At 32.3% G+C, this 115,343-nt stretch carries 90 protein-coding genes, 1 tRNA gene and 1 pseudogene; 40 read left to right on the top strand and 52 right to left on the bottom strand.

The features are described 5' to 3' along the window. Positions 1–162 precede the first annotated feature (162 nt). The 3 genes from ACZ451_RS18290 to ACZ451_RS18280 are packed head-to-tail and all read right to left on the bottom strand — an operon-like array spanning position 163 to position 2,872. Complete coding sequence (locus ACZ451_RS18290) at positions 163–1,299, bottom strand: peptidylprolyl isomerase (protein ID WP_464214854.1); 1,137 nt, start codon at positions 1,297–1,299, stop codon at positions 163–165. 23 nt (positions 1,300–1,322) lie between these two features. Further along, entirely contained in the window at positions 1,323–1,859 is a 537-nt protein-coding gene (gene gldI / locus ACZ451_RS18285) for a gliding motility-associated peptidyl-prolyl isomerase GldI (protein ID WP_464214853.1), read from the bottom strand. Then, positions 1,856–2,872 (bottom strand): DHH family phosphoesterase, encoded by a 1,017-nt coding sequence (locus tag ACZ451_RS18280; RefSeq protein WP_464214852.1) that lies wholly within the window; start codon positions 2,870–2,872, stop codon positions 1,856–1,858. The genes gldI and ACZ451_RS18280 overlap by 4 nt, the downstream gene beginning before the upstream one ends. Positions 2,873–3,151: 279 nt before the next feature. Here ACZ451_RS18280 and ACZ451_RS18275 point away from each other — a divergent pair, with 279 nt between their 5' ends. Continuing rightward, positions 3,152–3,571 carry a nucleoside-diphosphate kinase gene (locus ACZ451_RS18275; RefSeq protein WP_464214851.1) on the top strand — a complete coding sequence of 140 codons (420 nt, stop codon included), beginning with the start codon at positions 3,152–3,154 and terminating at the stop codon, positions 3,569–3,571. Positions 3,572–3,672: 101 nt separating this feature from the next. Here ACZ451_RS18275 and ACZ451_RS18270 read toward each other — a convergent pair whose 3' ends face one another. Genes ACZ451_RS18270 through recF form a run of 3 tightly spaced genes read right to left on the bottom strand, consistent with a single transcriptional unit; the run spans position 3,673 to position 5,484 of the window. After that, entirely contained in the window at positions 3,673–3,969 is a 297-nt protein-coding gene (locus ACZ451_RS18270) for a DciA family protein (protein WP_464214850.1), read from the bottom strand. Continuing rightward, on the bottom strand, positions 3,969–4,391 hold the full coding sequence (locus tag ACZ451_RS18265; protein ID WP_464214849.1) for a hypothetical protein: 423 nt from the start codon (positions 4,389–4,391) through the stop codon (positions 3,969–3,971). Before ACZ451_RS18265 ends, ACZ451_RS18270 begins: the two co-directional genes overlap by 1 nt. A 13-nt stretch (positions 4,392–4,404) precedes the next feature. Continuing rightward, complete coding sequence (gene recF, locus ACZ451_RS18260; RefSeq protein WP_464214848.1) at positions 4,405–5,484, bottom strand: DNA replication/repair protein RecF; 1,080 nt, start codon at positions 5,482–5,484, stop codon at positions 4,405–4,407. A 124-nt stretch (positions 5,485–5,608) separates the two neighbouring features. Here recF and ACZ451_RS18255 point away from each other — a divergent pair, with 124 nt between their 5' ends. The 7 genes from ACZ451_RS18255 (at position 5,609) to ACZ451_RS18225 (ending at position 11,817) form a co-directional block, all read left to right on the top strand. Next, complete coding sequence (locus ACZ451_RS18255; protein ID WP_464214847.1) at positions 5,609–6,373, top strand: tetratricopeptide repeat protein; 765 nt, start codon at positions 5,609–5,611, stop codon at positions 6,371–6,373. Beyond that, positions 6,373–6,864, top strand: a complete 492-nt coding sequence (ribH, locus tag ACZ451_RS18250; protein ID WP_464214846.1) for a 6,7-dimethyl-8-ribityllumazine synthase — start codon at positions 6,373–6,375, stop codon at positions 6,862–6,864. Before ACZ451_RS18255 ends, ribH begins: the two co-directional genes overlap by 1 nt. Before the next feature lie 113 nt (positions 6,865–6,977). Then, on the top strand, positions 6,978–7,292 hold the full coding sequence (locus ACZ451_RS18245; protein WP_464214845.1) for a hypothetical protein: 315 nt from the start codon (positions 6,978–6,980) through the stop codon (positions 7,290–7,292). Continuing rightward, positions 7,292–9,145, top strand: a complete 1,854-nt coding sequence (mutL, locus tag ACZ451_RS18240; RefSeq protein WP_464214844.1) for a DNA mismatch repair endonuclease MutL — start codon at positions 7,292–7,294, stop codon at positions 9,143–9,145. Before ACZ451_RS18245 ends, mutL begins: the two co-directional genes overlap by 1 nt. Next, positions 9,146–9,916, top strand: a complete 771-nt coding sequence (locus ACZ451_RS18235; protein ID WP_464214843.1) for a rhomboid family intramembrane serine protease — start codon at positions 9,146–9,148, stop codon at positions 9,914–9,916. Further along, positions 9,917–10,786: a rhomboid family intramembrane serine protease gene (locus ACZ451_RS18230; RefSeq protein WP_464214842.1), complete on the top strand. Its 870-nt coding sequence runs from the start codon at positions 9,917–9,919 to the stop codon at positions 10,784–10,786. It abuts the gene before it with no gap. Between the two features lie 227 nt (positions 10,787–11,013). After that, positions 11,014–11,817, top strand: a complete 804-nt coding sequence (locus ACZ451_RS18225; RefSeq protein ID WP_464214841.1) for an endonuclease/exonuclease/phosphatase family protein — start codon at positions 11,014–11,016, stop codon at positions 11,815–11,817. On the opposite strand, the gene ACZ451_RS18220 is transcribed toward ACZ451_RS18225, so the two are convergent. From ACZ451_RS18220 to ACZ451_RS18190, 7 genes are read right to left on the bottom strand one after another with little or no spacing between them, the layout of a single operon-like run. Then, positions 11,806–12,129 carry a DUF6122 family protein gene (locus tag ACZ451_RS18220; RefSeq protein ID WP_464214840.1) on the bottom strand — a complete coding sequence of 108 codons (324 nt, stop codon included), beginning with the start codon at positions 12,127–12,129 and terminating at the stop codon, positions 11,806–11,808. The two genes, ACZ451_RS18225 and ACZ451_RS18220, sit on opposite strands and share 12 nt — an antisense overlap. Then, entirely contained in the window at positions 12,122–12,757 is a 636-nt protein-coding gene (locus ACZ451_RS18215) for a WbqC family protein (RefSeq protein ID WP_464214839.1), read from the bottom strand. Before ACZ451_RS18215 ends, ACZ451_RS18220 begins: the two co-directional genes overlap by 8 nt. Positions 12,758–12,775: 18 nt before the next feature. Continuing rightward, a complete protein-coding gene (gene lepB, locus ACZ451_RS18210) occupies positions 12,776–14,506 on the bottom strand; it encodes a signal peptidase I (protein WP_464214838.1) in 1,731 nt (576 codons plus the stop codon). A gap of 23 nt (positions 14,507–14,529) precedes the next feature. Next, positions 14,530–15,234: a 4-hydroxy-tetrahydrodipicolinate reductase gene (dapB, locus tag ACZ451_RS18205; protein ID WP_464214837.1), complete on the bottom strand. Its 705-nt coding sequence runs from the start codon at positions 15,232–15,234 to the stop codon at positions 14,530–14,532. A 2-nt stretch (positions 15,235–15,236) separates the two neighbouring features. Next, a complete protein-coding gene (locus ACZ451_RS18200; RefSeq protein ID WP_464214836.1) occupies positions 15,237–15,866 on the bottom strand; it encodes a DUF5683 domain-containing protein in 630 nt (209 codons plus the stop codon). Further along, on the bottom strand, positions 15,859–16,758 hold the full coding sequence (locus tag ACZ451_RS18195; protein WP_464214835.1) for a ParB/RepB/Spo0J family partition protein: 900 nt from the start codon (positions 16,756–16,758) through the stop codon (positions 15,859–15,861). The genes ACZ451_RS18200 and ACZ451_RS18195 overlap by 8 nt, the downstream gene beginning before the upstream one ends. Next, positions 16,758–17,531: a ParA family protein gene (locus tag ACZ451_RS18190; protein ID WP_464214834.1), complete on the bottom strand. Its 774-nt coding sequence runs from the start codon at positions 17,529–17,531 to the stop codon at positions 16,758–16,760. The genes ACZ451_RS18195 and ACZ451_RS18190 overlap by 1 nt, the downstream gene beginning before the upstream one ends. A gap of 763 nt (positions 17,532–18,294) precedes the next feature. Between ACZ451_RS18190 and ACZ451_RS18185 the strand changes: the two genes are divergently transcribed. Beyond that, positions 18,295–19,179 carry a hypothetical protein gene (locus ACZ451_RS18185; RefSeq protein ID WP_464214833.1) on the top strand — a complete coding sequence of 295 codons (885 nt, stop codon included), beginning with the start codon at positions 18,295–18,297 and terminating at the stop codon, positions 19,177–19,179. A gap of 103 nt (positions 19,180–19,282) precedes the next feature. Here the strand turns inward: ACZ451_RS18185 and ACZ451_RS18180 are convergent, their stop codons facing one another. From ACZ451_RS18180 to ACZ451_RS18160, 5 genes and pseudogenes are all read right to left on the bottom strand, one after another. Then, entirely contained in the window at positions 19,283–21,664 is a 2,382-nt protein-coding gene (locus tag ACZ451_RS18180; RefSeq protein WP_464214832.1) for a TonB-dependent receptor domain-containing protein, read from the bottom strand. A 40-nt stretch (positions 21,665–21,704) separates the two neighbouring features. After that, the gene (locus ACZ451_RS18175; protein WP_464214831.1) at positions 21,705–23,177 is read right to left on the bottom strand and encodes a serine hydrolase domain-containing protein; all 1,473 of its coding nucleotides are present in this window, start codon (positions 23,175–23,177) and stop codon (positions 21,705–21,707) included. A gap of 147 nt (positions 23,178–23,324) precedes the next feature. Further along, positions 23,325–23,435 (bottom strand): annotated as a pseudogene (locus tag ACZ451_RS18170) (AraC family transcriptional regulator); the annotation flags it as partial. Positions 23,436–23,458: 23 nt separating this feature from the next. Then, positions 23,459–23,932, bottom strand: a complete 474-nt coding sequence (locus ACZ451_RS18165) for a hypothetical protein (RefSeq protein ID WP_464214830.1) — start codon at positions 23,930–23,932, stop codon at positions 23,459–23,461. Beyond that, on the bottom strand, positions 23,913–24,401 hold the full coding sequence (locus ACZ451_RS18160; RefSeq protein ID WP_464214829.1) for a hypothetical protein: 489 nt from the start codon (positions 24,399–24,401) through the stop codon (positions 23,913–23,915). The genes ACZ451_RS18165 and ACZ451_RS18160 overlap by 20 nt, the downstream gene beginning before the upstream one ends. 518 nt (positions 24,402–24,919) lie before the next feature. Between ACZ451_RS18160 and ACZ451_RS18155 the strand changes: the two genes are divergently transcribed. The 3 genes from ACZ451_RS18155 to ACZ451_RS18145 all read left to right on the top strand — a co-directional run bounded on the left by ACZ451_RS18155 (position 24,920) and on the right by ACZ451_RS18145 (position 28,247). Continuing rightward, the gene (locus ACZ451_RS18155; RefSeq protein ID WP_464214828.1) at positions 24,920–25,705 is read left to right on the top strand and encodes a DUF2306 domain-containing protein; all 786 of its coding nucleotides are present in this window, start codon (positions 24,920–24,922) and stop codon (positions 25,703–25,705) included. Positions 25,706–26,152: 447 nt separating this feature from the next. Then, the gene (locus tag ACZ451_RS18150) at positions 26,153–27,154 is read left to right on the top strand and encodes a prenyltransferase (protein ID WP_464214827.1); all 1,002 of its coding nucleotides are present in this window, start codon (positions 26,153–26,155) and stop codon (positions 27,152–27,154) included. 67 nt (positions 27,155–27,221) lie between these two features. After that, positions 27,222–28,247, top strand: a complete 1,026-nt coding sequence (locus ACZ451_RS18145) for a methyltransferase (RefSeq protein WP_464214826.1) — start codon at positions 27,222–27,224, stop codon at positions 28,245–28,247. A gap of 43 nt (positions 28,248–28,290) precedes the next feature. On the opposite strand, the gene ACZ451_RS18140 is transcribed toward ACZ451_RS18145, so the two are convergent. From ACZ451_RS18140 to acs, 6 genes are all read right to left on the bottom strand, one after another. After that, positions 28,291–29,430, bottom strand: a complete 1,140-nt coding sequence (locus tag ACZ451_RS18140) for a helix-turn-helix domain-containing protein (RefSeq protein ID WP_464214825.1) — start codon at positions 29,428–29,430, stop codon at positions 28,291–28,293. Further along, complete coding sequence (locus tag ACZ451_RS18135; RefSeq protein ID WP_464214824.1) at positions 29,430–30,446, bottom strand: helix-turn-helix domain-containing protein; 1,017 nt, start codon at positions 30,444–30,446, stop codon at positions 29,430–29,432. Before ACZ451_RS18135 ends, ACZ451_RS18140 begins: the two co-directional genes overlap by 1 nt. Before the next feature lie 139 nt (positions 30,447–30,585). Then, positions 30,586–30,918: an FtsB family cell division protein gene (locus ACZ451_RS18130; protein ID WP_464214823.1), complete on the bottom strand. Its 333-nt coding sequence runs from the start codon at positions 30,916–30,918 to the stop codon at positions 30,586–30,588. A gap of 5 nt (positions 30,919–30,923) precedes the next feature. Then, positions 30,924–31,532 (bottom strand): uridine kinase, encoded by a 609-nt coding sequence (gene udk, locus ACZ451_RS18125; protein WP_464214822.1) that lies wholly within the window; start codon positions 31,530–31,532, stop codon positions 30,924–30,926. Between the two features lie 128 nt (positions 31,533–31,660). Then, entirely contained in the window at positions 31,661–32,887 is a 1,227-nt protein-coding gene (locus ACZ451_RS18120) for an HYR domain-containing protein (RefSeq protein WP_464214821.1), read from the bottom strand. Positions 32,888–32,992: 105 nt separating this feature from the next. Next, positions 32,993–34,900, bottom strand: coding sequence for an acetate--CoA ligase (gene acs, locus ACZ451_RS18115; RefSeq protein ID WP_464214820.1), 1,908 nt, complete (start codon positions 34,898–34,900; stop codon positions 32,993–32,995). Between the two features lie 277 nt (positions 34,901–35,177). Between acs and ACZ451_RS18110 the strand changes: the two genes are divergently transcribed. Together ACZ451_RS18110 and ACZ451_RS18105 are read left to right on the top strand one after the other, a co-directional pair. Next, positions 35,178–37,094 (top strand): transglutaminase-like domain-containing protein, encoded by a 1,917-nt coding sequence (locus tag ACZ451_RS18110; protein ID WP_464214819.1) that lies wholly within the window; start codon positions 35,178–35,180, stop codon positions 37,092–37,094. A 6-nt stretch (positions 37,095–37,100) separates the two neighbouring features. Next, complete coding sequence (locus ACZ451_RS18105; RefSeq protein ID WP_464214818.1) at positions 37,101–39,266, top strand: hypothetical protein; 2,166 nt, start codon at positions 37,101–37,103, stop codon at positions 39,264–39,266. 63 nt (positions 39,267–39,329) lie between these two features. Here the strand turns inward: ACZ451_RS18105 and ACZ451_RS18100 are convergent, their stop codons facing one another. The 6 genes from ACZ451_RS18100 to nagB all read right to left on the bottom strand — a co-directional run bounded on the left by ACZ451_RS18100 (position 39,330) and on the right by nagB (position 47,441). Next, positions 39,330–41,024 (bottom strand): sodium:solute symporter family protein, encoded by a 1,695-nt coding sequence (locus ACZ451_RS18100; protein ID WP_464214817.1) that lies wholly within the window; start codon positions 41,022–41,024, stop codon positions 39,330–39,332. 181 nt (positions 41,025–41,205) lie between these two features. Then, positions 41,206–41,466: a DUF4212 domain-containing protein gene (locus tag ACZ451_RS18095; RefSeq protein ID WP_464214816.1), complete on the bottom strand. Its 261-nt coding sequence runs from the start codon at positions 41,464–41,466 to the stop codon at positions 41,206–41,208. A 58-nt stretch (positions 41,467–41,524) separates the two neighbouring features. Continuing rightward, positions 41,525–42,598 (bottom strand): anhydro-N-acetylmuramic acid kinase, encoded by a 1,074-nt coding sequence (locus ACZ451_RS18090; protein ID WP_464214815.1) that lies wholly within the window; start codon positions 42,596–42,598, stop codon positions 41,525–41,527. Further along, positions 42,595–44,169 (bottom strand): glycoside hydrolase family 3 protein, encoded by a 1,575-nt coding sequence (locus ACZ451_RS18085; protein ID WP_464214814.1) that lies wholly within the window; start codon positions 44,167–44,169, stop codon positions 42,595–42,597. The genes ACZ451_RS18090 and ACZ451_RS18085 overlap by 4 nt, the downstream gene beginning before the upstream one ends. Next, on the bottom strand, positions 44,159–45,436 hold the full coding sequence (locus tag ACZ451_RS18080; protein ID WP_464214813.1) for an MFS transporter: 1,278 nt from the start codon (positions 45,434–45,436) through the stop codon (positions 44,159–44,161). Before ACZ451_RS18080 ends, ACZ451_RS18085 begins: the two co-directional genes overlap by 11 nt. A gap of 61 nt (positions 45,437–45,497) precedes the next feature. Continuing rightward, entirely contained in the window at positions 45,498–47,441 is a 1,944-nt protein-coding gene (gene nagB / locus ACZ451_RS18075; RefSeq protein WP_464214812.1) for a glucosamine-6-phosphate deaminase, read from the bottom strand. A 180-nt stretch (positions 47,442–47,621) separates the two neighbouring features. Between nagB and ACZ451_RS18070 the strand changes: the two genes are divergently transcribed. Both ACZ451_RS18070 and murQ read left to right on the top strand, forming a co-directional pair. Continuing rightward, a complete protein-coding gene (locus ACZ451_RS18070) occupies positions 47,622–48,371 on the top strand; it encodes a DeoR/GlpR family DNA-binding transcription regulator (protein WP_464214811.1) in 750 nt (249 codons plus the stop codon). Next, a complete protein-coding gene (gene murQ / locus ACZ451_RS18065) occupies positions 48,371–49,183 on the top strand; it encodes an N-acetylmuramic acid 6-phosphate etherase (protein WP_464214810.1) in 813 nt (270 codons plus the stop codon). The genes ACZ451_RS18070 and murQ overlap by 1 nt, the downstream gene beginning before the upstream one ends. On the opposite strand, the gene ACZ451_RS18060 is transcribed toward murQ, so the two are convergent. The 3 genes from ACZ451_RS18060 to ACZ451_RS18050 all read right to left on the bottom strand — a co-directional run bounded on the left by ACZ451_RS18060 (position 49,184) and on the right by ACZ451_RS18050 (position 51,252). Further along, positions 49,184–49,585, bottom strand: a complete 402-nt coding sequence (locus ACZ451_RS18060) for a c-type cytochrome (RefSeq protein ID WP_464214809.1) — start codon at positions 49,583–49,585, stop codon at positions 49,184–49,186. Between the two features lie 30 nt (positions 49,586–49,615). Beyond that, complete coding sequence (locus ACZ451_RS18055) at positions 49,616–50,020, bottom strand: c-type cytochrome (protein WP_464214808.1); 405 nt, start codon at positions 50,018–50,020, stop codon at positions 49,616–49,618. A gap of 110 nt (positions 50,021–50,130) precedes the next feature. Beyond that, a complete protein-coding gene (locus tag ACZ451_RS18050; protein ID WP_464214807.1) occupies positions 50,131–51,252 on the bottom strand; it encodes a PQQ-dependent sugar dehydrogenase in 1,122 nt (373 codons plus the stop codon). A gap of 120 nt (positions 51,253–51,372) precedes the next feature. Between ACZ451_RS18050 and ACZ451_RS18045 the strand changes: the two genes are divergently transcribed. Then, entirely contained in the window at positions 51,373–60,075 is an 8,703-nt protein-coding gene (locus ACZ451_RS18045; RefSeq protein ID WP_464214806.1) for a T9SS type B sorting domain-containing protein, read from the top strand. 88 nt (positions 60,076–60,163) lie between these two features. After that, positions 60,164–60,238 (top strand) — tRNA-Pro (locus tag ACZ451_RS18040). A 60-nt stretch (positions 60,239–60,298) separates the two neighbouring features. Here ACZ451_RS18040 and ACZ451_RS18035 read toward each other — a convergent pair. Then, positions 60,299–60,883 (bottom strand): FMN-dependent NADH-azoreductase, encoded by a 585-nt coding sequence (locus ACZ451_RS18035; protein ID WP_464214805.1) that lies wholly within the window; start codon positions 60,881–60,883, stop codon positions 60,299–60,301. Positions 60,884–61,949: 1,066 nt separating this feature from the next. On the opposite strand from ACZ451_RS18035, the gene ACZ451_RS18030 reads away from it, so the two are divergent. The 8 genes from ACZ451_RS18030 to ACZ451_RS17995 all read left to right on the top strand — a co-directional run bounded on the left by ACZ451_RS18030 (position 61,950) and on the right by ACZ451_RS17995 (position 72,462). After that, entirely contained in the window at positions 61,950–65,126 is a 3,177-nt protein-coding gene (locus ACZ451_RS18030) for a SusC/RagA family TonB-linked outer membrane protein (protein WP_464214804.1), read from the top strand. Between the two features lie 9 nt (positions 65,127–65,135). After that, complete coding sequence (locus ACZ451_RS18025; protein WP_464214803.1) at positions 65,136–66,470, top strand: RagB/SusD family nutrient uptake outer membrane protein; 1,335 nt, start codon at positions 65,136–65,138, stop codon at positions 66,468–66,470. A 379-nt stretch (positions 66,471–66,849) separates the two neighbouring features. Beyond that, positions 66,850–67,614, top strand: a complete 765-nt coding sequence (locus tag ACZ451_RS18020) for an SDR family NAD(P)-dependent oxidoreductase (RefSeq protein ID WP_464214802.1) — start codon at positions 66,850–66,852, stop codon at positions 67,612–67,614. 8 nt (positions 67,615–67,622) lie between these two features. Next, a complete protein-coding gene (locus ACZ451_RS18015) occupies positions 67,623–68,381 on the top strand; it encodes an SDR family NAD(P)-dependent oxidoreductase (RefSeq protein ID WP_464214801.1) in 759 nt (252 codons plus the stop codon). Positions 68,382–68,650: 269 nt separating this feature from the next. Then, positions 68,651–69,385 carry a helix-turn-helix domain-containing protein gene (locus tag ACZ451_RS18010; RefSeq protein ID WP_464214800.1) on the top strand — a complete coding sequence of 245 codons (735 nt, stop codon included), beginning with the start codon at positions 68,651–68,653 and terminating at the stop codon, positions 69,383–69,385. 112 nt (positions 69,386–69,497) lie between these two features. Further along, complete coding sequence (locus ACZ451_RS18005; RefSeq protein ID WP_464214799.1) at positions 69,498–70,148, top strand: peroxiredoxin-like family protein; 651 nt, start codon at positions 69,498–69,500, stop codon at positions 70,146–70,148. A 279-nt stretch (positions 70,149–70,427) separates the two neighbouring features. Next, positions 70,428–71,015: a Crp/Fnr family transcriptional regulator gene (locus tag ACZ451_RS18000; RefSeq protein ID WP_464214798.1), complete on the top strand. Its 588-nt coding sequence runs from the start codon at positions 70,428–70,430 to the stop codon at positions 71,013–71,015. Positions 71,016–71,091: 76 nt separating this feature from the next. Next, positions 71,092–72,462, top strand: a complete 1,371-nt coding sequence (locus ACZ451_RS17995; protein ID WP_464214797.1) for a DUF2141 domain-containing protein — start codon at positions 71,092–71,094, stop codon at positions 72,460–72,462. Positions 72,463–72,680: 218 nt separating this feature from the next. Here the strand turns inward: ACZ451_RS17995 and ACZ451_RS17990 are convergent, their stop codons facing one another. Next, positions 72,681–74,792, bottom strand: a complete 2,112-nt coding sequence (locus ACZ451_RS17990; RefSeq protein ID WP_464214796.1) for a thioredoxin domain-containing protein — start codon at positions 74,790–74,792, stop codon at positions 72,681–72,683. 233 nt (positions 74,793–75,025) lie between these two features. On the opposite strand from ACZ451_RS17990, the gene ACZ451_RS17985 reads away from it, so the two are divergent. Next, positions 75,026–76,366, top strand: a complete 1,341-nt coding sequence (locus ACZ451_RS17985) for a family 43 glycosylhydrolase (protein ID WP_464214795.1) — start codon at positions 75,026–75,028, stop codon at positions 76,364–76,366. Between the two features lie 71 nt (positions 76,367–76,437). Here the strand turns inward: ACZ451_RS17985 and galB are convergent, their stop codons facing one another. Next, the gene (gene galB, locus ACZ451_RS17980) at positions 76,438–78,930 is read right to left on the bottom strand and encodes a beta-galactosidase GalB (RefSeq protein WP_464214794.1); all 2,493 of its coding nucleotides are present in this window, start codon (positions 78,928–78,930) and stop codon (positions 76,438–76,440) included. 219 nt (positions 78,931–79,149) lie between these two features. On the opposite strand from galB, the gene ACZ451_RS17975 reads away from it, so the two are divergent. Further along, on the top strand, positions 79,150–79,980 hold the full coding sequence (locus tag ACZ451_RS17975) for a family 16 glycosylhydrolase (protein WP_464214793.1): 831 nt from the start codon (positions 79,150–79,152) through the stop codon (positions 79,978–79,980). Positions 79,981–80,027: 47 nt separating this feature from the next. Next, positions 80,028–80,894: a 3-keto-disaccharide hydrolase gene (locus ACZ451_RS17970; RefSeq protein WP_464214792.1), complete on the top strand. Its 867-nt coding sequence runs from the start codon at positions 80,028–80,030 to the stop codon at positions 80,892–80,894. Between the two features lie 72 nt (positions 80,895–80,966). On the opposite strand, the gene ACZ451_RS17965 is transcribed toward ACZ451_RS17970, so the two are convergent. Beyond that, positions 80,967–81,842, bottom strand: a complete 876-nt coding sequence (locus ACZ451_RS17965; protein ID WP_464214791.1) for a helix-turn-helix domain-containing protein — start codon at positions 81,840–81,842, stop codon at positions 80,967–80,969. Between the two features lie 243 nt (positions 81,843–82,085). Here ACZ451_RS17965 and ACZ451_RS17960 point away from each other — a divergent pair, with 243 nt between their 5' ends. The 5 genes from ACZ451_RS17960 to ACZ451_RS17940 all read left to right on the top strand — a co-directional run bounded on the left by ACZ451_RS17960 (position 82,086) and on the right by ACZ451_RS17940 (position 90,213). After that, positions 82,086–85,295 carry a DUF1553 domain-containing protein gene (locus ACZ451_RS17960; RefSeq protein ID WP_464214790.1) on the top strand — a complete coding sequence of 1,070 codons (3,210 nt, stop codon included), beginning with the start codon at positions 82,086–82,088 and terminating at the stop codon, positions 85,293–85,295. 4 nt (positions 85,296–85,299) lie between these two features. Next, positions 85,300–86,829 carry a DUF1501 domain-containing protein gene (locus ACZ451_RS17955; RefSeq protein ID WP_464214789.1) on the top strand — a complete coding sequence of 510 codons (1,530 nt, stop codon included), beginning with the start codon at positions 85,300–85,302 and terminating at the stop codon, positions 86,827–86,829. 189 nt (positions 86,830–87,018) lie between these two features. Continuing rightward, positions 87,019–88,128 (top strand): twin-arginine translocation signal domain-containing protein, encoded by a 1,110-nt coding sequence (locus ACZ451_RS17950; protein ID WP_464214788.1) that lies wholly within the window; start codon positions 87,019–87,021, stop codon positions 88,126–88,128. 95 nt (positions 88,129–88,223) lie between these two features. Further along, on the top strand, positions 88,224–89,600 hold the full coding sequence (locus ACZ451_RS17945) for a DUF2231 domain-containing protein (protein ID WP_464214787.1): 1,377 nt from the start codon (positions 88,224–88,226) through the stop codon (positions 89,598–89,600). Between the two features lie 160 nt (positions 89,601–89,760). Next, complete coding sequence (locus tag ACZ451_RS17940; RefSeq protein WP_464214786.1) at positions 89,761–90,213, top strand: hypothetical protein; 453 nt, start codon at positions 89,761–89,763, stop codon at positions 90,211–90,213. 46 nt (positions 90,214–90,259) lie between these two features. Here the strand turns inward: ACZ451_RS17940 and ACZ451_RS17935 are convergent, their stop codons facing one another. Continuing rightward, positions 90,260–91,519, bottom strand: a complete 1,260-nt coding sequence (locus tag ACZ451_RS17935; protein ID WP_464214785.1) for a serine hydrolase domain-containing protein — start codon at positions 91,517–91,519, stop codon at positions 90,260–90,262. Positions 91,520–91,823: 304 nt separating this feature from the next. On the opposite strand from ACZ451_RS17935, the gene ACZ451_RS17930 reads away from it, so the two are divergent. After that, entirely contained in the window at positions 91,824–93,350 is a 1,527-nt protein-coding gene (locus ACZ451_RS17930) for a sulfatase family protein (protein WP_464214784.1), read from the top strand. A 193-nt stretch (positions 93,351–93,543) separates the two neighbouring features. Here the strand turns inward: ACZ451_RS17930 and ACZ451_RS17925 are convergent, their stop codons facing one another. The 3 genes from ACZ451_RS17925 to ACZ451_RS17915 form a co-directional block, all read right to left on the bottom strand. Beyond that, positions 93,544–93,837, bottom strand: coding sequence for a hypothetical protein (locus ACZ451_RS17925; RefSeq protein WP_464214783.1), 294 nt, complete (start codon positions 93,835–93,837; stop codon positions 93,544–93,546). Positions 93,838–93,842: 5 nt separating this feature from the next. Continuing rightward, positions 93,843–94,370: a hypothetical protein gene (locus ACZ451_RS17920; RefSeq protein WP_464214782.1), complete on the bottom strand. Its 528-nt coding sequence runs from the start codon at positions 94,368–94,370 to the stop codon at positions 93,843–93,845. Between the two features lie 211 nt (positions 94,371–94,581). Then, the gene (locus tag ACZ451_RS17915) at positions 94,582–95,175 is read right to left on the bottom strand and encodes a methyltransferase domain-containing protein (RefSeq protein WP_464216941.1); all 594 of its coding nucleotides are present in this window, start codon (positions 95,173–95,175) and stop codon (positions 94,582–94,584) included. Positions 95,176–95,340: 165 nt separating this feature from the next. On the opposite strand from ACZ451_RS17915, the gene ACZ451_RS17910 reads away from it, so the two are divergent. Both ACZ451_RS17910 and ACZ451_RS17905 read left to right on the top strand, forming a co-directional pair. Beyond that, complete coding sequence (locus ACZ451_RS17910; protein ID WP_464214781.1) at positions 95,341–98,571, top strand: S41 family peptidase; 3,231 nt, start codon at positions 95,341–95,343, stop codon at positions 98,569–98,571. A 51-nt stretch (positions 98,572–98,622) separates the two neighbouring features. Next, complete coding sequence (locus ACZ451_RS17905) at positions 98,623–99,090, top strand: DUF4265 domain-containing protein (RefSeq protein ID WP_464214780.1); 468 nt, start codon at positions 98,623–98,625, stop codon at positions 99,088–99,090. A 29-nt stretch (positions 99,091–99,119) separates the two neighbouring features. Here ACZ451_RS17905 and ACZ451_RS17900 read toward each other — a convergent pair whose 3' ends face one another. The 10 genes from ACZ451_RS17900 to ACZ451_RS17855 form a co-directional block, all read right to left on the bottom strand. Then, positions 99,120–100,367, bottom strand: a complete 1,248-nt coding sequence (locus ACZ451_RS17900; protein ID WP_464214779.1) for a metal-dependent hydrolase family protein — start codon at positions 100,365–100,367, stop codon at positions 99,120–99,122. A 3-nt stretch (positions 100,368–100,370) separates the two neighbouring features. Next, positions 100,371–101,756, bottom strand: a complete 1,386-nt coding sequence (locus tag ACZ451_RS17895) for an amidohydrolase family protein (protein WP_464214778.1) — start codon at positions 101,754–101,756, stop codon at positions 100,371–100,373. 11 nt (positions 101,757–101,767) lie between these two features. Then, entirely contained in the window at positions 101,768–103,171 is a 1,404-nt protein-coding gene (locus ACZ451_RS17890) for an amidohydrolase family protein (protein WP_464214777.1), read from the bottom strand. A gap of 159 nt (positions 103,172–103,330) precedes the next feature. Continuing rightward, positions 103,331–104,098 carry a CDP-alcohol phosphatidyltransferase family protein gene (locus tag ACZ451_RS17885; RefSeq protein ID WP_464214776.1) on the bottom strand — a complete coding sequence of 256 codons (768 nt, stop codon included), beginning with the start codon at positions 104,096–104,098 and terminating at the stop codon, positions 103,331–103,333. A gap of 201 nt (positions 104,099–104,299) precedes the next feature. Beyond that, on the bottom strand, positions 104,300–105,157 hold the full coding sequence (locus tag ACZ451_RS17880) for a cyanophycinase (protein WP_464214775.1): 858 nt from the start codon (positions 105,155–105,157) through the stop codon (positions 104,300–104,302). Positions 105,158–105,178: 21 nt separating this feature from the next. Further along, positions 105,179–106,006, bottom strand: coding sequence for a class I SAM-dependent methyltransferase (locus ACZ451_RS17875; protein ID WP_464214774.1), 828 nt, complete (start codon positions 106,004–106,006; stop codon positions 105,179–105,181). A 13-nt stretch (positions 106,007–106,019) separates the two neighbouring features. Beyond that, positions 106,020–106,943, bottom strand: a complete 924-nt coding sequence (locus ACZ451_RS17870; RefSeq protein ID WP_464214773.1) for a ThuA domain-containing protein — start codon at positions 106,941–106,943, stop codon at positions 106,020–106,022. Positions 106,944–106,957: 14 nt separating this feature from the next. Further along, complete coding sequence (locus tag ACZ451_RS17865; protein ID WP_464214772.1) at positions 106,958–107,740, bottom strand: hypothetical protein; 783 nt, start codon at positions 107,738–107,740, stop codon at positions 106,958–106,960. 11 nt (positions 107,741–107,751) lie between these two features. Beyond that, positions 107,752–108,330 carry a YdeI/OmpD-associated family protein gene (locus ACZ451_RS17860; RefSeq protein WP_464214771.1) on the bottom strand — a complete coding sequence of 193 codons (579 nt, stop codon included), beginning with the start codon at positions 108,328–108,330 and terminating at the stop codon, positions 107,752–107,754. A 5-nt stretch (positions 108,331–108,335) separates the two neighbouring features. Continuing rightward, positions 108,336–109,145 carry an arginase family protein gene (locus ACZ451_RS17855; protein ID WP_464214770.1) on the bottom strand — a complete coding sequence of 270 codons (810 nt, stop codon included), beginning with the start codon at positions 109,143–109,145 and terminating at the stop codon, positions 108,336–108,338. A 154-nt stretch (positions 109,146–109,299) separates the two neighbouring features. Between ACZ451_RS17855 and ACZ451_RS17850 the strand changes: the two genes are divergently transcribed. Continuing rightward, positions 109,300–112,323 (top strand): ThuA domain-containing protein, encoded by a 3,024-nt coding sequence (locus ACZ451_RS17850; protein WP_464214769.1) that lies wholly within the window; start codon positions 109,300–109,302, stop codon positions 112,321–112,323. A 29-nt stretch (positions 112,324–112,352) separates the two neighbouring features. Here ACZ451_RS17850 and xerD read toward each other — a convergent pair whose 3' ends face one another. After that, positions 112,353–113,252 carry a site-specific tyrosine recombinase XerD gene (gene xerD, locus ACZ451_RS17845; protein ID WP_464214768.1) on the bottom strand — a complete coding sequence of 300 codons (900 nt, stop codon included), beginning with the start codon at positions 113,250–113,252 and terminating at the stop codon, positions 112,353–112,355. 194 nt (positions 113,253–113,446) lie between these two features. Here xerD and ACZ451_RS17840 point away from each other — a divergent pair, with 194 nt between their 5' ends. Continuing rightward, positions 113,447–114,022, top strand: a complete 576-nt coding sequence (locus ACZ451_RS17840) for a hypothetical protein (protein ID WP_464214767.1) — start codon at positions 113,447–113,449, stop codon at positions 114,020–114,022. 495 nt (positions 114,023–114,517) lie between these two features. Further along, positions 114,518–115,093 carry a hypothetical protein gene (locus ACZ451_RS17835; RefSeq protein WP_464214767.1) on the top strand — a complete coding sequence of 192 codons (576 nt, stop codon included), beginning with the start codon at positions 114,518–114,520 and terminating at the stop codon, positions 115,091–115,093. Positions 115,094–115,343 lie beyond the last annotated feature (250 nt).

Raw genomic sequence — 115,343 nt, 5'->3', positions numbered from 1 at the left:
TTTTATATAAATGTACTTAATATTTCTCTTTTACACCTAATCAATATAACATTATGTTAATACATCATGTGATTGTTTACTAACTTTCTTATGATTAACTCCCATAAAAAAACAGCCGCTAAAATTACTTTAACGACTGTTTTTTAATTATAATTTTACAAGTTATTTCACAATATCTGTAATTTCTATATCAAATACCAAATCTGTATTTGGTTTAATAAACCCTCTCCCTGTTTCTCCATAAGCTAAATGCGAAGGGATAAATGCTCTTACTTTATCTCCTACACTCATCGTTAATAAGGTTTCTTTAAAACCAGCAATTAATGGGGCATCCATACTACATTTCATAGGGGTAGCTTCATATCCTTTTTGAGCTTTTCTACGTGCATTAAACATATTATGTAAGATAGAGAGCTCTTCATGATTGCTATCTAAGAGTTTTCCGTCCTCAAAATAGGCATCATAAAAAACATTTGCAGTTTGCCCTATTTTAGTTTTTTCACCAGTTCCTTTAGTGATAGAAAAAATCTTAAGACCAGATGGATAAGATTTAGCCGCTTTCTTCTGAGAAATGATATCTGATACAAATTGAGTTTTTGCTTTTGCTAAATCAATAACTCTTTTTTCTTCTATTTTTATTGCCTCAGCTTCTCTTATTTTTTCTTCCGCAAAATAGTCAGCCATTATTTTTGGCGCATCAAATTGTTTCGCTGCTTTCCCTTTTCTAATAATTTCTACTGTATTCATAACCACATCTACTAAAGGCTTATCTCTTTCTCCTTTTTCTACAACAGAAATAGAATCTACTACAGCTAAACCTTCTACTACTTCTCCAAAAACAGTATGTCTTTTATCTAAAAAAGTAGTGGCTTTATCAGTGATAAAAAATTGACTTCCATTTGTTTTAGGACCAGAATTTGCCATAGAAAGAATACCTGCTGATTTATGGGAAAGGGAATCGTTAAATTCATCTTTAAATCGATACCCAGGAGAACCAGTTCCAGTTCCAGTTGGGTCACCACCTTGTATCATAAAACTATCAATAACTCTGTGGAATATGAGGCCATCATAATATTTTTTTCCTTTGTAATCATCTTTTACAAAAGTATTTGTACCCTCAGCTAAAGAAACAAAATTAGCTACAGTAACTGGTGTTTTTTCATGTTCTAATTTTATAAGTATTTCTCCTTTGGTTGTATTTAATTTGGCATATACACCATCATCTAAATCTGTTTTTCCAGATTTACAGCTAGATAAAATTACTGCAACTATAAGAAACAGAATATTGATTTTTTTCATTTTTTTCATTTTTAAATTTAAGGTTATTTTTTATTAATTTCTAATATCTTTAACGATGCTTTTATAGGAGTATTAGGATTTATTTTATTACCATCACCTCGATACCCGTATGCTAAAGAGGAAGGAAAAATAAAAGTTGCTTTTTCGTTTTCTTTTAAAAGCGAAAACCCATCTCGTAATCCTTTGAATAAGTTGGGTTGATCTACTCTAAATGTTTTTATTCCAATATCTTTTTCTGAGTATATAGTGTCATTAGTTAATGTCATTACAGTATACGTTAATGTAATAAAGTCATTAGCTTTTGGGAAGTAATCTGAATTTTTATCCTCTATTTCATAATAATACCATGAGCCACTATTGGTTGGGATATAATGATGTATGGAATCTTTTTGAATAAGGCTTTCTATTATTTTTTCTTCTAGCAATAAAAGTTCTTTACTACGGGCTACACTAGATTTTTTAACCTGAGTTTTAGAAGCACTTATGGGTCTTCTTGGTGTAGGCTCTTCACAGCTTACTATAAAAGTTGATAATAGCATTATAAGCAGATACTTTTTCATTTATTTAATGCTTCTTTATATTGAGAAAGTAAAGATGTAAAATACGTAACCGTATCTTTTAGGGCTATTTCACTTCTGCCTCCCGCAGCATTATCATGCCCGCCACCATTAAAATGATTGCGTGCAAATTGGTTGACAGAAAAATCGCCTTCAGATCTAAAAGAAATTTTGATGATACCTTCTTCTTTATTTTCTATAAAGATCACAGCAAATCTAATCCCTTCTAATGTGAGTCCGTAGTTTACAAAGCCTTCTGTATCTCCTTTTTGAAAATTATGATCATCCAATTCTTGTTGACTTAGGGTAATATAAGCGGTTTTAAATTCTTCTAAAATAACCATATTTTTTAACGCACAGCCTAAAAGATGTAATCTACTAGGTGAATTTGTATCGTAAATAAGATTATGAATTTTAGTATTATCTGCTCCTTTTTCGATAAGGTCTGCTATAATTTGATGTGTTTTACTCGTTGTAGATCTGTATTTAAAAGAACCGGTGTCTGTCATAATACCCGTATATAACGAACTCGCTATTTCTGGTGTTATCAGATTTGTATCACCTAAAAAACGAATAAAATTATAAATCATTTCGCAAGTAGAACTCATACTCGTATCAGAATACATTATTTTGGCGTAATCTGATGGGGCTTGGTGATGATCTATCATTATAAAAGTAGCATCGGCCTCTTCTAAATACGATTGTACTTGGCCAATTCTCCCTAAATGATTAAAATCTAAAGTAAAAATAAGAGTAGCTTCTTCTATTTTTCTTTTGGCTTGTGTATTTTCTTTTTCAAAATTTAAGATAAATTCACTTCCAGGAATCCATTTTAAGAACTTGGGAAAATCATTAGGACTTACTATGCAAGCGTCTTGGTTTTTGTTTTTTAAATAATGGTATAACGCAACAGTTGAGCCAATAGCATCACCATCTGGGTTTTTGTGGGGAACAATAACAATTTTTTGAGGTTTTTCTAATAATGCTTTTACCTCACTAATTTCTGCTAAATTCATGCGGTTAAAGATACTATTTTATAATATATTGCTCATGCATAATATACTAATTTTGTTTAAAACCTATTCCCATTTAAATTTAATGAAAGTATTTTATTTATGTCATATTATGATGATGAGTAGTAGTTGTGCAGCATTCTTATGTTATATGTTTTCAAAAAACCTTTCCATTTAAGCTAATGGTGGTAATTTAGAACAAATTTTTTGTAAGTATGCTATACAACTATTAGCTATTGTTAGTTCTAAGAAAAGAACTATTTTTGCACAAAATTTATTGAAATGACAACAAATAGAACATTTACAATGCTTAAGCCAGATGCCATAGAGAACGGACATATTGGTGCTATTTTAGATAAAATTATTGCTGCTGGTTTTAGCATAAAAGCAATGAAATATACACAGTTAAGTAAAAGAGATGCAGAAGCTTTTTATGCTGTACATGCTGCACGTCCTTTTTATGGAGAATTAGTAGAATTTATGACTAGAGGACCCATTGTTGCTGCTATCTTAGAAAAAGATAATGCTGTTGAAGACTTTAGAGCCTTAATAGGTGCTACAAACCCTGCTGATGCTGCAGAAGGTACTATTCGTAATTTATATGCAACATCCATGGGAGAAAATGCTGTACATGGATCAGATAGTGATGAAAATGCCGCTATAGAAGGTGCTTTTCATTTTTCTGGAAGAGAAGTATACTAGTCTTAAAATATAAATTGCTTTTAGAGTAACGTACCTAGTAAAAAAGAAAACCCAAAAACAACATATGCTGTTTTTGGGTTTTCTTTTAATTTTTAATACTGTTAGCGTAAAACCAGTTTTTTAACGACCTCTTTTCCTAATTCTTCATTTAACATTTGTATTATTTTAGATTTGCCTAAGCTTAATTCTTCCCTAAGTACAGAAGAAGATAACGATACAAACAAAGTCTGGTGGCGTAATTCTATTGCTGTAGTATAGTTGTTTACACCATTCCCCATTAATTTAGCCCAAGCATCACGGGCATCGACTTTATCAATACCTTTCTGGAGCTTATTCTCGGATATAAAATTCTTTAAAGCTTCACTTAACGGAATATGATCGTTTTGTCTTTTTGCCATTATTTGGGAATGTTTATAGGAATATATCTTTTATAAGTATACGTAATATTTTCTGAATTAGAAACAGAAAAATGATCTTTAGAAATAGCTTTTAATTTTTCGGTTCTTCCTCCAAAATTATCTTCATATAAAATCTCATAGCCATCTTGAGTATTTTTGATGGTAAAATTATCGGCATCATCAGATGTGGTGTATGTTCCATTAAAATTTGGTTTCATTTTTTTTCGATATCCTTTTAAATACTCCATCTTAATAAAATCGATAACCTGATTAACTTTATATTCTTTTGTACTACCATCTGAAAAAATTACTTTTTCAATTTCCCAATAGCCATTTAATAATACGAGCTTTTCTTCCGAGATCGTCTCAGTACAGCTTAGCGCAAATAGACTTAGGAAAATAAAGAGTAGTTTTTTTTGCATAATATTTTAAGAGCTAGAGTTTAAATATTTTATAAGACTGATGAATAGATTTTACAACATTTTCAGTTCTATCTGCATGCGTATCACTTATAAAAAGCTGACCAAAATGTTCATCATTTACCAATTGGATGATATGGCTTACTCTATTTTCATCTAATTTATCAAAAACATCATCTAATAATAAGATAGGTGTAGTTTTAGACTGTTCTTTTATAAAATGAAACTGCGCTAGTTTTAGTGCAATTAAAAAAGATTTTTGCTGCCCTTGACTTCCAAATTTTTTAATAGGGTAGGTTTCAATATTAAAATTTAAATCGTCTTTATGAATTCCAACACTGGTATATTGTAAAGCTCTGTCTTTATTAATATTTTGCTCAAATAGTGTTAAAAGATTATTGCCTAATAGTTTACTATCATAGGCTAAGGAAACTTCTTCATTTTCTCCAGCTATAGCTTTATACTGTTCTTTAAAAATAGGAATAAATCGTTCTAAAAAAGTAACTCTTTTGTTAAAAATAGTGGTACCATACCCATTTAACTGTTCATTATATACACTCAATGTGGTAGCATCAAAAGTTTGGTTAACTGCAAAATATTTTAAAAGTGAGTTGCGTTGCCCTAGTACTTTGTTATATTTAATAAGTGTTTGCAGATATTCTTTATCAGATTGAGATATTACGCCATCAATAAATTTACGTCGGGTATCACTGCCTTCGGAAATTAAATTACGATCTGATGGAGAAATAATAACTAAAGGCAGAAAACCAATATGGTCCGATAATTTGTCATAAGCTTTAGCATTACGCTTTATAATTTTTTTTAGACCTTTTTTTAAGCTACATGTAATTTTTTCGTCACGATCATTTTTTTCAAAAGTGCCATCAACCACAAAAAAGTCTTCGCCATGTTTAATATTTTGAGTAGCAACTGGATTAAAATAACTTTTTCCAAATGATAAATGATAAATGGCATCTAGAATGTTTGTTTTTCCAATACCATTTTGCCCTACAAAACAATTAATTTTAGTATCAAATTCCAGGTCTTTTGAACCAAAATTTTTATAATTTATAAGGGATAATTTTTTAAGAAACATTCTCTAGCAATCAATTTTTGAGTTTCAATAGCAAACAAAGGTGCAAATTATTGAAAAATAACGAATAAGAAGCTTCCCATTTTCAATAAAAACTTTATTTTTGCCCGATTAATAAAATTAAATAATGGCAACATATAAGAAACGCGGCTACAAACCAAAAAACAAAGCTGAAGAGGTACAGTTAGATGAGCAAGAAAGCACAACAGCTGAAGTTTTTAATACTTTAGATGAAAGTGCCTCTAGATCAGAAGAGTGGGTGTCTAAAAACCAGAATTATATTTTAGGTGTAATTGGCGTAGTAGCAGTAGCAGTTTTAGGATATTTAGCCTACAATCAGTTTGTAGCGCAACCCAAAGAAGCAACAGCTAGTAATGAGATGTATTACCCATTACAATCTTTTGATCAGGCTTTAAAAAGCACTACAGAAAGAGATTCTTTGTTTAACACTGCATTAGAAGGTGCAAATGGTAAATATGGTTTTATTAGTATTATAGAAGAGTATAGTGGAACGGATGCTGCAAATTTAGCAACTTATGCTGCTGGTACATCTTACCTAAATTTACAAAAATATCAAGAAGCAATAGAATACTTAGGAAATTATACTGCAGAAGATGATATTACAAATACTATAGCAAAAGGAGGTATCGGTGATGCTTTTGCTCAATTAGATCAGCCTGTTGAAGCTTTAGAATATTATAACAAAGCGATAGCGGTAACTACAAATGCATATACTTCTTTATATTTATACAAAGCAGGTATTATCGCTTTAGATATGAAAAAAGGAGCTGAAGCTTTAGCGTATTTTGAGAGAATAAAAGAAGAATTTCCAAAATCTAATGAAGCTAATAATATTGATGCTTTAATTGGAATGGCTAAAAATGTAAAATAATGGCAACTGCCAATAACAACCTATCGGTTTACGATAAAACAACAATCCCAAATGCGAAAAATTTTCGATTTGGGATTGTTGTTTCTGAATGGAATACAGAAATAACTGAAGGGCTTTTTGAAGGAGCTAAAGCTGCATTATTAGATTGCGGTGCATTAGTAGAAAATATTACTCGTTGGGAGGTACCTGGTAGTTTCGAATTGGTTTTTGGTGCTAAGAAAATGGTTCAGCAAACAGGAAGTAAAAAAGTAGATGCTGTTATTGCCATTGGTAGTGTTATCCAAGGAGAAACTAAACATTTTGATTTTGTTTGTAGTGCCACCGCTCAAGGCATAAAAGATTTAAATGTAGCATATAACACGCCAATAATTTTCTGTGTACTTACAGATAATACCTTGCAGCAAGCTATAGACCGCAGTGGAGGTATTCATGGTAATAAGGGCGTAGAAGCGGCAATAGCTGCAATTAAAATGGCCGCATTAGGTAACTAAGCACATTTAAAATTTTATTACTTTTCTTAACAGTAAAATCTGTTAACAAATTTTAGCATTACAATTACGGCATATTTTTTGTTTTTAAGTAACTTTGAGAAAAGCGATGTAATATGAAATTACCTACATTAATCAGACTTAATAGAAATTATACCTATAATTATACTCCTCGTTACTATAATGAGCGTAAAGAACGTATTGATAATTTAATAAAAGCGAAAGAGGAAAGGCTTAAAAGAGAAGAAAAGCTAAAAGAAGCGGGAGTATTAAATTTCAAGAAGAAAAATTATAGAGATGATTGGAAAAAAGTTAAAAGTATAGAGAGTAATAGGAATAGAAAAATACGCTTATATGTTATTTTTTCAATTTTAATGATAATAGCATATTTTGCTATTAAATTATCTAAAGTTCTCGATCTTCTAAATTAATGCCAGATATTATCCAACTTTTACCAGACCATGTTGCTAATCAAATAGCAGCAGGTGAAGTAGTACAACGCCCTTCTTCTGTTGTTAAAGAACTTTTGGAGAATGCAATTGATGCAGGGGCAAATGCCATAAAATTGATTATTAAAGATGGTGGTAAAGCATTGATACAAGTTGTAGATGATGGTAAAGGGATGAGTGAAACCGATGCGCGTTTGTGTTTTGAAAGGCATGCAACTTCAAAAATAAAAAATGCTGAAGATTTATTTAGTTTAAATACAAAAGGTTTTAGAGGAGAAGCCTTAGCCTCTATAGCTGCTATTGCACATGTAGAGTTATTAACTAAAACAGCAGATGATGAAATTGGAGTACAACTTAAAATAGAAGGGAGCAAAATTATTTCTCAGGAAGTTACTGTTACTCCAAAAGGAACCTCACTAAGTGTAAAGAATCTTTTTTTTAATATTCCGGCTAGACGTAATTTCTTAAAATCTAATCAAGTTGAGTTTAGACATATTACAGATGAATTTCATAGGGTAGCACTGGCACACCCAAACATTAAGTTTCATTTTTATAATAATGGAAGCGAATTATTTCATCTTCCAAAATCTAATTATAGGCAACGTATTGTAAATATTTTTGGAGCAAAAGCCAATGAAAAATTAGTGCCTGTAGAAGAGGAAACGCAGGTAGTGAAAATTACAGGTTTTATTAGTAAACCAGAATTTGCTAAAAAGAGTAGGGGAGAACAATTCTTTTTTGTAAACCATAGGTTTATTAAAAGTCCCTATTTGCATCATGCCATAGTTGCCGCTTTTGAAGGACTTATTAAATCCGATACGCACCCGGGTTATTTTTTATATTTAGATGTAGACCCATCCACTATAGATATTAACATACATCCTACAAAAACAGAAATTAAGTTCGATGATGAACCTACGTTGTACGCATTATTAAGATCTGCTGTAAAACATAGTTTAGGGCAGTTTAATGTAGTCCCATCTTTAGATTTTGATCACGATAAAAATTTAGAAACGCCATATGCATATCAAAATAAAAATGTAGAAGTTCCTAAAATAACAGTAGATTCTGGATTCAACCCTTTTACTGAAGAACAAAGTAAACCTAAGCACAGAAGTGCTAATTATGAGAAACAGAGTGCTAAAGGTTGGGAAAATATGTTTGTAGGTTTAGAATCTAAAGCAAGTAAAGTAGATGGTTTTAGTAGTGTAAGTTATGAGTCTGATACTATTACGGGTTCTATTTTTGAGGGCAAGCAAGCGTCTTTTGAAAATACAAGTACTACTTTTCAATTAAAGCGAAAATACATCGTAACAACTATAAAATCTGGAATGGTTATTATAGATCAAAGCAGAGCGCATCAACGTGTATTATACGAGAATTTCTTAAAAAACATTACCATTAAAGAAGCAGTGAGTCAACAACTATTGTTTCCTTTAAGTTTGTCTTTTTCAAAAACAGATATTGCTATAATATCAGAAATTAAAGAAAGTCTCATTGCAATTGGTTTTGCTTTTCAAAGTATAAGCGATGACCTTGTAGAAATTATAGGAGTTCCATTATTAGTTCCAGAAAGTGAGGTAGGGATGGTATTAGATCAATTAATTTCTGATTACCAATTAGATGCTCAAGATATTAGTTTTTCGCAATCAGATATTTTATCAAAAACATTAAGTAAAACATTAGCAGTAAAAACAGGAGAACAGTTAGATCCTGATTCACAAACCGCATTAGTAAACGATTTATTTGCCTGTAAAGAACCCAAAATAAGTCCGTTTAACAAACCAATCTATATTACCATTACTGGTGATGATATCGATAAAAAATTCTTGTAGATGATGAATAGGATAACAGATACCGTTAAACATTTGATAATAATTAATGTAATTCTATGGATTGCTACAATAATTTTATTTAAGCAAAATATTTTAGATCTGGAAAATATTTTAGCGTTCCATTATCCAGGAAGTCCTTTTTTTAAACCATGGCAATTTATTACGCACATGTTTATGCATGCTTCTATTGATCAAAATGGAAGCGTAATCATATATCATTTACTTTTTAATATGATTGGTTTATGGATGTTTGGTTCTCCTTTAGAACAGATATGGGGAAGAAATAAGTTTTTATTCTTTTATATTTCTGCAGGATTAGGAGCTGTTTTATTGCAATTGGGGTATAATTATTTTCAATTTCAGCAAGGAATGGACACTTTTTTAGAAATGGGATATACCTCTGATCAAATAAGAGAATATCTATTAAAAGATGTGGCTAGAATACCAGGAATAAATCAAGAGCTTTATGATATAGCTAGGAACTTGCAAGGTAATTTTTTAGGAAGTATGTTAGGTGCATCAGGTGCAGTATATGGAATACTGGTAGCATTTGCTTTTACCTATCCTAATTCTGAATTATTAATTTATTTTCTCTTTCCTGTAAAAGCAAAATACTTTGTTCCAATATTAATAGTGAGTGATGTCTTTTTTGGCTTTAGCAACTATTCTACTGGAGTCGCACATTTTGCACATATAGGCGGAGCGTTAGTTGGCTTTATCATGATGTGGTATTGGAAAAAAAATCAGTTTAATAAGAATCGTTGGAACTAAATGGCGGCTAGTTTAAAATATTATTATTCAAGATTAAGTATTGCAGAGAAGCTTATAGCCATAAATGTATTGGTCTTTATTGTAGCTGGTCTCCTCAATGCATTATTATTCCAAAATATGGATGTGATTAGCTCTTGGTTTCACCTTCCAAAAAAAATAGTAGATTTTGCTTCGCAACCCTGGTCTATTGTTACCTATTCTTTTTTTCATGGGGGCTTTAGACATCTTTTATGGAACATGGTGGCTTTATACTTTTCTGGAAAAATTTTTCTAAATCTTTTTGGAGACCGAAAATTAATTAATGTATATTTTTTAGGTGTTTTATTAGGAGGGCTTCTGTTTTTAATAAGCTATAATGTATTTCCAAATTTAGTAGATACAAATGCAGTATTAATTGGAGCATCTGCTGGAGTTACAGCCGTACTTATTTTTATATGTACTTATATTCCAAATCAAGAGGTTAGACTCATTTTTTTTAATGTAAAACTCTGGTATATCGGTGCTTTTTTTGTTTTAATTGATTTAATCCAAATTGGTTATGATGAGAATATAGGAGGTAGAATTGCACATTTAGGCGGTGCATTTATTGGGTATTACTATGCAAATCAGTTGGCAAAAGGAAAAGATATTGGAGCTTGGTTTTCTGCTCTTCTAGATGCAGTAGCTAATATCTTTAAAAAAGAAAAAAAAGCCCCTCTAAAAACCGTATACAGGAAAACAAAGACAGCAAAAAGAACTAAAGTTGTAAATTATGAAAAGGAGAGTCATCAACGTAAAATAGATGCGATATTAGATAAAATTAGCAAGTCTGGTTATGAGAGCCTTTCTAAAGAAGAAAAAGACTTTTTGTTTAAAGCAGGTAAAAAATAGATGCTGTGAAATGGATTGTCAAGTTTTTTAAGAGGTTCATTTTTCTAATCAACATTTTATTTGCTATACTTTTATTTTTTGCTTGTTTTGCGCCCTATATTTCTGCAACAACATTCCCGCCTATTACTTTTTTAAGTTTATCTGTTCCCATTTTAGTTTTGATCAATAGCGTTTTTGTTGTTTTTTATATTTTACTGTGGAAAAAACAATTTTTAGTATCCTTTTCAATGTTATTGCTTGCATACTTAGTATTAGGCTCTTTTGTGATGTTTCGTTTATCTGAAACGCAAATTACTGATGAAAGTTTGCGGGTAATGAGTTATAATGTGCGCGGGTTTTATAATGTGAAAAAATACTCGGATAGAACATATGGGAATAAGTTTATTGATTTTACAAAAGAACAAAATCCAGGTATTCTATGTTTTCAGGAATATAATACTGCTATGGATCAAAAATTCTCTCACTACCCTTATCGTTTTATAAACCCCGTTAAAGGTTATGATTTTTTAACACAGGCCATTTATTCTAAATATAAAATTATTAATAGCGGCTCACTAAAGTTTCATAATAGGGGTCATGGAAATAATGCAATCTTTGCAGATATTCTATATTATAATGATACCATACGGGTATATAGTGTTCACCTACAATCCTTAAGTATTGCTCCCAATCGTGAAATTTTAAATGAAAAATCTGATCACCTGTATGGTCGATTGACACAATCTTTTAAAAAACAACAAGAGCATGCAGCGATAGTGGAAAAGCATATGAAAACCACAACCCATAAAATCATTGTTTGTGGCGACTTTAATAATAGTCAGTATTCTAATGTGTATTATACTGTAAAAGGAAATTTACAAGATACTTTTTCTGAGAAAGGAATAGGTTACGGTAAAACGTACAATTTTAAATACTACCCAGTACGAATAGATTTTATTTTAGTTGATCCAAAAATAAAAGTCATTGCGCATAAAAATTATGATATAGAATTGTCAGATCACTTTCCTGTTATGACTTCATTAGATTTCTGAATGAATAATAAAGAAACAATCTGCTGAATCAGCTACTATATGCAATAATAATGCTATGCCATAAATTCTTGTTTTTTTAAAGAATAGTAAGCTGGTATATAAAGCAATGGCCCAATAGGTATGTAAGGGGTGAAAATTAATACTGCATCGTTGCGGATCAAAAATTGGAGTTGCTAAAAGATGATCTAAATCAATAACAATAGCGGCTAGTAAAATTAAAATAACTCTGATTCTATTCTCTTTAAAGAAAATAAAACCTATTATAAATGGGATTAAAAAATGAATTCCGTAATGAATACACCATCTAAGCATTCAAAAAATCTAGTTTTAAACTTTTTAAATAAGTTAGTGCATTTGTTCCTTCATTAAAAACAAGATCTAGAATACTTAAGTTTTCAATAAAACCATTCCGATCATCAAAAACTTGTGCATACTTTTCTTGATGGTATGTTGTTTTTTGTCTCACATCAATTAAAAAGCGAGCATCAATAATAGTAGTCTCTGGTTGTTTATGATATATACTCGTTTGTTTTTTTGGAAATTCTATTTGTAGGCAATCATATATGACTTCAATTGCTTTAAGGTTAAAGTCTAACAAAGAATTAAATTCTTGCTCGTATAAGGGCGCTATTTCATCTTCATAAAATTCAAAAAATGGAGAAGTTCTATAGGCTGTTTGTAATGTTCTCCAATGCTGGCGTTGCCATTTATAATCGTTATCTATTTTGATATTAGCGTAAGTTTGCTTGTTTTTGCCACCTCCTAGGTGTTTAATAGGAATTGTTAAGATATGCTTTCCCCTGTCATTAGCGATATAGCATCGATTTCTATAACTCTGTTTTTGGTAATTCCCAGAAGTTTCCCAACAAACTGTATGTTGAGTTAAGGCAGCAAAACTTGCTATATTAAGAAAGTAACCAGGATGGATAAGTAACTCCATAAAAACATATTTTAGATTTTAAGAATCACTTTTTTTCTTCGCTTTTTGTTTCTTTCTAAAGAAATCAAAAACAAAATAACCCGCTAATAACATTAAGAAATACTTGAAATATGAGGTGGGTTCTCCTGTTCCATTAACGGTGGTAAAAACCCGATCCCAGCGGATACCCCAATTTCCTATGCCTTGGTCAAAATTGCCGATACTCATCCAAATAAAAATTGGCGTTCCTACAATATGGTCTTCAGGCACATAACCCCAGTATCTACTGTCTTCAGATCTGTGTCTGTTATCGCCCATCATCCAATAATAATCTTGTTTAAAGGTATATGAAGTAACAATTTCGTCATTTATCATTATTTGATTACCAGAGGTGCTCAGTGTATTTTTTTCGTACTCTGTTATAATCTTTTTATACAACGGAAGGTTCCCTATGTTTAAAGAGATCGTCTTACCAGCTTCAGGAATATAAATAGGACCAAAATTATCTATAGTTCCTGTATAAGCATTATTTTGAGGAAAAATAGAAGCGTTCTTTTCTTCACGAAGAATTTTTTTAACAGATACTATACCATGTTTGCCAACAAACCCTTCCGCTTCTTTATCTGTAAGGTTAAAAACTTTCATGTTCTTTACACTCCGAGCTTTAAGTTTAGTTGAAAGGTATGAAAGAATATCTGGGCGTAATCTTGGCTCTTTTGGATTTAAATAATAATTGAAAATGCTATCAGTTTTTATTTTAAGAAAATTAGTGCCATTTTCAATAATGTTTTTAGCATCTCTCTCTTGTAATATAGAAGTTTTAGGAATTCTAACTACATCACCAACAAGATCGTCAAACCCTACAGCTTTTATTTCAGTATTTTCTAATGTTTTTTTAGCGGTTAATGTATAAAAATATTGTGGTTTTGCACGATCGGGTAAAACTGTTTGTTTCCCATTAATGTGTATATAACCATTCATGATAGACAAGGTGTCCCCAGGAATACCAACACAACGTTTTACGTAATTTGATTTTTTATCAATAGGTTTTTTTACTCCTTTTTCCCGGATAAAAAACTGTCGTACCGTATCTGCCGGCCAGCTAAACACTACAATTTCATTTCGTTTTATATTTTTAAAACCTGGTAATCTATAATATGGTAATTGCGGTTTGTTTAAATACGATTTTACGCCTAAAAGCGGTAGCGTGTCATGCACCATAGGAGCGGCAATAGTGGTCATAGGAGTTCTTGCACCATAATGAAATTTACTTACAAAAAGAAAGTCACCTATTAATAATGTCTTTTCTAATGAAGCTGTTGGGATTACGTAGGGTTGAATAAAATAGGTGTGTACAATACTAGCTGCTACAATAGCAAAAACGATAGAGCTTACCCATTCTCCGGCACCAGATTTAGGTTCAATACTACGACCTTCTATATATTTTACATCTAAAGCATAATTTACATAATAGGTGTAAAAACCCAAAGTTAGAATTACCAACCAAGTATCTAGTAAACTGTTTTTTCCAAAACTACGTATGGTTTCTACCCATATTACAGGAAACATTAATAGATTTATAATAGGGATAAAAAGTAAAATTACCCACCATTTTGGTCTGTTTATGATTTGCATTAATACAATAGCATTATAAACAGGTATTGCCGCTTCCCATGCTTTTCTGCCTGCTTTAACGTATAATTTCCAAGTTCCTAAAAAGTGAATTACTTGTACAAGTAGTATAAATAAAATCCATTCCTTTCCTGACATATGTACTATATTTTAAGCGAATATTATTTTTTAATGTTTAAAACGTCTTTCATTGTAAAGACACCATTTTTCCCGATAATCCATTCGGCTGCGGCAATAGCTCCTAAAGCAAAACCTTCTCTATTATGTGCTGTATGTTTAATTTCAATAGCATCTACACTACTAGAATAATTTATTGTATGCGTGCCAGGTACTGCTTCTATACGTTTTGCTACAATTGGGATATTGTTTTCGGCTGCCTTATCTAATTCCCAGTTTGCATATTTTGTATTCTTAATAATACCTTCTGCTAAGGTGATGGCTGTACCACTTGGTGCGTCTAATTTTTGGGTATGATGAATTTCTTCCATAGCAACAGCATACTCATCAATATTTGCCATCATCTTAGACAAATAATCATTTAATTCAAAAAACAAATTTACACCTAAGCTAAAATTAGAAGCATAAATAAAGGCACCATTATGTTGTTTACACAATGTAATTGCGTCATCATATTTGTCTAACCAGCCAGTTGTTCCAGAAATAATAGGAGTATTATTTTCTAAACACATCTTTATATTATTAAAAGCTGCATCAGGTTGACTAAAATCTATCGCTACATCTATAACAGAAAAATCAATCTCAGTATGCTCAACATCAATTTTGACTACAATGGTATGGTTCCGATTTTCTGCTAATTGCGCAATCATCTTTCCCATTTTACCGTATCCAAATAAGGCAATATTCATTTTTAAAATTTTATGGTTAAGGCCATTCCATAATTAGGTCTGGCCGTAATTTCATTATAATCTAAGTAGGGCTTAAAATCTAAACTTAGATCTTCATCTACATTAAATTGTTTTAAATGCGCATCTACATTGGCATCTATAACATTTAAGGCATATAATGCTATAGTTACTAATAGTGCTAAATCTCGATCTCTTTGGGCGTTTTCTTGTGTTCTTTGCAGTATGTCAAAGTTTCTATCAGCAGTTAATGGATCTGGGTCTGGTAAGTCCGCTTGTCTTAGTTTAAAAGCCCTTCTAGCTCTTTTATAATTAGAATTGTTTGTGCTGTAAACAAAAATACCTGTTCCTATAGCTCCGTAAACTAAGGGTACTTTCCAATAACGCTTGTTGTATATTTGGCCTAAGCCCGGAAAAATTGCTGAATAAAATGCAGCCTTACTAGGGGCAAGAGGATTTATCTTTTTTCTTTTTTTTAGGATAGAAGAATCTTGTACAACAATACCTTCTTTTTTTAAATTGGTTTGAACAGAATCTAGTGCTACGTCCTTACCTGTTGTAGTTTCATTAGTTTCTTGTGCAAAACCTACAAAAAGAGTAAGGAAGAATAGTAGTAAAATAATATTTTTACGCACCTAAAATTAATTTTTTGATTCGGTCAAATTCTTCTTTTGAATGAAAAGGAATGACCAATTTTCCTTTTCCTTTTGAAGAAGCTTTTGCTTCTACTTTAACGGCTAAGTGTTTTGTGAAATCTGCAATGCTATCTTCTATAAAAGCGGGGTTTTGCGTTTTAGATTTTGCAGTAGTGGTGCTTTTAGGATTTTGATATTCTTTTACCGCTTGTTCTGTATCACGAACCGATAAATTTTCGCTAATAATTTTTTCGTATAAATTTATCTGATCGTCTTTTTCATCAATGTTTACTAAAGCTCTACCGTGTCCCATGCTTACAAAACCATCTCGGATACCTGTTTGTATAATAGGATCTAATCGTAATAAACGTAAATAATTAGTAATTGTAGAACGTTTCTTCCCAACACGCTCACTCATTTTTTCTTGAGTAAGCTGTATTTCATCAATTAAACGCTGGTAAGATAATGCAATTTCAATAGGATCTAAATCTTGGCGTTGTATGTTTTCTACAAGTGCCATTTCCAACGATTCTTGGTCGTTTGCTATACGGATATATGCAGGTATCGTTTCTAAGCCAATTAGTTTAGAGGCTCTAAACCTGCGCTCCCCAGACACCAGTTGGTATTTGTTAAATTCTAATTTACGAACTGTAATAGGTTGTATTACTCCTAGCTCTTTAATAGAAGAGGCTAATTCCTGTAAAGCTTCGTCATTAAAATTTGAACGTGGTTGAAATGGATTTACTTCCACCAAACTTAATTCTAACTCAATAATATTACCAACTACTTTATCTGCATTTTTATCTGATGCAGAAGTAATATCATTATCTGGGTCTTTTAATAAGGCCGATAAACCTCTCCCTAAAGCTTGTTTTTTTGTTGCTTTCGCCATTATACAGTTTCCTTGTTTTTCTTCAATACTTCATTAGCCAAGTTTAAATAGTTGGCAGCACCTTTACTGCTTGCATCATATTTTATAATGCTTTCACCATAACTTGGCGCTTCACTTAAACGAACATTTCTTTGAATTATAGTATCAAAAACCATATCATTAAAGTGTTTGTTCACTTCTTCTACTACCTGATTAGAAAGGCGTAATCTAGAGTCGTACATCGTAAGTAACATGCCTTCTATATCTAAATTTGCATTGTGGATCTTTTGTACACTTTTAATTGTGTTTAGTAGTTTTCCTAAACCTTCTAAAGCAAAATACTCACATTGTATGGGTATAATTACAGAATCTGCTGAGGTGAGTGCATTTAAAGTTAATAAACCTAATGATGGCGCACAATCTATAAGAATATAATCATATTTTTCCTTAAGATGCGTAATGCTTTTTTTCATCATATACTCGCGCTCTTCCTTATCTACCAATTCTATTTCTATAGCCACAAGGTCTATATGAGCTGGAATTAGATCTACATTTGGGGAAGTGGTAGTAATGATCGTTTCTTCAGCAGTTTTAGTATGCTCTAACAACTGATAGGTTCCTATTTCAATTCCATCTACATCTATACCTAGCCCAGATGTAGCATTCGCTTGGGGGTCTGCATCTATAAGGAGAACTTTTTTTTCTAGAACACCTAAAGACGCCGCTAAATTTACAGTGGTAGTTGTTTTACCTACTCCACCTTTTTGATTCGCAACAGCAATAATTTTGCCCATTATATAGTAAGTTAAGAGGTAAAAATACAATTATTTACGATGTTAAAAAATGAATTTTGTTAACACTAAGTGAATAAGCTAGTGTTTAGGTGTTAAAGAAGGTTAAAATTCGTTGAAATACTCATATTTTTAAGGATTTATAGCAAAAAAGAGACTCAAATTGGTCTCTTTTTTTATTGATTATTTAATTTGTTGATATAATTTTAGCTTATTTTAATTTTTACCATTACATAAATGAAAATAAATTGAAATAAAAGATATTTCCCTGTAGTATTTTTTCATTTTTGATGAAATTTTGAATATTTCAATTATATCCAATCCTGAATTTTAAAAAAAATGAATTTCTGTATAAATTTTAAAACGATTTGAATTCATCAAAATAGAATTGTTAAAAAATGAATTTAGTATTTGTTTACCATCGATAATTTTTTATCATATTAAATATCTTATTGTTAATAATATAGAATTTTTATTATAAAATTAGATAAAATATAATTATATTTATACATTATTATTTTAATAATTAAAAATTATAGAAAAAAAACAACGTTAATATTTTTTTAGATTAAATTTTCGAAGTATTTTTAATTTAAAAACACCTCTGTTGAAAGTTTCAAAATTTACCTCGCAAGTAAAATTAATTAAAACAAAAGCTAATGAAATAGAACTTAAAAATCAACAGAGGAAGTGTTTATTTAGAATAAGTCTCCTCAAAACGTAGAAAATTACAAATTGAATTATTTACAAATTAAAAGGACATAAAATGAAAAACAAATATAAATTTTTGACATTACTATTTTTTACATTTATAGTATTGAATAGTTGTGATAGAGAAGAAGTTATTACACAAGAAATTGAGCAAGCTGAGTTAGTATACGATTTTAGTGTTGAAGTTAAGAACAATATGCTTTCTTTCCCAACTCGAGAAGATTATGATAAATCGTTAGAATATTTAGGATCTAAAAATTCAAAACAATTTAAGGAGTGGGAAGATTCTCTAAATTTCACTTCAATGAGGCTAAGTTTAAGTGAAAATGAGAGAGAAAGTATAGGAGTTGTTGATGATCTATTAGCTACTTTGATAAATTCAAAAGGAGAAATTGAAATTGGAGGAAATATTTTTAAGTTAGATGTATTAAATGAAACAGTTGAAGTTACCCCTGCTATATCTAAAAACTCAAAGTTATTAAATAAGAGTATTAAAAAATATAGTATTTATGATAATATTTTAGATATTATAGATGGTACCGATGAACCACTCAGTTTAGCAGAAAGAAGGAGATATTGTTCAAAGCGAAAGGTCACAACTACTGGAAATTTACTAATTGATGCCAAAATCACGTATCAGAAAGCTGGATTCTTGAATTCTTTGCAGAGCAAAATTAAAAGAAGAAGAATTGCCGACTTCATAAATATAGGTCTTAAGACAGTTGGTAATAACTTTTGGCAAAATAAAAAACACAGAGGAGCAATAGGTTTTCGTCAAACAAGTTTAGTTAGTGGAAGTGAAAAATCATATAGGCCTTATTATTCTAGTAGAAGATTAAGATCTTTTTCTTTTTCTGTTGAATTTAGTCATCAAGACGAAAGGTATGAAGGAACTAATGATAGAATAACCTATACTAACTTGAGTCTAAATTGTAATTAATGATTATTTATTTAAGTTATTAGTATTATAACTTTAAATATACACAGAGGCTTCTGAATGCTTTTTCAGATAGCCTCTACTTGTTAATCTAATAAAATCATAATTAGTTTGCCCTTTTAATTTCATCTTCATTACCATATTTTCTACTTTTTACATTTACTTTTTTATTTCCAAAGTTATAGCTCAATGAAAAACGAACATATCTATTATTTCTACTTTGTCCATACACCTGTCTAATACCATTTACCGTAGATGCTAAATTATTTAGACTAGAAGTGTTGAAAATATCTTTTACTACTACAGAGAATTGTAGACTTTTTGCTAAAAACGATTTTCTAAAACCAAGGTCCAAGCTAAAAGTATCTCCTAATGTAAATAAATTTGATTGTGCAGCTGAGTTATAACTTGCATCTATTTGAAGTTTGGTGGTTTTATTTAAAGAAATACTATTGTTAGAAGAAATAATATATGAAAATCCATTTTGCGGAGTAGCATCAAAAGCTTTTGTAAAGGTGCTTTTTGTATAGAGTAATCCAAAGTTATTCTGACTCTGTAACCAACTGATTTTATCATAAACATAATTTTCATTAATTCCGATGGTATGTTGCTTAAAGAAATTCTCTCGGGTAACAATTTGCGTATTCGTTTCTACATCAGAAGTAAATATAACTCCAGAAGCATCAGATCTGATACTGTAAAAAAGGCTAGTGTTTAAATTATTCTTATAAGTATGTTTCAACTCAAAATTATCATTAAATGTAGGTTGAAGAAAAGGATTTCCTTCACTGAACGTATTACTGCTTACAAACACTCTAAATGGATTTAAGTGGTTAAATTGCGGTCTTTGAATACGCTTTCCGTAGTTAAAAGAAAAAGAATTGTTTTCATCTTTTTCATATGCTAAGTAGGCCGTTGGAAACAATTTTGAATAATTATTCTCATTTGTTTGATTTAGATTAAGCGAAAAACCTTCTGTTTGTGTAGCCTCAAACCGTAAACCCAATTGCAGCTGTACTTTATCATTTAATTTTGCATTTCCATTGATATAAGCAGCTTGTATGTTTTCTGTATATTCAAAAGAATTAGAGATATTTGTATCTAATACAGACATACCAGAGTTTCTATTAAAAAAAGCAATTTCACTTGCACTTTTTATGCTTGTTGCTTTAATACCATATGCCAGGTTAACTTTTTCTAACGGATGCTCCATATCTGCTTTAAAACTATAATTTTCTATAACCTGCTTAGCAGTAGTTAATGCGGTTAAATTAATATTCATAAATTCATTGTTTGCATTAAAAGTTTCGGTGATAAAATCTCTGCTACTGTCAGAATCATAAGTGAAGTAATCTACATCAAAAGATAATTTTTTACCTAAAGTAGTATCTAATTTGGTCACCATATGTGCGTTTAGGGTATGGCTTATAATTTCTTCTCGCTTTACACCATTATTAATCAAAAGCGAGTCTATTTGGTTACTTGCATTAAAGATGCTAGAAACTGTTCTGTCTGTAATGTCGGGGTTTCTTTTATTCCCAGCATATTGTATTCCAAGAGTTGTCTTATCTGTAATGTCATAGTCTAAAGCTAATCTGCCAGAAAAGGCATCTCTTTTATCTTTCCCATCTATATCAATTTTCCAAGTATTATTTGGATAAAATACAGTGAAATCTTCAATACCTTTTATATTTCCTTTAGTGGCATTAAGCGCAAAAGAAAGGCTCAGTTTATTTTTGTTGTACAATAAGTTATTTCTTAACGTAGTATAATTTAGCCCATCTATATTATGAACAGCAGTTGTTGTATTTTTCCATGAGTTTTTTGCTCCCTTTTTTAGGATAATATTTATTAAACCCCCGTTTCCTGTGGCATCATATTTAGCAGGAGGGTTAGTAATGACTTCTATTTTTTGAATGTCATCAGCTGCCAATCCATTTAAATAATTGCTAAGCTCTTCTCCAGTAATTGGCAATAATCTGTCATTAACCATTACTTGTGTAGCGCCTTTTCCAAAGATGCTAATAGTTCCATTTTGCACACTTAAGCCTGGGGCTAATTTTAAAGCATCTAATGCGTCACCACCACTAGCAGCAATACTGTTTGCTACATTAAAAACAATCCGATCTGTTTTTTGCTCAATTAGCTTTTTTCGATAAGAAACCACTACTTCATCTAAATTGTTGGCACTTTCTTCTAAAACAATAGTTCCTAAGGCTATATTTTCTTTTAAAGTGATTTCTTTTTGATAATCTGTATAACCTAAATGACTAATTGATAAAGAATACGAACCAGCATTAGCTGTCAATTTAAAATTACCGTCTTCATCAGAAGTACTACCAGTAACAATTTCACCTTCTAAAGAAGTTAGCACCACATTTGCCCAAGCTATAGCGCTAAGATCGTCTTTAATGGTTCCAGTTACTTCTATTTGTGATAATACTAGAGTTGGTAATACAAAAAGGATAAGTGTGATGATATGTTTCATAATATGTTATTTTATAGAGTGATAATAAATGCGTAGTTGATTAGTGTATTTTAAGACTATCGATTGCTACGGTGACAGCATGTTTTTTAGACTTTTCTCTAAAAAATGTGAAACCAGTGAGTTTATTATCGTCTAGATTAAATTGAATATAGTTAGGGAAGTCTATAATTTTAAAGGTGTTGTTTCCTAAGTACACCATCTCACTTTGCGCCTTTCCAAGAAAAAATTGAAATATTAAAGATTTTAGATATAATTTATTGTCTTGAGCTATAATAGTAGAGGTAATCCCTTGTTCACCGTATAAAAAATCGATATAATCACCTTCAATTGCTGTTATTAATGTTGATGGGATTGATTTAATTTTTGCAGGATTCATTTTATTTCCCCAATTCATGATTTGTATAATTTCCTTTCTTGCTAAAGCGAGTATTGGAAATCTGTTTGGTTTCTCTCCATTTGCTAAAAAAGCAAAGCCATTACCACCAGTCATAGTTCCATAAACATCTCCACCTACGCCAGTATTAGAACCATTGTGGCTAAACCAATCTATATTGCCAAAGCCAAATGCTCTTGTTAATCCCATACCAGCACCACCAGAAGTTTTTATAGAAACGATATCAGTAATTCTTTTTGCTACTTTATGAGATATTACTGTGTTGTTTTTATTTTGTAATGCATTTTGTATTTCTATCCATATGGTAGCCAAATCAGAAGGAGTAGACCACATCCCGGATGTGGTAACCTGTGGTGTTATCGGTAAGCCTGTTTTAATAATAGTACCATCTGTATCATGTACTTTGGCAACATTCGTTAAAAAACCTTTTTCATTTGGCTGTATCATTGAAGTATTTTTTAGCTGCAAGGGATCAAAAATGTATTTTTTAGCTAGTTGCGCAATAGACTTTTTAAAGTGATTTTCTAATGCTAATTGAATAATAACATACCCACCGCCACTATACTTCCAGTCTGTACCAGGTTCAAATAAAAATTCAATTTCTTTATCATATCTAGGAAGTTTCCCTTGTAAGCTTTCTATGATGGTTGGTATGGTGTCTCCTTCATAAAAATCTGCAAAACCATGTTGGCTTGTTCCTGCAGTATGTGATAGAAGGTGTTTCCATGTAACTGGAGTGTTTTTAGTAAAATGGCTTTTAGGAAGTTTCCAGCCTTTTAGGTAAGGAACAATTGGAGCATCTAAATCTAACAAACCTTTTTCTTCTAAAAGTGCGCATAATAATGCAGTAATAGGTTTTGAAATAGATGCCGTACTAAAAGCAGTATTAGGAGCAATTTTTTCAGGAGAACCTTTAGCTTTAATTCCTAAAACTTCTGTATGTATTATTTTATAGTTTTCAAAAATAACATAACTAAATCCGTTTAGGTTTCGTGCTGTCATTAGTTCTTTAAGATTGGTTTTTAAAGCATCAAATTGTGTTTTCTGATTTTTAGTATTGTTTTGTGCAAAACAAATAATGTTAAAGAATAATAGTGTAGATAATAAGATCGTTTTCATAAGATTGTATTTTAAATATTTATTTGAAGCAAATATCTTATGGGTACCGTTCTTGTGCGACCGAAAGAAAAAAGTCGAACCCTTTTCTTTTTAGAAATGAGTTCGACTTTATTTTAGCAAACGTTCGACTTTTTTATAAGTTGTTGATTATGAGTTGTTTTTTCGGTATAAAGTAGGGGTAGTTCCTGTATATTTTTTAAATGTAGTATTGAAGGAAGATTTAGAATTAAAACTAATTTTGTACTGTATTTTTAGAATAATATGTTTTAATTTGATTCTATTTAATTGATGACTATGGTATAACGCCATTTACTTGTTTTATTCTCTGGGAAGATTTCATGAGAAAATATGCCAAGTGTTACGATGCTAGTTCCTATAGTTATACCAGCTGTGGTGGTGGTTCCGGTAAATGCAGCCAATAAAGGTGTTAAAATTATTACAGTGGAACCTACTATTATTACACCGATGCTTGCAATAGCATAAATATAAGGGCGATTTCTGATTTTTTTTATAGTATTTAATGCAATTTTTTGATCTTTAATTTGTATTGTGTTTTCGTTAATGATATAAAATTTACCTATAAATTTTTTACCGTCGATAGTTTTTATTTTTAAACGTTTACCTTCATTAAAAATTTTGATTTTTTCTTTAGATTTATGTTCTAGACGTATATAACGCCCTTGCGAGAATGCAAATGATGTTGCTATTAAGCAAATTAGTAATGTAATAGTTATTTTAATTGGAGTAATATTCATTATTTTTTGTTATTCGATTTTTTATAGACCATTTTTTTGTACTGTATTTTGGCTGATTTCTAAAAATGCTACCTGTTGTATACAATATTCCTGAAACTACTAAAGGGGTAACTGCAAATTCTGGACTACTACTAAGGGCTATACTTAGAGTACTTAAAGCCGTTACTCCAGAAGCTCCCGTAAAAATCCAGCCTATAGTATTTCCTAAAACTGTTTTTCTTCTTAAAAAAACAATATCCTTTAGTGCTATAACCGTATTTTTTATTTGAATAGAAGATGCATCTAAAATGGTAAACTTTCCTTTAATTTTCAATCCAGAACTGGTTTCCAGAATTATTCTTTTATGTTCTTGGATGATTTTACTTTTTGAAGAAGTATTATCTGTTAATTCAATATAATTAATTTGAGCTATACCTGTATATCCTGTAAAAAGAATAAAACAAATAAAGAGAATAAATTTTATATACATATAAAATAATTTATAACTAATATAGTCAAAATAGTATAAAAATAATTTGCTTGAATAATTTTTCACTACTTTTTATGCTGATAAAGATTTTTAAAATAACAACTTAGATATTATTTTTTCGTTATAAAGTAAGGGTTGTTCCTGTATACTATTTAAAGTACCGCAAGCTTTTTTTGTAGCATCTTTTAAGATCTCTTTGGCTTTTTCTATTCTACGAAATCAAAAAAAATGTTGCCCTATGGCGTGGTTTATTAAAATAGATAATTCTTTTCTAACTAATTAGATAGACTTTGTATGCTTAAAGGGGTTTTTCTTACACATACTTCTTTTGGAGTACAAAATATTATCATCATGTTTTAAAAAGAAGCTATTAGAATATGTTAATTTGCGATTCAAAAGCTGTGTTAATTCTAGCTCACTAAATTTTAGTATTATTGGTATAAATACTTTATTATCAAGGTGTTTTAAACATAAAAAAGCATTGTATATTAGCTATGAATTAAATTTTAACTATAAAAATGAATACTTTTTTAAAATATTCTATCAATTTTTTGGTCGGTACCGTATGGTTAAGCAGTACAGTATTTGCATTTTTTATTATTGCCAATTACGCTTTTGCCTTGATTGATACTGACATGGAAAGATGGAATGTAATTCTTCCCAATTTATACACTCCTGATGATCATAAAATCGCGACTTTTGGGATAGGACTCCACTTTTTAACGGGAGCAATTTTACTTATTTTAGGTTGTATTCAATTTATAAATAAAATAAGATTACGGTATCCAAAATTTCATAGAATTACTGGAAGAATATATATAATAGCATCTTTCATCTCAGCAATAGGGGGCTTATTATTTATCTTATTAAAAGGAACAGAAGGTGGTTTGCTAATGGATATTGCATTTGGCTTATACGGTGTTTTAATGTTTATATGCGCCTTTTTTACTATAAAATTTGCTGTTACTAGAAGTATAGACAAGCATAATGCTTGGGCTATCCGTCTGTTTGCATTAGCCATTGGATCTTGGATCTATAGAATGAATTATGGCTTTTGGTTTGTTTTGACAGATGGAATAGGACATTCAGAAGATTTTAGTGGCGTATTTGACATTTTAATGGATTTTTTATTTTATATCCCTAATTTAATAATTGCCGAAATTATTATTAGAAAATCAAAAAACTTTAAAGTTCAAAAATGGGTTAAAATAGTAGCCATTGTATTTGTTAATTTAGCAACATTAATTATTGCAGTAGGCTCCTATTACATATACTATGCAAATAATAAAATTATTAATGGCTGATTCCCTTTTTAAAACAGGAATTTTTAATAAATTTTCCACTTTCTAGTATTCTGGTTTTATTACAGACTAACTACTATGAATAAAAATAAACACTTTAGCGGCATCCCATTATCAAGTAGTTATTAGCTCTTATTCTCAAGGGTGTTATTCCTCGAGCATTAATTAATTTTAATAGTGATTGTAATTATAAGACAAGTAAAACTCATGAATATAAGATTTCTATACTTTACAAGGTATTTAGAAGATCATCATAAACCAAATAATTAAATTCAACCCTTTTCTTTTAAATATTTTCCGGATTTACCCTTTCTACTTTATTACAACTAACCCTTAAATCTAGGGTTTTACCATTTTAGAATATAATTTTTAAAGATCTGGATTACAAAAAAAACCGTATATTATTACCTATCTGTTTTTTATAGATTTATGATTTAATTAATACAAAGAATGATTACATCTTCAAAGTGGAAGAGTTATGTGAAACTCGCTCGACCAAAATATTTGGTTTATAGTGGTTTAATATATCATTTTGGAATAACCTATGTAATTCTAAAATGCGATCAAGAAATTAATCTAAAACTGTATTTTTTAGGCCTTGTGGTTTCATGGTGTACGCATCTAATGGCACATTTTATAAACGAGTTCTATGATCTAAATGCCGATAGAAACAATGAATTATATACCAAATGGACAGGTGGTAGCCGAGTATTGGTAAACGGTGAACTGAAACCTAAAATAGCTATAAACTCAGGAATTAGTTGTTTACTAATAGGTCTAATTATAGTTATGCTAATGCCTAACTATATTAGTAAACTAATTATTTCTACGGGGCTTTTTATCGCTTGGTTTTATACAGCCCCCCCCATTAAATTAAATTATCGTTCATTTGGCGAGATTGGTGTAGCAATTGTACTAACTTTTATTGTGCCGTTTACCGTTCTCGCAATTCAAACTGGTAATATCCCAAAACAGCTATTCATTATGTTATTACCAGCTTTTTTAATTCAAATGGCACGCATGATGATTATGAATCTTTCAGATTATGAAGGAGATAAAAAGGTAAGCAAAGTAACAATACCTGTTAGAATAGGGAGAAAACGAACCATTTATTTATATCTAATTCTAAATATTTTTGCGTATTTCATTTTATTACCACTCTATTTTATTTTTAATATTTCGCCTATCCTATTTTTTTCAGTTCTTCTAACATTTCCAATTGCAATATGGCAGTATTTCCGGATTAAAAATATAGCTTCTCATGATCAAAATACATCAAATAATATTGTATTCTGGGCATCATCTCATAGTGCTTTAGTTATGATGGCGATATATATTGGTGTAATTCTAGAACACTGGGCATATAATGAATTTAATCTTCAGTTATTTTACCTAGCGATCCCACCTCTATTATTTACTTTTTCTCTTTTCCTTCAAATAAGGAATAATTAATTAGGATTTCAAAACATGTATGAACAAAAATTTGAACACACTCTTAATGACATCTAATAATTAAACTATGCTTCAAAAAATAAAACGTTTACTAAGTTTAAAAAGAATACAAAGAATAAGCTTGGGTCCGCAAGCTTTTCATATCATGAATACCGCTCACGAGCTAGGTGTTTTCAGTCATTTAATTGCTAATAAAAAGGGAATTAGCAACAAGTCTCTTTCAAAAATAATTGAATGTGATGAGAAACTTCTGGAAGTGATACTCAACGGTTGCTGTGCGTTAAAACTAATGAAAAAGAGAAAGTCCTTATACTTCAATACTATCAAATGTTCTCTTGAGGAACTTCGTACATTTTGTGAATTTTACAAAATTGTTATTTATCGTCAGATGTACTACTTAACCCAGACGGTTAAAACAGGTAAACCTATTGGTCTTTTTGAAACCTATGGAAGTGATAGTCCTAATATTTATGAGGCAAAAGCGAATTTTCCTGAATTAGACAATGCTTGGACTACAGCGATGAACTCCTTAACCAGAGAACATCAATCAATTTTCATTTCAAAAATGAACTACAGTTCATACAAAAAAATTCTAGACATTGGTGGTAATACTGGTCAATTAGCTCTGGCCATTTTTAAGAAGAATCCAGATGTAAAGATTACAGTTTTCGACTTAGCTCATTCGGCTAAGGTTGCAAATGAAAACTTTTTAAAAGCAAATGCAGGTGAAAACCTCAGGGCTATTGCGGGTGATTTTATGCAAAATGAATTCCCAATTGGACATGACCTAATTCAATTTTGTCATGTACATGGTATTTTTAAGGCTGAAGACAATCAAAAGCTCATAAATAAAGCGTACAAAGCACTGGATAAAGGAGGTACTATAGCATTGTATGATCTTTCTCTTAATAGCACAGGTACAAAACCTTATGAAACAGCTATTTTAAGTACCTATTTTATGAATTGCGTAAATGGAGAAGGCCGAATTTACTCCATAAAAGAAATTAAAGGGATGTTAAAAAAAGCGGGTTTTAAAAATATTAGAACCAAAAGGATTTCTTGGATGGAAAGTGCGATATTTGGTGAAAAATAAACAACATAATTGGAGTAATTATGAGGTTTATTCTAAATATCCATTAAGCAGCAGATTTTGAATTGTTTTTACGATATAATGTAGGTGTTGTACCTACATGTTTTTTAAACGCTGTATTAAAAGAAGATTTAGAATTAAAACCCACTTCATATAATATTTCAAGTATGGTAAGTTTCTTTTTTGAATTATTTTTTAAAATAACCTTAGCTTTTTCTATTCTGTAACTATTTATAAAATCAAAAAAATGCTGCCCTATGGTATGGTTTATTAAAATAGATAATTCTTTAGGGTGCATATCTAATTGATAGGATAAACTTTGTATGCTTAAAGAAGGGTTTAAAAAAGGTTCTTTTTCTTGCATATACTTTTTTAAGGCAATCACTTCTTTATTAGGTGTTACCGTATCACTTTTTTTATTGGCTAACATTTCTTTTGCAGCTAATTGATCGCTTTCTATTCCTCTAAACAATTTTGGAGAATTAAGGGCTTTTAGAACCAACCAACAGCTAAATAAGAATCCAAGTACGAGTAAAATTATTCTATAACTATCCGTTACTTCTTGCGGATAAGAAATCCGTATAGCTCCTTTTACTATGGTTATTGCTTGTAAAAACAGTAAAATAAACAATAATTGTTTCAGCCAGTTATAATTGTGAAAGTTAATTTTGTTGGTATAGTTTTCTAATAATATTTTTCGATATCTAAGGATGTAATACACTTTTGCTATAAAATAACTTGCAGTTAAAAAATATCCTAAAATTCTTAAAAAAGATCCTTCTGCAGTACTATCATAATTTTCTAAAAAGCTTATTTGAACTTTAGTAGCTACCAAAAAGAAATTTGGGCTAAGGACTACAATACTGATCAACCAAGGAATTAAATGAACAAAGTGTTTTGGTTTTAATTTAAAATCGGAATAGATAACAGATAAGACATATAAAAATAATAAAGGATCTTTAAAATCTGCTAATCGTACTCTAAGCATTTCAAGATTTAGTGGTAGCTCTATATACTTTGGATAAAAAAACGCACTAATATCTAAAGCAGTCACAATTAAAAATGATGCTAATAAAATATTGCTTAATTTTTTATCTGTTTTTACGGTCAGTAAAAATGCTGCAAATAAAAAAAACAGAATAAAAATTACAAAAGCTAATATGCTGATTACAGACCCATAACCCATTAAGCGGCAGATTTTGAATTGTTTTTACGATACAATGTAGGTGTAGTACCTGTATATTTTTTAAATGCGGTATTAAATGATGATTTAGAATTAAAACCAACTTCATAGAGTATTTCTAGAACCGTAAGTTTGTTTTGAGAAACGTCTTTTAAAATTTCCATTGCTTTTTCTATTCGGTACCCATTCACAAAATCAAAAAAATGCTGCCCCATATGGTGGTTGATTAATAAGGACAGATATTTTACACTTAAATTCATTTTAAATGCTAACTCTTGTATGGTTAAAGATGGGTTTAAAAAAAGCTTCTCATCTGTCATAAATTTTTTTAGCTTTTCAATATCTTCATTTTCAACATCTGTTTTTTCGGCTTTTAAACCTTCGTCTTCATTAATAATATCATTCACTAATCTTAGGTTTGCATCGACGCTCTTAAATAGTTTAGGATAATTTAATGCCATTAAAATATACCAACACACTACAAAAAGCCAGAATATTCTAATTATTAATCTTACCGCACTAAAAACTGCCTCATAATCTGAAAATTTAAGAATATTTTTTAAAAGAATGATGAAATGGGTAACTGCAAAAACTATAGCGAGTTGTGTGAGCCATTTATAGGTTAGAGAACTCGTATTGGTATAATTTTCATGATAGATTTTCTTAAATCGTTTTAATGTAGTAAAGATGCTGATAAAATAAATGATCACTAAAATATGAATAAAAATATGTGTAAACTGAATCTCAGGCTGTTCTAAATAATTTTGGATGAATACTACTTTTATAGCTTTTTCTTTGAGATAAAAATTTGGCAATAAAATAATATTCACTAGTAGGAATGGAACGATATGTATAAGGTGTTTCCATTGTAATTTAAAATTAGAATAGCATAACGAAAGAATATAGAGATAAAAAAGTGGGAGTTGCAAAAAGCCTATGGATCCTCTTCCTAAGTCTATCCCTAGGTAATCTTCGGTAAGTATACCTATGAACCAACCGCTGTAATCTATTGCAACCACAATTAAAAAAAAGGCAAAGAGTCTATTACTTAATTTATTTTGTGATTTAGCCGTAATGAGAAAAAATACAAGCAAGAAGCAGATACATACTGATATAAGTGAAATAATATTATTTAGGCTAAGGTTTTCCATGAAGTATTTAATCCTCTTCTTTTGTTTTTATGCTATCAGCATATTCAATTAAAAAAATATCTTCATTCTTCTTTTTAAGGTAGTATTTTTCTCGTGCAAATTTCTGAAGTTCTTCTGGGTCTGATAATTTTTCTATAATAATTTTATCTTTTTTAATTTCTTCTTCTAAGAAGGCTTTTTGTTTTTCTAATTTTTCAATTTCTTTATTTAATTCAGAATGCAACCGTATCGAATTTGTATCACCAAAAATCATCCAAATAATAAAAATAATAGAAACTAAGATATAGATATTAGTTATCCATTTAAACCATTTTTTATTTTTAAGATCTTTCCAAGTCATCTAATCTATGCTAATTTTTCATTAATAATACTCCGTACAATATCAACAGCAACAGTATTGTATTTATTGTTAGGAATTATAATATCTGCATATTCTTTTGTGGGTTCTATAAACTGATCATGCATTGGTTTTAAAATAGTTTGGTATTTCGTTATGGTTTCATCTAAATCCCAACCACGTTCATTAACATCTCTTTTTAATCGTCTTATTAAGCGTTCGTCAGAGTCTGCATGTACAAATATTTTAATATCAAACATGTTGCGAATCTCTGGGTTTGTTAAAATAAGAATCCCTTCAACAATCATTACTTTTCTGGGATGTGTTGGTACAGTTTGTTTCTGCCTATTGCATTCTAAAAAAGAATATACAGGTTGTTGTATAGCGTTACCAGCTTTCAATTCTTTTAAATGTTCAGCTAACAATTTAAAATCAATAGAATTAGGGTGATCAAAATGGGTTTCTCTACGTTTCTCAAGTGTTAAATGCGATAGATCGTTATAATAAGAATCTTGAGAGATTACCCCAACTTCTTCATTAGGCAATTCGTTAATAATCTGTTTTACTACTGTAGTTTTTCCGCAACCTGTACCTCCCGCAATTCCAATGATAAGCATTCGTGTTTGTTTTAAGCAAAAATAATAATAAGTACGAAGTACAATGTACGAAGTTAAAAAATAAAAAGTGTCAAACTCAATATGATGAACTTGACACTATAAATGCTATTTTTAAAAAGAAGGATTATCTATTCTAATTTCCATGTTCTTACCCAATCGTAAGAAGTTGTTCTTTCTGCTGCTGTACCTGTCATACCACCGTCTGTAGGAACAGGATTCCAATCATAAGTTTCTACAACCATTCTTAAATACATAGGAATATCAAAATTAGCTTTTGGGGTAACGGTGTATACTTTTTTGCCATCTAAATAAAATTCTACTTCGGTAGCACTTTTCCACCATGCTGCATAAACATGATATTCTTCCCATACTTTTCCGCCTACGGGGCTATTACCACCTGCAGATCCAGTTGGCGTTTCTGCGCATACTGCTTGTCTACTATGTGTATTAGAATGTATCGTTTGATCAAAATTTTGTGCCCAATCTGCAGTAGCAGTAACTTGTCCCACACACTCCGTAATGTCTAATTCTGTAACTCGTACATCACAACCTGTTTGTTCATTTCTGTGATTAATCAACCAAAAAGTGGAAGACATAAATGTTTTGTTTGCCTTCATTCTACATTCAAAATAATATCCAATTTGTGCAGGTTGTCTTGAACCAATATAAGATCCTGCATGAGTAAATGTATTTCCTCTAACAACTTGTGGTGCCTCTAACTCATCGGCAGTAAGCTTTAGATTTCCTTCGCTTACACTTACTGTATTTTCCTGAAAAAGACCTGGAGCTCTACCAATCCACCTTCTTGGATCGGTATTTAACCATTTACTTTCATCTAATAATTCTCCATCAAACTCATCAGATAAATTTTCAACTTTTGTCCAGACTTTTCCTGTTGGAGCGGGGTCAGTGTCTATAAAAAAGGGCTTTTCTGAAGAAGCTTCAGCTCTAGTAATAATCACATTAAAACTACAAGTAGCAGTGTTTCCAGCTGCATCAGTAACCACGTATGTATTGGCAGTCGTTCCAACAGGAAACATAGCTCCTGAGGCCAAACCTTCTGTTTGTGTTGTTTCAGCTCCTGGTTCATTATCTGTCCCTACAGGTGCATCAAACATCACTTCTAAACCATCATCTGTAGCTGCTACTGTTTCAGTAATATCAGCAATACATTCAATTATTGGAGCTATTGTGTCAGTAGCTTCTTCTTGAGTAGGTTCTTCTTCAACAGGCAGTTCTTCGGCAGTAGATGTTGCAATAATATCTTCATTATCGCTGGTACAACTAAATATTATAGTGCTAAAACATATGCTTATGGTATACATTCGCATAATAGCTATGTTCTTTTTTATCATGATTTGGTTTTTGGTAAACTTATGAAATATCTACATGACCTATAACATTAGATGATTTATAATAAGCAACGAATGTCTTTGACTTATATTTTAAGCATATTATAGCTACAAAGCATTATCAATAATCTCTTGTACTACTTCTGGGTTTAGGAGAGTACTAGTATCTCCTAAATTTGAGGTGTCATTACTTGCTATTTTACGTAAAATCCTTCGCATTATTTTACCACTACGTGTTTTGGGTAAACCAGAAACAAACTGAATTTTATCTAGTTTAGCAATAGGACCTATTTGTTCTGTAATCTGCTGGTTAATTTCTTTGCGCACATTATCCCTATCTCTACTTTCGCCTGTTTCTTTTAAAATCACATAGCCATACAAAGCATTCCCTTTTACATCATGTGGAAAGCCTACAATTGCAGATTCTGCCACTGCTTGATGCTCATTAATAGAATCTTCAATAGGTGCTGTTCCTAAGTTATGTCCCGATACAATAATCACATCATCAACGCGACCTGTAATTCTATAATAACCAACGGCATCTCTTAATGCCCCATCACCTGTAAAATAACTATTTTTATAAGCCGTAAAATACGTTTCTCTATAACGTTCATGATTATTCCATATGGTACGTGCCATAGAAGGCCATGGGAATTTTATGCACAATCTACCATCTACCTGATTTCCTTTGATCTCTTTTCCATTTTCGTCCATTAAGGCTGGTTGAATCCCTATAAATGGTAAAGTTGCATAGGTTGGAGTAGTAGGGGTAACATATGGAATTGGAGTTATCATAATACCACCAGTTTCTGTTTGCCACCAGGTATCTACAATTGGACTATGTTTTTTACCAACATTATTATTGTACCAATGCCAAGCTTCTTCATTAATGGGTTCTCCTACAGATCCTAAGACTTTAAGGCTAGACAAATCATATTTTTCTACATATTCTAAATTTTCTTTGGCAAGAGCTCTAATGGCAGTAGGAGCAGTATAAAACTGTGTTACTTTATGTTTCTGAACTACTTCCCAAAATCTCCCATAATCTGGATAGGAAGGAACCCCTTCGAACATTACTGTGGTAGCACCATTTGCTAGTGGACCATAAACAATATAAGAATGACCCGTAATCCAACCAATATCTGCAGTACACCAATACACATCATTTTCTCGGTACTGAAATACATTTTTAAAAGTATACGCTGTATACACCATATAGCCTGCGGTGGTATGTACCATGCCTTTTGGTTTTCCGGTTGAACCAGATGTATACAGGATGAAAAGCGGGTCTTCAGCATCCATAATTTCTGCTACTGACTCGCCACTAGCTGTATCTAAAAGGGGTTGTAGCCATTGGTCACGGCCTTCTTTCATGGCAATAGCGCTATCAATTCTTTTTACTACCAATACATTTTTTACACATGGGCACTCTTCTAATGCTTTATCTACAATTCCTTTTAAATCTATTGTTTTATTGCCTCTATACGAACCATCAGAAGTAATCACCATTTTACAATCAGAATCATTAATTCTAGTAGCTAAAGCATTTGCAGAAAAACCGGCAAAAACAACAGAATGTATGGCTCCAATACGGGCACAAGCTAATGTAGCAATCGCTAATTCAGGAATCATTGGGAGGTAAATACAAACTCTGTCTCCTTTTTGTACTCCATTTTCTTTTAGCACATTTGCCATTTTAGAAACACGTTCATACAATTGATTGTAAGTAATATGTTCTGCTGGTTCCTTTGGATTATTAGGTTCAAAAAGAATGGCTGTTTTTTCACCACGCGTTGGTAAATGCCTATCGATACAGTTTTCCGTAATATTTAGTTGTGCTCCTTCAAACCATTTCACTTCTGGTTTAGAAAAATCCCAGCTTAATACAGTATTCCATTTTTTACGCCAAACAAAATGTTCTTCTGCTATTTCTTCCCAAAAGTCTTCGGGGTTATTTACAGATTTACGATACACTTGGTAGTATTCTTCTAAATGTTTTATATGATAATTACTCATGTATACCCGATTAGATTGAGATCTATTTTAAAGAAACTAAATTACTTAAAATTAATGTTTAATTATAGAGTTCATCATAAAGAAAATACTACTCATTAAATTTTAATTTGAGTAATGGTACATATATTACTAAATTAGGATGCAATTACAAAAGAATCATTATAACACTATTAAAATTCCATATTTGTGAAACACAACAATTTAACAAATAAAACCGTTAGTAATATTTCGTCTTAAAATAAACTAAACCAAAGCCTAAAGTTTTAATAACCAACCAATGTCAAGATTTTTATTTTTTATTTTACTCACATACTCCATAAATACTTTTTCCCAAAAAAATGCAGACCCTTCCGAAGAAGACAAAAATCGAGCTGAATTATTGAAAGAAAAATTTTCTGACGATGAAATAGCTATAGAAAGCAGTCAAGATTATATCAGTTTTGATTTTGATAAAAAAGAAAAAAAAGTATTAGTAAATCAAGAATCGGATGAAACTATGATCAGTATTGAAGCTAGGGCTAATATTCAAAAATATTGTTTTTATGATAGTCAATCTGTAATAAATAAGTTTATCATTAAGAAAAAGAATAATAAGGTGACAAATACTTATATAAAAGACGAGGCTTACACAAGTAATGACTTATTTCATAATGATGCTCGGGTAAAATATACAAACTTAAATTTTCCACTTAAAGGATATAAATATAAAACGCATATATCAAAAAAGTACCAAGACATTAAATATTTTACAAGCCTTTATTTTAATGATGATTATCCTATAGTAGAAAAAGTTATAAAAGTCGAAATTCCTAATTGGTTAGATATTACACTTAAGGAAATTAACTTTGAAGAGTATGCTATAAAAAAAGAAGTTATTGATAATGTAAAGAGAAAATCAAAAACATATACATACACGCTAAAAAATGTTGCTGCAATATATAAAGAAAAAAAGGCACCAGGGCCAAGTTATGTTTACCCACATATTTTAGTTTTGGCAAAGTCATATACGTTTAATGGAGAAAAAGAAAATATATTTAATGATACCAAAGATTTATATGATTGGTATAAATCCTTAGTAAATGAATTAGAAAATGATAATACAACAATAAAAGATAAAGTTAGAGCACTAACTGAAAATGTTGAAAGTGACGAAGAAAAGATTAAAAATATTTATTATTGGGTACAAGATAATATTAGATACATTGCTTTTGAAGACGGGATTGCTGGCTTTAAACCAGATGAGGCAATAAATGTTTTTAATAAAAAATACGGCGATTGTAAAGGGATGGCTAACTTAACCAAACAAATGCTCATAGCTGCAGGGTTTGACGCTCGTTTGACATGGATAGGAACTAAAAGAATAGTATACGATTACTCTACCCCAAACTTATCAGTAGATAACCATATGATATGCACTCTTATTAAAGGAGAGGAGGTTATTTTTTTAGATGGTACAGAAAAATTTAATGCATATGGAGAATATGCAAATCGCATACAGGGAAAACAGGCTATGATTGAAGATGGAGATAATTTTATTCTCAAAAATGTGCCAGAAATAGCATCGGAATTTAACAAAGAAACGGTTCGTTATGAATTAAATTTAATGAATGATAAACTAGAAGGAAAAGCCAAAAAGTATTTTCAAGGCGAAAGTAGGGCCAGTCTACTTTATTATTTTGATACATTAAAAAATGATAAAAAAGAGGAGTTTTTAGAATATTATTTAAATCAAGGTGATCATAATATAAGGGTGTCAGATGTTGTAACTACCGATTTACTAAATAGAGAATTAAATTTAGAGATAGAATATAATATAAATGTTAAAAATGCAGTATCATCTTTTGATAACGAAATTTATATTACCATAGATTTTGATAAAGAATTAGAAAATTTTTCTTTTGATGACAGAAAAACAGATTATGTTTTTAACTACAAAAAGAATCTTGAAACCTTAACTACATTAAAAATACCTATTGATTATAAGATAGGGGAACTACCCAAAGAAATTACTATTTCTAATGAAAATTATAGCCTCAAAGTAAGTTTCGAACAAAAAGACAATATAATTTATTACAAAAAACGATTTCAAATTAACAATGGTAAAATTGTAACTTCAGATTTTGAAGAATGGAACATGTTTATTTCACAATTAAAAAAAATATATAACCAACAAATTGTTTTAACTAAAGCCTAAACCAAAATGAGAATTAAAACTTCACTTATTTTATCACTTTTATTTGCTTTTTATAGTTTTGGACAAACAAAAAAAGAACTTGAGGTAAAAGAATTTTTCTGGAATTCAGAAGATCCATATAAAAATGCAACAAGTATACCTGATAAATGGAAAAATGAGTCTGCAGTAGTGATCTACAAAAATGAGAATTATGATTTTCATAAATCTGGTAAAAGTGTTACGTATAAAGTTTCTGTACGAAAACGTATAAAACTTTTGGATAAGGCATCTTTGGAAGAGTTTTCTGAATTTTCTTTTAGAAAACGTTTTAGGTCAGATAAAGGACGCTATAGTTGGAAATCCAAAGGTGATAATATTATAGGTGTTAAAATTATTAAAGTAAGCGGTGAAGAAATTGAAATTGATGTTGATGCTGAGGCTGTTGAAGTAGACGGAGAATATAAAATTGCCATTTCAAATTTAGAAGTTGGAGATATTATAGATTTCTATTTTCACAAAGAAGAACCTTTTAAATCTACTTTTGCTTTTGGTTTTGATCCTGTTGAAACTACCTTAGGAGAAGAATATCCGATTATGGATTTTAAACTATTTTTTGAAACAGAAAATGATTTTTTTATCAATTTTAATTCTTATAATGGAGCTCCAGAGTTAAAAGAAATTGTAACTAAAAAAAAGAGTTTTAGGCGTTATAGTTTAGAAGCCTCCGATATAGAAAAAAACAATTTCCCAAGATGGTTTTACCCTTTAATAGAATTACCTTCTTATAAATTTCAAGTGTATTTTGCTCGTTCAGGGAAATTTGAAGATAGAGCTTTAGCTTTTTTACCAGAAAAAGAAAACATTATTAAAAACAATGTTACAGAAGAAGAAGTATTAGACTTGTATAACACAAGGTTTAAACCAAGTGGTGATATAGGCGATATAAAAGATTTCTTTAAAGGGAAAACCTTTAAAAATGATTCAGAAAAAGTTATAGCTGCCTATTATTACATAAGGCATTATTATTTTACACGTTTTGTAGAAGCTGTTACAATAAGTAATGCAAAAATCACTGACCCATATCATTACTACGGTTATCCTGTATTTATTGAAAATGATAAGCAGTTTGTTAGGCATTTTACGGAGTTTTTAAAACGTCACAAAATTACTTATGAAATTGTAGTTGCTAAAAAACGATTTGATGGTACAATTGAAGACTTACTCATTGAAAAAAATATTAATGTGCTTTTAAAAGTAAATACAGAAAAACCTATTTATGTTCAATATTTTAATCCATTTACTTCCATTAATCAATTTTCACCCTTAATAGAAAATACAGATGTTTATTTGCTTACTTCCTCTAAAAATAAAATTGATGAGATTAAAAAAGGGAAATTACCTAAAAGTTTAGCATCACAAAATGAAAGTAAAAGAGATATTACACTAGCACTTGATAATGATTTTTCTGGTTTAACTTTTAATATTGTGAATAGCCATAACGGTCATCAAAAGGCTAATGAACAATATAATCGTTTGCTTTTTTGTGATTATGTCTATGAAGATTATGCAAAATATGAAACGAAACCTTTTATAGAACTTGTGAAAAAGAAAAGATTAAAGGAAACATATCAGAAACAAATTGATGCGTACATTACTAAATTAAAAGATAAACGAGAAGAAACACTTAAAAAAAGTATAGTATCAGAATTTGATATAAAAGACGTTGAAGACTATTCTTTTGTGGTAAATGAAACTGGACGATATGGTTTAGATTCTTATTTTAAATATACAGAATCTTTTAAAGCTAAAAATGTATTGATAAAAAAAGCTGGAGATAATTATATTATTGAAATGGGTAAACTTCTTACAGGTCAAATAGATTTAACAGAAAAAGAACGAGCACGTACCGAAAATATACATATGTCATACCCAAGGACATATACCAACCTAATTAATTTTACAATCCCTGATGGTTACACAGTTGCAGGTCTTGATAAATTTAATAAAAATGTAGCTAATAAAACAGGTGCTTTTATAAGTGAAGCTCGGGTTGAAGGCAATACACTTTTAATTAGAACATCTAAACAGTATAAAAACTATTTTGAGCCAAATTCAAACTGGAGTTTAATGGTAGATTTTTTAGATGCTGCTAATCAATTTACAAATGAAAAGATTTTATTAAAGAAAAAATAATTATCATACAGTAAAAGCGTTGTTTTAATTTTTTCTATGTAGAGTTAAAATAGCGCTTTTCCTCTAATGATCTATAGCTTCTCCAGCACCAGACGGAATTCTAATATTTTCTACAATTTCTTGTACCTCTACAGGGGGTTTAGCAGTAAATTGCATCACTACAATAGATACGATAAAGTTAACTATCATAGCAATACTACCAAAGCCTTCTGGTGAAATTCCGAACCACCAATCTTTTTTTGTACCTCCGCCAAATAGATCAAACTTAAATTTTAACATATAAAAAAGCATCAGTAAAATACCCACAAGCATTCCAGAAATTGCCCCTTCTTTATTCATTTTCTTATAAAAAATTCCTAAAATAATTGAAGGAAAAAATGATGCTGCAGCTAGTCCAAAAGCTAAAGCGACTGTTGCTGCAACAAAACCTGGCGGATTAATACCAAAATAGCCCGCAATAATAACAGCTACAGTTGCGGCACCTCTTGCAGCCCAAAGTTCTCCTCTTTCAGAAATACTAGGTTTAAAAACTTTTTTAATCAAATCGTGAGAAACAGAGGAAGAAATGACCAAGAGTAAACCTGCAGCTGTAGATAATGCGGCAGCTAAACCACCAGCAGCAACCAAAGCAATTACCCATGCAGGTAGGTTTGCAATTTCAGGATTTGCTAGTACCATAATATCCCTATCTACAGTCAACTCGTTCATGGTTGCATCAGCAACATATTGTATTTTTCCATCCTTGTTCTTATCATCAAATTGAATGAGTCCTGTTTTTTCCCATTTAGAAAACCATTCTGGCATGCTAGAGTATTCTTGATTGTTCACAGTATTGATCATATTAGTTCTTGCAAAAACAGCTACAGCTGGTGCAGCTGTATATAAAATGGCAATTAATAATAAGGCCAATCCGGCCGATTTACGAGCATCTTTTACTCGTTTTACTGTAAAAAAACGAACGATTACATGTGGTAATCCTGCTGTACCCACCATTAAGGCTAAGGTAATTGCAAAAACATCTATGGTAGATTTTGTGCCAGAAGTATATGCTGAAAACCCTAAATCTGTAGATAAACCATTTAATTTATCTAAAAGGTAAGTTCCAGAACCATCGCTAAGCGTAGAACCCATTCCTAGTTGCGGTATTGGATTTCCCGTCATTTGAAATGAAATGAAAATGGCGGGCACCATAAAAGCAAAAATCAAAACACAATATTGTGCTACTTGCGTATAAGTGATCCCTTTCATTCCACCTAAAACGGCATAGAATAGTACGATTATCATTCCTATAATAACTCCTGTATTAATTTCTACCTCTAAAAAACGAGAGAACACCAATCCTACACCACGCATTTGCCCAGCTACATAGGTGAAAGAAACCAGTAAAGCACAGATAACAGCAACAATACGTGCCGTATTAGAATAGTACCGATCTCCTATAAAATCTGGTACGGTAAACTTTCCGAATTTTCTTAAATATGGCGCTAATAATAAAGCGAGTAAAACATAACCGCCTGTCCAACCCATAAGATATACAGAGCCATCATACCCAGAAAAAGAGATAATCCCCGCCATAGAAATAAAAGAGGCGGCTGACATCCAATCTGCAGCCGTAGCCATACCATTTGCCAATGGTGAAACGCCACCACCGGCAACATAAAACTCTTTAGTAGAACCTGCTCTAGACCATATAGCGATTCCGATATAAAGTGCAAATGTTACTCCTACTAATATATAAGTCCAAGTTTGAACATTCATAAATTTGTTATTAGTTTATAAAGTTTATACGTTGCAATGGTTTATAAGTTTATAAAAATTTAATTTTGACTACTGACTACTGACTACTGACTACTGACTACTGACTACTGACTACTGACTACTGACTACTGACTACTGACTACTGACTACTGACTACTGACTACTGACTACTGACTACTGACTACTCGTTATACCCATATTTTTTATCTAATCTATTCATCAGATACACATAAACAAATATGAGGATCACAAATACATATATAGACCCTTGTTGGGCAAACCAAAAACCAAGTTTAAACCCTCCTATTTTAATACTGTCTAAAGCTTCTTTAAAAAGAATACCGGCACCATATGAAACTCCAAACCATATGGTTAGTAAAATAAATAAGTAACGGACGTTTTCTTTCCAATAAGCAGTTGCTTTTTTTTGTTTTTCGGACATAAAAGTTTATTGAGTTAGTTGCTCTTTGTATCGAATATAAGAATTTCTGAATCAATTTTTAATTGGGTAAATAGATTGTACCACATTTAGAATTGTTTGTAGCACCAGTTACAGATTTTAAAACATTAATTTTTTCTTCTACCCGAAGTACTCCCATTAAGGCAAAAATGAGTGCTTCTTTAAATTCAATTAGAGTTTTAGAAGGAATATGAATGGTAGTCGTTTTTTCTAATTTAGATTGAAGCGTTTCGATTAAAAATGTATTGAAAGCGCCTCCACCAGTAATAAATAAAGAGTTTTCTGTAGTAGTGTTTAATTGTATTTGTTTTGCAATTTGTTCTGTTACATGATGAATACTAGTGTGTAATAAGTTTTCAATAGTATCTTCAGTTTTTTCTATAATAGGAACTACTTTTTCTACAAACCACTCATAACCAATAGATTTTGGATGAGGTAACTTATAAAATTCAAGGTTATTTAGTTGTTTTAGCATTTCATTATTGACAGTCCCTTTTCTTGCTAGTGCGCCATCTTTATCATAATCTAGATTGATTTTTCGGGTGATATAGTTTAGAATCATATTAGCTAAACCAATATCATAAGCAACTCTAAAATCATTTTTATCAAAAGAAATATTACTGATCCCACCTAAGTTTAGACAAAAGTCATAGTTATTAAAAAATAATTGATCTCCAATAGGCACTAAAGGAGCGCCTTGTCCGCCCAGAGCGACATCGTTTGTTCTAAAATCGGCAATAACTTTATATCCAGATGCATTTGCTACATGCTGTCCAGAGCCAACTTGGAAAGTAACTCCTTTTTGCGGTTGATGGTGTGTAGTATGCCCGTGGCTAGCAATATAATCTACTTCTAAATTTTCTTCTTCAATAAATAATTTGGTTTCTTTTCCCAACCAAGTTCCGTAGGTGTTATGGAGTTCTAATAATTCTAAGGCAGGTAGTAAAATAGCATCTTTTAGTTTTACAAGCATTTCAGGAGCATAGGAAATACTTTTTGTCGTCTTAATTTCAAACTCCCATTTATCCTGAGATTTCCAAATATGACAATAACAAAGGTCTAGACCATCTAAAGAGGTGCCAGACATCAAACCTATGATTTTATACTTTTTCATTGAAAATTTTGATTGATAGTTACCGGTAGTTGACCAACTGCTTTCATATTTCCTAAAAAATGTTCTGTTGCTACATCTTGAAACTCCTTAAAATTTTGATACGCAATAACAATTGCTTTAGCATTATCCATTTTTACATGGTTTAATACATATGGATTCCCGAAAAGGTACAAGACTACATTCTTAGTACTAATCAATTCGTTGATAAAAGAGATTTCTTCTGCTAATAATCCAAAAGAATCCGTAGGTTTTATTTGCGGAGGTGTTAACAATAGTAATATGTTTTCTTCGCCCTCTACTTCTTTTTTTGTGATTTCTAAGCTTTTTAAAATCGCCTTAGTATTAGTATGTGTAGTTCTTTTTATTGTTAAGGTACAATAATTAGTAGTTCTAAAAGCAGCAATAACATCCTCATTACCTTTTAGAAGTGTTAAACTCTTTTCTGCTATTTTTTTATTTAATAGCGTGGGATTTGATAATTTTTGAACTTGCTGATCACCATTATTTTGAATTTGAATTTTCTCCTTCAGCTTCCAAATACGCTTAAAACTTTCTTCTATTTGTTTTGGATTTGCATTTTTCAGAATCGTTTCAATACCTTCTTTAGTGTTTTCAGCAAAACATAAAACATCATTACCAGCATTAAAAGCCAACCATTCTAGGTCCCCTTTTTTTGGATAATTTTTAGAAACAGCATGCATGTTTAAAGCATCAGAAATAACAATACCTTTAAAGCCCATTTCTTTTCGTAAAACACCAGTTATCATATCTTTAGAAATACTAGATGAGATAGTACTGTTGTTTGCTAAAGCTGGTACTGCCAAATGCCCAACCATAACAGCATCTACTCCTTCATTAATTAATCTTTGAAAAGGATACAATTCATTTTGGAGCAATTCTTCTTTTGTTTTATTGATTAATGGTAAATCTAAGTGCGAATCTGTTGCAGTATCTCCATGCCCAGGAAAATGTTTAATACTGCAAAGAATACCTTCACTTTGCATTCCCTTTATATAGGCAGCTGCTTTTTCAGTAACCTTATATTTATCTTCACCAAAAGAGCGGTAGCCAATTACAGGGTTTAGTGGATTATTATTGATATCTACACATGGCGATAAATTCCAATGAATTCCTGCAACCTTACAATCCTTAGCTATCTGTTTCCCTACTTCAAATAATACATCATTGTTATTTTGAATAGCGCCTAAAGTAATAGCATAGGGATACTGTGGCGTATTTTCCACACGCATTGCCAAACCCCATTCGGCATCTATACTTATCAATAGTGGATATTTAGCTGCTTTTCGATAACGCTTTATAAGTTTTTGAAGTGTGATAAAACTATGCTCATTATGGACTACCTTTTTTTTGCCTTCAAAATTCGTGGCAGCACTTACTCTACTATGAAAAAAACAAAGCCCACCAATAGCATATTTTTCAATAAGGCTTTCTAATGCTTTAATTTCTTCTTCGGTATCGTTTATAAAAGCAGCAGGCATAAAAAACTGTCCTACTTTTTCTGTAGTGCTTAAAGTCTTTTTTGCTATTTTGTATGGTATATTATTTTGCATCTATAGTGGATTCTTTTTTACCAAAATCTGCTGGATAGCTTATATATTTTAATAAAAATAAAGCAGGTAAAGATGCAATAACTACCCAAAGAAAAAAACCATCATAACCCAACCATTTTTGCATATAACCACTTATCATCCCCGGAATCATCATACCTAAAGCCATAAAACCAGTAGCTATGGCATAATGAGAAGTTTTAGATTTTCCATCAGCAATATATATGAGGTACATTACAAATGCAGTGAATCCAAAACCATATCCAAATTTTTCAATCACTATTGTTGCTGTCACCGCTATAACATTAGTAGTTTTTGTATAGGCTAATACTGCGTAAAGAATATTTGGTAGGTTTAATGATAAAACCATGGGTAACATCCATTTTTTTAGGCCATCTCTAGAAATAAGAATTCCACCTAAAATACCTCCAATAACAAGCATTAGTACCCCAGCACCACCAAAAATAGCACCTATTTCTTCAGTTGCATATCCAAGTCCACCTTTAGAAGGTTGGTCTAACATAAAAGGAGCTGCCATTTTTAGTAATTGCGATTCTCCTAATCGGTAGGTTAAAATAAAGGCTAAAGCAATACCAATGTTTGGTTTGGTAAAAAAAGAGGAAAAAACAGCAACAAAGCTTTTAGGCTTGTCTTGTTTTATCGCAGCTGAAGTTTCATATTTAGGAGCTACAAAAAAGTTTGATATGGTGAGTATAAGCATCAAAACGGCTGCTGCTATCATAGTAACACTCCAAGCTTTAGAATTATCACCATAATGATGTTCTAGATATCCAGCTAAAATTACAATAAGCCCCTCTCCAGTAACCATTGCTAAGCGATAGAAGGTACTACGCATTCCTACAAAAAAAGATTGTTTTTTTTCTGTAAGACCAATCATATAATAGCCATCTGTAGCAATATCATTAGTAGCAGAACCAAAAGCTGCCATCCAAAAACAGGCAACACTGGTGATAAAAAACAGATTTGTAGGAATCACTAAACCTACTCCTAAAATAGCCAATGCGATAAGTAATTGCATCGCTAAAAACCACTTGCGTTTGGTACTTTTTAAATCTACAAACGGGCTCCATAAGGGTTTTAATACCCAAGGCAGATAAAACAAACTCGTATACAGGCCAATATCTTCATTTGAAACCTCTAGTTTCTTGTACATAATTCCAGATACTACTACTACCAAAACATAGGGTAAACCTTGAGTAAAATAGAGGAGTGGCACCCATGCCCAGGCATTTTTGTCTTTTTGAATCATTTAATTTGATTAGAATCTAAAAATAGGATAATCGATTTGAATTTCCATATCAATTACTCATTTAATCAAATTTATACCTTACAAAACCTTCCATTGCTTCATATTCTGCCATCCCAAGTGCATTGTATTTTTTTGCGGTTTCCTGATTTCGTTGCTCAGCACGCTGCCAAAACTCACGTGCATCATTACCAGGAAACATGGCTGCATCTTTTTGCGATTGATGTTTAAAAATGGCATTTTTCTTTCTACGCATATCTTTTGGCCCAATAGGAACAGTCATTTCCATATCTGCAATATCCCATTCTTGCCACGCCCCTCTATACAACCATACATAACAATCTTTTAACCACGCTGCTTTTTCTTTTACCAATAAATCTAAGGCTTCATAAATAACTTGTAAGCAAACACGATGTGTGCCATGTGGATCTGATAAATCACCTGCTGCAAAAATTTGATTTGGTTTTATTTTTTGTAGCAAATCATAGGTTAATTTAACATCTTCCTGAGCATGTGGTTTTTTCTTTACTTTCCCAGTTTCATAAAAAGGAAGATTTTGAAAATAGGCGTTTTCTTCTTTTACCTTACAATATCTACAGGCAGATAACGCTTCTCCTTTTCTAATAAGTCCTTTAATTTTTTGTATCTCCTTACTATCTACTTGCCCAGGTTTTTTCTTTTTTAAAAAGGCTCTGATGTCTTTATATTTTTTCTGTAGTGCTTTATTATCCTCTTCTATAGCTGTTGCGAAATCTAAAAACCGAATCACTTCTTCATCAAAAACAGCGATATTCCCTGAGGTTTGGTAGGCTACATGCACATCATGCCCCTGATCTACCAATCGTAATAAAGTGCCTCCCATAGAGATTACGTCATCATCTGGATGCGGACTAAATATGAGTGATGTTTTAGGGTGTGGGCTTTTACGTTCCGGTCTACTGCTATCATCTGCATTGGGTTTACCACCAGGCCAACCTGTTATAGTACGTTGTAATTGGTTAAAAACAATTAAGTTAATATCTTCGGCCGAGCCTATTTCTGCAAGTAAGTTTCCCATGCCATACTCATTATAATCTTCATTAGTCAATTTAAGAATCGCTTTGTTTACTTTTTCAGAAAGCCATATGGTTGCTCTTTTAATAAGCGTTTCATTCCAATTACATTCAGAAATTAACCAAGGTGTATATACTCTGGTTAGCGCTGATGCAGCTGCATGATCTAAAATAAAATCGCAATCAGGATGATTTTGTAGAAATGTAGCAGGAACAGATTCTTTAATTTTTCCTTCCACTGTTTGTTTTATAATATCTGCTTTACCCTCTCCCCATGCCATTAAAATAATTTGTTTGGCAGCCATAATGGTACCAACACCCATAGTGATAGCTTTTGAGGGTACATTTTCCAATCCAAAAAAATCACTTGCAGCATCTAGTAAGGTTACTTTATCGAGTCTAACCATTCTGGTTTTACTATTTAAAGCAGATCCAGGTTCGTTAAAACCAATATGACCCGTTCTACCAATCCCTAAAATTTGAATATCTATACCGCCAAGTTTTTCAATTTCTTTCTCATAAGCATCACAAAACGCTTTGATGTTTTCCTTAGAAATAGCGCCATTAGGAATATGAATATTTTCTTTTTTAATATCAATATGATCAAACAAATGTTCATTCATGAATCTTACATAACTATGTATAGAGTCTGGTTGCATGGGGAAGTATTCATCTAAATTAAAAGTAACTACATTAGAAAAACTTAAACCTTCTTCTTTATAAAATTGTACTAAGTAATCGTATACTTTAGTTGGTGTGGAACCAGTTGCTAAACCCAGAACAGCTTTTTTTTTCTGTTTTTGTCTTAGACGGATTAGCGCTGCAATTTTATGGGCAACATGTAATGATGCATCCTGAGAATTTTGATGAATACTCGTATTTATTTTTTCAAATTTTCTAAAACCTTCATCTTCAGGAAAATCTGAAATAGCTGTTTTAGTATCGATTAGTTTCATTTTAAACACTTTTTGATTAAAACATGGAATAACAAATATAAACTATTTTGCAATTTTATGCTGTTTTAATTGCAATTTTATGCTGTTTTTAAATTTAAAATTTACTTTAGATTAAAATAACGGTATAAAACAGCAAGTATATATAATTATTATATTTGCCTAAAGCTTAGCTTAATTTTAATGTTAAAAGAAGAAAGACAACAGGTTATTTTAAATGAAGTAGCCTTACATAATAGAGTTTTACTCACGGATCTTGCTGAAATTTTAGAAGTTTCTATAGATACGGCACGCAGAGATGTAAAAGAATTAGATGAGCAGCATAAGTTAAAGAAAGTGCATGGTGGCGCTATTTCTTTAGGCTTTACTACAAATAATGCAGTGAATACTAATGTATATGCGCAGCCAGAAAAGATAAAAATTGCAAAGAAAGCAATACAATTGGTAAAAGAGGGGAGTGTTATTTTTATTGATGGAGGTACTACCTGTTTAGAATTGGCAAGATTACTACCGGAAAAATTGGAATTAACCTGTTTTACATTGAGCCTTCCTGTAGCAATGGAATTGATAAAAAAACCTAATGTGACTGTTATTTTTATTGGAGGGCAGATAGAAAAACAAGCGCAAATTTCTGTTGGCGCAAATGCAATTCATAATTTATCTGGAATACTTGTAGATTATAGTTTTATAGGTACGGGTTATGTTGATGTTTTACATGGATTAACAGATTTTGATTGGGAAATTGTTCAAATGAAAAAAGCAGTAATAAAGGCAGCTAAAAAAACGGTACTTTTATCCATATCAGAAAAATTAAATTCTAAACATCGTTATAAAACTTGTGATATTACTGCAATACACACTATGATAACCGAGTTAAATGCTGAAGATAAACAGTTAGATGTATTTAGGAATCACAATATTGATTTAGTATAATGTCAGATTACAAAAAAATTACAGAGACTCCTTCAAATTATGATCATTTGGAGCTAATGGAAACTGCTACCATTTTAGAGAATATGAATGCTGAAGACCAAAAAGTTGCTGTTGCAGTTGCTGAGGTTATTCCACAAATAACTAAGTTAGTAGATGCATTAGTAGAGCGCTTTAATAAAGGGGGGCGTTTATTTTATATTGGAGCGGGTACCAGTGGTAGATTAGGAATTTTAGACGCATCAGAAATACCACCTACTTTTGGGATGCCGCATGAGCGCGTAGTAGGCCTTATTGCTGGTGGAGATGGCGCTATTAGAAAAGCAGTTGAAAATGCTGAAGACCAAACCCAACAGGCTTGGAAAGATTTAATGGTACATGATATAAATACTAATGATGTAGTTGTAGGTATTGCAGCATCTGGTACTACACCTTATGTTTTAGGAGGTATTAAGGATGCTAAAGAAAATGGAATATTAACCGCAGGAATAACGAATAACCCTGATTCTCCTTTATCCTTATTACCCGATATTCCTATTGCAATTAATGTAGGACCAGAATTTGTTACAGGGAGTACACGGATGAAAAGTGGTACATCTCAAAAATTAGTATTGAATATGATTTCTACTGCTTTAATGATTAAAATAGGCAGAGTAAAAGGAAATAAAATGGTAAATATGCAATTAAGTAATGACAAACTTGTGGATAGGGGAACCCGTTACATTGTAGAGGCATTAAACGTTCCTTATGATGAAGCTAAAATTTTATTAGAAAAATATGGCTCTGTTAAAAAAGCCATAGATGCTCAGAAATAATTATTCTGTAATCGCTTTTACTTCTTCTGCAGTAACCATTTTTTCAGAAGAATTTCCAAAAGAATTAAATACAAAATTCATAACATCAGCAATTTCAGCATCACTTAGTTTAACTGCTTTCATTTTGTTATTATAAAGAATGCCATTAACTGTGATTTCTCCTTGCAAACCATATTTTACGGCAGTAATACTTTTTTCTCTATACTTGCTTATAAAATCTGATTTGGCAATAGGAGGAAAGTTTTTACCCCTACCAGTACCATCTTTTTTATGACACGAAGCACATTTAGATTTATATATTTTACTGCCTTTTTCGATACTTTCTGAAAGTGAATTTTCTTGAAATGCAAAAATGGCTAGACTAGAAGTAATGATTAGATAAATAGATAAAAATAGTTTCATACTGGTGTAGTCGTTGTAAAAAAAATAACCTTATTTTCTCATCGTATTTTTTACTTCTTCTTCAGTAACTATTTTTTGATCGGTATTGCCCCAAGAGTTTAAAATAAAATTCATAACATCGGCAATTTCTTCATCCTCAAGACCCATTGGAGTCATAATACCATTATACGTTACTCCATTCACAATAAGTTCTCCCTTTTGACCGTATTTAATACCACGTATACTTTCTGTTCTGTTCTTTAATAAATAATCTGATTTTGCCAATGGCGGGAAAGTACCTGCTACACCTTCACCATTGGTTAAATGACATCTAACACAGAAATCTGCATATATTTCACTGCCTCGTTGCATACTTTCTTCATGTTGCTTGTCTTGAAATAGAAAAGTGACAAGACTAGTTATGCCTACAAGATAAATAAATAAAAATAGTTTCATTTTAAGTGTATATAAGTTTAAGAGATTTTTTCTTTACTGACCACTGACCACTGACCACTGACCACTGACCACTGACCACTGACCACTGACCACTGACCACTGACCACTGACTACTGCTTCGGTACTAATTTATAAATTCCTTTACCTTCAACGGCAACATATATAATACCATCAGGACTTTCTTGCACATTACGGACTCTTCCAATATTGTCTAATAACTTTTCGCGTTTAATTACTTTATTATCTTTTAGAATCAAGCGTTCTAAATATTGGAATTTTAGTGAACCAACAAGAATACTACCTTTCCAGTTTTTATAGGTATCGGTGCTAACAAATGTCATTCCACAGGGCGCTATAGAAGGGCTCCAATAATAGACAGGTTGTTCCATACCTTTCATTTTAGTTCTATTAGAAATCTTAGTTCCACTATAATTGATACCATAGGTAATCACGGGCCAACCATAATTAGCTCCTTTCTTTATGATATTAATTTCATCTCCACCCCTTGGACCATGTTCGTGATTCCAGAGCATCCCAGTTTCTGGATGTTTCACTAAACCTTGAGGGTTTCTATGTCCGTAGCTATAAATTGCCGTTTTTGCTCCATCAACTCCTACAAACGGATTGTCTTGAGGAATACGCCCATCATCATGCAATCTATATATTTTTCCACCATCACGTTTAATATCTTGAGGGTTAACTTCCCTTTGAGCTCTTTCTCCTATCGAAAAATAAAGATACCCCTGGTTATCAAACTCAATTCTAGATCCAAAATGCTGACCACCAGTAGTATTAGGAGATGCTTTATATAATAATTCACTAGAAACTAACGAATCATTCTCCAATTTGGCACGCATAATAGCAGTATGCCCGCCTTTTTTTGTTCCTTTTTTAGAAGAATAGGAGAAATAAATCCATTTATTTTTATTGAAATTCGGATGTAATTTTACATCCAATAAACCACCTTGCCCTCTTCTATACACCTCTGGAACACCCAAAATTTGTGTTTTTTTGCCATTTTTAAAATGAACTAATTCTCCAGACAATTCTGTTATTAACATTCCTCCATCAGGTAAGAATGTCATGCCCCATGGAATATATAGTTCATCGACGAACAACTCAACGGAAAAAGGAGTCATTTTAGCGATCTCTGCCCTGTTTTCGGGGTCTTGAGCGCATGAAAAATTGTGCATTACAACGATTAAATATAGATACACAATACTTTTTTTCATAAGTTTACGTTAAATTAATAATGAATAGAAGTTAAATATAAATAGATTTTTATAAGATAAATAATTACTCATTAGAATATTTCTGATCCCAAGTCTTAATATTCCAAACAACCTACTACTATGTCCTCCAAAAAATCAAGATCTTCTTGGTATGCAATTATTTTAGTATTGTTTGCATTCATTGTTACCTCAGTGCTAGGTAATGATAAAGTCAGTGAGATATTTCATGGAATTACATATGTAATCGATTATTCAACAGATAATTTATTCACTTCCGATACTAACCTCGCATACGACAATTCAAATTCAACAGGTGCTTCAAAAATTGAGGCAAAACCACTTTTCTTTACCACTGTAGTTGCAAATGCAGACGAGACTATTAATTGTTCTGTTGACGGTGCAACATTAGCACGTTATAATTTATGTGGAAATTCAGATAATCGAATCATCACCTTAGACCAGGTTTATGGTTCATACCAATGGGAACGTTTAACTGTGGGCTCATGCCCTAGTTTTGATGTAGATGAAGACTGTCCTACATATACTTGCGGTACAGCTTGGGTGCCAGTGGGTAACAATCCTACACTAACAATAGATGCCGCTTCAATAGCTGCTGGTGTAGGAGCAGAATATAGAGTTAGTGTAAATGGAGGTTCTCCATTTTATATAAAAGTGAAAAAGAGTACGATAACGCAAAGTTTTGTAAAAAGAGATTTTATTTGTGGTGTAGATGGTAGAATACAAATTACCAATTTATCAAGTGCATATGAGTATGATATCGATGATGGGACAGGTTTTACTGGTACATGGCAAGGTCCTATATTTGATAATTTACCAGCAGGCACTTATATTGTAAAAGCAAGGTTAAGAAATACGCCTAATACGTGTGAGTATCCTTTTACACCTATAGAAATAAGATCAAGAGACATTGATATAGATGTTACTTTTACAGATGCCAATTGTTTTGGCGAAAATGGTAGTATTGATGTTGCAGTAAATGGTGTTCCAGGACCATACAAATACACTTTATTAGATGCTAGTGGTATTCCTCAAGAATTTACCACTTTTATTGCAGATGATACTTATAGCTTTATGGCTGTAGGTGCAGGTACTTACAGTGTACAAGTTGAAACTGCACAGTGTAGAGGCAATATTTCGGCAGGTATACCGGGTCCAAGACAAAATCTAGATGTAAATGGTGATCCAATTATTATTGGTGATGGTTTAGTGGCATTAGCAGCATCAACCCAAGCAAATAGTAGTTTTGGTTGTGCTAATATAACCAATGTACCCGTATCAATATTTACATCTGGTGGCTCACCGCCATATACTTTTACAGTAAATGGGAGTGCAACTTCTAGTCCATCATATACCGGTTCTACAACATTTACCACAACAGCACCAGGTACTTATAATTTTTTAATTACGGATGCCAATGGATGTACCATAACCGCATCGGCAGATGTAGAAGAGTTAGGGCCGCCAGAGGTAACAGCTACGGGTATTGATGGTACATGTAGAAATGGAGGAGCAAAGATTAATTTTAATGTAATTAATGCAAGAGGTTACAATTTGTCCTACAGAATTTCTCCTGCAGACCCATGGATTGTAGCACCACAAATTCCTGTTGTTGATGGTACATACAATACCTTAGAAGTAAGATACCAACAAGGTAATTTTGAATGTACGTTGATTTTACCCCCAGTTACAGTAACGAGTGATGCAATTATTAGTTCTACTGCATCGCCAATTATAACTTCTACGGATGCATCTTGTAATACTTCAGGAGGAGTAGATGGTGGTAGTATTACTTTTAATGGTACTTTTTCTGGTGGATCTGGAAGCGGATATGAATTTAGTATAGACGGAATCAACTTCTTTAGTACACCAACATTTACAAATTTAGCTCCAGGAACTTATACTCCTATCGTAAGAGATAATGGAGGATGTCGTATAGAATTAACGCAAGTAGTTATTGCTGATGTAGATCCTCCAACAAATATTGATTTTGTGCAAAGTAATATTAATTGTACACTAGGTACTACAGATGTTACTCTTGCCGCTACAAGTAATGCAGCTATAGTACGCTATGAAATAATAAGCCCAACACCAGGTTTAGATGTTGATGGTGATAATACAAATACTACTATTACAGGTATCAATGTAAATACATCTTATGTATTCCAAATTACAGATATTAATAATTGTATTTATACAGAAAGCTTTACGCCAGCAAATATTAGTTCAATACGTGTTAGAGAAAAGTCAGGAGGCGATAAAAGAGTATGTGTAGGAGAAACAGATGGTAATGGAACTTATATTGTTGATGGTTTTGCTACAAATTATACCTATCAAATAAATTCAGAACCAGTAAGTGCACCTCAAAATACAACAGAAGTAGATTTAACTTCTAGAGGAGCAGGAACATATGTGATAACAGTAACAGATGTAGATACAGGTTGTACAGATACTGCTAGTATTGAAATCCAAGAATCTGCCATAGCAGTAAATCCTGCAGTAACGCCTATGAGTTGTGCTAATAATAATATTGGTAGAGTAGTAGCAAACACATCTGGAGGATGGGGAAGTAATGGATATATCCTTACCCTACCTAACGGAACAACTATACCAGCAAACCCATCAAGTATAGTACCAGCGCCAACACAATCTTCACCTGTTTTTGGTAATCTTGTAGCTCAAGGTACGTATACGATTACCGTTGTAGATTCTGAAGGATGTACTGATACACAAACTTTTGATTTAATTCCATTAGATGCACCAGTAATAAATGTTGTAGCATCAGATATATGTTTTACACCAGGTTCTGGTGGATCTGTTACTTTAGGTGCAACAGGAGGTGACATTAGTACTTCTGGAGCATATGAGTATAGCATAAATGGGAGTGCATTTCAAGCCAATCCTACTTTTAATAATTTAGTACCAGGTACTTATAGATTTGAGGTTAGAGATGATAATAATTGTATAGACGAAGTAACAGTTACAATTCCACCACAATTAACCATCTCATTGGGTGTTAACAATGAGATACCATGTGGCGGGGATGGAGAAATGCAAATTACGATTACAGGTGGTGATATTTCTACCATAGCCAATACAACTTACACTATTTTTAGAGATGGTATTGCTGTACCAGGTTTTACCGGAATACCCTTACCTTCAAATTCATTTGCCTATACAGTTCCTTTAGGAGATCATGGTATTTACACTGTTGAGGTTACCGATAATAACTCATGTACAAATATATCTGGACCTATAACTTTTGAAGAGCCGTTAACTATAGCCGCAACGGCAAATGTTATTGCTCCAAATTGTACAGATCCAAATAGTGGTATTGTAGAAATTATACCGACAGTATCTTCTGGAGCACCCCCTTTTACTATAGATTTTGGGAATACTGGAACATTTACGAGTCAAACAACCTATTCTGGTTTAGCAGCAGGAGATTATGATTATGTAGTCAGAGATGCTAGAAACTGTATTACTGGCGTACTAACCGTAACAGTACCTCCAAACACCACTCCAAGTCCAGATACTAGTATAACACCTGTAAACGCTATATGTTCATCTGGAGCAATAGTTAGTGGAGGTGTTACTATTGATGCAATTACTGGTGGTGAAGCGCCATACAGAATAGTTATTGAAGATTTAGCAGGAAACGAAATATATAGTCAAGATAATGTGAATTTATCTGATTTGCCTTTAACGATAAACGATCCAAATTTAGTGCAAGGGCAGTATAGAGTGATTACAATAGATTCTAGAGGTTGTGTAGATCAAGATACCTTAGTTATTGGTTCAGATGAGGTTGTCATAACACCAGTGCCAATAATTTCACTTGCTTGTAATTCTGTTGGTTATACTTTTTGTGTTACCATAGATAATGGTATAGGACCCTTTAGAATTAGAAAAGTAGAAGATCCAGTTGTTCCTTTTACCGATTTAGGAGGTGTAGTACCAAATCCAAATAGAAATCACTGTTTTAGTAATATTCAATTAGGGGAAACATTTACAGCAGAAGTATTTGATATTGGTACGGGCTGTACTTATAGACAATTAATAACCGTACCGCAAGGAACTTCACCACTAGATGTCAACTTAGCAGCTGTAGATGGAGCATGTGATCCTACGGGTTTAATTAGGTACGATTTAAATTATACCATAACTGGTTTTACTGGCCCAAATGTAGATATTACTGTAACTGATTTAGATACAGGGGTAGTAGTAGTACCAACATTTAATACACCAATCACAACAGGAACTATACCAGGTTTAAGACCAGGTAATTATGGAATTATTGTTGTAGATTCTGATGGTTGTGAAGATGGAGATGCCATTGTAATTACAAGCAACGCGCCAAGAGTTGATATTGTTAGCAATTTAAATGCAAATTGTAATGCTCCCGGTCTTTTAACGGTTAGCGGTAGTGGTGGTACACCTTTTACAACAGGAAGCCCATATTTATATGCTTATGTACCATCTGGAACAACGCCAACTGCGGCAGATTTTACAACTGAAACTACAGTATCTTTACCAGGATCTTTAGCACCCGGAATAAGTTATGATATATGGGTAAGAGATTCACGTAATTGCGAATACAGAACATCAGCGGCTGTAATACAGTTAGATGCACCTTTACCAGTTCCATCAATTAATGTAGATGATCAATGTAATGCTAGTGTTCCAGTAGGTGGATTTACAGTAATTGTAGAAATGCCTGGTAATATAGATACACCAACATTTACCTTAAATGGCGAAACACAAACCCCAGCCTATATAGCTGGTACGCCAACTATTGCTACTTTTAGAATAGGAGCTATAGGTTCTTATCCTTTAAACGTCATTGATGCTAATGGTTGTGATGTAGATACTACGGTAGAGATATTTCAGCTGTTATCAGCCTCAGGAGATTTTACAACCAATCCTACCTGTACAGATGCAGATGGAGTTATAGAAGTTACTGCAAATGGTGGTAGTGGAGATTTTACATTTACGCTAACAGGTACAGATTTAAACGCTAATCCAGTTTCTATTTTGCAGGTAAATAACGGACTATTTACAGGAATAGCAGCAGGTACGTATGAGGTTTTAGTTACCGATAATATCGTTAGAGGTGGTGGAGCATTCTGTAGCTATACAGTTCAAAATATTATTAGCGCTCCTCCAGTTCCACCAGTAATTACTGGAGCAGGTGAGTCTAACATAACTTGTACTGGTGATGGTAATGGTAGTATCAGTGTAGAATTATTAGCAGGTAGTGATGTAGATGGTATTATAGAGTATAGATTATTTAATTCTTCATCACCAACAACAGCAGTAGCTATAAACCTTTCTGGTTCATTTTCTGGTTTAGCTGCAGATACGTATAGAGTAGAAGTAGAAACAGAAAAAGGATGTATTGATGACTTTACGGTGACGATCACAGAACCAGTTCCTTTTGAAATTTCAGCAACCAATACACCATTTTCGTGTGAGATAGGAGCAAATCGTTTTAGTTCGTCTACTATTACTGTAAATATAGATCAAGTAGGTACAGTTGGTACTGGATATCAATATAGTATAACAGGTTTTGAAAATTATCAAGCTACCAATACTTTTGAAATTGTAGATGATGGAACTGTACAAAATATAACAGTATTTGCCATAGATGGAAATGGCTGTAGAGATCAATTTACATTACCAGCCATAAACCCTCCATCTGAGGTTAGACCAACACTAGCGGTAACGAGTGTATTAAATTGTGAAGATGATGAGGTGGTTCGTATTACTGTACCAAGTACAGACACAATGGACTTTACAGTTTTGACTACTGCTCCTAGTGGTACTACAATTGCAGATGTAACTAATAATAGTGCTTTAAGTGAAGATTTTGTTGATGTTTCATTACCAGAAGCAGGAGATTATTTATTTGTAGTTCGTGATAATACAACAGGTTGTTTGTATCCTTTACCAAAGCATGAAGCAATAATGCCAATACAACCAATAGTTACTATTAGAGAAGCTGCTCCAATACAATGTTTTGGAGGTACTGATGGAGAAATGTTTATTAATGTTTTAAACTATACAGGTGTTTACACTTACACGGTGTATAGTAGTGATGATCTTACACAAACAACACCATTAGCAACAGGAACATTAGATACTACTAATTTCCCAGATGCCAATGGGGATGATGCTAGAATCACTGGATTAACAGGTGGAAATTTTTATGTAAGTATTAGGGCAACAGATTTACCAAGGTGTACAGCATTTAGTAATGTAGGTAATATCCGTACACCAAACGGACCTTTAACAGTTACACTAGAAGAAATAGGAAATGTAAGTTGTGCAGATAATACAGGTAAAATAGTAGCCTTAGGAGAAGGAGGTTGGGATTCCTCTCCATATAATTACCGTTTATTAGTAGAAGATGCAACGGGAGCTATAGCTATAGCAGGGACTAATTATACCGAAATAACTCCGTTTGGAATTACAAATGAGTTCGAAAATTTAAGTAGCGGTACTTATCGTGTAGAAGTAAGAGATATTGAAGGTTGCGAAAGTTTTTCTAATATCGTATTAAACCCAATACCTCCAATAGTAGTAGGTATTCGTGAGCCACAAGGTTTGGTATGTCCAGATGGTAATGATGCTATTTTAGAAGCATTTGATACTACTACAGGAGATGCAATTACTGCAATTGCAGGTGCTAGTGGTGGCGTTCCCGGAGCTGGATATAAATACCAATTGTTGTATTTAGATAATGATACGGCAAATACAGATATTAACTCAAGAATAGTTTCTAGAAGTGGTTTACAAGATTCTCCAAGATTTGATGCTATGGGAGGAGGTTTTATTAGTGCTGGATGGTATGCTATAGAAGTATCATCTAATTTTAACTGTGTTGGTATAAGTACAGCTTATTTTGTAGCCCCACCGAATCCAATAGATCCTAAGTTAGTACAAGTAGAAGCGCCAGGTTGTGGTGGAGCTGGTAGAATGCGTTTAAGCATAGAAAACCCCGAAATGGGCTTTAACTATGAATACCGACCTATAAATGCCAACCCATCAGATCCATTTATTTTAATGGTAGATGCTTCAGGGAATCCATCTACATCTGTTTTGATAACAGGAACACAAGGTTTTTACCAATTTGATGTTCGTAAAGTTGGAGGAGCAGGCGCATGTACAAGTTTACCTTCTGAAGGAATTACATTAGTAGATGCACAAGCGATAGATTTAATTGTTAATTTACCAGACGATATTTCTTGTTCTAACGAGCAAGATGGTAGAATAGAATCTTTCTCATTTGGTGGAGTTGGTAATGAAATGTATACCTTATATTCTGGTAATCCTACACCAATGGGATCTTCTTATACCGGTTTTAACCCAGACCCATCTGCAACAATAGTAAGAGGACCAAGCCCAGAAGGTACATTTGAAGGACTTCCCGAAGGAACAGCATATTATATTGGAGTAACTAGTGGTGCCACTTGTTATGAAGTAGAAGGACCGTTGGTAGTTGTTAGACCAGATCCAATAGTATTTGAAATTAGAAAAACAGATATTACTTGTAATGGAGAGGTAGATGGTACCATTACTGTTGAGATTCTTAGTGGTGGAGAAGGTTTGGTGCAGTTTGCCATTAATCCAAATTTCGATCAATTTTTTAGTAATCCAGATACGCCAGGGATTTATACCTTCACAGATTTAGAAGCTGGTGCTGAATATGAAATTTTAATCCAAGATGAAAAAGGTTGTGGAGAACGAGTGCCGGGACCTACTATAATCGAACCAGAAGAATTAATTATAACAGATGTAGATACAGAACCAGAGCAATGTTTAAATGCATATGATGGGGTAGCTACGATACAAATTTCAGGAGGTAGCCCCTTTGTAGATTCTACTACAGGAGCAAGATACTATGAGACCATGATTATAGGACCAGGCTTTGAAGCGCCAGATCCAAATGATCCTTCAGAAGGTTTTATTCGTAATGATAATTTAACCTATACAAACCTTAGAGGAGGAGAAACATATAGAATTTATATAAGAGATGTAAATGGTTGTGAAACCGATAGGATTTTCCCAATTATGCTTGGTGTAGATTTAGAATCAGAACCAATTGTACAATATGGTTGTGAAGGTATTTTTCCAAACAATAGTGTTACGATAGAAATGTCTGATAGTGAATTACTACCCGATCTATTATTTAGTTTAGATGTAGATGATATTAATGCAGCTTCTACAACTAAAGAGTATGGAGACTTATCTAAAGGAACACATAATGTATACATTTATCACAGTAACGGTTGTATGGATATGGTTACTTTTGAGATAGAAGAGTACAGCCCATTATCTTTAACAGTAACAAAAACTGATGCTAATGAAGTCACTGCAGTTGCAGAAGGAGGTTATGGTGGTTACGAATATTTCTTTCAAGAAGAATCCTATGGCAGCGTAAATACATTTAATATAGCTGTTGATGCAACTATAAATGTTAGAGTTGTAGATGCTAGAGGTTGTATTGCTCTGGCGCAAATTCCTTTTGATTTTGATGGGATAGTAGATATGCCTAATTTCTTTACTCCAAACGGAGATGTTGAAAACGAAACATGGTACCCAAGAAATAGAGACTTATTCCCTAATATAGAAGTCATTATATACGATAGATATGGGCGAGTGATTGCGCGCTTAGACCAAGTAAAAAAATGGGATGGAACATACGAAGGATATGAATTGCCATCTGGTGATTATTGGTATGTTGTAAATGCAAATGATGAAGATAAGCAACAATATGTTGGCCATTTTACACTCTATAGATAATAAATAAAACTATTCCTTTTTTAATAAAAGTAAAGTACTATATTTGCAGTCCGAAAAAACAAGATGCTATAATGTATAGCACTATTTTCGGGGTGTAGCGTAGCCCGGTTATCGCGCCGCGTTTGGGACGCGGAGGTCGCAGGTTCGAATCCTGCCACCCCGACAGATAAAAGCCAGAAATCTGATCAGATTTCTGGCTTTTTATTTTTTATGAGATATAATATTATAGTACCGCAATGGCTTCTTTTGCTTTAGAAACACTTTCGTCTAGTTGCACATTAGCAAGGTCTGCATTAATAAAAGTTACATCAGTAATTCCTAAAAAGCCTAAAAATACTTTTAAATATGGGGTTACTAAATCAACCTCACTACCTGCTGGTGTTCCGCCAGTAGACAGAACAACATATGCTTTTTTGTTTTCTAAGAGGCCTACAGGTCCTGTTGGTAAATAATTAAATGTAATACCAGCTCTTGCAATAAGGTCAATATAGTTTTTAAGTCCTGCTGACACACTAAAATTATACATAGGAGCAGCTATAATGTAGCCATCTGCCTCAGCAAACTCTGTTGCTAAAGTATTGCTCGCCTCAATAGCTTCTTTTTGTGCTTCGGTTTGATTTTCAGGAGGTGTAAAATAACCGTTATAACGGTTTTCATCTCCTAAAGTAATGAGCTCGTCATAATATACGTCACGATGCCCAGAAATAGTATGTCCATTTCCTTCTAAATGTTTTTGAAGCTCATCGGCAAGCTGGCGGCTTACACTTCCTTCTTTTCTTGGACTACTGTCAATTCTTAGTATTTTCATTTGTATGTTGTTTTTTAAAATGTAATAAATAAGTGTAATAACTCGTTAAATAGAGTCGTTTAAGTTGTAGCTTACTAACGCAGAAAATTAACTTTTTAAGCCTTAATCTTTTGGTACTTCAATGAAGGATCTATATAATTGATTTCTAATGATATACGATTTGTAAACTTTAAATTTAATTGAATAGCTACTTTTTAAAAGAAGCAAAATAAAATTCTTGCCAATCGAGCTTTTTTAGTTAATTATGTTATGATCCATGATTTTAAAAATTTTAAACAGGCTACAAACAGACTAGTTTTACTTTGATTCAACTCATTTTCTAAGTTTTTAACTAGTATGAAAGAGCAAAGTACTTATTATAAATTAGTATCATATTATGATAATTTTTAATATTATTTGGAATGTCCTCAATGTATTAATGTTGCTTTGATTTATTGCTAAAATAGTTATGGAACTAGTTAAATAAAGAAGTGTTTTGAAAAGAATCATTTTAAAACCTACTATAACTAAAATGTCAAATTTAAATTTTTAGCGACTACCGAAATTCGATATGGCTAATACCCTCTCTTCACCCTAGGTATTGAGTCACTCATACCAGATTTAATTCATGTTTTTAATACTGTCAGTTAAATATTATCAAGGACAATCTTTAGAATTAATTGTATGCCTAATCAGATAAAAAAATATGATAACCATAAAATTTTAACATTTTAATGATAAAAATATTTTTTTTTAACATATACATAACATATATTTGGTTTACCAATTTGGTAAACCAAATTAGATTACCAGTTTGGTAAACCAATAAAATCAAACTTAAAACACACTATATGATTATAAAATAGCTAAAAGAAGGCTAACGGGTATACACCTTATCCTATTTAAAAACTACTTCTTTTTTAGAGAAGTGAAACTTGACAATTACACATCCAAAATAAATTTGAAAATTCATGAGAGATGATATCCTCATTCACATTTATTGAAGAACTGTGATTTACTAAACTTAGATAAATAACATTCCAAAAATCTTGGAATGGGATGAAAAACTTTAGAAATTAACTAACAAATGAATTTAAAAACAAGACTATTACTGATTGTGGTATTGCTGGTCAATGCTCAATTATTTGCACAAGATTTAACAGTTACTGGGAATGTAACTGATGATAGCGGAATACCTATTGCTGGTGCAAATGTATTGGTTGTCAATACAACCAATGGAACTCAAACAGATTTTGATGGTAATTATACAATTACTGTCGCAACTGGTGAAACATTACGGTTTTCCTATGTAGGTTTTACTACGCAAAATATTACTGTAGGAAGTCAAACGGTTATTAATGTAACCATGCAAGAAGACTTAGCTAAATTAGATGAGGTTGTAGTTGTAGGTTATGGTAATCGAAAAAGATCACAACTTACAGGTGCTGTTGCTAAAATTGGGGGCGAAGAAGTTGCTGCTATACAATCTAACCGTGTAGATGATGCCTTAGCGGGTAAACTATCAGGGGTATTGATTCAAAATCAAAGCGGTGAACCTGGAGCTGATCCAAGAATTCAAATTAGAGCTGCTTCCTCTATTTCCGGCAATTCAAATCCATTGATCGTTGTTGATGGCTATCCTATTTCAGGAAGTTTGGCAACTGTTAATCCTAACGACATCCAAAGTTTAGAGGTTTTAAAAGATGCTGCATCGGCAGCTATTTATGGTTCTAGAGGAGCAAATGGTGTTATTTTGGTAACTACCAAAAAAGGAAGACAGGGTAAAGTTAGCTTTAGTTATGATACATATGCAAGTATTTCAAATAAGTACCAAAGAGATAATCTGCTTTTAAATGCAGGAGAATGGGCTAATACAATAGAGAGTAACATCGCTAATGGAAGTTTTGATGTTTCTGAAGTAGACCCAGCATTAGTTACATATAGAATAAATGCTTTTAGAAATTCTCCTGGAGCTATTAGCCCAGAAGAATGGCTTTTTCAAACAGGTAATACTATTAATCACGATTTTAGTTTTAGTGGTGGTACAGAAAATGTAAATTACTTTGCCTCGATAGGTTATTTAAATACGGAAGGTATTGCAATTACTCAAGAATTTGAAAGAGTTAATGCACGTTTAAATATTGATGCAAAACTAAACGATAGATTCAAAACAGGCATAAGTTTTAATGGGTTTTCATCTGATAGAGCTATACTGGCACATGATCAGAGAGATCTTTTAAGAGCATATGGTGTTCATCCTGTTTTTCATACAGAAGAATCTATCGCTTTTGTACAGCAATTAAATGCTGAGGCTATTGCTTTAGGTTTAGCTCCATTTGATGATGGTTTTAGAGGTGGTAATGCCCCATTCAACAATAGTATTTTTACCCTACAACCTGGAGATACCGCTCAAGATTGGCATTATGGAAGATCTGGTAATGGTATTGGTGGTTCGGGAGATGCAGGACCTGCAACGAAGCTTAATAATCAAGAACGAACACAAAGGCAATATTTTGCTAATATAAATTCGTATTTACAAATGGGGATTATAGAAGGCTTAAACATTAAAACGGTCTTAGGGGGTGATATTTTAGATAATCAAGATTATTATTACAGAGGGCTTGAGGCAGATTCTAGGGCACGAACTAATCAAACAGATTTAGATCAGACCGATACAAAAATATCTACAGTTTTAAGTGAAACTACATTAAATTATGCTAAAGTATTTGGAAAGCACGATATAGCAGCAGTAGCTGGACTTGAATATCAAAGTACTTTCATTAATGCAACGGCATTAAGAGGTACAAATGTTCCATTTGGTGATATTATCAATTACAATTTGTTAGACCCTGCAGACATTGCTGTAACTGAAAGAGATGAAACTAGAACTAGAAGAAGTATTTTTGGTAGAGTTCAATATGCATATGACGATCGTTATTTACTCACAGCATCATTAAGAAGAGATGGCGATTCGCGTTTTGGAGCTAATAATAGATATGAAATTTTTCCAGCACTTTCAGTGGGTTGGAATATACACAAAGAATCCTTTTTTGGAGATGGCGAAAAGGTGAGTCAGTTAAAATTAAGGTTTAGTACGGGTTCTTTAGGAACTACATCCTTTTTAGGTTCTTATGATGCGTTAAGTCTTTTAAGGCCTCAAGCTACTATATTTGGAACTGGCTTTTTAATTCCTAGTAATGTAGCCAATCCAGATTTAACATGGCAAACAAATACAGAAACAAACTACGGACTTGATTTAGGCCTTCTCGAGAACCGCATTAGTATGAGTGTTGATTACTACACATCAGATATCGAAGATATTTTAATTAATCAGAGTGTGTCTGAAGTAACAGGAACTAGTTCGGTTGTACTTAATTCTGGAGATGTAAGAAGCTCTGGTTTGGAGTTTGAGTTATCTGCTGCAATCATACAACAATCTGATTTTTCCTGGAGTCTTGGTGCTAACCTCTCTACTGTTAACTCAGAAATTACAGATTTAGGAGGTTTAGATGAATTGCCTAGAGTAATTTACGGGCAAAGTGGTAGAGGTCCAGTTTTTAGAAATTATGTAGGAGGTGCAATAGGTGAAATGTGGGGCTTAGAAAGTGAAGGTTTAGTAGAATCTGTTCATATAGCCGATCCAACAAGAACTTTAGGAGCAGATAGTGGAGAAGTATATGTAAAAGATCAAAATGGAGATGGCGTAATTGATGCTACAAGAACTGTAGAAGAAGGTGGAGATTTAGTTAAAATAGGACAGAATACACCAGATTTTTATTGGGGACTTAATAGTAATATCCGATATAAAGATTTTGATTTTTCAATGCAATGGCAAGGATCACATGGAGCGGAAGTCTTTAATATAGACCCTCTTTATTGGCAATCTCAGTTTGGTGGAAGATTACGCGATAGTTTTGATGCTAATGATGATAATATTGCAGATGCTACTGGACGGCATTATACCAGAGCAAGAGACCAAACTTCTTCTGCTATACAAGATGCCTCTTTTATTGCATTAAGAAACTTAACCATAGGATATACATTAGACCGGGATTTTACAAGTAAATTAGGTATTAATTCTACAAGAGTATATGTTGCAGCTACTAATTTGCTGTACTTATGGTCTAAGGACTATACCTCTTTTAATCCAGAAGGTATAGAAACTACGAATAGTGGTTATTTAGGACCAACTACATATGGTGTCCAAGTGGGTGCAAGCCCTGTTGTTAGGAGCTTTACGCTCGGTTTAAATATTAATTTTTAAATATAGAAAATGAAAAAGTTATATAAATTAATTTTACTGTCTTTGGTATTGGTTATATCATGTGATAACGATTTGGATCAGGTGCCACCAAATATTGCTAGCTCAGATTCCTTAACAGATTTTACTGGAGTTTTAAATGCAGCATATTTTTATCAGTTGGGTTCTGTTACGCCAATGGCGGTAATGGGCGATTTTAGAGCCGATAATGCACTTATGGAAGAAGAACCATTTCCTGCTTTTGATAGATTCAATAGTGATTTAACGGATATGGAAGATCAATTTTTTGGACCTTTTTATACTGCTTTGTACAGGTCTATACTAAGTACTAATAATGTTATTGAAAATTCTGAAGATGAAATACTAGTTGGAGAAGCTAAATTTTTAAGAGCCTTATCGTATTTTAAACTAGTACTAATGTTTGGAGATGTACCTGTAAATTTAAGTAGTGCACCAAGTACAACAGATACTTCTATTTTAGCAAGAATGCCTGCTGAAGATATTTACAATACTATAATTATTCCAGATTTACAAGATGCAGTTGCTACTTTAGGAACAGAAATAAGATCAGATGGGAGAGCAACTAGATATGCAGCCCAAGGTTTATTAGGGAAAGTATATGTTACCAGAGGAGATTTTGCAAATGCTGAACCAGAATTAGCAGCCGTTGTAAATGGAGCAGGAGCAGCTGGTTTTAGTTTACAAGGTAATTTCGCTGATGTTTTTGGTGTAACAAACGATTTGAATTCCGAAATTATTTTTGCTACCCAAGTCTCAAGTTCTGTAGAAGATGAATATGGTTTTTCAGAGTTTTGGTCATGGTCTGGTGGTTTAGATACAAAATCACTTTTGCCATTAGATGCATCTTTAATAGCTGCTTTTGATGAGGTTGTAAATGATACACTTGTTGGAGGAGATTTAAGAAGAGCAGTCACCATAGATGAAGCACTTATGGCTTCTCCAAAGTTTCCACAAGTAGGAGGACCTGATCATGATTGGATAGAACTGAGATTAGCAGATGTTATTCTATTATATGCAGAAACATTGAATGAAAATGGTTCTCCAGCGTCAACTGTACTTCCTTTATTAGATGATATAAGGACTAGAGCAGGTTTAGTTGTTTTAGATCCAATGACAATTAATACGCAAGATTTAGTTAGGCAGGCCATTGCTGATGAAAGAAGATTAGAATTAGCTTTTGAAGGCCAAAGATGGTTTGATTTGGTTAGAACGGGTACCGCCCAAACAACACTTGGTTTTATGGATGGAAATTATTTAGTAGCTCCAATTCCAATTTCTGAAGTGCTAGCAAGTGATGGAGTGATTACTCAAAATCCAGGATACTAAAATATATTGGTATTCTCCAGCGGTTTATAGTTCATAACATAAATGCTGTACTACGGCATAAAAACTTTTAAAGTATGTTTTTGAGATATTGATTAAGTTATAAATAAGTTTTGAGTTAGTAGAGTTTAGTTTGCAGACTGCTAATCAGTGGTAGATTGGCAGTCTTTGCGAATTATAAATATGGATTTGAATATAGCTCAAAGATCTTTTAGTAGGATAATTTGCTTGTATAATGGTTAATCTTAACTATGGTAATTTTCTTAATTTATAGTATATAAATTAATTTCTATTCTAAAAGAATATCGCGTATACATCTTAATAATATTGGAACTATAAAGGCAATTAAAATTTAAAAAATAAATTAAAATATAATTTTACTATGAGTAAAAATAATGGGAAGCTTGCTATTGTAACAGGAGCAACAGGAGGCATAGGTTTTGAAGTAGCCAAAAGACTAGGAAAAGATGGATACTCAGTAGTTTTAAACGGTATTGAAGATGAGGCAGGAGCAAAAAGGGTGCAAGAACTTATTGCATTAGGAATAAAAGCTGAATATTATGGTTTTGATGTTACTAATGAAGAAGCGGTAACTTCCAATATCACAAAGATTGGTGAGAAGTATGGTACTATAGATGTGTTGGTTAATAACGCAGGAGGATTGGGAGGAAGATCTCGATTTGAGGAAATGACTACAGATTTTTACAGATTTGTGATGGCCTTAAATTTGGACTCTGTATTCTTTGCTTCTAGAGCTGCAATCCCTTACCTTAAAAAAGGGGAACATCCATCTATTATTAATTATACCTCTAATGCAGGCTGGACGGCTGGTGGTCCAGGAGCAGGTATTTATGGTGCGTCTAAAGCTGGTGTTCATGCAATAACCAGAGCTTTAGCAAAAGATTTAGCAGAATATGGTATCAGAGCAAATGCAGTATCTCCTGGCACAATTGATACTCCGTTTCATGCCCAAATAAAAGCAACAAAACCAGAGGTTTTTGCTTCATGGGCAAATAATATTATGTTGGGTAGATTGGGACAACCTGAAGATGTTGCTGGTGTAATTTCTTTTTTAGCGAGCAAAGATGCTTCATTTATAACAGCAGAAACTATTCAAATTGGAGGCGGACAAGCTTTAGGAATTTAATTTAAAATATGATGGCCAAACTAAAAGGAAAAGTTGCGGTAGTTACAGGAGGTTCTAGAGATATTGGTAGTGCCATAGCAATTAAACTAGCAAAAGAAGGAGCCGATATCGTTGTTAATTATTTTAATACCGATTCTGGTGCAATAGAGACAGTAGAAAAGATAAAGGCATTAGGGCAACAAGCTATTGCTGTAAAAGCGGATGTTTCTAAACTAATTGATATAGAGTATTTAAAATCAATGACCGTAGAAGCATTTGGCAATAAAATAGATATTCTGGTCAATAATGCTGGAGGGCTTTTTGCGCGTAGAACATTACAAGAATTTGATGAAGCGTTTTATGACTTAGTGATGGATGTAAATTTTAAATCAACGGTGTTTGTAAGTAAAGCTTTTGAACCATTAATGACTAAGGGCGCTTCAATTATTAATCTTTCCTCACAGGCTTCAAGAGATGGTGGTGGAGGTGGTTCTGCGTTATATGCTTCTTCCAAAGGAGCCGTCACTACCTTTACTAGAGCAATGGCAAAAGAACTTGGACCAAAGGGTATCCGAGTAAATGCATTATGTCCTGGTTTAATAGGCACAAAATTTCATGACGATTTTACAAAAGATGAAATACGTGCCAAAGTCGCTGCCGCAACACCTTTAAAAAAAGAGGGTGCTGCTGAAGAAGTAGCAGATTTAGTGGCCTACTTAGCTTCAGATGAAGCTTCTTTTATTACAGGAAATAATATTGATATCAATGGTGGATTAGCTTTTAGCTAAAAAATGTTTTAATTAAAAAAGAACAGAGTATAAAAGTTTTAACTTTAGGTAACATCAAATCAATAGATTCTTATTTTGGGTTAAAAGCATATTCTGCAGTTTATCCGTGTGTTATTATTATGGTTTTAACTATGTGTAAATAGGTTTTATTATATTTTTAAAATCCACTCGTATTAAAAGTTATATTTTAGACTTTGAATATATGCCTAAACTGTAAGTTTCATACTAAAGAAAACACTATGCTTTTATAATACTAAAAGTTTTGATCTATGATACATTCCATCGAAAACAGTAGGATAAACGTTTCAACAGAAAAAAACATATGTATCCTTTTCAATGGAAGCATAACCATTGAAAAAGATGCTGTCATTACAGCAATTCCTTCCAAAAGTTTTTTCTTTTTTGATAAGCCTTTTACATTATTGGCAAAATCACCTTTTGTTGAAGGTTATATAATTACATTGGATACCGCTTTTTTAGAACGATTTCCTGATATTAATGCTACCGCTGTTGGGATTGAAAGTTTTTTTGAGATTCAAAAAATAAAAAATATTGAAATCAAAAAAAAACAAATAAAATCAATTTTTAATTTTTCTGCTGATAGTCCACTCAAGCCAAGCTATTTACATATTTTGTGGAGCGAATTCCTTCATGATTTTAGTAAAAATGGGAAAGAGACTTCTGTTGTTTCACAATTTTCTGAATTGATAGACCAACATATAGAACAAAATTATTGTGCAGGTACTTATGCGGAGATGTTAGATGTGCCACTGAAACAATTGATATCAGAAGTAAAAAAAGAAACAAACAAAACCCCATGTAATTTTATTACTGAAAAGGTAATAAATAAAGCTAAGTACAAGTTAGAACAATCCAAAGATACCAGTCAAATGATAGCTTATCAATTGGGTTTTGATGATCCATACTATTTTATCAAGTATTTTAAAAAGAATACAGGCTTTACACCTACCCAATATAAAAAACAACTTTCTAAAAGAGTATAACGCTAGAATTTTTTCCATCTTTTTGTATTTTTTTCCATTTTTTGAAAAGGTAATTCCTATGACCTTTGCTGTGTTCATAAAAATGAGTAATAAAAATTTAAAACATATAAAGATGGAATTATCAAATACATTAGCAGCTAGAAAAGCAAAGAACTCACAAAATATTCCTGCTGAAAAGTGGACTATTATGGAAAGAAGTACAAATGAACTAAAAGAAGCTTCGATCTCGTCTTTTGCCATACAAAAAGGAGCTACATTGCCTTCTTTTAATTTGTTAGATGTAGAAGAAGCGCGTACAACATTAGAAGATTTTAAAAACGATTTTCTTGTTGTTTCTTTTTACAGAGGAGGTTGGTGCCCATTCTGTAATTTAGAATTACAGGCATTGCAAAATATACTCCCACAGCTAAAAGAATTGAATGCCAGTTTAATTGCTATTTCACCAGAAACTCCTGACAATTCATTAAGTACAACAGAAAAAAATGAACTTGAATTTACAGTTTTAAGTGATATCAATAACGAATATGCTAAATCTTTAGGTCTTGTTTTTCAAATGCCTAAAGACTTACAAGAAGTATATCACTCTTTTAACCTCAATGTAGATATACATAATGGTAATACAGATTACGAGTTACCTATGCCTGCTACTTATATAGTGAATAAAGAAAGAGAAATTATATACAGTTTTACACCAGAAGATTATACAGAAAGATTAGATCCTGAAGTAATTTTAGAAGTTATTAAAAAACAGAATAGTCATTAGAAATATAATTTAGCTAATAGTAAAACCCTAAAAATCTAATGATTTTCAGGGTTTTATCTTTTAGAAAGTTTGTATCCGAATACTTATCTAATTAGTTAATGTATAAAGATAATTTACTTACAGTTCTATGCAAATAGCATCTAAACCGTAAAATTTAATATTTTTTCGTCTTTTCAATATTTTCTTTTAATTTAATGCAGAATAGGATATTGAAGATTGATGTATAGTTTTTATATGTCAAGTTCTCGTGTGCAATGTATATCATAATTGAAAATAATAATGGAACCCCTTATAACAAACTATTTATCATTTTATAAAAAAATAGTACCAGAGTTTACCCAAGAAGAATTAGATTTTGTCGGCTCAAGAGTAACTTTAATTAAAATTAAAAAAAATGATTTTTACCTTAACCAAGGTGAAGTTCAGTCTAATATTGGTTTTGTTTCCTCTGGATTAACTAGAATTTTTTATATTGATTCGTCGGGTAATGAAATTACAGTAGGTTTTTCTCCTGAGAATACCTTTACTACGGACTATGCATCATTTATAAAACAACAACCTTCTAATTATATCATTAAAGCTATAGAACCCTCTACAATTATAGCTTTAGATTTTAAGCATATGCAAGAGGGTTATTCTTTATACAGAAATTACGAACGTTTTGGTAGATTAATTGTAGAGCATATTCTTACCGAAAGGCAGAAAAAAATAGAAAGTTTTTTATTTCACACAGCAGAACAACGATATATAAATTTTACAAAACAATACCCAGAATTATTTAATAGAATTTCAATTACACATTTATCCTCTTATATAGGTGTTGAGCGACAATCTTTAACTAGAATACGAAAAAAGTTGCTTCATTAATTTTTGGCACATATGTGTCAAGTAGCAGACGGTATTCAGTATTAGTTTTGTGTCATAACCTTAAAGTATTTATATCATGAAAACTATTTTATCTTTAGTACTAATCATTTTTTGCAATACACCAATCTTTGCCTGCTCTGCTTTCTTTTGTAATTCTAATCATAAACTACTGGCAAAAAACTTCGATTGGTATTCTGGTGAAGGCTATGTATTAAAAAATGTAAGAGGGCAAGTAAAATATGCCTATGGTTTTCATGGTGATAATACCGCTAAATGGGTATCAAAATATGGCTCTATTACCTTTAATCAAATAGGGAAAGAATTTCCATATGGAGGGATGAATGAAGCTGGACTAGTTGTAGAACAACTTTGGTTAAGTGAAAGTGAATATCAACTAAATGATGCCAAAGAAATTTCCGAATTAGAGTGGATACAATATCAGCTAGATCAGTACGGTACTGTTGAAGAAGTTATTGAAAACATCAATACATTAACCATTAAACCTATTGCTACGGTTCACTATTTATTAGCAGATAAAAAAGGAGCATCTGCAGTGATTGAGTTTGTAAACGGTAAAGCTGTTATTACTAAAAAATCTGCATCTTGTCAGGTAATTACCAATTCTACTGCTAGGGTATCTGAACATAATTTCAAAGCAATAAAGAAGATAAACACAAAATCAAGACTTAGTTTAGATAGATATTGTATTTTAAGACAAAACACAATAAAGCATCCTATGGCTGTAAGCGATGCATTTAAAAAATTGGACTTGGTAAGCGAATTTAGAAAAAGTTATAAAACACAATGGAATCTTGTTTACGATATTGATAGGCTCCAAATATATTTTAAATCTTATGATAATGAAAAAATCAAAAACATAAAATTATTAGATTTTGATTTTAAAAATACAAGCACTGTTACCTATAGTCCTTTGCATGTAGATCGTTTTGAATTTAAGAACTATACAAATGCAGCAAACAAATATCTATTTGCTAAAGCTATGGGTATGATGAAAATAAAAGTTGATGTTGAAAAAGGAAATGCACACCAAATGGATCCAAGCAAACCTTCTTTAGATACTATCTTTAGTGACAACTATGCTAACGTAACAGTAGAATTTATTACCAAAAAACCAAAAGGAAAAATATGGTATGCATTGTCTAAAGGAGAAGAGAATTTTAAAGCCTTTAAACCTTTTAAGGCAAATGTAATATCGGTTACAGATACTAATACAAAAGTAACCTTATACAATATCCCTAAAGAATTTGCACTAGCATGTTATAATGATACAGATGGTGATGGCAAAATGGATAAAAACTTTTTAGGGATTCCAAAAAACACTGGTTTTTCTAATAACAAAAAGAAAATGTTTGGAATACCTCCTAATTACGAAACAGCAAGAGTAAAAGTAGTTTCGGATAGCACTATAACAGTAAAAATTAAATAACAGTATAATATAATTAATAAAATCAACAGATCACGATCTGTTGATTTAGTTATCGTAATTTAGTTGATAAGCTCAATTTTAGAAGCCTATAAGATGTACTCAAAATTGTAGGTTGGAATTGTTGTCGCTTTTTTAGCTAAATTTTGGTTGAATATTTTCAACCTGAGGAATAGGTGCCCACATTGGGTACAGGATTTGCTCATTGTGACTTATCCTTTTTATTTCACTTTCAGTAATTCCAAAGCCTCTTCAACGGTCTCTACTGGTAATTTACAAGTAGTTTCTTGGCAAACATAAATATAGGTGCCATCTGTGGTATATCTATTTTTAAAAAGAGGTGATTCGCTATCAGAAGTACTACCAACAACTAAAGTATTAGGAATATAATGCTTTTTTAAATCAGTAAGCATTGCAGCTGCATCATTACCTACTACAGCCACTTCATAAAATGGAGAGGTGTTTTTTAAGAGTAATGTATTCCACTTAGCATGCCTTGTAGCTAATGTTTTAATAGGCTCCGTCATTACAGCGAGCATATTCTTTGCTTTTTTAGTATAAGCTTTATCAAAATAAATATGTCCTAAATAGAAAAGATTTTCTGCTAATACAGCATTAGCAGATGGTATTTTACCATCATCGGTCTTTATAATTTTAGAAATTAATTCTTTAGAATTACTGTAGGTAAACATAGGGCTATTCTCGTCCTTAAACTTGTTAAGAATGTTGTCGTTTAATGTTTTAGCAAAATCTAAGTAACTAGTGTCTAAAGTTGCGCTGTATAATTTTATAGCGCTACTACTTAAAAAAGTATAATCGTCTAAAAAACCTTCTACATCCTTACTGCCTTCTTTAAAAGAATGTAATAACACATTATTTTTATAAGCTTTTTCTTTTAAAGTATTAAAAGTATAAAGTGCATTATCTAAATATATTTTATTGCCAAAAGTGGCATAAGCCTCCAGAAAACCATCTATTAAAAGTGCATTCCAGGAAACAATAATTTTATCATCTATTCTTGGTAATTTTCTGTCTTTTTTTGCCTTTACTAATGCAGTAGACCAAACTTTCTTTAATTCCGTTAGCTCTTGTAGGGTTATTTGATGTTTACCTATAAAGTTAGTATCCGTACTACTTTTAAATAAATGATATTTTCCGTCTTCTAATCTATTTGCTTCAACAATACTATAATAATCGGCAAATAAATTAAATTGGCTAGTAATAGCTTTTTTGAGTTCTTCTTCTGTCCAAACATAATAGGCACCCTCTTCACCATCGGTATCAGCATCCATAGCAGCATAATAACCACCATTTGGGTTTTTCATTTCGTTATCTAAAAACAAACCAGTTTTAGTAACAATTTCTTTATAAATAGGATCTTTAAATATTTTGTATGCTTTAGCATAAACTTGCAGTAATTGTGCATTGTCATACAGCATTTTTTCAAAATGTGGTGTTTGCCATTTCCCATCAACAGTATACCTAAAAAAACCACCACCGATATGATCAAAAACCCCACGCAAAGCAATATTATCTAGAGTATTTTTAAGGTGTTTTTTAGCATCATCATCATCATATAAAGCAGTATAATCCATCAGAAAATTTAAATTACTGCTGCTCATAAATTTTTGAGATGCTTTATCACCGCCCCATAGTAAATCCCAGTTTTCTTTCCAATTAGCAATACTTTGTTGTACATTTTCTGTAGTTAAAGTGCTTAGGTCTTCCTTTACAGTAATAATATTTTCTTCAGCAATGCCTTGTGCTACTTGATCTGCATACAGCCCTGCTTTTTTGGGATTGTCTTGGTATAATGTGCTTATTTGGCTTAGCGCTTTGTGCCACTCCGTAGTGGTATGGTAAGTAGCAGCATAAAGTGGTTTTCCGTTGGGGAGTGCAATAATATTTAATGGCCATCCACTATTTCCTGTAAATAATACTGCTGCGGTTGAATAAATTTGGTCAATATCTGGTCTTTCTTCACGATCTACTTTTATATTGATAAAATTTTTATTCATCATTTTCGCAATACTATCGTTTGTAAAGGTCTCTTCTTCCATTACATGGCACCAATGACAAGAGGAATATCCTATACTAATTAACACCAATTTATTTTCTTTTTTTGCTTCTTCTAAAGCGTTCTGACTCCAAGGTTTCCAATCTACAGGATTATAAGCGTGTTGCAGTAAATATGGACTTGTTTCATTTATCAATGCATTAGCCTTTTTTTTGTTTTCTTGACATCCAGTAAGGAGCAATATAATAACCAATAATAAGACAAGTGTAGGTGTGTTTTTTATAATAGATTGTAATGGTATAAATGTAAGCTTCATAAAATACTGTTCTAAAAAAATGAATGAGTAACGAATCAAATTTATACTAATTTTAGATTTGTTCTCTCTCCCTTTACTTTTATTTATGTTTTTTTTGATTTATACCTTATAAATAAAACTAGTATTCATAATTTAAAACATATGTTATAGTCAAAAAAGTAGTATTATTTCTTTTTAGAAAATGATTTAATTAGTTTTATCCCTTTCAAACTAAAGATTTAAATCAATTTAAAATGATATTAAAAAAACCGCTTTTATTTTTATGTTGCATCTTAAGTGTAGGAATACTATGCGCACAAAACCCAATTGTAACTCATATGTTTACAGCAGATCCTACTGCAAGGGTTTTTGATGGAAAATTATATATCTATCCTTCTCATGATATTGTTCCGCCAAAGGGAACAAAAGCACCCGCTTTTTGTATGCCAGATTACCATATCTTTTCTTTAGAGCAAGGCATAGCGTGGAAAGACCATGGTAGAGTACTAGACCAAAATGAAGTGCCTTGGGGAAAGAAAAATTCTTATGGAATGTGGGCACCTGATTGTATAAAAAAAGGGGATAAGTATTACTATTATTATCCTGCTGAACCCAAAGATGGCTCTACATTCAGAAGAATAGGAGTAGGAGTTTCCAAAAGTCCGACAGGACCATTTAAATGGGAGAAAAATTATATAAAGGGAGTTAGTGGAATAGATCCAGGTTTATTTACAGATGATAATGGAACATCTTATTTATATTTTGGTGGAGGTAAAGAGTTGTTTGTTGCACCGTTAAAAGATAATATGAAAGAAACCGCCGCTGCACCTATAAAGTTAGAAGGCCTTCCGTCTGGTTATAAAGAAGGATCTTTTCTATTTAAAAAAGATGGTGTGTATTACTTTACTTTTGCTCATGTTTTTCCTCAGGAAGGTTACACCATTGGCTATGCAACTAGTGATAAACCAACTGGACCTTTTAACTATAGAGGTAAAATAATGGATAATTTGGGTAATGGAACCAATCATCATTCTGTTGTGAATTATAATGGAGATTGGATTTTATTCTACCATTGGTGGGATATTAGCGGATATAATAGGTTGCGTTCTATGCGTGCAGATTATATGACATTTAATAAAGACGGCTCAATTAAGAAGGTAAAACCCACTTTAAGAGGTATAGGTACAGCAAAAATTGGAGATACGATACAGGTAGACAGACATAGTGGTATAAAAGGAGCAAAAGTTGAATTTGTTGGCGGAAATGAGCCTATTGGTTGGATGGTAAGTAATACCACCATGATGTCTTCGGTACGTTTTAATAAGATTGATTTTGGGAAAGGCATATTTAAAAAAATTAAAGCACGTATTGCTTCGGGTCAACGTATCGGTACTTTTGAAATTCATATAGATAATGCTAATGGAACTAAAATTGGAGAGTTTCCTGTGGAATATACGGGAGGATGGAATACTTGGGAAACCATAGAAACTGATGTGTTAGAAAAAGTAGACGGAGTTCATGATATTGTTGTTGTCTTTAAATCCATTTGGGGATCAGATAAAATTGTAAATCTAAACTGGCTAAAGTTCGAATAATCATCTAAACAAAAGCTAGTAAGTTGAAATGTAACTTTCTTCTTACTAGCTCACTCAATTTAAGTATCAAACTACTTACTACTTACTTGTATGGTAGCATCTTCTATCCCTTCTGAAGATGCTGTTATTGAAATTGTTCCCGCTTTTTTAGTTGATTTAATCACCAACAAACATTTGCCATTAAATGCAGCTCTACTAGGTTGTTGAAATAACTCCAAAGAAGGCTGGTTTCCGTTTCCTACTGCTGCTAAGGTGGCTTCACCATCAATCTTGAAATTTATTTGATTAGATGCTGTTGGGCAGAAATTACCATCTGCATCAGTAACATTAACAGTGATAAAAGACAAGTCTTTACCATCTGCATCTATTGCTACTCTATCTGCTATCAATTCTATTTTAGCAGGAGCTCCTGCAGTTTTAATTTCTTTTTCGGCAGCTATTTTACCCTCTTTGTAGGCAACAACTTTTATACTACCAGGTTTATAAGGCACATTCCAAGCAACTCTATGTTTAGAATTGTACATTTCTTTATCATAATCATGAAAATCTGCTGGTATAGCAACAGTATCTACACCTTTTACTTTTTTTCCATAAGACTTCCCATTCACAAACAGTTCTACTTCATCACAATTAGTATAACTATACACAGGAATTATATCACCTTCTTTTCCTTCCCAATTCCAGTGCGGTAAAACATGTACCATAGGTTCAGAAGTCCACTGACTTTGGTATAAATAGTAACGATCTTTGGGGAAACCGCATAAATCTACAGGACCAAAATAAGCAGATTTAGAAGGCCAGTCATCATTCCAATACCCCTTTGTAGAGTTATCCCTACCACCATATGGAGTGGGCTCTCCTATATAATCAAACCCAGTCCAAATAAATTCACCTAATGAAGCTGGTGTTTTTTCTTGAGCATCAAATTCTACTTCTGGAGGATAGGTCCATGGTGGACCGGTAATAACATCATAACTAGAAACATGTCTAGTTTCTTTTTGTGGAAATGCAGAAATAGGGAAATCGTAAACACCTCTACTACTGGTTTGTGATGAGGTTTCTGAGCCATATATAATCATATCTGGGTTTTGCTCTTTAATTTCAGCGTATCTTCCTGGCCAGTAATTCATACCCACAACATCTACTTCGTAAGCTAATTTGTTTACAAATGGATGAGGATAATAATTAAAACCAACTGTGGTTGGTCTGGTATTATCTTCATCATGACATATGCTTGTAAGTTCTTTTGCAATTTTCCAACCGTCTTTTTGGTTTTGCTCTAAAATTTCATTTCCAATACTCCACATAATAACAGACGGATGATTACGATCTCTTTTAATCATATCCCTCAGGTCTCTCTCATGCCATTCGTCCCAAATGGTATTATAGCCATTTGGTACTTTACCTATTTTCCACTCATCAAATGCTTCAACAATAACTACAATCCCTAATTTATCACATACTTCTAGCATTTCTGGAGAAGGCGGATTATGGCTTGTTCTTAAAGCATTTACACCCATAGATTTCATAATTTGCATCTGACGCTCAGTAGCTCTGTAATTTACAGCTGTTCCTAACGGACCAAGATCATGATGCATGCATACCCCATTTAATTCTACAGGTACATTGTTAAGAAAAAAGCCTTTGTTAGCATCAAAATTTATGTTTCGCACTCCAAAAGTACTAGTGTATTGGTCTATTTCAAGATCATTCATTAAAATGCTTGAAACTACAGTATATACATGTGGATTATCCAGACTCCATAACTCAGGAGTTTTTAACATCACATTCAAAATTTCTTTTTGCTCTTTGCTTGCGGTCACTTGAACATCTGTACTTGTTGTATTGATAATGTTACCACTAGCATCTTTAATTTCTGTTTTTAAAACAATATTTTGTGGCGTGTTGGTTGTATTTTTAATTTTTGTTTCAATACTAATGCTCGCTTCTTGCTTACTTACTTTAGGAGTTGTAATGTATGTACCCCACTGTGGAATATGTACTTTGTTATTTATTTTTAAGCGTACATTCCTATAGATGCCAGCGCCAGGATACCAGCGTGCTGCTAAATCTTTTGGAGCTAGTTGTACCGCAATTACATTATCTTCACCATATTTAATATGCTCCGTTATATCAAACTCAAAACCAATATACCCAAACGGTCTCTCGCCTACATATTCTCCATTAACCCAAACTCGAGTATGATCCATAGCGCCATCAAATTCAATAGCTATATTTTTACCTTGGTTTTCTTTACTTATTGTAAAATGCTTTCTATACCAAGCCACTCCGTGAACCGGTAAACCTCCTGTTCGGGCATTGTGTTCAATGCTAAAAGGACCTTCAATAGCCCAATCATGCGGTAAATTTAATTTACGCCATGAAGCATCATTAAAAGCTGTTTTTTCAGCTTCTAAAATAGAATCTTTTTGAAATAACCAACCTTCATTAAAATCTAAATCTGCAATTGCTTTAGAGATTTTAGAATCGCTTTGCGTACAAGAAGTTAGAAACGTTGCAATCAACAAAAATAAAGTTGTTGCTATTTTTAAATTTTTAGTCATAAAATAATTTTAAGTAGCGCTTGTTTAATACTTTTAAATATAAGATATATTACTTTTTGCTACAGTAGTTTTGATCCTCAGTATTATATTTTAAGACATATGTTATAACAATAAGAATATTTGAATCCTAATTCACTTTTCAGTTTATTTAAATTTGAAAATACTTAAAGTTTACTGTAGAAAATGCGTATTATTCACTTGTTATTTTTTTTATTTTTCATGGTGATATCATATAGTCAAAATTTAACGATACCACCAAAAAACTATATAGATTCTGTAAAAGCGGAAAATAGAATTCAACGATCTAACTCAAGTTTTCCATTATCTGACCAAAAAAACAACGCGAATTGGGTACTACGAAAAGATGTATCTGATGAGTTTTCGGGAACCACTTTAAATGAAAACAAATGGTATCCTAATAACCCTAAATGGAAAGGGCGTCCGCCAACGTATTTTCATGGTTCTAATGTGAGTTTAGAAAATGATGAGTTGGTTTTTAGTATTAACAAGCATAAAAATGAAAAACTACCACCAGATTTTACGCATACCGCAGGTTTTATAAAAAGTAAGCAAAAAATATTATATGGTTATGTAGAAGCAGAACTTAAATTAATGGATGCGCCTTGGGTTTCTGGATTTTGGATGACAAACGTTGGGAAAAGTTGGTGGACGGAAATTGATATTTGTGAGAATGCACCTGGTTTATCGTATAATAGAAACGATTTAAACTCTAACATACATGTTTTTAGAGCTCCTAAAAATAAAGGAAATGTAAAAAAACATTTTTCAAGAACTAAGAAATATTACTTTCCAGAAGAATTACAAAAAGATTATCATGTATGGGGCTTGGAATGGACAAAAGAGTATATTCGTTTTTATATAGATGGTATTTTATTTAGAGAAGCTAAAAATACCCATTGGCATCAACCTTTAGAAATTAATTTTAACAACGAATCTAATAAATGGTTTGGTGCATTACCCGATGATAAAAGAGTGGATAAAGAGTACCGCGTAAAGTATTTTAGAGCTTGGCAGCAAAAAGAGAATTAATTATTATTTATTAGTTAAAAGAATAACTACACTAAAAAAGATCATACATGAAACTTCAATTAACAAGCTTTTTAATACTTTTATTATCATGCACACCTATAGTAGCGCAAGATGGAGAATGGGTAGATTTACTAGATAAAGAGCTAACGCATTGGGATACTTATATAGGAGTACCACATTATTCTGTTAAAGGAATAGATGATGCTCCAAAAGGGAACGGGAGAGAAGGGATTCCTTTGGGTTTAAATAATGATCCACTTAAAGTTTTTTATGCAGAAAATGTAGATGGTACTACTATTATGCGTGTTAGTGGAGAAATATACGGAGGCTTAACTTCTAAAGAAGTGTATGAGAACTACCATTTAAAGTTAGAATTTAAATGGGGCGAATTAAAATGGGCTCCACGCCTTAATGATGTTCGTGATAATGGTTTATTATACCATTGTAATGGGGAGCATGGAGCGTTTTGGAATGTTTGGATGCAGTCTCAAGAATTCCAGATTCAAGAAAAAGATATGGGAGATTATTTTGGATTAGCGGGTGGCGTAAATACTATAAACGCTACAAAAAATGAAAAAGGCTTTTTTAAATACGATCCAAAAGGAGCACCAGTTACTTTAGGTACAGCGATTAAAGGAAAAAATATGTATCGTTGCGTCCGTGAAGAAAATAGAGAAGTACCTAATGGACAATGGAATACTATAGAGTTAATCTGCTTTAATGGAAAATCATATCATATTGTAAATGGACATGTAGTAATGGTTTTAAATAAAGCAATGCAAAAAGTAGGAGAAGCATTAGTGCCAGTAACTAGTGGAAAAATACAGTTGCAATCTGAAGCTGCTGAGGCCTATTATAAAAATATTAAGATTAAGAAAATCACGGAATTACCTGCTTTGGTAAAAGACTTGTAGCAATTTTATTATCATTAGAAAGTGACTCAATTAGGAGTTATAAAAGAAGAGTATTATAAAATCATGGTATGCTTAAGAAGTGTGTTCCCATTCTTGTTTTCTAAATACCATAGGAGATTTTCCTGTTATTTTTTTAAACGTTCTTGAAAAATAAGACAAATTTCCAAGGCCAACTTTATCTGCAATCTCAGGAATAGATTCAGCAGTAGTAACTAATAATAGTTGTGCGCGCTCAACCCTTAGATTATTAATAAAGGGAATAGGGCGTATGCCCATTTCTTGCTTAAAAATCCTTGAAAAATGGTCAGGATGTAAATGACATTTTTCAGCAAGTAATTCTACAGTAAGCACTTCACTTAAATGTTCTTTTATATAGATCACAATTTGGGATAACCTTTTGTCTTTTGTTGGTTTTTTCCCCTCAGGAGCTTTGTTTAATATAAAACGAGAAAACAAGCTAAGAAGAATTCCTTTGGTTTCCATATAATGCGCAGCACTTAACCGCTCATTATCTTTAATATAAGATAAAAGTGTAGGTTTATTATCGTAATATTTTGGATCATCTCTTATAATACTTCTATTAGGATTTATTTCTAGCAATCTTTTAAAAAGGATATGATCTTCTGGAGTAGCTGGTACTTCATAATCAAAAGCATTTAAATGATAAATAGAAATGCCATTGCCTAATGCCGTTAAAAAGCTAATATAATACTGTTCCATAAATTCATCACACGAATACCTGCTATAGGTATTGTTAGGAATAAGGTAAAGATGATTTTTTTTTAAATGGAATATTTTATTATTGTGGTATACTTTAGCATTACCATCCGTAATAAGGTATAAGCGACTAAATGGGCTTATAACATGATCAAAATTCCATTTTTTATCTAAGGAAGCAAAACCAACATTTAAAAGGGTAATATGTAAAGATTGAAGTACTGTGTTCATCGTTTTTATGCAAAAATGAATTGCTCTTAATAATTTGAAATAATTAAATTAATATTTAAGTTCATCATTGTTTTTAAGCTTATTAATTGTTAAAAACGTAATTTAATATCCTTTAGAAACGTTAAATAACACTAAAATAAGTATAATATACTAACATTTGTCGGTTTTGTGCAAAAAAAAAGTTTACTTAAAAGTTAACTTCGTTATGTTGTAGATAAAACTATAATGATTTTACGTTTGCTTATGAAAAATAGATTTAGATTTTTTTTAATCCTTGGAACATTCACCATACTTTCTTGTGGACCAGATTTACCTGAAAGTGTTGCTTTAGAGTATAAAACCTTACCAGAAGAATTGGATTTTAATATAGATGTAAAACCAATCTTATCTGATAAATGTTTTGCTTGCCATGGGCCTGACAAAGGAAAAATAAAAGGAGGAGTACAATTACATAGTGCAGAAGCAGCATATGCAGAACTCAAAGAATCTCCTGGTAAAGTTGGGATAGATCCAGGGAATCTGAAAAACTCGGAAGCTTTTTATAGAATCTTATCTGACGATCCTAATGTAGTAATGCCAACTCCAGAATCTCATTTAAGCTTAACAGAAAGAGAAAAAGCGATTCTGATCAAATGGATTGAAGATGGTGCCGAATATGAAGATCATTGGGCTTTTTCAAAACCAGAACAACCAAGTATTCCAGAAGTTAAAGGAGAAGATTTAAATAACCCAATTGATAAATTTGTTTTAGCAAAATTAGAATCAGAAAGCTTATCATTTGCACCAGAGGCAGATAAGGAAACCCTGTTAAGAAGACTGTCTTTTGATTTAACTGGTTTACCACCAACATTAAAAGAAATCGATAATTTTTTAGCTGATAAAAGTGTTGACGCTTATGAAAAACAGGTAGATAGGCTTCTAGCATCTCAACACTATGGAGAGCAAATGGCTTTAGATTGGATGGATCTTTCTCGTTTTGCAGATACACATGGCTATAGTGTAGACCGGTATAGAGATATGTCTCCTTGGAGAGATTGGGTCATTAAAGTACTAAATGAGAATATGTCTTATGATACTTTTGTAACGCAACAATTAGCAGGAGATTTAATGGAAAACCCTACCAGAGAAATGATTCTTGCTACGGCATTTAACCGTTTGCATCCGCAAAATATGGAAGGGGGTATTGTCAATGATGAATTTTTGGTAGAATATAAGGTAGATAGAGCTGCAACAGTAGGGCAATCATTAATGGGACTTACAGTTGCCTGCGCGCGTTGTCATGATCATAAGTATGATCCGATTACACAGAAAAATGTGTATGAAATGGCAACTTACTTTAATAATGTTAATGAGTCTGGACAAATTTCTTGGAATGATGCGATGCCAACACCAACATTAATGCTCCCAACTGAAGAAGAAGAGAAAGTTTTAGCCTATGTAGAATGCTTAATCAATGATACTCAAAAAGAAATACAAGCAAAAGAAACCCAGATACAACCAGAATTTGAAAAATGGTTAGTATCAAAATCACACCAAAAAATTGTAGCAAACAAACCTAAAAATGGATTAGTAGCGAGTTATAATTTAGATAGTAAGAATCTTAAAAATGCAGTAGCACCTTACCAAAAAGCAACTTTAAAAAGAGAATATACCGAAAACCAGCCTATAAATTTAGTAGAAGGTAAAAAAGGAAAAGGTTTGTTATTTAATGGAGATACTTGGTTAGACCTTAAAAAAGTAGGTGTTTATGATAGAACGGATGCTTTTACTGTTGGTGTTTGGGCAAAAATTCCTAAAGAGGTAACAGACGGTAATATTTTTCATAAGGGAGACGGTGCTATTTTAAATGCATGGAGAGGATATCATTTAAAAATAGTAGAAGATAAACTAGAAATAATGATGGTGCATACCGCTCCAGACAATGCTATTAAAGAAGTAACCACAATTGATTGCCCTAAAGATGCATGGACGCATTTTGCAGTTACCTATGATGGTTCTAGCAAGGCGGCAGGGTTTAAGTTGTATGTAAATGGAGTTGAGGCTACTACTAAAATAATTGATGATAATTTATTTAAAAGTATTCTGTTTCATGGAAAAAATGAACCAGCACTTCAATTTGGAGCTCGTTTAAGAGGAAAGGGGATTGCTGATGGGGTTATGGATAATATTGATATCTATGATAGAGCACTTACAGCATTAGAAATGATGCGTTTGGCAGAAAATAAAGATTTTGAAAATATCATAAAACAAGATGTTGCCCAGCTATCAAGTAAAGAAAAACAAATTCTAAAAGAATATTATACCAAACAAGTAGCAAAACCTGCTAAGGATTTGTATCCTAAATTAGCAGAATTACGCAAACAATATGCAGATAGTATAGAAGGTGTACAAGAAGTAATGGTGATGAAAGAAACTGCACCCAAACAATCTTATTTGTTAGAACGTGGTGTTTATGATGCAAAAGCAGATAGCGTTTTTCCAAAAACTCCAGAGTTTTTAAACCCTATGTTAGAAGATATGCCTCAAGACCGTTTGGCATTTGCGAAATGGATGTTTCATGAAGACCATCCCTTAACTGCTAGAGTTGCAGTAAATAGAATGTGGCAACATTTTTTTAGAGTAGGAATTGTAAAAACCTCAGAAGATTTTGGAAACCAAGGCGAATTACCGAGTCACCCAGACTTATTAGATTATCTGGCTATTCATTTTAGAGAAAATGCTTGGGATATGAAAGCTTTAAATAAAATGATAGTGATGTCTAAAACCTATAAACAAGATTCTAAAACAGATCAGGAATTATTAGATAGAGATCCAGAAAATAGACTTCTAGCACGTGGCCCATCTGGTCGTATGACAGGAGAAATGCTTAGAGACAATGCTATTGCAGCAAGTGGATTGATAAATTATATGATAGGTGGAGAAAGTGTAAAACCATATCAACCTTATGGATTATGGAAAGTAAATGGGGCTGAATATGAGCAAGATAAAGGAGATAAATTATATCGTAGAAGTATGTATACGATATGGAAGCGTTCTGTGCCCAACCCAACCTTAGCTACTTTTGATGCACCGAGTCGTGACGTTTGTACTATTAGAAGACAAGAAACGAATACGCCATTACAAGCATTAGTATTGCTAAATGATCCTACTTATATAGAGGCTGCAAGGTTAATAGGAAAACAAATGGCAGATGTAGCTAATGCTGATGAAGCCATACAAATGGCCTTTAGAAAACTAACAGGTAGAAGAGCTGCGGAAAATGAACTAACCTTACTAAAGGAATTACAAAAAACAGAATATAAGAAGTTTGAAACAAAAGAGGCGAAAATGGCTGGTTGGTTAAATACAGGAGAATACCAATTAGCAAGTAATGACAATAAAGCACTTATTGCAGCCAATGCGGTTGTAGCAAGTACCATTATGAATGCAGACGCCACAATAACAAAAAGATAAGAGTATGTGTGATCATCATGATAAATTAAGATCTAATAATAAAGATTTACAGCAGGTAGAAAAAATGTTTGACCGTAGACAGTTTTTAACAAAAACATCTATGGGAATAGGCGCATTAGCCTTTAGTTCTTTACTAAAAGCAGAAAATGTCTACGGGTCAATACCAACGACTGGTACTCCAAATATAGCTCCAGATCCTAATATGGATGTGCAATCATTCATTAAAAACGAATTAGGATTGCCTCATTTTGCACCAAAAGCAAAAAGGATCGTATATCTATTTCAAAGTGGTGGTCCCTCTCAAATAGAACTTTTTGATTACAAGCCAAAATTAAAAGATATGTTTGGCAAAGATTTGCCAGAATCTATACGTAAAGGACAACGTTTAACAGGAATGAGTGCCGATCAAACCTCATTTCCTATTGCGCCCTCAGCTATAAATTTTAAACAATATGGCGAATCTAGAGCTTGGGTAAGTGATGCAATGCCGTATTTGTCTGAAGTAGTAGACGACCTCTGTTTTGTAAAATCAATGCAAACAGATGCTATTAATCATGACCCTGCTATTACCTTTATGCAAACGGGTAGTCAGCAGTCAGGTAGGCCATCTATTGGTTCTTGGTTAAGTTATGGCCTTGGATCAGACAATCAAAATTTACCAACATTTATATCTTTAGTTTCTAAAAATGGAGGAGGACAACCATTATATTCACGTTTATGGGGTAATGGATTTTTGCCAACAGAACATCAAGGTGTACAATTCCGTTCTGGAAAAGATCCTGTATTGTATTTAAGTGATCCAGAAAATTATGATGGTCATGATAGACGTAATATGCTAGACTATTTAAACAAATTAAATGGTGTACAACAAGATGCTTACGGAGACCCAGAAATAAACGCACGGATGTCTCAGTACGAAATGGCATTTAGAATGCAAACTTCTGTACCAGAAGTAACTGATATGAGTGATGAGCCAGAAGAAGTGTTTGAGCTGTATGGAGAAGATAGCAGAGATCCGGGAACCTATGCTGCAAACTGTTTGATGGCACGTAAATTATTAGAAAAAGATGTGAAATTTGTACAACTATACCACCAAGGATGGGATCAGCATTTAGGATGTCCAGGAGGAGTTATGGGTAACGCTAAAAAAACAGATCAGGCTAATGCAGCTTTAATAAAAGATTTAAAGCGTAGAGGAATGCTAGAAGATACTTTAGTAATTTGGGGTGGAGAATTTGGAAGAACGGTATATTCTCAAGGAAAATTGTCACCAGAAGATTATGGAAGAGATCATCACCCAAAAGCATTTACCATGTGGATGGCAGGAGCAGGCGTAAAACCAGGATTTACCTATGGAGAAACAGATGATTTTAGTTATAATGTAGTGAAGGACCCTGTACATGTACACGATTTTCAGGCGACTTTAATGCATCTATTCGGAATAGATCATGAGCAATTTACCTTTAAATCACAAGGAAGACGCTTTAGATTAACAGACGTACACGGACATGTTGTAAAAGATATTTTAAGTTAAAGTATTATTGTTGACTGAGCGTAGCCGAGTCAAGAAAGCATAAATAAATTGTTGACTGAGCGTAGTCGAAGTCAAAGAAAAGATATATGTTGTTGAACGAACGAAGCAGAAGTAAAAAAAGATATTAAGTTGTTGACTGAGCGTAATCGAAGTCAAAAAAAATAATCAAGTGCCAAAAACCAATAAATTATGAGTTCAAGAAGAAATTTTATTAAAAAAACAACAGTAGTAGGGGCAGGTTTAGCCGCTGCTCCATCTTTTGGAATGAACCTTTTTAAAGGAGAGGCACCAGATGATACTCAGATTATTGGTCATGGCGATTTTAAATATAAAATCCATCGCGATTGGGCAAAAATGAGTGTCAGTCAAAATCCAATATTCAATTGCCATGAAATGCAGATGGATTCAAAAGGGCGTTTATTAATGTTGGGAGACCATACACAAAATAACATGTTTGTTTTTGATAAGTCTGGTAAATTATTAGATACTTGGGGCACACGTTATCCTGGCGGACATGGACTTACCTTACATGACGAAGGAGGAGAAGATGTATTATATATCTGCGATTGTGGTTGGCTACAAGATAAAAATGGAGAATGGCACAGGCAAGCAGGTTTAGTGCATAAAACAAAAGTAGATGGGAAGTTAATTTTTACACTTCCAGATCCACGGACTATTGGAGCGTATTCGCATGATATGGAATATATGCCTACAGAAACAGCAGTTGGCCCTAATGGAGATCTTTATGTGGCAGATGGGTATGGATCTAACTATATTTTACAGTTTAACCATAAAGGAGAATTTATCCGCAAATTTGGCGGGATGAAAAATGAAAATCCAGAGCACAACTTAAATCAAGCACATGGTGTTGCTATAGACTATAGAGATAAAAATAATCCAGTAGTTATTTGTACTTCTCGTAACGAATATTCTTTTAAATGGTACACTTTAGACGGCAAGTATATTAAAACAGTTACTATGCCAGGAGCAATGGTATGTCGCCCTGTTATAGATGATGAAAATATTTATGCAGGCGTATGTTGGTCTACAACAAGAGAAGGTAAAAACTGGGTGCAGGATACTGGTTTTGTAACCATTTTAGATGGAGAAAATAAAGTAGTTTCCAATCCTGGTGGAGAAGCTCCTGTATATAAAAAAGGAAAATTACAACAGATGTATCAGGCAGAAAAACCAACCTTTAATCATGGGCATGATGTATTTATTGATGAAGATAAAAGTTTGTATATCTGCCAATGGAATGCCAACAGAACTCCACCGATTAAATTAGAAAGAGTATAATTAGCTTTTGGCATTTAACCATTAGCTTTTGATTAGTATTAAAAAGCCAACAGTCAGAGGTCAACAGCCAATGGCATTGAGCGAAAGCGAAATAAATGAACGAAGTACCAGATTTTGTATTATTTGTAGGAAGATTTCATCCTTTAGTGGTTCACTTACCCGTCGGGATTCTTCTTTTTGCAGCATTATTAGAAGGAGCGGCACGTTTTACCAAAAACGATAGTTTTAGAAGTATTATGCCTTTTACCTTATTAATGGGCGCTATAAGTGCTGTTTTTGCCTGTATTATGGGTTATATGCTCTCTTTAAGTGGTGACTATGAAGGCGAAACATTAGATTGGCACCTATGGTTTGGAGTAGCAACTACAGTAGTTGCATTTTTAGCATGGTTATTTAGCATTGGTAAATTAAGTAAAGAAGGCTTAAAAGGAAAGCCTTATTTTGTTTCAGTAGTGCTAATTGCTATTTTATTAAGTATTACAGGTCACTATGGCGGTAGCCTTACCCATGGCGAAGAATATTTATTTGTATATGCACCTTGGGCAGAAAAAGAAGAAGTTGTAGTAATTACCGATGTAAATGAAGCAAGAATTTATGCAGATTTAGTGCAACCTATCTTAGATGAAAAATGTATTAGTTGCCATCGTTCTGGGAAGAAAAAAGGAGAACTTTCCATGGAAGATATTGCATCGCTTTTAAAAGGAGGCAAACATGGGGATATTATCGTTGCTGGGGATACAAATGCTTCTGAAATGATTACCCGTGTAACCTTAAATCCAAACAATGAAGAATTTATGCCTCCTGATGGTAAAACACCATTAACAGAAGAAGAAATAACCTTGCTAAAATATTGGGTAGGAGAAGCTAAAGCAGATCCAGAATTGAAGATGGGAGGGTTAGAAACTCCTGAAGAAGTTAAGCTATTAGCTATGGCAGAATTAGGCTTGGACGAAAAATCAATGGCAAAAGCTAGTTTAGCAAATGTGAGTGAAGTACCAATGGATGCTTTAAATGCATTGCAACAAGCAGGCTATAATGTAAGAGAATTAGTAGCCGGTTCTAATTTATATGATATCGATTTACCAAGTGCTGCTGTTGTAAATTTAGATGCATCAGCTTTAAAAGAAAAGTTAACCTTATTAGATCCAGCAAAAGGAAATATACAACGACTCTCTTTAGACGGATTAGGCATTACAGACGATATGTTAAGCGTACTGTCTGGGCTTAGCAATCTAGAGCAATTAAAGTTAGATAAAAACCCTATTACAGATAATGGAATTTCGGCTTTAAAGGGCTTACAGAACCTTAAATCTTTGAATGTCTACAGTACAAAAATCTCAAAGCAAGCATTGCTAGATGCCGCCCAATTAGAAAAGCTACAGCGTATTTTTGTTTGGAACACCAATATTACCAAAGAAGATGTAGCTGTTTTCAAAACTGAAAATGATAGGTTAGAGGTTGTTATGGAGTAAGTCTTAAAAATTACTAATTACTATAATTTATATAGAAACCACTGGTAAAGTTGTGGTTTAGGAAATGCGAGTGAGAGATGTATTTGTAATCGCAGTAAACTTTGTTGTGATAGCATACAAAAGAATGTTTTTAAATTACCTGAATAAATAAAATATTTGTGTGAAAAAAGCACATCATATAGGTGGATTATATTGTTATTTAAGACAGCTGGCATTATCTCTAGATAGAAGAGAAAGAGATAATGATATTAATTTGAGGATTTTCTTTGAAAAAAGAATGAACCCTAAACTTGTATTGTCTTATTATAAGAATAATCAATATGAATTGGTTGATCTACTAAACAAGAATCAATTTGATAATATATTGTTACTTTTAGAAATTTATAGTAATTATTTAGAAATTTTACATAACAATACGGAAGAGCTAACAGAACTTCGAATGAAGTTATCTCTATTTTGTTTAGAACTTGAAGAAAAAGTCTCTGTGCTAGAAAAAAGAAAATTTGATAAAGTAGAGCATTATAATCAGAACCATATATCAAGCACTTATTCTTTAATTACATTAGTTCCAGAATGGGTTAATTTAGTAAGTAATCCCTCCACTAGCTCTTAATTTTTGACTAGTGCCGTTATTGAGAAATGTCTCGTCCTAAAAAAGTTTACAAAGAAACTGTTTCAAGATTTGTATTGTAAGCATTTCTGATAAGCTCTCGCAAGTCTGGAATAACAGTTCTTGCTAGTTTAGAATTCGAATTTAATAATACACAAATCCCTAAATCTGCTTCAGGGTATAATGCAATTTCATTTCTAAAGTTATTTACACTACCGCCATGGTGCAATATAGTAGTTTCGGCATTATTTTCTTTAAACGTATGAATACGCCATCCAAAACCATAAGCAGATGTTAAATGCCCTGCCCAACGTTGGTAATATTTGCTTTTACCTTTTAAAGTTATAAAAGGTGTAAAGGCATCCTTTATATTAGCCAATTTAGCAACTTCTGGATTATGTCCTAATAAAAAACGCATCCATTTACCCATATCTAATGCACTTGCGTTAATACCGCCAGCAGCTATAGCGTTATAATATTTATTTTTTAAGGCTAAACTTCTCCATCCATTCTTTCTACGAGAATGAGGTATAGCAATATTTTCTGTTGCTAATAAAGTATTATGATCCATAGAAACTCCCGACATTCCTAAGGGGGTGAAAAAACGATTGTTTAATAAGGTTTGTATTTGCTCTCCGGTCGTTTTATATAATACTTCTTGAACTATAGCATACATAGCATTTTGATAACTATACATCGTTCCAGGTTCACTTATAGGGTTCACTTCATTAAAGTGTTTCGCAATAGTTGCAATGGGTAAGTTTGCTTCTACTAAATTGGTATAGCTATGATATGGTGTACCAGCGGTATGCGATAAAATATGTGATAGTGTTACTTTAGCGGTGTTTATTTGATTCCCTAATTGAAATTCGGGAATATAATCTGTAATTTTATCATCCCAAGAAAATTTCCCTTCATTTTTTAAGTCAGCCGCCAAAATACCAGCAAAACCTTTGGATAAAGATCCTAGTCTAAATACTGTTTTCCCATTAACCTTGGCTTTATTATGAATATCTCTTTTGCCATAACCTTCAGATATTACAATAGAATCTCCTTTTACGATACTTACACCTGCACCCACAATATCACCAGCCAAAATTGCCTTTTCAAAATAAGTGTTTATAGCATTTTGTAATTCTTGTTTCTGAAAATTATAGGTTTTCACAAATTCTTTATCAACTAATATTTGTTCAGGAATAACTGTTGTAATCGCATCTTTAGGTACTACAGGATGCTTTTTAAATGCTGTTATGATAAAATAACCGCTAAGTACTAAAGAAATTGCTATTAAAAATTTTATGGGACGCACTGATTAATAAGGTTAAGATTAATGAATAAAGTTGATATAATATTAACTACTAATCTTTGTATTTATTTTAACTGTTTTGTGTTTTATGATTTTTAGAACATTTTTTAACATTTAGTAGTAGTTTTTAAGATGGTTTTTTCATAATTTTTTAAGGAAAGTAAGAAGTTTCTAAATTTTCTGAACATATACCTTTAACCTTAAAATAGCCTTACTGTATGCCAGTATACTCATATTTAAAGGCTCTTAAATCATTGCATCTTTTAAAGATCTTCTTACTTTTATAGAATTCATAAACTGGCTTACAATGAAATGCTATAAAAAAATACTCTTATTAGTTCTGCTAACTATTTTAACGAGCCAAGTGAAGGCACTCCAAAACCAACAAAAGCCTAATGTTGTAGTTGTACTAGCGGATGATATTGGCTTAGGAGATATTTCTGCTTATAGAAAGTTACATTCTAAAAATATTATTGTAAAAACACCAGTTTTAGATCAGTTAATGAAAGAAGGAATCTATTTTACAGATGCACATTCTCCTACAGCCTTATGTGCGCCATCAAGATATAGTATCATGACAGGAAATACCACATATAGAAGTTATGCACCATGGGGAGTATGGGGATCTTACCAACGTTCTCCTATTAAAAAAAATGAGCTAACCTTAGGTAAATTAATGAAAAAAGCTGGGTACCAAACGGCATTTTTTGGGAAATGGCATTTAGGAGGAGACTGGCTTAGGAAAAATGACCCTAAAACAATTTATAGAGGCCCTAGAAATAATCCGCAGTTAGATGTTGATGTTTCTAAAATTGTTGGAGGTGGTCCACAACAAAATGGGTTTGACTATAGTTTTATGTTTCCTGCAGGAATTCAGGATGTTCCTTATCTCGTTATGGAGGATAGTCAATGGTATCCTTTAGATAAAAATTCTAAAATAGACTTTATTACACAACAAAAAATGAATGCGCTATCGTTTACTTTAGATAAAGATGAAGGTTTAGGCGATAGCCATTGGAATCCGTATAAGGCAGGACCTCTATTGGTGCATAAAGCAATAAACTATATAGATCAAGTAAATAATAGCACTCCATTTTTTATGTACTATTGTGCGCTAGCGGTGCATAAACCGCATACTCCTTCTGATCTTTTAGACGAAAAGAAAATAAAAGGAACTACACCAGATTATCATTTAGATATGATTGTAGAATTAGATGTACAAATGGGAATGCTTATTAAGGCCTTAAAAAAGAAAGGGGTTTATGAGAATACCGTATTTATTTTTACATCGGATAATGGAGGACTTATTTTTAAAAAAACGCTAGAAACTGGTCATAGGTCTAGTGATATCTATAGGGGCGGGAAAAATCAGATTTATGAGGGTGGACATAGAGTTCCTATGATTGTAAGTTGGCCCAAAGAGATCAAAGGAAATAGAGCATCAAAATTACCAGTTTCTGGAATGGATATATTGGCCACTCTTGCTGGAATTACAGGAGAAACGATTCCAGAAAATCAAGCTAAAGATTCTTATAATTTATTGCCTATTCTAAAAGGAAATACAAATGCTTCCTCTTCTAAATACTTAATGTTACAGGGTGGCACAGCAAGACAATTAGCCTTTAGAGATGGAGATTGGAAACTTATCATACAAACAGATAAGAAAGCTAATAGAACACCTATGGCTTTATTTAATTTGAAAGTATCTCCTTCTGAAAAAGAAAAAGATAATCTTATTCATCATCCAAAACACCAAAAAAGAATTCAAATGATGCTAGCTCGGTATAATAAAATTAGAACTAGTGGAATAGCGACAAATAAGTTGGTAAATTAGGCATTCATCTTATTTTTTAGTAAAATCTTGGCTCAATACTTCGATCCTCAGACCGATTTCTTTCATGTGATCCAAGACATATATTTAACTTTTAGATCTTTAATTTAATGCTAAGAGGTGATGTAAACTAAGTATTCTTTTGAGGTTTAATGCTAAAGCTTTTATAAATTCAATTGCCAATACATTAGATTATCTAATCGTCTAAAATCATTTTTAATTCTTGTTCACTCAAAGAAAAACCTAATCGTTTTATTACAAGTAACTTGCCTAAATATTTAGCTTTATGAGCACTTTTCTTACTATTTTCAATAAGTTTACGGGTATTTTCATCAGATGCTATAGCATCGTTTAAATTGCTTTGCTCTTCTTTCTTTACAGCTACTTCTTCTAATAAAAATAGAAGTTTAGCCATAGCCTCTTCTTTAGTAAGCTGCTCTTTTTCTATTAAAGTTTTTAAATTTTTAAACTCTTCTAATAATTTTTCCATAAAAACTATGCTTTAGAACTTTTTTCGTTTTTTAGAAGTTTAATAATTTCTAAAGTTTCTTGGTACACTTGGTCTTCTAAAACATGTTGCTTTTTACTGTGCTTCATCACTATTTTGAATATAATTAAAACCACTAAAAATATGGATGAGGTACCCAAAGCATATAAATATAAAAAAACATCATCAGATGGAAGATCTGGTCTAAATATCCAAACAAATTGAATACAATAACAATAGGCGGGAATTGCACAAGAAAGAATATAGGGTTTTAACTTTAAAGCGATTACTAAAAGAATTATAATTGCACTTGTTGATTGCATTAAAGTCCACATAAAATCTGAATAACTATAATACCCATATGTATTTTCACCTTCAATGCCTAAAAAATCGAGAACCTTATCTAGATACAAAAGTAATCCAGATAAGGCAATCATTACAGAAGCAATAATTCTACTAGTCGTTCCTTCCTGTTTGGTCTCCGACTCTTCTAATTCTTCTTTTATTGCTTTCGGTATTAATTTCTGATTCTTCATTTTCTAATTCTGTTTTTGAACACGATTCAAAAATAGTAGTTGCTGTAAATAGTAATATACATAAGCAAATACTTCTGATTACTCTTTTCATTTTGTTTTAGATTAAAGTTATACAGACTTCAATCTAGTTAAATGAGTATCATTTTTTTCTAATTTATTAAGTAAGTTTTACAAAACTTATTAAATAAATCAGGATAAAAGATACAACTAATTATTGTTTTACAAATATTCCAAACAATTCATTGCCATTTCGTTCTGGAATAGAATTGTAACAAGGCTCAAAAGTGTGTATTTTAAAATAAGGCTCTAAATAACTTAAATACAAAGTTTTGTTCCCACCAAATGGTCGCTTTTCCATATTGTCAGTGAGCGGCATGCTAAACCAAAGTCCAACCAATTTACCATTGGCCTGCAATAGTTTTGCCATTTGTTTGGCATAGGCATTTCTGTTGGCGTCTGTAGGCACAAAAGAACAGAAAAAAGTCTGCTCAAAAATAAGATCATAAGTCGCTTGATGTTGAAAAAAATCTTCTTGTATCAACTGGCTACCTGGAAAATCTGGATTACGTTTTTTAAATTCTTGTAGTGGAATTTTAGAAATATCCATTACATATACATTTTTAAAACCTTTAGTCCAAAGATATTCCGCTTCATATGCATTGCCTGCACCTGGAATTAAAATAGTTTTACTTTTATCAGTTAACTGATCTACATAAGTTTTAATAGGGGTAGAGGGGTAACCAATATCCCAGCCGGTTTGTTCTTCTTTATAACGTTGTGTCCAGTATTTTTCTTCTTTATTAATCACAATAAATAGTAGTATTGGTCAAGTGCTATTTTAGTAAACAGCTGAGAAATGATTTAGTTTACATAATGTTATGTTAAAATTAAGTATTCCTAATGTAGGATACAACAATGAAGCTCTATAATTTCTGTATCTTTCGCTCGTTTTTTTACAAACGATAAGACTATGAAAACTAAATTATTTTTTTTAACCTGTATACTTTTTCCAATAGTTAGTGTAGCTCAAATTACACCACAATGGGCGCGTTACCCTGCTATTTCTCCTGATGGTAAAACAATAGCGTTTACCTACAAAGGTGATTTATATTCTGTTTCTTCTTTTGGGGGTGAAGCAAAACAACTTACTTTCCACAAAGCACATGATTACAGGGCTGTATGGAGTAAAGATGGAAAAAAAATAGCTTTTGCATCAGACCGTTATGGAAACTTTGATATTTACATTATGGATGCTAAAGGTGGTGATGCTCAACGTTTAACTTTTCATAGTGCAGATGAAACGCCTTATTCTTTTTCTGCAGACAATACTAATGTGTTATTTGGAGCAACAAGACAAGATGCTGTTTTGCATAGGCAATACCCCACCAGTGCGCAACCAGAATTGTATAGTGTAGCCACTAAAGGCTCTCGCGTGCAACAAGTCTTTACAATACCTGTAGAAGATATTCAGGTAAATAAAGAAGGTACTCAAATGATATATCATGATAAAAAAGGATATGAAAATGAATTTAGAAAGCATCATACTTCATCAATAACAAGAGATTTATGGCTGTATAATAAGGCAACAGATAAGCATACTATGATTACATCTCGCGCTGGAGAAGATAGAACACCTGTTTTTTCTAAAGATGAAAATTCTATTTATTATCTGAGTGAAGAAAGTGGTTCTTTTAACATCTATAAAAAGAATTTAAAAAGTGAAGTTATCCCAATAAAACTTACCAATTTTAAAAAACATCCAATCCGTTCTTTAAGTAGCGGTAATGGGGTGTTATCTTTTACCTATGATGGTGAATTGTATACGCTGGTAGACGGCGAATCTCCAAAAAAAGTAGCTATACAAATTCGGACACAAGCAGGCAGTAATTTAGATAAGTATGTTAGTATTAATGGCAATGTTAGTGAAATGACAATTTCTCCGAATGGTAAAGAAATTGCATTTATTTCTAGAGGAGAAGTATTTGTTACTTCCATTGATGGTACACTAACCAAAAGACTTACTAATACTCCAGAACAAGAGCGCTTTGTAACCTTTACTTCTAGCGGTGATGCAGTTGCTTACGCTAGTGAACGGGATGGTAAATGGAGCATATATCAAACTAAAAAAATACGTTCCGAAGAACCTTTTTTCTTTGCAGCTACTGTTTTTAAAGAAGAGGCTGTTATTCGTAATACTTCGGATAATTATGCTCCACAATTTTCGCCAGACGGAAAGTTTATAGCATATTTAGAAAACAGAAGATCACTTAAAGTAATGGATTTAAAATCTAAAAAGGAAGTTACCCTACTAACTCCTGAAGATTTATATCATTTTTATGAAGGGGATAAATATTTTAAATGGAGCCCAGATAGTAAATGGTTGTTAACACAATGGGGAGTTACTTTAAGTAATAATGAGATATATTTATTGGCTTCTGATGGAACAAAGAAAATTAATTTAACAGAAAGTGGATATCAAGACTTTTCTCCGCAATGGGTAAATAATGGAAAACAAATGTTATGGTTTTCTAACCGTAATGGCCTTAAGAGTTATGCAACGAGTGGAAGAACTGAATTAGATGTATACAGTATGTTTTTTACTCAAGATGGTTGGGATCAATTTAATATGACGAAGGAAGAGTATGACTTGATGAAATTGCTAAAGGAAAAAACAGAAAAAAAATCAGAAGAGCCTGCTAAAAAAGATAAAAAGAAAAAGGGAGAAGCTAAAAAAGCGAAAGCTTTAAAACCATTAACTTTTGATTGGGATGATTTAAATGAAAGAAAATCTCGCTTAACCATACATTCTTCTAGTTTAGGAGATGCGGTATTATCTAAAGACGGTGAAAAATTATATTATTTAGCTCGTTTTGAGAAAAACTTAAACCTTTGGGAAACGGAAATACGAACCAAAAAAACAAAACAGCTTATTTCACTTGGAGCAAGATCAGCCAGTTTACAATGGGATAAAAAGCAAGAGCATTTATTTTTATTAGCAGATGGTAGCATCTCTAAAGTAAACCTAAAAGCGGGCAGTACAAAAGGAGTAAAGATTAATTCTGAAATGGAATTAGACATGGGTGCAGAAAGAGCGTATATGTTTAACCATATTTGGCAGCAAACAAATGCTATTTTTTACCATTCTAATTTTCACGGAATAGACTGGGAAGATATGAAAAAGGAATATGAAAAGTATCTTCCACATATTGGAAATTCGTATGAGTTTGCAGAGCTTAGCTCAGAATTATTAGGAGAGTTAAACGTATCTCATGCAGGTGCCGGTTACAGTGATAATATTGCTAATGGCGATAAAACGGCATCACTTGGTATTTTTATGGACTACGAACACCAAGGAAATGGGATTAAAATTGCTGAAATTATAAAAGGGGGTCCTCTAGATAAGGCTGCTTTTAAATTAAAGCCTGGGATGTTAATTGAAAAAATTAATGGAGAAATTATAGTACCAAATAGAGATGTAGCTAGCTATCTTAATAGAATAGAAGATAATTTTACCTTATTAGATGTTTTAGACGCAAAAGGGGTACGCAAACAAATAACGGTTAAACCAATTTCTTTACGTGCAAAAAACCGTTTGCTTTATAAAAGATGGGTAAAACAAAATGAAAAAGAAGTAGCCAAAAAAAGTAATGGAACGCTAGGCTATGTACATATTCCAGGAATGAGTGATGAGCCTTACCGTACTATTTATGATCAAATGATGGGTAAATTTTTTAATAAAAAAGGAGTTATTGTAGATACTAGATTTAATGGAGGTGGAGATTTGGTTGCCGATTTAGCAATGTTCTTTACAGGAGAAGCTTTTTTATCTTATGAAACTGAAAAGAAAGTGGTTGGCGGTGAACCAACCTCTAGATGGACAAAACCCACTTTAGCCATGTTTAACGAATCTATGTATAGCGATGGATCTTGTTTTGCAAGTGGTTATGTAGATTTAAAAATTGGTAAAACAGTAGGGATGCCTGTACCTGGCACTTGTAGTTTTGCAGGTTGGGAAGGTTTACCAGATGGCAGTGTATGGGGCGTAGTGCCAATAAGTGCAAAAAACAAAGCAGGGGAATGGATGGAAAATAACCAGACTAATCCTATGATTAGGGTGAAAAATATGCCAGGGATTATTGATAAAGGTCGTGATGAGCAATTAGAACGTTCTATTAAAGAATTGTTAGAAGAGGTGGAGTAATTAGATAGGAGTTTATTATTTTTTCTTAATGAATAATAATTACTAATCATATTGAAAGAAATAGATAAAAACGGTTTGTCTTTAGAAAAAGTTTTTTTTGATTTAGACAATAGTGAATGGCATAGAAATAGTTCAGAAAGCCTTTGGGTAGAAAAACTTAATGATATTACTTATCGATTAAAAAACTCTCCATTTTATGTAAAAGGAGTTAGTTTTAAAGATATTATTGAAGTAGTTTTTAATGATGATAAACTGATTTTTAAGAAAGTAATTAAACATAGTCATCATTCAACCTATAGAATCTTTTTATTAAATGGAAATTCTAAAGAAAAATTTAATAAATATTGGGGTAATTTAGAAAGAATAGGATGTACCTATGAGCAAGCAAATGATAAATTTTACTCTATTGATGTACCAAAAAATACAGATATAAATCAGGCTTACAAATTTTTAGAGTTAGGTTTAGACAAAGGAGTGTGGGATTTTGAAGAAGGACACTGTGGTCATATTCTCGATTAGTAATTCTGTCTTGAACAAAAAAATGAATACTATTCTTTATAAATATCCCCATCCTTCATTACAAAACGAACCGCTTTCATTTTAGAAATATCTTTTATAGGGTTGCCCTCCACAGCAATAAGATCTGCTAAAAAGCCTTGTTGTACTTTTCCTAAACCTTCTAAATGAAAAACGCTAGCATTTACTGCAGTAGCCGATTGTAATACTTTTAAAGGTTCCATACCATACGCAACCATTAATTCTAATTCTTTATAGTTTTCGCCATGTGTAAAAACACCAACATCACCACCAAATACAATAGTAACTCCAGATGCTAATGCATTTTTAAAGGATGCTTTTTTTCTTTTGATCCGATCTGTATCGGGATCTTTGCCTTTTTTCCAACCATTATAGGTTGCTATAGATTCGCCCGCAGCTAGGGTAGGGCAAAGAGCAACTCCTTTTTCTTTCATCAACTTAAAAACTTCTAAGGTACCATGATCTCCATGTTCTATAGTTTCTACACCGCCTAAAACAGCTCTTTTTATTCCTTCTACAGTGCTTGCATGTGCTACTACATATCTACCAGCACTTGTTGCCGTGGCTACCATCGCTTTAATTTCGGAAAGTAAAAATGTAGGTTGAGACGGTTCTCCTTTCCCCCAACGGTAATCGGCATAAATTTTTATAAAATCAGCACCATTGCCCAATTGGCGTCGTACTGTTTTAATAACTTCGTCTGTTCCACTTGCTGGTTCTGCACCTAAAGGTACCGTAACGCCATCATGAAAACCTTTAGGGCCATAGGCACCAGTAGCTACAATGGCTGGCCCAGCAACTAATAATCTAGGACCAGGAATAATGCCATCTTCAATTGTTTTTTTAACATACACATCGGTATACCCGGCACCTTCCGAACCTAAGTCTCGTATAGTGGTAATACCAGCCATAAGAGCGTTTTTCACATGAATGGTAGCTCGTACAGCGCGTTCTACAGGAGATTCTTTTAGCACCTGATCGTTCCAATTTGTTTCGTTATAGGGATGTAATAAAACATGCGAATGCCCTTCTATAAGACCAGGCATTAAAGTAGTTCCTTTTAATATTATGGTTTTTGTTTTTTTGGGGACTTGTAAACCAGTCCGTAAACCTGCATAAGAAATTGTATTTCCTTCAACCAGAACTACCCAGTTGTTATGTATTGTTTCTCCATCAAAAACCCGATCGGGTACCAATAATGTTTGGGAATATAGATTAAAACATAAGGTGAAAAAGAAGAGTGAAAGAATATTTTTCATAAGTTATTGCTTTGCTGCGCTTTGGGCTATCATAGCTAGTTTGTTATTAATTTCTGTCTTAGAAATCCATTTACCTTCTAACATTACGCCCTCTATATGGCTTAAGTGTTCAATATTTTCTAATGGATTTTTAGTCAATAATACCAAATCTGCATTCATACCTTCTTTAATTTCTCCAAAAGTATCTTGCATCCCAAAATACTGGGCTGGGTTTACAGTACCTGCTTGTAAAATTTCCAAAGCTGTCATTCCTCCATTTCGCATTCCTTTTACTTCATGTATTATAGAAAACCCTGGGACATTAAATAATTGTGGCGCATCAGACCCTAATAGCATTCCATATCCATTTGCTTGTAGTTTTTTAATCAATTGCCTGCGTACGGCATCAAAACGCTGCCATTTTGCTTTAGTGAAATGCTGCTCTTTTTCATAACGTAATTTTGTTTTTTTCCAATTTTCTAATGTGCTTTTTGGCATGTATTTCATTTCTGGTTCTGCTAAAAGCACATCTGCATCTGTGGGAGCAAACCAACGCTCAAAAAGACTTTGTGTGGGAACAATCCAGACTTTATTTTCTTTCGCTATTTTAACCAACCCATCAATTTTTGTGGTATCTGCCAATAGGCTAAAGTTATAACCAAAAAAGCCATTGTCATCTGCATTTACATTTGCAGATTTAGGCACTAAACCTTCTAAAAAACCATCAATATGGTCTATAGAAGCGTATTTGCTTTCTAAAGCATGTTCAATCCCTACAGCTACAGGAACATGGCCTGCAAAAGGAATCCCAACTTTGTTGGCAGTTTGTACAGCAGCATCAAAGACCTCTTTTTTTATACCAGGATGCATTTTTAAAAAATCATAACCTTCTTTTTTATATTGCGTTACTTTAGCAATAGCTACCTCTTTAGTAGGTATAGAATTTCCATTTAAAGATGGACTTGCAGTATATATTTTAGGACTTAAAATATGCTTTTTTTTAGCATTTTCTCTAAGTGCTAAATGCGCAGGATGCCCTAACATACCTCTAATAGTTGTTACTCCGTTTGCTAGATATAAAAAAAGTACATCTTCTGTACGTTGTTTAGAAGTAGGTGGTTGTGGAATATGGGCATGCATTTCTGCTAAACCTGGAATAACAAAATAGCCCGAACCATCAATTATAGTTGTGTATTTTACCTGATTTGGAGCACTGTTTAAAATACGCTTTATTTTACCAGAGTCAATAACAATATAACGTTGCTTTTCTATGACTCCTGTTTTAACATCTATAATATTTACATTCGAAATTAATTGAGCCGTTGAAGCTATTTTTGCTTCTTTTTCTTTGGGTTTGGTATGGCAAGCCAACAGAAAAATAATGGATAGGAGTATACTTATGTGTTTCATTGGTATAAATTTTAATGTTGAATGGCAGCTTTTAAGAAGCCTTTCAATTCTTTTTGTGTGTATATAGTTCCATTTTTAATGACCATAAAAATAGCTTTTGTATTTTTTATATCTTCTAAAGGGTTTTTATCTAACAAAAGAAGATCCGCTATTTTTTCTTCTGAAATAGTACCATAGTTTTCTTTTTTAAGAAACTTTGCTCCATTATAGCTTGTAGTTTGTAATGCATTTAAAGGAGATAATCCGTTTGCAACCATTTCTTCTAATTCTTTGTGTAATGATATGCCAGGATAGGTATAGGAATTAAAAGCACCACTGTCCGAACCTGCTAAAAGCCCAACACCGGCATTATGTAAGGAATGGGTTAATTTTCCAAAAAAAACATCCAATTCCTTGCGATTCTTTCTGGCTTGTTTGGATGCGTTTAAAGCCCCTTTAATTCTTCCTTCATAGGTTTTGATAATTCCAGAACCCATATACTTTAAATAGGGGTCATTGGTATGATCTACTTCATCTAAATAACTTAAGATTTTCCCAATATGAAGTGTGGGTACCACGTATACATTATTTTCTTTTAGAGAAGCAAAGGTTTTTTGAGCAGTACTATCTTGATAATTTTGCATTAAAGCAGGCATCGCTTGCCAGAATCCAATTTCTTTACGGTTTAGCTGTTGGGTAATTTCTTGCTCATTACTAGCACAGCCTTTCATAATGTAATATAAATGTTCAATAGCATCGATCCCTGCAGTAACGGTTTCATCTAAGGTAACTGTAAAAGGCATATGCCCAGAAGTAATTAATCCTCTTTTTTCTGTTTCTCTTATTGTTTTTAAATAGTTTTCTCCAGAAATACGACTATCATATAATTTTACAAAATCGGTTTGTAATGTTTGCAAAGAGTCTAATACTTTTTTTATGTCGGCTTCATTTTCAACTTCTAAAGAACCTGCCCAAGTACCATTTGGGCCATCAATTTTTGGACCTGAAGTAAATATAGTAGGACCAATTAATTCACCGTTTTTAATAGCAGTATTCCACTTTTGTACAGCTGTAGTAAGATCACCACCTGCATCTCTAACTGTTGTAATACCGTTTGCTATAAATAAGTTCAGGAAATTTTTGTTGGCTTTAATTAAAGTATCGCCACCTCTAAAATGTACATGGTTGTCCCATAAACCCGGAATAATATATTTATCTGTAGCATCAACTACTGTGTGTGCTATGGCTTGTATTTTTACATCCGCAGGTGTTGTTTTTTTGATAATACCGTCTGTAATATAGATATTTTCTTTGCTAATAGTACCTGTTTCTATGGCAATGATATTCCCGTTTTGGATAATAAGGTCATATGATTCTTTCTCTTCTGAACAATTGATAGAAAGAATATAAATAAGGATTAAAAAAAATCTATTCATTTAGTAATTTTTAATGTAATTGTAAAAGCTACGCTACAAATTACAAATATTGCAGTATAATACTGTTATTTTAAATTTGAAAAGGGGTTTTAAATAGTGAATCATTATAGATCCTCGACTTTAATATTGATATAGTAGCTAGTGTAGTTTTTTAATCCATTAGCGATTTACAAATTTTCTTAAACCAATAAAAACAAATATAAATAAGGAATAGCCTATAAAAAACGGAATGATATAACTACTATAACCTAAAGCTAGCATTAATCCAATTAATAACAATTGAAACCCTAAGCCGAAAGTAGAAACTGCTGTCATTAACCAATTTGGGAGATGTTTAGATTTTGCAGCTTTACGATCCATAGCGTAAATAATTTGATCAAAAATACCATAACATAAAGTATATAGTTTAAAAAGGATATTTACATTTCGTTGTTTTTCCCCCTTTAGTGCTTTAGGCGTTTCTTCTTCAAAAACTCTGCTAGTAGTATCGCCATTGTATTTATTTCTAAGAATTACATAATAATAATTATATAATGTACCCTGTAATTGTAAGCCAAAAAAAGCGAGTAATGTATATGCTAAAGAACCCTTAGTAATATACCAGATCGTTATCAGTAAAAGAAGATTCAAAATAATATCGGAAACTGAATCTAGATATCTTCCGGTATGGGATGGTGTGCTTTTTACTCTTGCTAATTCACCATCAGCAGCATCTAAAATAGATTTTAAGACCAGAAAAAAAACTGTAGACCAATAAAATTGATTTAAAATACAAACAATAGCTAGTAATCCAGATATAATGAACGCTATGGTAACATGTATGGGAGTAAAAGAAGTCTTTTTTAGAGAATTTGCAATATATTTTGCAATGGGTCTACCATAATCGGATAGGTCCAAAAATTGATTTTTTTCGGGTAATTTTGACATTGTACTAAAAACCCTAAAACAGAAAACAACGAACGGAAACACGCTAGCGGAGTACACTCTTTAGAGTCTTTGCAAAAGTACTATTAAATTTATAATTTGTTGGTAAGGAAAAAAGTTACTATAATTGAGATTTAAAAGCCTCATAGCTTAGTTATTCTTAAATTTAAATTGTTTTGTTCAGTAAAATATCAAGTGAGTTTATTATTCAATAACTTTTCTTTCTTTTAAATCATACTTATCGCCTCTTTGCAGATGGTAAAAACGAGATGTTACAGGAGGTATTGTTTTTAAATTAGTCCCTTCTCTAGACCAGAAAGTACCATCATAAATCAATGCTTTTCCGTCTCCAATAACATCAAAAGTATTGCCTTGTACAACAATTGCGGTTCTTTCATCTATGCCAATACCTAGTAATTTAGGTTTATTTTTAAGAATATCAAACATATCAAATTGTCTATTTCGAGCAGTTACATGCTGGTCTATAGCGATATTTTTTATAAAACCAAAACCTTCTTCATGGTCACCCATCATAATCTGATTGTTTTTTGTGTCTCCACGTGCTAAATAAGAGCCTTGGATCGTTGCTCCGGCAGAAGAACCACCGATAACACCACCTTTATTTAGAATTTCCCAAAACATTTTTTCGGATTTAGTACCAGCATATATATCTACAAGATGCCACTGCCTTCCGCCGCCAAACCAAACAGCTTTAGCTTCTTTTAATGGTTTTATAAACGCATCAGAATTGGCTACTTTTTTATCGTAAGTATGTAAAAGGGTAACTTTTTTAGCACCGTAATCTCGTAGTAGTTTTGCAAAGTAATAATTATCATTAAAGTTCCTATCACCACCCGCTGTAGGGATTACTACTATTGGAGCATCAATTCCGCCAGCTAAATGAATAAACCTTTTTACAATGGTATCTACAACACGTCCACCACCCACAATAACTAAAGAACCTTTTTCTGGGCCAGTAGTAATAACTTCTTTTTCTTGAGCGCAAGCAGTTGTTAAAGAAAACAATGCTATGATGATGTTAAAGTAAATGGCTTTTTTCATAAATTTTTAATTTTAGTAGTTTTAGTATGATAGATGCAATTCAAAATGAATATTCTTCTTACTTTCTTCTTTATCTATAATAATAATCCCTTGTTCATACATATCTATTGAAAAATTTACATCAGGATTACTTTTTATAATTTCCCAAGCTTCAACCATTCCTTTACTCCAATTAATATCATCAAAAATATAAATTGTGGGTCCTATTAATCTAGATTTTAGTTCCTCAAAATAACTTATGGTAGGTTGTTTCTGATGATTTCCATCTATAAATAAAATATTAAAGTTATGATTTTCTGCTATTAATTTAGGAAAGGTATCATCATATAAGCCCTGTTTTATATCATATTTATCTTTAGGGGCTAATTGTGTAAAACGCTTTGAAGTGAGTTCGCATAATTGTGCTAAACCCTCCATTGATATAAATTTACTCGCTTTTTTATGTTTTAAAGCATGTAATATATAAGAGCCAGAAATACCCACATTGGTTCCTAATTCTAGAAAAACTGGGACTTCTATCTGTTTTGTAATAGCATATAAAAACTGACACCATTTTTTGCTAGAAGCAGCTCTTTTACATATTGTTGCAACGCTTGCTTCTTCTTCAGAATTAAAAATGGCGTATGAAATAAGATCTTGGTTAGCTAATAATTCTGTTCTATAATTTTCTACTTCATCAAATGCTGCCAGATCTTCTGGTGTAAAATTTTGATTTTTTACGGTTTTAAAAGCAGTCAGGTATTTTTGTAATGTGCTATTCTTATATGAAGCAATTTCTTTAAGAGCTTTATGCTGATTAAACCTTCTTTTAAAAATGGTTGTATGTTTTTTTAGTTTTTTAATAATCATTTCTTCAGTACTGCTATTTATTTTTCAAAACTACTGTATCCAATTCAATTTTGGTAGCTGTTGGGAAATTAGATGGTATTTTATAAGTAGTATGGCCAGTTGCTAACCATTCTGTAGCTCTTATTAAAGTAGTTTGGAAACCAATACACCTGTAACTATCTGGGTAAATTTCTCCTTTCCATAAATGTCCCATACTAGAATTATATACATTTCCTTTACCATAGCTAACGACCCATTCTACAGGCCAATTAGTGTTGGTTTTGGTGTCTTTAGCATAAGATAGGATTGTTATGTTTTCAGCAGTACCACGAGCATATTTATAGAGCTCCATATTTGGTGTTTTCCATGCTAATGGATATGATTTGTGTATTGGATGTTTCGCTAATATATAGATAACTTCATCATTTCTTGGTCCATGAAACGTATCTTTTCCTTGCCCTATAGGAATTTCTTTTAGACTTCCATTTTCTAACACTTGTATGGCTTTCCCGTTTTCTTTTGTACGCCAGCCCAAACCTATCATCTTATCATATGCTTCCCAATGTGTAAAAGCATTATTTGCAGAATGTAAAATATATAAACCACCTCCTTTTTTTACATATTTTTCTAAGCGCTTTTCAATTTTCTTCGGCCATCTTATAGCAGTATTATGAATGTTATTGGTGTTTTGAATAACAACATCATATTTTTTGAATTTTGGATTCCAATACTTCCAATTTACATCTTGGGCAGTAGCGGGAGTGGTACTAATAGTTACTTTAAATAATCCGGATGTATCCAAAATATGTTTCACTACAGTAGTGGTTTGTTTCCAGTTATGATTGCTAAAACCATCTACAATTAAAACGGAAATTTTTTTATGCTTTGCTTGCGAATATGAGATGGTTATGTTTATGGTGAATAGAAAAAGCACCAAATAAAAGTAGTTTCTTTTCATATTATACTCCAATATTAGTTGGCAATTGCATCTAGAAAAGGTTTCATGTCTAGCAATTTAATATCGTCTCTTTTTCTCAATTCTCTTAAAAACCAACCTTTATGTCCGGCACCATACGTAATTAGAATTCGCTTGCCTTTATAACGATGCTTTTCCAAAGCTTTTTCAATATGCCAATAATGTGCAATATTAATATTATCCCAACCTCCAAGACCTAATTCTACATTAAAACGTTCATTATAAACTTGTAATACAATGTCTTGGATACTATCGTACGTATTAGTATGAATAAAATAGGGGTCGTTTACTTTTCCTATAGCTTTATATATAGAATCTGATCTTTTGTTAGCGGTAACATATGCTTTCCAATCTTCTGTTCTAGTACTGTCTTGACTTATAGCTCTTAATTTTTTTTGACGTTCTAAAGCCATAGGCCTTGTCCATCCAGCAGTAGGAATTATTTCAAAATTCATTTCCTTGGTCAATGGAAAAATTACATCTGTATACTCAGGAAAACGCATTACTCTGGGTTCAGAGATGCTATCATCTTTTTTAAAGCCTTTCATGGCCATTTCAAAACGGTCTGGTGGAATCTCAGTAAGGATATAATCTGGTTTTATTTCTTTAATTAGTTTCGTTAAATATGCGGTGTTATATACACTATCGGTAAGATGTCCACTGTGTATGGCACCTAGCACAAGAACTTCATTTAAAGGCTTTTTGGGTATATTTTGATGGCAATTAGTGATGCTAATAAAAAGTAATAGCGTGGTAAAATATATCGTTTTTATGTTCATTTTAGATGGTATTAGCGTCCTTCTTGATGCATTTTTATATTGGCTTTGCAAAGTTTTATAATTTCAGCAATCCTTTTTTGTTGGGTAGCCTCTCTTTTAGCATTGTTTAGCCAATAAAGATAACTTTTTCGTTGCCCTTTGGTAAAAGAAATAAAATTTTTAAAGGCAATAGGGTTCTCATTAAAAGCAGCTTGTAAGTCTTGCGGAATAATTCCGTTTTCTACATTATCTAGAGCAGTCCAGGAACCATTTTCTTTGGCAATTTTAATTTTTTCTAATCCACTTTGGTGCATCAACCCGTTTGCAGTAAGTATTTTTATATAGTCTTTGTTAACTTTGCTCCAGGCACTTTTTATTTTTCTGGGACAGAAATATTGCCTTCTTTTTCCATTTCCTAAGCTTTTTACCGTACTGTCTATCCAACCATAGCATAAGGCTACTTTTACAGCTTCTTCCCACCGCATACTTTCATTGGGGTGTGCTAACTTGTAAAAAATAAGATAAATCCCTTCTGTTTGGGTATGGTTTACTGTAAGCCAAGCTCTCCATTCCGCATCATTTTTAAAATAATATTCTTGTACTCCTTCCAATTTCTTTACTTTTTCATCAATAAATTTATGATTCCATTGATAGGCTCTAATTCTATTACATTTGTTGTTATAGATTCTAAAACACTGCTCCCTACAATTGTAAATTTATCTTGCAGTATTTTAATACAATCTTCAGCTTCTTTAATACCTATACCTCCTGGAACTTGGTAATAGGTTTTATCATATTCTTTTGGTTCCAAGCTATCAAAATCAAAATGAAGGTATAAATGTGTTATCTTCTTTTGTTTTAATGTTTGTACCAAATTAGCATTATTTGTTTTTTTAGGCGCATATATATTTCCTTTTTTAATTCGTATTTGCTCTGCGGTATCGATATCTCTTAACCCAACATAATGTATTTGACTTTCATTAATTGTTGTAGAAAGTAAATCGTCCATATGATGATTTCCTTCTCCTAATAGTGTGCGTAGCGGCATTCCATGAAAGTTGCAACTAGCGGAATCACAGGCTTTGTTAATATCTGCATGCGCATCAAACCATATGACTCCTAAATTTGGATACTTTTTATTGAGATAGGATACCGGTACAATTTCTAAGCCACAATCGCCTCCTATAGTTTGTAGGGTTGTTGGGTTTTCTTTTTCAAGAATTTTTTTAAACCTACTTAATTGTTCCGTTATGGCATTATAATTATGGATACCATATACTTTTCCTTCTTGACTATTAGCAGCAATTGTGGCTAAAGGAATCTGTAAAAATGTAGGATTATTTAAATAATCTAAAATAGCTTTGGCTCCAGGTTCTATATGTATTCCAGTTCCGGAACCCTGCCATTGGGGGAAATAAATTTTCATTTTTTCTTTAAAGGTATACTTTTTCAAAAAACACTTTGTAAAACTAGCCTACCTTTTATTGCTAAATATTTGCAAAAATAACTGAATAATCGAATTGATTTAATAGTTATTCTTATTTTGGTAGTCGGTTTCTAAATCCCGTTAAATTTTCTGTATGAAAAAAATATATGTCTTATTTTTTATCTTTTTTGGGTTGCTATTAAATTCTTGTGGAGATGAAAAAGAAAGAACACCTAAAGTACTTGTTTTTACTAAAACAATGGCTTATCGTCATAATGCTATCCCAACAGGTATTGCTGCAATTCAAAAATTAGGAATAGATAATGGCTTTAAGGTAGATACTACTGAGAATAGCGAATTATTTAATGAAGAAAATTTAAAACAATATAGTGCTATTATCTTTTTAAATACTTCAGGAAATGTTTTAGATCATTACCAAGAAGCTGCTTTTGAACGATACATTCAGGCTGGAGGAGCTTATGTTGGTATTCATGGTGCCGCAGATACAGAATATGATTGGGGTTGGTATAACCAATTAGTAGGAGCTCACTTTAAAAGTCATCCTGACGGAACGCTAGAAGCTGATTTTGTAATACAAGACAAAGAATTTGCAGCAACTCGTTTTTTTAAAGAGACCGTTTGGCATAGAAAAGATGAGTTATACAATTACAAGAAAATGAATTTAGATTCCCTTCATGTAGTAATGACATTAGATGAGGCTACCTATAAAGGGGGTACACATGGAGATGAACATCCAATTGCTTGGTATCATGATTATGATGGTGGCAGATCTTTTTATACTGGAGCTGGGCATACCCAAGAAAGTTATGAAGAAGAAAATTTCTTAAAGCACATTTTAGGAGGGATACAATATGCAATTGGAGACAACTTACCATTAGATTATACTAAGGTTAGTTCTCAAATACCACCAGATATGGATCGGTTCACGAAAGTAACCCTTAAATTTGGTGATTTTTTTGAACCTACTGAAATGACCGTTCTGCCTAATAGAGATATTTTATTAGCAGAACGAAGGGGAGATATTTACCGCTACTCAGAAGAAACGCAAGAACTAGAACAAGTGGCTAAACTTGATGTTTATTTTAAAGTAAAAGATGCAGTAGATGTTAATGCAGAAGAAGGTTTAATGGGCTTGCAGAAAGATCCTGATTTTGAAAATAATCATTGGATATATGCCTATTACAGTCCAACAGGTGACAAATGGATAAATAGATTATCTCGTTTTACTTTTAAAGATGGTGTTTTTGATCTAAAGTCCGAACAAATTATTTTAGAATTATATAGCCAACGAGAAATCTGTTGCCATACTGGGGGTTCTATTACTTTTGATACAGATGGTTTGTTGTATTTGTCTACAGGGGATAATGCTACGCCATTTAATGAAAAAGGAGTTGCATATGCCAATGATGGTTACGCTCCACTCAACGAAATTAAAGACAAACACCAATATGATGCCAGTAGGTCTTCTGGTAACACTAACGATTTAAGAGGTAAAATCATTAGAATTAAAGTTGAAGAAAACGGTACATATACTATACCGGAAGGAAATTTATTTCCTGAAGGGACTCCAAAAACCAAACCCGAAATTTATACCATGGGGCACCGTAACCCATACAGGATCTCTGTAGATCGTAAAAATGGATATCTCTATTGGGGTGAGGTAGGACCAGATGCTAGAGAAGATAATTTGGATACCCGTGGACCAAGAGGATATGATGAAATGAATCAGGCAAAAGCGCCAGGTAATTTTGGATGGCCATTTTTTGTAGCTGATAATAAACCTTATGTTGCTTTTGATTATGAAACAGGTGAAAGTGGTGAAAAATTTAATCCAGAAAAGCCAATCAATAATTCCATAAATAATACCGGATTAAAAGAACTTCCAAAAGCTATGCCTGCCTATGTATATTATCCATATGTAGATACGCCAGATTTTCCGCAAGTTGGCTCTGGAGGCAGAAATGCAATGGCAGGACCAGTTATTTATACGGATTTACATCCTTATGCTAAAGAATTACCAAGCTATTACGATGGAAAATTAATTGTTTATGATTGGATGCGAGGTTGGATGAAAGCCATAAGCTTTTTTCCTAATGGAGATTTTAATAAAATGGAACCTTTTGCAGAAAATGTAGAAATTAATAGCCTTATAGATATGGAATTAGGACCAGATGGTCGTATTTATCTTTTGGAATACGGTAGCGGTTGGTTTACTAAAAATGCAAATTCTAGTTTGGGCTACATCCAATATAATTCTGGAAATAGAGCTCCTACAATTGAGGCTATGACAGTAGATCATACTTCAGGGAAAGTCCCGCTTACGATACATGCAAAAGTAAGTGCTACGGATAAAGAAGAGGATGCCTTAACTTATATATGGAATTTTGGTAATGGAATAGTAAAACGTTCTACTACACCAGAAATGACTTACACATATAAACAAGCAGGTGAATATGCAGTTTCTGTTACTGTTAAAGATAATGATACACGAGTAAAAAGTGATTCAAAAATAATTACAGCTGGTAATTCCAGACCAAAAGTGACTATAGAATTGATAGATACAAACACTACTTTTACAATTGGAGAACCAGTACAGTATAGGGTGAAAGTTGCTGATCCTGATAGTAAAAATACAATCAACCCAGATCATATTTATGTTTCTGTAGACTATAGAGCTGGTTTTGATGAGGCAAATAAATCTTTGGGACACCAACAAGTGTCTGCTACAGTTACTGGAAAGACATTAACACAATCAATGGATTGTAAAACCTGTCATAAAGAAGCCAGTTCTTCAGTGGGGCCAAATTATACAGCCGTTTCTCAGAAATATAAAAATGATACAAATGCTTTTGCATACTTACAACAGAAAATCGTTTCCGGAGGTACAGGAGTATGGGGAGAGGTAGTAATGCCCGCACACCCCAATATTACTAAAGAAGAATCCAGGCAATTGGTGACCTATATTTTGTCTTTAGCTGATACCAATACCAAGAAAAAATCTTTACCAATAGCAGGAAGTATTATTCCTAAACCTGCAAACGGAGATAAGGTAATGGTGATTACAGCGAGTTATACAGATGATGGAGGGGACGGTGATAAACCACTAACAGGAACGGGAACAACGCAATTAAAATTAAAAGAGTCTTTAGATAAATAGATGGTATAAAAATATTTTAGTTACCAATTTTATTTCTTTCTAGGATGAAATTGATTTAAAACTGTTGCTAAATGAGATCTATCAACATGTACATATACTTCGGTAGTTGTAATGCTTTCATGCCCTAACATTTGCTGTATAGCTCTTAAATCTGCTCCATTAGTAAGTAAATGTGTAGCAAACGAATGTCTAAAGGTATGTGGGCTAATTGTTTTTGTTAATTTAATCTCTTTTGCAAGTTGTTTAATAATTGTGAAAATCATAGCTCTTGTAAGTTGCTTACCTCTTCTGTTTAAAAAAAGAATATCTTCAAAACCTTTTTGGATTTTTAAATGTGGGCGGACTTCATCTTTATATATGGTAATATATTTTTTATTGATCGTACTAATAGGAACAAAGCGTTGCTTATCACCTTTCCCTGTGATTTTAATAAAATCTTCATCAAAATATAAATCAGAAATATTTAAATTGATAAGTTCTGATACTCTTAATCCGCAACCGTATAAGGTTTCTAGCATAGCACGGTTACGTTCACCTTCTGCCTTACTAAGATCTATAGCATTGATAAGCTTATTTATTTCATCAATAGAAAGTGTATCAGGAAGTTTTCTCCCTATTTTAGGAGCTTCTATTAAGTCTAATGGATTATCATTTCTATAGTCTTCAAAAACTAAATAATTAAAAAAACTTTTTAAACCAGAAATAATTCTTGCTTGCGACCTTGGATTTACATCTTTAGCAATTTCATAAATAAATTGTTGGATAATCTCCTGATCAATTTTTAGGGGAGATATTGTAATAGTATGATCTTTAAGAAATAACAGTAATTTTTCTACATCTAAAATGTAATTAGCTACAGAGTTTTTAGAGAGTCCTCTTTCAATTTTTAGATAATATTTATAATCAATTAGGGTCTCTTTCCATTTCATTTTGAAAAATAATGCATTTTAACGATAATTTTTGCTTTTTAACTGATACAAATCATTTTTTATAAGCTGTAACTTGTTAAATTTTATGTTTCACAACAATTTTGAATGTTTTTACAACTATTATGTATGTAGATAATATTAGCTATTCTATGTTTGTTGCATAAAATTAAGTAAAAATAAAACAAAACCAAATTATGAAAAAAGTATTAGTAGTAGCGGTAATTGCATTAATAAGTTTTAGTGCAAATGCACAATTTAAATTAGGATTCGGTGTAGGATATGCAAATCCTTTAGGAGATCTTTCTGATGGATCTAGTGGCGGTGTGTCTGCTTATGGTGAATTAGGATATGGTATTAATGAGAGTCTAGATGTATCATTATTATATCAAGGAGATTTCTTAGCAAGTGCCGATAATGTTGTTAGTACTGGAGGTGTAGAAGTAACATCATCTCTATCTGCAGTAACTGTAAGTAGCATTATGGCTAACGGGCGTTATTTTTTCTCAACAAATAAATTTAAGCCTTATGCTGGTTTAGGTATTGGTATTGCAAGTGTAAGTGGAGGTGATGTAGATGTTGATTTAGGAGGATTAGGAAATGTAAATGTAGATGCAGGAAGTACTTCAAATTTTGCTTTTAGACCATCTTTAGGATTTAAATATGGAGTGTTTAATGCAAATGTAGCATACTTAAGCGCTGGTAAAATTGGTGATACATCTGTTGCAGATCTTTCTTTCAACATTGGACTGTTATTTACTTTCGGAGAATAGTATTATATATTGTAATTCAAATAAAATTTAAAGCGGAAACATTAAGTGTTTCCGCTTTTTGTTTAGGCGCTACAGTATAAAATATTACAAATATAATATCACATAATATGTAAGTAAATTTATAAATTATTAAACAAAATTAAATATAAAATGTATAGATTAAAATTTTTTAATTGAGTTAATCTTATTGAGAGTTAAATAATATGGTGTAATCTAAATTAATAAGTTGAGATTTTTTATTAAAAAAACCATTATAATTTTGAAGTGTATAAAATTGAAATTTATGATTAAAACCTATTAAAATTAACATTTCAAAGAAATTTTAAATTTTTATTTATATAAATATTATGAAATTAATTTATATCATGTTATCTATTGCTGCATAAAGTATAAATTTTTTAATTACAAAAAAAATATTATAATGTATTTTCTATATAGTTTTATTTACTTATGTTTGTTGCACTAAATTAAATAAAAATAAAACAAAATTAAATTATGAAAAAAGTATTAGTAGTAGCGGTAATTGCATTAATAAGTTTTAGTGCAAATGCACAATTTAAATTAGGATTCGGTGTAGGATATGCAAATCCTTTAGGAGATCTTTCTGATGGATCTAGTGGCGGTGTGTCTGCTTATGGTGAATTAGGATATGGTATTAATGAGAGTCTAGATGTATCATTATTATATCAAGGAGATTTCTTAGCAAGTGCTGATAATGTTGTTAGTACTGGAGGTGTAGAAGTAACATCATCTCTATCTGCAGTAACTGTAAGTAGCATTATGGCTAACGGTCGTTATTTTTTCTCAACAAACAAATTTAAGCCTTATGCTGGTTTAGGTATTGGTATTGCAAGTGTAAGTGGAGGTGATGTAGATGTTGATTTAGGAGGATTAGGAAATGTAAATGTAGATGCAGGAAGTACTTCAAATTTTGCTTTTAGACCATCTTTAGGATTTAAATATGGAGTGTTTAATGCAAATGTAGCATACTTAAGCGCTGGTAAAATTGGTGATACATCTGTTGCAGATCTTTCTTTCAACATTGGACTGTTATTTACTTTCGGAGAATAGTATTATAATTCAATTAAAATTAATGAGACTGTCTGATAAGGCAGTCTCTTTTTTTGTTTAATAGCAGATAATAATATTTCAAAAATATAATATTCAAAAGCTTGTTTTTCTTTACATATTCTCTTTTCTAGTAGAGAGCATAATTATGAGCATTTTAGCAAGCCTTATAACGATGTTTTAGTTGAAATACTAGATATATTTATTTTCTTCTTTTAAGTTTAATTCATCCCGCTTTTCAGGCATCATCTTA

It is taken from the genome of Allocellulophaga tsushimaensis (genome assembly GCF_055383085.1).
This window is presented reverse-complemented; position numbering and strand designations above follow the sequence as displayed.

Bases quoted from the DNA above. Each gene is read 5' to 3' on its own strand.
- ACZ451_RS18290 (WP_464214854.1), bottom strand. From the start codon at position 1,299: ATGAAAAAAATCAATATTCTGTTTCTTATAGTTGCAGTAATTTTATCT.
- gldI (WP_464214853.1), bottom strand. From the start codon at position 1,859: ATGAAAAAGTATCTGCTTATAATGCTATTATCAACTTTTATAGTAAGC.
- ACZ451_RS18280 (WP_464214852.1), bottom strand. From the start codon at position 2,872: ATGAATTTAGCAGAAATTAGTGAGGTAAAAGCATTATTAGAAAAACCT.
- ACZ451_RS18275 (WP_464214851.1), top strand. From the start codon at position 3,152: ATGACAACAAATAGAACATTTACAATGCTTAAGCCAGATGCCATAGAG.
- ACZ451_RS18270 (WP_464214850.1), bottom strand. From the start codon at position 3,969: ATGGCAAAAAGACAAAACGATCATATTCCGTTAAGTGAAGCTTTAAAG.
- ACZ451_RS18265 (WP_464214849.1), bottom strand. From the start codon at position 4,391: ATGCAAAAAAAACTACTCTTTATTTTCCTAAGTCTATTTGCGCTAAGC.
- recF (WP_464214848.1), bottom strand. From the start codon at position 5,484: ATGTTTCTTAAAAAATTATCCCTTATAAATTATAAAAATTTTGGTTCA.
- ACZ451_RS18255 (WP_464214847.1), top strand. From the start codon at position 5,609: ATGGCAACATATAAGAAACGCGGCTACAAACCAAAAAACAAAGCTGAA.
- ribH (WP_464214846.1), top strand. From the start codon at position 6,373: ATGGCAACTGCCAATAACAACCTATCGGTTTACGATAAAACAACAATC.
- ACZ451_RS18245 (WP_464214845.1), top strand. From the start codon at position 6,978: ATGAAATTACCTACATTAATCAGACTTAATAGAAATTATACCTATAAT.
- mutL (WP_464214844.1), top strand. From the start codon at position 7,292: ATGCCAGATATTATCCAACTTTTACCAGACCATGTTGCTAATCAAATA.
- ACZ451_RS18235 (WP_464214843.1), top strand. From the start codon at position 9,146: ATGATGAATAGGATAACAGATACCGTTAAACATTTGATAATAATTAAT.
- ACZ451_RS18230 (WP_464214842.1), top strand. From the start codon at position 9,917: ATGGCGGCTAGTTTAAAATATTATTATTCAAGATTAAGTATTGCAGAG.
- ACZ451_RS18225 (WP_464214841.1), top strand. From the start codon at position 11,014: ATGTTATTGCTTGCATACTTAGTATTAGGCTCTTTTGTGATGTTTCGT.
- ACZ451_RS18220 (WP_464214840.1), bottom strand. From the start codon at position 12,129: ATGCTTAGATGGTGTATTCATTACGGAATTCATTTTTTAATCCCATTT.
- ACZ451_RS18215 (WP_464214839.1), bottom strand. From the start codon at position 12,757: ATGGAGTTACTTATCCATCCTGGTTACTTTCTTAATATAGCAAGTTTT.
- lepB (WP_464214838.1), bottom strand. From the start codon at position 14,506: ATGTCAGGAAAGGAATGGATTTTATTTATACTACTTGTACAAGTAATT.
- dapB (WP_464214837.1), bottom strand. From the start codon at position 15,234: ATGAATATTGCCTTATTTGGATACGGTAAAATGGGAAAGATGATTGCG.
- ACZ451_RS18195 (WP_464214835.1), bottom strand. From the start codon at position 16,758: ATGGCGAAAGCAACAAAAAAACAAGCTTTAGGGAGAGGTTTATCGGCC.
- ACZ451_RS18190 (WP_464214834.1), bottom strand. From the start codon at position 17,531: ATGGGCAAAATTATTGCTGTTGCGAATCAAAAAGGTGGAGTAGGTAAA.
- ACZ451_RS18185 (WP_464214833.1), top strand. From the start codon at position 18,295: ATGAAAAACAAATATAAATTTTTGACATTACTATTTTTTACATTTATA.
- ACZ451_RS18180 (WP_464214832.1), bottom strand. From the start codon at position 21,664: ATGAAACATATCATCACACTTATCCTTTTTGTATTACCAACTCTAGTA.
- ACZ451_RS18175 (WP_464214831.1), bottom strand. From the start codon at position 23,177: ATGAAAACGATCTTATTATCTACACTATTATTCTTTAACATTATTTGT.
- ACZ451_RS18165 (WP_464214830.1), bottom strand. From the start codon at position 23,932: ATGAATATTACTCCAATTAAAATAACTATTACATTACTAATTTGCTTA.
- ACZ451_RS18160 (WP_464214829.1), bottom strand. From the start codon at position 24,401: ATGTATATAAAATTTATTCTCTTTATTTGTTTTATTCTTTTTACAGGA.
- ACZ451_RS18155 (WP_464214828.1), top strand. From the start codon at position 24,920: ATGAATACTTTTTTAAAATATTCTATCAATTTTTTGGTCGGTACCGTA.
- ACZ451_RS18150 (WP_464214827.1), top strand. From the start codon at position 26,153: ATGATTACATCTTCAAAGTGGAAGAGTTATGTGAAACTCGCTCGACCA.
- ACZ451_RS18145 (WP_464214826.1), top strand. From the start codon at position 27,222: ATGCTTCAAAAAATAAAACGTTTACTAAGTTTAAAAAGAATACAAAGA.
- ACZ451_RS18140 (WP_464214825.1), bottom strand. From the start codon at position 29,430: ATGGGTTATGGGTCTGTAATCAGCATATTAGCTTTTGTAATTTTTATT.
- ACZ451_RS18130 (WP_464214823.1), bottom strand. From the start codon at position 30,918: ATGACTTGGAAAGATCTTAAAAATAAAAAATGGTTTAAATGGATAACT.
- udk (WP_464214822.1), bottom strand. From the start codon at position 31,532: ATGCTTATCATTGGAATTGCGGGAGGTACAGGTTGCGGAAAAACTACA.
- ACZ451_RS18120 (WP_464214821.1), bottom strand. From the start codon at position 32,887: ATGATAAAAAAGAACATAGCTATTATGCGAATGTATACCATAAGCATA.
- acs (WP_464214820.1), bottom strand. From the start codon at position 34,900: ATGAGTAATTATCATATAAAACATTTAGAAGAATACTACCAAGTGTAT.
- ACZ451_RS18110 (WP_464214819.1), top strand. From the start codon at position 35,178: ATGTCAAGATTTTTATTTTTTATTTTACTCACATACTCCATAAATACT.
- ACZ451_RS18105 (WP_464214818.1), top strand. From the start codon at position 37,101: ATGAGAATTAAAACTTCACTTATTTTATCACTTTTATTTGCTTTTTAT.
- ACZ451_RS18100 (WP_464214817.1), bottom strand. From the start codon at position 41,024: ATGAATGTTCAAACTTGGACTTATATATTAGTAGGAGTAACATTTGCA.
- ACZ451_RS18095 (WP_464214816.1), bottom strand. From the start codon at position 41,466: ATGTCCGAAAAACAAAAAAAAGCAACTGCTTATTGGAAAGAAAACGTC.
- ACZ451_RS18090 (WP_464214815.1), bottom strand. From the start codon at position 42,598: ATGAAAAAGTATAAAATCATAGGTTTGATGTCTGGCACCTCTTTAGAT.
- ACZ451_RS18085 (WP_464214814.1), bottom strand. From the start codon at position 44,169: ATGCAAAATAATATACCATACAAAATAGCAAAAAAGACTTTAAGCACT.
- ACZ451_RS18080 (WP_464214813.1), bottom strand. From the start codon at position 45,436: ATGATTCAAAAAGACAAAAATGCCTGGGCATGGGTGCCACTCCTCTAT.
- nagB (WP_464214812.1), bottom strand. From the start codon at position 47,441: ATGAAACTAATCGATACTAAAACAGCTATTTCAGATTTTCCTGAAGAT.
- ACZ451_RS18070 (WP_464214811.1), top strand. From the start codon at position 47,622: ATGTTAAAAGAAGAAAGACAACAGGTTATTTTAAATGAAGTAGCCTTA.
- murQ (WP_464214810.1), top strand. From the start codon at position 48,371: ATGTCAGATTACAAAAAAATTACAGAGACTCCTTCAAATTATGATCAT.
- ACZ451_RS18060 (WP_464214809.1), bottom strand. From the start codon at position 49,585: ATGAAACTATTTTTATCTATTTATCTAATCATTACTTCTAGTCTAGCC.
- ACZ451_RS18055 (WP_464214808.1), bottom strand. From the start codon at position 50,020: ATGAAACTATTTTTATTTATTTATCTTGTAGGCATAACTAGTCTTGTC.
- ACZ451_RS18050 (WP_464214807.1), bottom strand. From the start codon at position 51,252: ATGAAAAAAAGTATTGTGTATCTATATTTAATCGTTGTAATGCACAAT.
- ACZ451_RS18045 (WP_464214806.1), top strand. From the start codon at position 51,373: ATGTCCTCCAAAAAATCAAGATCTTCTTGGTATGCAATTATTTTAGTA.
- ACZ451_RS18035 (WP_464214805.1), bottom strand. From the start codon at position 60,883: ATGAAAATACTAAGAATTGACAGTAGTCCAAGAAAAGAAGGAAGTGTA.
- ACZ451_RS18030 (WP_464214804.1), top strand. From the start codon at position 61,950: ATGAATTTAAAAACAAGACTATTACTGATTGTGGTATTGCTGGTCAAT.
- ACZ451_RS18025 (WP_464214803.1), top strand. From the start codon at position 65,136: ATGAAAAAGTTATATAAATTAATTTTACTGTCTTTGGTATTGGTTATA.
- ACZ451_RS18020 (WP_464214802.1), top strand. From the start codon at position 66,850: ATGAGTAAAAATAATGGGAAGCTTGCTATTGTAACAGGAGCAACAGGA.
- ACZ451_RS18015 (WP_464214801.1), top strand. From the start codon at position 67,623: ATGATGGCCAAACTAAAAGGAAAAGTTGCGGTAGTTACAGGAGGTTCT.
- ACZ451_RS18010 (WP_464214800.1), top strand. From the start codon at position 68,651: ATGATACATTCCATCGAAAACAGTAGGATAAACGTTTCAACAGAAAAA.
- ACZ451_RS18005 (WP_464214799.1), top strand. From the start codon at position 69,498: ATGGAATTATCAAATACATTAGCAGCTAGAAAAGCAAAGAACTCACAA.
- ACZ451_RS18000 (WP_464214798.1), top strand. From the start codon at position 70,428: ATGGAACCCCTTATAACAAACTATTTATCATTTTATAAAAAAATAGTA.
- ACZ451_RS17995 (WP_464214797.1), top strand. From the start codon at position 71,092: ATGAAAACTATTTTATCTTTAGTACTAATCATTTTTTGCAATACACCA.
- ACZ451_RS17990 (WP_464214796.1), bottom strand. From the start codon at position 74,792: ATGAAGCTTACATTTATACCATTACAATCTATTATAAAAAACACACCT.
- ACZ451_RS17985 (WP_464214795.1), top strand. From the start codon at position 75,026: ATGATATTAAAAAAACCGCTTTTATTTTTATGTTGCATCTTAAGTGTA.
- galB (WP_464214794.1), bottom strand. From the start codon at position 78,930: ATGACTAAAAATTTAAAAATAGCAACAACTTTATTTTTGTTGATTGCA.
- ACZ451_RS17975 (WP_464214793.1), top strand. From the start codon at position 79,150: ATGGTGATATCATATAGTCAAAATTTAACGATACCACCAAAAAACTAT.
- ACZ451_RS17970 (WP_464214792.1), top strand. From the start codon at position 80,028: ATGAAACTTCAATTAACAAGCTTTTTAATACTTTTATTATCATGCACA.
- ACZ451_RS17965 (WP_464214791.1), bottom strand. From the start codon at position 81,842: ATGAACACAGTACTTCAATCTTTACATATTACCCTTTTAAATGTTGGT.
- ACZ451_RS17960 (WP_464214790.1), top strand. From the start codon at position 82,086: ATGAAAAATAGATTTAGATTTTTTTTAATCCTTGGAACATTCACCATA.
- ACZ451_RS17955 (WP_464214789.1), top strand. From the start codon at position 85,300: ATGTGTGATCATCATGATAAATTAAGATCTAATAATAAAGATTTACAG.
- ACZ451_RS17950 (WP_464214788.1), top strand. From the start codon at position 87,019: ATGAGTTCAAGAAGAAATTTTATTAAAAAAACAACAGTAGTAGGGGCA.
- ACZ451_RS17945 (WP_464214787.1), top strand. From the start codon at position 88,224: ATGAACGAAGTACCAGATTTTGTATTATTTGTAGGAAGATTTCATCCT.
- ACZ451_RS17930 (WP_464214784.1), top strand. From the start codon at position 91,824: ATGAAATGCTATAAAAAAATACTCTTATTAGTTCTGCTAACTATTTTA.
- ACZ451_RS17925 (WP_464214783.1), bottom strand. From the start codon at position 93,837: ATGGAAAAATTATTAGAAGAGTTTAAAAATTTAAAAACTTTAATAGAA.
- ACZ451_RS17920 (WP_464214782.1), bottom strand. From the start codon at position 94,370: ATGAAGAATCAGAAATTAATACCGAAAGCAATAAAAGAAGAATTAGAA.
- ACZ451_RS17910 (WP_464214781.1), top strand. From the start codon at position 95,341: ATGAAAACTAAATTATTTTTTTTAACCTGTATACTTTTTCCAATAGTT.
- ACZ451_RS17900 (WP_464214779.1), bottom strand. From the start codon at position 100,367: ATGAAAAATATTCTTTCACTCTTCTTTTTCACCTTATGTTTTAATCTA.
- ACZ451_RS17895 (WP_464214778.1), bottom strand. From the start codon at position 101,756: ATGAAACACATAAGTATACTCCTATCCATTATTTTTCTGTTGGCTTGC.
- ACZ451_RS17890 (WP_464214777.1), bottom strand. From the start codon at position 103,171: ATGAATAGATTTTTTTTAATCCTTATTTATATTCTTTCTATCAATTGT.
- ACZ451_RS17885 (WP_464214776.1), bottom strand. From the start codon at position 104,098: ATGTCAAAATTACCCGAAAAAAATCAATTTTTGGACCTATCCGATTAT.
- ACZ451_RS17880 (WP_464214775.1), bottom strand. From the start codon at position 105,157: ATGAAAAAAGCCATTTACTTTAACATCATCATAGCATTGTTTTCTTTA.
- ACZ451_RS17875 (WP_464214774.1), bottom strand. From the start codon at position 106,006: ATGATTATTAAAAAACTAAAAAAACATACAACCATTTTTAAAAGAAGG.
- ACZ451_RS17870 (WP_464214773.1), bottom strand. From the start codon at position 106,943: ATGAAAAGAAACTACTTTTATTTGGTGCTTTTTCTATTCACCATAAAC.
- ACZ451_RS17865 (WP_464214772.1), bottom strand. From the start codon at position 107,740: ATGAACATAAAAACGATATATTTTACCACGCTATTACTTTTTATTAGC.
- ACZ451_RS17855 (WP_464214770.1), bottom strand. From the start codon at position 109,145: ATGAAAATTTATTTCCCCCAATGGCAGGGTTCCGGAACTGGAATACAT.
- ACZ451_RS17850 (WP_464214769.1), top strand. From the start codon at position 109,300: ATGAAAAAAATATATGTCTTATTTTTTATCTTTTTTGGGTTGCTATTA.
- xerD (WP_464214768.1), bottom strand. From the start codon at position 113,252: ATGAAATGGAAAGAGACCCTAATTGATTATAAATATTATCTAAAAATT.
- ACZ451_RS17840 (WP_464214767.1), top strand. From the start codon at position 113,447: ATGAAAAAAGTATTAGTAGTAGCGGTAATTGCATTAATAAGTTTTAGT.
- ACZ451_RS17835 (WP_464214767.1), top strand. From the start codon at position 114,518: ATGAAAAAAGTATTAGTAGTAGCGGTAATTGCATTAATAAGTTTTAGT.